This window comes from Paraburkholderia sp. GAS448 (assembly GCF_050435685.1).
Lineage (GTDB): Bacteria > Pseudomonadota > Gammaproteobacteria > Burkholderiales > Burkholderiaceae > Paraburkholderia.
In genome coordinates, this window is sequence record NZ_JBNDKT010000003.1 from 1 (window position 1) to 114538 (window position 114538).

Here is a 114538-nt window from a genome sequence, read left to right on the forward strand (position 1 = left end):
TTGAGACCGGTGTTGTGCCGAAAACATCACAGCCCAGTGCAGTACGAGAGGCATCCTCTCAGCTACTTCTTCCCGATTGGTTGTGCTGCCCCGGGGCTCAGGCCCGCCGCAGCGCGACAACAAGTCATGCCTGATGACCATAGCGTGTCGGTACCACCCCTTCCCATCCCGAACAGGACCGTGAAACGACTCCACGCCGATGATAGTGCGGATTGCCCGTGTGAAAGTAGGTAATCGTCAGGCTCCCCTGCAGCATCGGAAACCCCACCCCCAAAAGGTGGGGTTTCTGCGTTTACGCCGCTTCCCAGGCCGCGATGCTTGCAGCGTCGCGGCCGCTGTAAGCGGCATTTGAAGGCCGCGTTGACATTCAAACCCTGATTTCGGAGAGCCGTTGATTGACGGCGTCGAGATCAAAGGCGTCGGGATCGAAACTGCCAACGCACCACTCGAGCATCTGTTGATGTTCCTCATGCGAGGGATCGTTGATCGCTTCGAGGAACTCGAGGTATCCCGGGCCACCTCCAACGTCTTCCGGTGGACATGCATTTCGGCCGGCCAGACACAGTGGCAAGCGCAATTCAGGATCAGGCGGCAGGACCTTTTCGATCTTCACGCGATGCTACCAGTTGTCGCCGTAGTCATAGATGTAGGTAAACGACTTCAGCGCGCCCAGCGCCCTGATCAGGGGAACTCTGGTTTCGTTCAGCATCGGCGGATCGCTCGGGAAGTCTGGATCCAAAACGCCGTGATTGGTGTCGCTGAACGCGAATTCATGGAGGTGGACCCCCGTCCCAGCCCATGGTCCACAGCAATACACCGTTCAGTTTCGGACGCTCGATTGACCCCGGCACCAGGATCTGTCGGCAGATCGCCGGTTTCAGATACAGCAGTTCAACGCGTAACTGGTAAACATGAGCCAGTGAATCGACGGTGCGCAGGGCGGGTTTGTTTGTTTAAGCCATCGAGAAGGTCCGTTATGCACGCTTCCTGCTCACCCTGCATCGGGCGCCACGGAAGTAACTCGTCGATACGATTGATGGGATGATCGGCAATGCGCTCGAATACCCCGCGCAGGTAAGCATAGGGTTCCACGCCATTCAGACGCGCTGCCCCAATCAGGCTGTAGATCACCGCCGCACAGTGGCCGCCGCCGTCGGAGCCGGCGAACAGATAGTTGCGCCGACCCACGACGAGCGGCCGAATTGATCGTTCGGCCGTTTTGTTATCGATCTCGATGCGTCCGTCTTCGCAATAGCGCGAGAGCTTGCCAGTGTGTCAGCGAGTACCTGATCGCTTTAGCCAGGCCGGACTTAACCGAGATCTGCTGCAGCGTGTATTCAAGCCAGTTTTTCAGGCTGTTCAGCAGCGGCGCCGTACGCGCCACGCGAACCGATCGCCGAACCTCTGGCGTGCGGCCACGAATGTCGCGCTCAATGACATATAACGCGGCTATCCAGCCCAGCGCTTCTTCAGCGATTGGCGAGCGCTCCAGTTCATACAGGTCGTAGAATTTGCGTCTGGCGTGCGCCCAGCACGCGTCTTCGACGATCCTGCCGCCGCGATACAGGGCGTCACCCGCCATAGGCATCTGCCTGCAGGATTCCGCTGTATCCCGCCAGATGTTCTCGCGGGCTTTCGCTCTTGCGAGCGGGCGAGTACTGATACCAGACCGCTGGTGGTGCCCGGCTTCCCGCAGGCCGGATCGCATTGTAGTTGCGCCGCCGCTGTTCGATCACGACTTTTGCCTCAGCACGGGTCCGAAACCACTCAAGGCTCAGACACTCATCACGGAATTTGCCGTTGAAACTCTCGTCCGCACCGTTCTGCCATGACTTGCCCGGATCGCCGGGCGCCATTTCCATGCCGTTTTCGGCGGCCCACTTCAGGATGGCATGTGACACGAATTCCGGGCCGTTGTCCGAACGAAGGTAACGGGGCACACCGTGAACGCTGGCCAGTTGCGGCAGGACTTCGATGACGCGCTTGGAGCGGATCGAACCCGCAATATCAATCGCCAGGCACTCACGCGTGTACTCGTCGATCACGGTCAGGCAATTCAGTTGCTGGCCGTTGGCGCGGGCGTCGAATACGAAGTCGTACGCCCAGACGTGCCGGGCCGCCGTCGCCGGCTGTGGCCAGGGTCGACGAAACGGCACGCCCTGCGCGCACGCTTGCGCGGCACGCGCAGGCCAGCAACGCGCCGCAGTTGCCATGCCCGGTCCGCGCTCATCCGGCGACCCTGGCGCCCCGGAAAGAGCTGGATTCGGCGGTAGCGGTAGCGCGGATATTGCGCTGACAGAATGCTCATTGCCGCGAGCACGGGCGCGTCCCGGTCAGCAAGCTTCGATTCATAATGCAACGCTGATCGCGCCACCGACATCAGCGCGCACGCACGTCGTTCCGACAGGCCCCGTGCCTTCGCAAAGGCAACCTGCTGGCGTCGGGCGGGCGCGCTCACCACTTTTTTGCGTTGATCTCTTTCATCACGTCCAGTTCGAGATCCCGCTCCGCCAGCATCTTCTTCAGCCGCGCGTTCTCCTGCTCGAGCTGCTTGAGCCGCTTCACATCGGCAGCCTCCAGACCGCCGAAATGCTGTCGCCAGTTGTAGATCGTCTGCTTGCGCGGCGACAATTGTTCTGTCCAGCGCATTGACTCATCAGAATTGCAACTCGCGCTGACCTGTTGCCTCACGTAGTTTGCTACCCGTCGGTAAACCGGCTCTTCTTCATGACTTCCTTTCTCCGTTGGAAGACATTCGCTCAAGTTTCAGCTGGTCCGAAAATTCCAGGGCAGGTCAGAGAATAACGGCGAAACCAGGGGGGCGGAAAAGGGAAGCGCGACGGGAAAAAGCGAAGTGGTGCACCTTGTCGCTCATTGGCTCAGAGACCGCAGCGAACTACTCGGGCACCCCGCTACCACGAGCCGCGATTTTCACTGAAGACACGGGACGACTGAGGCTCGTCTGAAATTGAAGGGCGCGTTCGTGCGGACGGCGCGTTGGCGAAGCGATGCGCGTAGCGGTGGCCCCAGGGACGGGGCTTGCTTTAACGCAGGTTCCAGGTAGTCAGGCAATCCTGAAGCCGCCCACTACGCCGTTTAGCCCTGCCAGGGAAACTTCGCCAGTACCTGCTGGATTGCGGCGTCGAACGGCGTCCGCCGACCGATTCCCAGCGCTTCGAGGCGCCCCGAGTCCAGATGGCAATTGTGGGGACGAGGTGTCGCGTCAGCCGGAGTATGTTGCGGCGTGAGTTGCGCGTCGAATCGCAGTGCTTCGGCGAGGCGCTGCGCGATATCGTACTTCGTCATGGGTTCTTCGCCGGACCATTGGACGATGCCGTTTACTGCTTCGCCACGCGCGTGACGTTCGAGCAATTGCCGGATGACCACCGCGACATCCGGCGTGAAGGTCGGGTAGCGGATTGCCCAGGCGTCCATGACTGCCGGCTTCGCGGCCGGTGAGCTCCGCACCGATGCGGCGATCGCCGGCACGAGACTCGTAACCGCTGACTCCTGCCAGTCGACGATCGGTCCGTAGAGTAGCGGTAGACGCAGCACGCAGCCGCTTTCCGCCGTTTCGACCAGCGCCTGTTCGCCGTTGAGCTTGCTGCGGCCGTAGGCATTGAGCGGCGCGGGCGCGTCGTCGGGCAGATAGGGCGGGTGGGCGCCGTCGAACACATAGTCGGTGGACATCGACAGAACCCAGGCGCCGCACCGGTTGGCCGCCGACGCCAGGGACCGGACCGCGTCGACGTTCAGCGCACGGGCAAGCGACAGATCATGCTCGCAGACATCCGGACGCCGCTCCGCTGCCGCAATGACGACAGCGTCCGGCGCTTCACGCGTGATAAACGCGTCGACTGCCTGCGCATCCCGCACGTCGAGGGTGGCCATGCCCGGGCCGGCTCGACGGAAGGCCGTCGAAACGATCCACCAGCCGGTTTGCTGCGCCAGTTCATCGACGATCACGCGACCCAGCAAGCCCGATGCGCCGATAACGACAACCTTGAACATGCGGCTCACCTCAACTTCCGCTGGCGGGTGTGCCGACGATGGTATAGCCGGCCTCATCGATTGCTGCCCGCAGGACATCGATGGGCTGGCTCGACTCGACTGAGACGCGGCCAGCTGCGAGATCAATCTGCACCTGCGCGGCACCATCCTGCTCGCGGATCGCCCGCGTAACGGCTGCCACGCAATGCTGACAGCTCATGCCTTCAACCTGAAATTCGATCATCAGTAATTTTCCGGAGATAGAGGGAGTGGAACTGCACCGGTTGAATTATGCCTGTCTGCCAGCATGTATCAGGTGGCCGACCTTCCCATGATGGGAAGGTGTACGATTTGAAGGCACTGCGAGAGGACGGACATGAACATTGGTGAAGCGGCCCGGGCGTCGGGCGTCACGGCGAAGATGATTCGCTATTACGAGAGCGTGGGTTTGCTGAAGGCGAAAGCGCGCACAACGGCCGGTTATCGTTTGTACGGTGCAGAGGAGGTTCATTCGCTGCGATTTATCCGCCAGGCAAGGCGACTGGGCTTTCTGGTCGAGGATATTCGCCGTCTGCTGGCGCTCTGGCATGACCGCTCACGCGCGAGCGCCGAGGTAAAGTCGATCGCGCTCGAGCATGTCGCGGAGCTCGACCGGCGCATCGTCGAACTCACCGAAATGCGCGATACGCTGGCTTATCTCGCTGCACATTGTCACGGCGACGCACGTCCCGACTGTCCGATTATCGAGCGGCTTGCCGATTCCGAGCCGTCATCCGCGGCTCATTGTCACGCTGCATAAGCCTAAGGTGCAACCAATTTACCGTTGCCGTTGCAACCCAGATCGTTTCATGCACAAACATGGTGCGAAATCGCGCCGGAAATCTGGGTTTTGCTGTAGGCAGAGATGGTTGTGCCGTAAAATCAGTGACTTGAGACACGGTGCATCGTGCACCATTCCAAAACGGAATGCCCGTCATTCGGGCATTTCACTAGCCAGGTTGTACCGAAGGGATATAATTCGGGTTAACCCTTTTAAGGGATATCCCTGATGCCCAATCCACCGGGGATTCACTTCTGATCCTTGGAGAACATCATGTTTGCATACGTTATTGAAAAGCTGAGCAACTGGTTTGAAACTGCTGAACGCGACCGTCGTGAGGCTTACCTCGCTGAGTCGTCGGATATCGTCCAACTCGAGCAGCGCATCCGCTCGCTCGAAACGAACGGCTACTCGCTGTAAGCCAGTCTGAGCGGCGGCGGCCATGCCGTGTCGCTGGAGCTGTAAAGTGGAAAGCCCCGTATCGTCGGGGCTTTGTCACATCTGGAGCCAGGAGTAAGGCCGCCTTCTCACGATCGACTAGCCGGAACGCTGCTGTCGCGGTAAGGTAAAGCGTTTTCCGTGCGCATTGACCGGGTTCATGCGCTTTAGAAACCAACCTCAAACGCCTATGCTTCCAGTCCGCTCGATTCGTTTCACGCGCGGCGGCATCGCCGCGGTGCTACTGACAACGGCTTTCCTGTTGCCGGTTGCAAATGCCGCCTCGGGCGGGCAGCCGTTGATCCTCGACACGCAGCGCGGCATCAGCGACGGCCAGAGCGGGACGATTCTGCAGACTGCGCCCCTGTCGCACGCCCGGATTGTTCAGGCACAGCCGATCGCTTCGCCGACTGAACTCTCGACGGACTCGTCAGTGCCGATCATGGTCGCGCCTTATATCAATTTGCCGGTCGGCGCAGGCGGATCGCAGCGTGCTCAACCGAGCCCACGCCCGCTCCCTCGCCCGACTCTTCCGTCCGTGCCGCCCTCAGCCCCGTAGAAAAGAGCGCTGCCCCCGATCCTCAGGCAAGCTTGCGCGAGTAAGCGCCATTGGGGTTTCGGCGCATGGCGCAAGAGAGGCCGCGCAACGACAATCGTTGCGCGGCCTCTCTTGCGTTTCGTCTTGCCGCTCGAATAATTCCAATCGGGAGACAACGAATGCCTCACCACTGGATGCGGCACGCCGCCTGCGCGTGCATTGCGCTGCTCGCGCTAGCCACACTGCCTGCCACGGCAAAAGACGCACCCGAAAAACCCACGCTCACGATGGCGGTCGGCGGCTTGCCGGGGCTTTACTACTTGCCGGTTCTCGCCGCGCAACAGCTTGGTTATTTCAAGGACGAGGGGCTCGACGTCACGCTCGAAGATTTCGCGGGCGGTTCGAAAGCGCTGGAGGCCGTCGTGGGCGGCAGCGCGGATGTCGGCGCGGGCGCTTATGAGCACACCTTGTTCATGCAGGCGAAAGGCCAGCGATATCGCGCGTTCGTGTTGATGGGCCGTGCGCCGCAGATCGTTGTCGCGGTGACGAAGGGAAAAGCAGGGTCGATCAAATCTCTGGCTGATTTCAAGGGGGCAAAGGTCGGGGTTAGCGCGCCCGGGTCGTCGACCGATCTGGTGTTGACCGTCGCATTGCGCAAGGCCGGCGTGCAGCGCAGCGATATCTCCGCGATCGGCGTCGGCAGCGGCGCGACGGTGCTGTCGGCCGTGAGCAATGGCCAGATCGATGCACTCTCGAACGTCGATCCGATGATGACAAAGTTGCAGCGAGCCGGCGAAATCACGGTGCTCGTCGACACGCGCACGGTGAAGGGCACGCAGGAAGTGTTCGGCGGGACGATGCCGGCGGCAACACTGTACGCGTCGGAGGCATTCATCCAGAAGAATCCCAGGACGACGCAGGCATTGACCAACGCGATTGTCCGTGCGGACCGCTGGCTGCAGACGGTAAGCGATGCCGATCTCGTGAAGATGGTCCCTAAGGCGTATCTGCTCAACGATCAGGCACTCTACGTCGATGCTTTTCACAACGTTCGAGATGCCTATTCGCCTGATGGCCTGATGCCCAGCGATGGTCCGGCTACTGCGTTGCGTGCGCTTTCATCGTTCGATACGCGGCTCGATGCGGGCAAGATCGATTTGAACGCCACTTATACCAATGAATTTGCCCGCAAGGCAGACGCGCAGGTGAAGTAAGCGGCGAGGGAGGGGGCGCGATCCGCTGCGCACCGTCTTCGATTCAATCAATCGCCACGATACTCAACCTTGAATTGCGCGGCTTTATCCTGACCGAGCGTGTCTACTAGCCAGGGCAGCGTTTCCTTCATCAGCTTCGCCAGCGTGTAAGGCGGGTTCAGGATAAACATGCCGCTGCCGTAAAGTCCGAAGCCATCCGTAGGCGGAGCACTGACGGTCAGCGACACATGCAGCCAGTTCCTGTCCTGCAGGCGTTTGAGCTGTTCGGGAAAGCGCTGGGATTCGGGGCGCGCGACCTGCGGATACCACACAGCGTACGTGCCGTTGGCGAAGCGCTTCAGGCTTTCTTCCGCACAGGCGAGCGTACGGGCGTAGTCGCGCTTGTCTTCGTACGACGGATCGACCAGCACCAGTGCGCGGCGCGGCGGTGGAGGCAGCAAAGCCTTTACGCCATCGAAGCCATCGCCCGCGTATAGCATCGCGCGCCGGCCTGCGTCGCGGAAATTGTGACGCAGCACGTCGATTTCGGTGCTGTGCAATTCGAAGAGACGCATGCGATCCTGCTCGCGCATCAGCCGCCATGCGAGGTAGGGCGAACCTGGGTAGTACCGTAGATCGCCATCTGCATTCAACGCCGATACTTCATCGACGTAGTCGGCGAGCATCGGCGGAAGATCGCTCCGGTTCCACAGTTTCGCGATGCCGGTTTCGAACTCGGCGGTTTTGGTCGCATAGCCCTCCTTCAGTGAGTAGACACCGGCACCGGCATGCGTGTCGATGTACCAGTAGGCCTTGTCTTTCTGCCCGAGATAGCGCAGCAACTGGATAACGACCGCGTGTTTCAGAACGTCGGCGTGATTGCCTGCATGAAAGGCGTGGCGGTAACTGAGCATGATGAAGCCGGGCTGAAAAGGGGAGCGATATTGCGGTTGCTTAAACGTCGTTGAGAAACGACACATTCGAGATGCGTGCCTTACAGCACCGCGCCCTGCGAAGCTACGAGCGGGTCGCGTATTGTACGCGACGCGGCGCTGCGGCCCATGGCGCCGCGCCGCGCGTGCGATACGTTATCTCGCGGTGCGGCCGCCACAGTCGCAACTGGCGCACGTGTCAATACACATGCGTTACTCGTAAGTGTCGCCGACGATCTCTTCGATCTTCTGCTTGACCTCCGGCGTGATTTTCCCCGCGACTTCCTGAGCCTTCATGTTTTCGGCGATCTGTTCGACGCGCGACGCGCCGGTGATAACCGTGCTTACGTGAGGGTTCTTCAGAATCCACGCGATGGCCAGCTGACCGACCGTGCAGCCGAGTTCGTCCGCCACATTGCCGAGCCTGCCGACAACGTTGTTCTTGCCGGTATCCGTCAACTGCTTGCGCAGCCAGTCGTAGCCTTGCAGTTGCGCGCGGCTGTCGGCCGGTACGCCGTCACGATATTTGCCGGTCAGCAAGCCCGAGGCAAGCGGGCTCCACGTCGTAAGGCCGAGACCGATGTCTTCGTATAGCCGCCGATATTCTTCCTCCACGCGCTTGCGATGGAACAGGTTGTACTGCGGCTGCTCCATGACCGGCTTGTGCAGGTGATGGCGTTCCGCGATTTCGTATGCGGCACGGATTTCGTCGGCGCTCCACTCGGACGTGCCCCAGTACAGCGCCTTGCCGCGCGTAATCATGTCGCTCATCGCCCAGACCGTTTCCTCGACAGGCGTGTTCGGATCTGGACGATGACAGAACACCAGATCCACGTAGTCGAGCTGCAGGCGGCGCAGCGACGCGTCCATGGCGTTCAGCAGATACTTCCGGTTTAGCGTGTGGTACTGGTTCGGCGCTTCGTGCAGGCCCCAGAAGAACTTGGTTGAAACAACGTAACTGACCCGCGGCCATGCCAGTTCCTTCAGCGCGTGGCCCATGATTTCTTCCGACTTGCCGCCAGCGTAGACCTCGGCGTTGTCGAAAAAGTTGACTCCCTCGTCTCGCGCGGCCGCCAGCGATTCGCGTGCGGCGCGGCGGTCGACCTGATTGCCGTATGTCACCCACGAGCCGATAGACAGTTCGCTGACCTGCAGCCCGGAACGTCCGAGTCGTCGATAGTTCATGCATTTCTCCTTCGAGAGTGGTCCAACCGGAACTGCACAGCTTAAACCGAACCGGATTTGTGCGTGAAGTCACGTGGTCATGCACAATAGCGAAGTCGGCCGCAGTGCAGCATTCGTCCGGACGGTCTACGCCTTTCGGCCAGCTTTACGTCGCCTGCGTGTCATGGTGTCATTGCTCAATCACTGCATGGAGGTTCTGGATGTCGTCACTCAATACGAATCTGAATGGAAAGGTTGCGGTCGTCACGGGCGCGGCGAGCGGCATTGGCAAACAGATCGCGCTGACGTTGTCGGCCGCAGGCGCGGCGGTTGCCATTGCCGACCTGAACCAGGACGGGGCGAACGCGGTCGCCGAGGAAATCAAAAAGGCCGGCGGCAAGGCGATCGGCGTGGCGATGGACGTCACGAACGAAGACGCGGTCAACCAGGGCATCGACAAGGTCGCAGCAGAACTGGGCTCCGTCGACATCCTCATTTCAAATGCGGGTATCCAGATCGTCAATCCGATTGAGAACTACTCGTTCTCCGACTGGAAGAAAATGCAGGCAATCCACGTGGACGGCGCGTTTCTCACCACCAAGGCTGCGCTGAAGCACATGTACAAGGACGATCGCGGTGGCGTCGTGATCTACATGGGGTCCGTGCATTCGCACGAGGCTTCGCCGCTGAAGTCGGCCTATGTCACGGCCAAGCACGCGTTGCTCGGCCTCGCGCGTGTTCTCGCGAAAGAAGGCGCGAAGCACAACGTTCGCTCGCATGTCGTCTGTCCGGGCTTCGTGCGCACGCCGCTCGTCGACAAGCAGATTCCCGAGCAGGCAAAGGAGCTCAACATCAGCGAGGACGAAGTGGTGAAGCGCGTGATGCTGGGCGGAACAGTCGACGGCGTGTTCACGACGGTTGAAGATGTTGCGCAGACGGTGTTGTTCCTGTCGGCATTCCCGACCGCTGCACTGACCGGACAATCGTTCATCGTCAGCCACGGCTGGTACATGCAATAAGGAGGTCCGCATGGCGCAACGTAACGTCAAGCGGGCTCGCGTCGGCGTCGCGGAACAGGCGGGCGGCGAGTGGCCGCACGCGGTCGCCGACGCCCGCGCACCCATCCAGTTGCCGAAGTACGAAACCATCGCCCTGATGCTGCAGGGGGGCGGTGCGCTCGGGGCCTACCAGGCGGGTGTCTATCAGGGGCTGGACGAAGCAGGCATCCTGCCGAACTGGGTCGCCGGCATTTCGATTGGTGCGCTGAACACTGCGATCATCGCCGGCAACCCACCGGAAAAGCGGGTCGCCCGGCTGCTCGAATTCTGGGAGACGATCTGTCAGCCGGCCTTCGCGCCGCCGCTGCCGGCCTTCATCGAGCATGCGTTCTTCAATTCCACCGATGCAGTGCGCAAGGCATTCACCGCGTTGCAGGCGGTGGGCGCACTGGTCGAAGGGCAGAAGGGCTTTTTCGTGCCGCGTTTCCCGCCGCCGCTGCCCACGGTCGCGGGCGCACCTCAGCAAGCCAGCTACTACGACACGACGCCGTTGAAAGCGACACTCGAACGGTTGTGCGACTTCGACCGGATCAATTCGCGGGAGATGCGCGTATCGGTTGGGGCGGTGAACGTCGGTACCGGAAATTTCGCGTATTTCGACAATATGCACACGAAGCTGCGGCCGGAGCATTTCATCGCGTCGGGCGCATTGCCGCCTGGCTTTGCGGCAGTGGAGATCGATGGCGAGTACTACTGGGACGGCGGCCTGATGTCGAATACGCCGCTCTACGAGGTTATCCAGACTACGCCGCGCCGCGACACACTTGCCTTCCAGGTCGACCTATGGAGCGCGCGCGGGCCGGTGCCTGACAGCATTACCGATGTCCAGGGGCGTATGAAAGATGTCCAGTACTCGAGCCGTACCCGCCTCGTCACCGACATGCTGCAGCGCTCGCAGCGTTTCCGGCATGTACTGCGCGAGGTGCTCGACCGCGTGCCGCCTGAAATGCGCGACGATCCCTGGTGCAAGCTCGCTGAAGAACTTTCCTGTTCGAAGCGCTACAACGTGATTCACCTGATCTACCGGCACAAGGAATACGAAGGGCACTACAAGGACTACCAGTTCGGTCTTTCGACAATGCGCCAGCATTGGGAAAGCGGTTTGATGGACATTCGCGGCTCGCTGGCGCAGCCGGACTGGCTGGATTTGCCCAACAACGACGCGGGTTTTGTCACACACGATATTCATCGCGACGCCCGCTGAAGTGCAGCGTGGGTAGGGCTCGGTGCAAACAAAAACGGCGTCCTTTGGGACGCCTTTTTTTCAAGGCCAGCGCAGATGCAGGCAAAACGGCATAGGCCTCGTCATACAGACGCGCACCCTTGCGTCGCCTTTACATCACTTCAGCACGTGGGCAATCGCGTTCGCGACCACATCCAGGTTGCGTGTGTTGAGTGCTGCAACGCAGATACGACCCGTGCTGACGGCATAGATGCCGAACTCTTCGCGCAGACGGTCCACTTGCGGTGCCGTCAGGCCCGAGTACGAGAACATGCCGCGTTGTGCGTTCACGAAGCTGAAGTCGCGTGCGACGCCAGCCGCTTGCAGGCGTTCGACGAGGCCATTGCGCATCGCGCGGATACGATCGCGCATTTCGCCCAGTTCCGCTTCCCACGTTGCGCGCAGTTCCGGCGAACCGAGCACGGCAGCGACGACGGAACCACCATGCGTCGGCGGGTTCGAGTAGTTCGTGCGGATCACGCGCTTCAGTTGCGACAGCACGCGGGCTGCCTCTTCCTTGCTGGCCGTGATGATCGACAGCGCGCCGACACGCTCGCCATACAGCGAGAACGACTTCGAGAACGACGACGACACGAACACGTTCAGTTCCGACAGCGCGAAGAGGTGCACCGCGGCAGCGTCTGCCTCGATGCCATCGCCGAAACCCTGATAGGCGATATCGAGGAATGGCACCAGCTGGCGAGCCTTGATCACTTCGACAACCTGCACCCACTGGTCGGAGGTCAGATCGACGCCGGTCGGGTTGTGGCAGCACGCGTGGAGTACGACAACCGTGCCGGCAGCGTAGCCGTTCAGGGCTGCGAGCATGCCTTCGAAATTGACGCCCTGGGTCTTCGCGTCGTAATACGGGTACGACACGACTTCGAAGCCCGCGCTTTCGAACAATGCACGGTGGTTTTCCCAGCTCGGATCGCTGATGGCAACCTTGGCGTTCGGGTTCAGGCGCTTCAGGAAGTCAGCGCCGATCTTCAGCGCGCCCGTGCCGCCCAGCGCCTGCGCCGTCACCACGCGGCCAGCGGCGATCAGCGGCGAATCGTTGCCGAACAGCAGCTTCTGGACCGCTGCGTCATAGGCTGCAATCCCTTCGATCGGCAGGTAGCCGCGCGGCAGCGCAGCTTCAATGCGGGCCTTTTCCGCTTCGCGAACCGCGCGCAGCAGCGGAATCTTGCCTTCTTCGTTCGTGTATACGCCCACGCCCAGATTGACCTTGGTGGTGCGGGCATCGGCGTTGAAGGCTTCGTTCAGGCCCAGGATCGGGTCGCGGGGAGCAAGTTCGACAGCGGAAAAAAGAGACATGATGGTTCGGCAGTAGTGAAAGAAGGGGCGGGCTTCCAGCGTGGCCGGGTCGGCAGACAAACATATCGCAGACAGGGGCGGCGAGCGCGCAACTTGCCATTGTAGCGAATCCCGGGGCGTTTTTCGGCTCAAACAGGGCGATTTGCGCGCTTATTTATGGAAAACGCGGCGTTCCAGCAAGAGGTTTGAGTGCCAGAACGTCGTTTCCCTTTGCTGCGCCAGCCACCCCGCAGGCTGCGGGTCAGACCGTGCAACGGCAGCCGGATCCGCCGCCTGCCCGGGAAAGCGCAAGGGGCTAGAATAGTCCTTTGCTCCCGGCTGAGGATGCCGCATCCATGTCCGAACATCATTTGACTGAAGTCAATGACGCGCTCGACGAATCGAAATTCGTCACTTTCGACGGTTCTCCGTTCCAGCTTTACCAGCCTTACCCGCCGGCCGGCGACCAGCCGACGGCGATCGCCACGCTCGTCGAAGGTATCGAGGATGGCCTGTCGTTCCAGACGCTGCTCGGCGTGACCGGCTCTGGCAAGACCTTCACGATGGCAAACACCATCGCGCGTCTCGGCCGTCCAGCCATCGTGTTCGCGCCGAACAAGACGCTCGCTGCACAGCTTTATTCGGAGTTTCGCGAGTTCTTTCCGCGCAACGCCGTTGAGTACTTTGTTTCGTACTACGACTACTACCAGCCGGAAGCGTACGTGCCGCAGCGCGACCTCTTCATCGAAAAGGACTCGTCGATCAACGAGCACATCGAGCAGATGCGCCTGTCCGCGACGAAGAGCCTGATGGAGCGCCGCGATGTGGTGATCGTCGCGACCGTGTCGGCGATCTACGGCATCGGCAATCCTTCCGAATATCACCAGATGATCCTGACCTTGCGCACCGGCGACAAGCTCGGCCAGCGCGACATCATCGCCCGTCTGATCGCGATGCAGTACAGCCGCAACGAAGCCGACTTCCAGCGCGGCTCGTTCCGTGTGCGCGGCGATACGATCGATATTTTTCCGGCCGAACATGCGGAAATGGCGGTGCGCATCGAACTGTTCGACGATGAAGTCGAGACGCTGCAGCTGTTCGATCCGCTCACGGGGCGCGTGCGCCAGAAGATTCCGCGCTTCACCGTCTATCCGTCTTCGCATTACGTGACGCCGCGCGAAACGGTGATGCGCGCGGTCGAAACGATCAAGACCGAACTGCGCGACCGGCTCGAATTCTTTTACCAGGGAGGCAAGCTGGTGGAGGCGCAGCGGCTCGAACAGCGCACACGCTTCGATCTGGAGATGCTGCAGGAGCTGGGCTTCTGCAAAGGGATCGAAAACTACTCGCGGCACTTCTCGGGTGCGGCGCCCGGCGAGCCGCCGCCGACGCTGGTCGATTACCTGCCTGGTGATGCGCTGATGCTGCTGGACGAATCGCACGTGCTGATCGGCCAGCTGAACGGCATGTATAACGGCGACCGCGCGCGTAAGGAGAATCTGGTCGACTACGGCTTCCGTCTGCCGTCGGCGCTGGACAATCGGCCCCTGAAGTTCAACGAGTTCGAACGCAAGATGCGTCAAGTGGTGTTTGTCTCGGCGACACCCGCCGATTACGAGAAGAAGACGGCGGGGCAGGTGGCCGAACAGCTGGTGCGCCCGACCGGCCTCGTCGACCCGGAGATCGAGGTGCGTCCGGCAACCAGTCAGGTCGACGATGTGCTCGGGGAAATCAACGAGCGCGTCAAAGCCGGCGACCGCGTGCTCGTGACGGTTCTCACCAAGCGCATGGCCGAGCAGCTCACCGAGTTCCTGGCAGATCACGGCGTCAAGGTGCGCTATCTGCACAGCGACATCGATACGGTCGAGCGCGTGGAGATCATCCGCGACCTGCGCCTCGGCACGTTCGACGTGCTGGTCGGGATCAACCTGCTGCGAGAGGGGCTCGATATTCCTGAGGTGTCGCTCGTCGCGATTCTCGACGCGGACAAGGAAGGCTTCCTGCGCGCCGAACGTTCGCTGATCCAGACGATCGGCCGGGCGGCGCGGAACGTGAACGGCAAGGCCATCCTGTACGCGGACCGCATCACCGACTCGATGCGCCGCGCGATCGACGAAACGGAGCGGCGGCGCGCGAAACAGATCGCCTTCAACGAGAAGATGGGCATTACGCCGCGCGGGGTCGTCAAGCGGATCAAGGACATCATCGACGGCGTCTACAACGTCGACGAAGCGCGCGCGGAGCTGAAGGAACAGCAGCAGCGTGCGAAATTCGAGGATATGTCCGAGAAGCAGCTGTCGAAGGAGATCAAGCGGCTCGAAAAGCAGATGATGGAGCACGCGAAGAATCTCGAATTCGAGAAGGCCGCGCAGGCGCGCGACCAGCTGGCTTTGCTGCGCGAGCGCGTATTCGGCGCGAACGTCGGAGATCATCTGACCGGCACGAACTGAAGGAGGGCGCTCCGGGGCGGCGCGATGCCGTTGTCGTACCGGGCCGCCATGCCGGCCCGGATCAGGAGTAGCCAGAACCGTCCGTCGAATCGACACTTCGCACTATGCCGGAACGGCTGCGCACATCCCGAATCCTGCAGACAGATCAAATCAGCAAGCAGGATTTCGGACCGCGCGGCGACTCGTTGCTGGAACGTTTGCTTAAGAGCGCCTTAAACCCATGCGGCGTAAGGTTTCTTAGGTATTCGCATTTGTTCTCCACCCTGAACGATGATAAACTCGCCAAGTATTGAGAATGGTTCGCATTAACGTTCTCTATTGCCTTTAGATTTGATTTCCAGATCGGGGCTTTCACCATTGCGTCGCTGTTGCGGCTGAAGGGCGGGCGAACGAACCTCCCTTCGGTCTGCGTTTTCATCGTCTCAGCTGATAAAAACAAAGGAGTTTCAATGCGGATTTCATCTTTCCTGCGCGGCGGCGCAGCTGTTGCGACTGCCGTGGCCGCGCTGTCGGTGTCGGCTGCTGAATACCCGATCGGCAAGCAGAACATTCAAGGCGGCATGGAAATCGGCGCGGTCTATCTGCAGCCGATCACGATGGAGCCGGAAGGCATGATGCGCAAGGCATCGGATTCGGACGTTCACCTGGAAGCCGACATCCACGCGGTGAAGAACAACCCGACTGGCTTTGCCGAGGGCGACTGGATGCCGTATCTGCAGGTTCGCTACGAGCTGTCGAAAGTCGGCACGACCCAGTCGGTCAAGGGCGACATGATGGCGATGGTGGCAAGCGACGGCCCGCACTACGGCGACAACGTCAAGATGTTCGGCCCGGGCAAATATCACCTGAAGCTGATCGTCGAACCGCCGATGCAGATGGGTCACATGGCCTTTGGCCGCCACGTCGACAAGGAAACCGGCGTGGGCCCGTGGTTCAAGCCGTTCACGATCGATTACGACTTCACGTACGCCGGTATCGGCAAGAAGGGCGGGTACTGATCGCGGCGTGATGCCTCGCGAGGCAACGTGGCAACGTAAGCGCAGCAGGCGGCGCGTGAAGGCGCGCCGCATCTTCAGGAAGGCTCAATGAGAATCAACAGGAAGATCGCGATCCTCGCCATGACGACGTCCCTCGTCGGCGTCGCGCACGCGGCCGATCTGCCGACGTTCAAGCTCGAAATGAACGACGGCACGCTCAATCCGGCGCGCATCGAAGTGCCGGCGGGACAGCGCATCAAGATCGAAGTGCGCAACGTGGGCAAGGGCGCGGCGGAATTCGAAAGCGTGCAACTGCGGAAAGAAAAGGTGCTCGCACCGGGCGCCGATTCGTTCGTTGTGATTGCGCCGCTTTCGCCGGGCGAATACAAGTTTTTTGACGATTTTCACCAGCAGGCACAGGGCGTAATCGTCGCAAAGTAAGCACGCCTCCATGCGGGCGCCCGGCGTCCGCGAGGCAGCGGGAGAATATCGATGGGTCAGGTTTTGTTCATCGTGTGGCGGGAAAGTGTCGAGGCGCTGCTGGTCGTCGGCATCCTGTACGCATGGCTGAAGAATGGCGACGAGAGCGCGCAGCGCGGCCTGCCGTACCTGTGGGGCGGCGTCGCCGCGGGGGTGCTGGCGGCGGTGACGCTGGGGGCGGCACTCGTCGGCTTCACCGAGGTGCTGTCCGGCGACGCGCAGGATTACTTCCAGACGGCGATGGTGCTGGTTGCCTGCGTGCTGATCGTGCAGATGGTGCTGTGGATGAAGCAGCACGGCCGCACGCTCAAGCGTGACATGGAAAAGTCGCTGCAAAGGAGCACGCAGGACGCGAACTGGTGGGGCGTTGCCGTGCTGGTCGCGCTCGCGATCGCGCGTGAGGGCAGCGAGACTGTCATCTTCCTGTATGGCCTTGGATTCGGTCAGTCGGGGCACGTCGATGGAAGCCAGATGCTCGCGGTGGTGATCGGGCTGGGTCTCGCGTTCCTGACGTTCTATGTGCTGCAACTCGGCGGCAAGATCTTCTCGTGGCGGCTCTTTTTCCGCATCACCGAAATCATGCTGCTGTTCCTCGGCGCGGGCCTGTTCCAGACCGGTGTAGACAAGCTGATCGATAAGGAAATCCTGCCGACCCTCGTTGACCAGGTGTGGAACACGTCGGCGGTCCTCGACGACTCGAGCACATTCGGCTCGCTCGTCGCGACGCTGACCGGTTATCGCGCCCATCCGGCGCTGATGAACCTGATGGCCTACACAGTGTACTGGGCGGTCGTGTACCTGCTGGTGCGGCGCGCAAGCCGGCGCCCGGCGCAGCAGGCGGCAGGACGCACGGCATGACCAGCGGTGTAATCGGGAGTTCAGGGCCTTCGGGGCGTTCGGGCCGGCTTGCAGAAGCCGGCCAGTGGATGCAGCGCCACGGCGCACTCATTCGCGGGATCCAGTGGGTCGTCGTTGCGGTCTACGCATTCCTGATCCTGGTGCCGGCGGTGATGCCGCTGCCAGACGACACGGCGCATCTGTGGACCAATCTGACGCTCGCCGCGCAGTTCGTCTTCTGGGGCATCTGGTGGCCGTTTGTGCTGCTATCGATGGTAATGCTCGGACGCGTATGGTGCGGCGTACTGTGTCCGGAAGGCGCACTCGCGGAGTTCGCGAGCAAATACGGGCGAGGCTGGGCGATTCCGCGCTGGATGCGCTGGGGCGGCTGGCCTTTCGTCGCCTTCGGACTCACGACGATCTACGGCCAGATGGTCAGTGTCTACCAGTACCCGAAGGCGGTGCTGCTGGTGCTAGGCGGCTCGACGTTTGCCGCAATGATCATCGGTTTGCTTTACGGGCGCGAAAAGCGCGTCTGGTGCAAATACCTTTGCCCCGTGAACGGGGTTTTTGCGCTTCTGGCGCGCCTCGCACCGTTTCACTACAAGGTCGATGAAGATGCGTGGCGCAAGTCGTACAAGGAGGGCGAGCACGGCCATCGCGTGATTCCGATCAATTGCGCGCCGCTTGTGCCGTTGCGCAGCATGAAAGGCGCGGCCGCGTGCCATATGTGCGGCCGGTGCAGCGGTCACCGCGACGCGATCGCGCTGACGTGGCGCTCGCCGTCGACCGAGGTGGTCGAGCTTGGCGACAGGCAGGCGAGCGCGTGGGATACCGCGCTGATTCTGTACGGGCTGCTTGGCATCGCCATCGGCGCGTTTCACTGGACCGCGTCGACCTGGTTCGTCGACCTGAAGATGTTCCTCGCGACATGGCTCGTCGACCACGACATCACGTGGCCGCTCGAGACCAACGCTCCGTGGTTCCTCTTCACGCACTATCCTGAACAGAACGATGTCTTCTCGTGGCTCGACGGGACCATGGTGATCGGTTACATCGTCGCCACCGGCCTCGTCTACGGCACGGCGCTGCTGGTGTTGCTGATGGGCGCTACGCGCACGCTCGGCCGTTTTAGCTGGGTACGTCTGCATCACCTCGCGCAGGGACTGATCCCGATCGCTGGCACCGGTGTGTTCCTCGGGCTGTCGGCGACCACGCTGTCACTGCTGCGTGCGGAGCACGTGCCGCTGTGGTGGGCGTCGGATGTGCGGATCGCGATTCTGGCCATCGCGAACGTCTGGAGTGCGTGGCTCGCGTGGCTCGTTACGCGCCGCTATAGCGCGCAGCTTTTCCAGCGCGGCTTCGCAATGGTATGGTTCATGGCCGCGCTTGCGGTCGTCGACAGTGCGTGGTGGCTGATGTTCTGGGGCTGGACGCGCTGAAGGCGTGTTGAGTTAAAGAGCGAGGCTATTGTGAGAAACAAACCTGCACTGACCGACGAAGACGTCAAGAAAATGGCCGCCGCTGCCGAAGCGCACGCGCTCGCCAATCAATGGAATGTGACCGTCGCCATTTTCGACGAAGGCGGGCATCTGCTGCATCTCCACCGGATGGATAACGTCGCGCCCAGCACGGTCGAGATGGCGATCGGCAAGGGCCGCACGGCCGTCCTTGGCCGCCGCGAAAGCAAGGTCTATGAGGACATCGTCAAGCAGGGCCGCACCGCGTTCCTGAGTGCCCCGCTTGTCGCAATGGTGGAGGGTGGTGTGCCGATCGTCGTCGACGGCGACGTGATCGGCTCGATCGGCGTATCCGGCGTGAAGTCCGAACAGGACGCTGCGATCGCCCGTGCCGGGATTGCTGCGCTAGGAATCGGCTGACGCGACGCGCTCACCTGTCACGCTCCGGCGCGTTTCAACACGACGGAAAGCAGAAAGCCGTGCGGAGTGTTCATCCGCACGGCTTTTTTCCATTCGTTTCGATTGCGGTGTTGTGCCCAATGCGCACGCCCGCGCGGCGGTGAGAACCAAAAAAGCGGCCTGGCTGGCTCCGACGGCTGGCTTGGTGTCTGCACGAAGGGGTCTAGATCTCGCGTGCAAGCCGTCGTGGCTGGCTAATGCCCAACACCTCCCGGAGAGGTGGTCCCCACAATACCCGGTACTTACTGCCTGAAACTTGCGTCGTTACTTGGTGAGGATCAACTTGCCCAGACGGGTCGCGCGCAGCTGATATGTCTCGCCGTTATGCGCGATGCTGATATGGCTGCGTCCCTGAAGCAGCGAATCGCTGGACACGACGCGCTTGCTGGTTTCCGGCTGGCCGCTGCTGCGCTCGAGCTCGCATGCGGGCACGGCAGGCTTCGGACGGCTCGTCAGCGCGGCCGTTGCATTGCGGCGCAGGCTGAGCGTGGAAGTGCGAGTGAGGTCGGTCATTCGTGCCATCGGTTGGTTGATTCGATGGATTGATATTAAATGATAATCGTTCGCATTTACAACATAGATGAATTCATCGGAATTTTGTTTCGATAGGGTCGATGTTTTCGGCGTGTTGTTCAGGGGGCTTCGAGCACAGCGGCGGGTTCTATCTGCCGCCGTGTGCTGTGTCGAACGACCGTCGCTCAATGCAGGTTGCCGGGCTCCTTGCGAGCCTGCACAAATTGGCGGATCAGCCGCACGGTATCGATGTCCGACTCGCGATACGCCGACTTCACGATTTCGTTCGTTTGACGTGTGTCTTCGGTGTCGGCGGCGGGCAGGGTGGTCTTGTACTCGAAGCGCAGAAACAGCTGCAGTTCGTCCGGCTGCTCGATGGTCATCGTCAGCGAGCCGCCAACGTACGACTCCGTAGCCAGAATGTCGTAGCGCACGCTCTCGTTGGGCGCGAGCGTGACGCGATCGCGCACCGTGGCCTGCCCATAGTGCAGCTCGCGCTCGAGCGTGCTGTCGGTGCGCGACAGGATCGTGCAGCTATCGAGACCCAGCACGAACAGCTGTGGCTGCTCGGCGCGCAGCACCAACCCTTCCCACAATTGCTCGCGAGTCATGCTTTCGACGAACGGATTCAACGGGTCGTTGATCTGGATCAGATGTTCGAAGTTCAAGACGACAGCTTCCTCTTAAAACGCAGCGTAATCGCCGTAGCGACCGGAGACGACAGGGCGCGCATGGCGATCAGGCGGCAGCGAGCCCGGTCCGGATCCCAATAGGGCGCGTCAGGATCTTGTGTAGCGGGCACGCATTGGCGATTTGCAAGAGCCGTTCCCGCTGCTCGTCCGACAGCGCGCCTTCCAGCACGATCTTGCGATCGATGGTCGAGCCTTCGTCTCCCTTTTCGAGCGACAGTGTCACATGCACTTCGGCGAGTGGCCAGCCCTTGCGCTGAGCGTACATCTTCAGCGTGATCGACGTGCAGGCGCCGAGGCTCGACAGCAGCAGCGCTTCAGGAGCGGGGCCGCGATCGCCGCCGCCGACCGATGCGGGTTCGTCGGCAAGCCAGCTATGGGTGCCGTCGTCCAGCAGGACCTGAAAATTCGTCGAACCAATGTGAGCGGTGACTGCGGACTCTGCCATGCGATCTCCTGTGCGGAAACGGAATACGCCGCGCGGTACAACGTGCAGCACCCGTGCATCAGGTGCATCAGGTACAAAAGGCGCCGCGCGGCACGAGTCGATATTGTGAACGAATTTCTGTGCAATCGTGGCGTGCGCATGCGCACCGCCGTGCGGTGCGGCGGCGCGCGCGTCCCTGGCGAAGTATCAGTGCGCGATCTGCCCCATCCGGCCGGCCTGGTAATCGACTACGGCCTGGCGGATTTCCTCCTCGGTGTTCATCACGAATGGGCCATAGCGCACCACCGGCTCCTTCAACGGAACCCCGCCGAAGAGCAGCACGTCGAGCGGCTCGTCGCCGGCGGCGAGCGTGACCGTGTCACCGTCCTGATTGAAGACGACCATGGTCTGCGCATCGGCCTCGCGGCGATCCTCGCCAAAGAGGCCCTTGCCCGACAGCCCGTACGCGAACACCCGGAAATCGCGCGGCACCGGATGCTCGATCCGCGCGCCCGGTTGCAGGGTGAAATGCTGGTACAGGATCGGCGTGCGCGTTTCGATCGCGGCCTTCACGCCGAGCGCCTCGCCGGCGATCACCTTCACGCGAACCTTGCCATCCGCCGACGTCGCCACCGGAATGCTCGACGAAGGTATTTCCTGATAACGCGGCGCAATCATCTTGTCGCGGCGGGGCAGGTTCACCCACAGTTGCAGGCCATGCACGCGGCCACCCTTCGCGACGAACGACGGGTCGGGCATTTCGCTATGGACGACGCCCGCGCCGGCCGTCATCCACTGCACGTCGCCCGCGTGGAGCGTGCCCGAGTGGCCGGCGGAATCCTTATGGCCGAACTGCCCTTCCAGCGCATAGGTGACGGTTTCGAAGCCGCGGTGCGGATGATCGGGGGCGCCTTTCGCCTCGCCGGGCGCGTAGTCGACGGGTCCCATTTCGTCGAGCAGCAGAAATGGGTCGAAATCCATCAGCATGCGCGTCGGAAACGGCCGGTGGACGATGAAGCCGCCACCCTCCGTCGTGCGAAGCGCGGGATACGTGCGCTCGATCGTGCGTGTCGTGCTCATCAAAGTCACCTCGAAAAATGGGGAATAGCATCATTTTTGAAACATAGAGCTATTATAGGGACGCATTTTCGCGGTGCCAGTCACTGTCTCGCAATGGATTGTTCTATGAGTGGAACGATGACATGAAGATCGATTCGCATAACCTGAACGACCTGATGTACTTTTCGCAGGTTGTCGAACACGGCGGTTTTTCGGCGGCGGAGCGCGTGCTCGGCATCTCGAAATCGCGTCTGTCGCGGCGCCTGACCGAACTCGAAGCGTCGCTCGGGGTGCGGTTGCTGCAACGTTCCACCCGCAAGCTCGCCCTCACCGAGGCCGGCCAGCTCTTCTACCAGCACTGTCAGGCGATGCTGTCGGAGGCGCAGGCGGCAGTGAATGTGGTCCAGCAACTGCGCTCGTCGCCGCGCGGCACGGTGCGCGTAAGCGTGCCCGTCACGATTTCGCAGACCCTGCTTTCGCAGATCCTGCCGGAGTTCATGCACCGGTTTCCGGAAGTGCGCGTCGTGATGCGTGTCACGAACCGCGTCGTCGATCTGTACGAGGATTCGATCGATGTCGCGCTGCGCGTGCGTTCGGATCCACCGGAGAGCGCAAACATTGTCGTGCGGCCGTTGTGGCGCACGCAGCAGATGCTGGTCGGCGCGCCGAGCCTGCTGAACCAGAATGCGCCGCCGTTGCAGCCGGGGGACCTGTCCCGCTTCGAGACGCTCGACACCCCGACCGGCGACGGTCGCCATGTCTTCAACCTGATTGCGCCCGATGGCACGCGTCACCTGCATGAACACGAGCCGCGTCTCGTCACCGCGGATCTGCTGACGGTGCGCGAAGCGGTGATGGCCGGCGTCGGGATCGCCGCGCTGCCGGAGATGATGTACGGCGCGGCCCTGCGTACCGGCCAGCTGTCGCCGGTCATGCCCGGCTGGACGCTGCCTTCGCCGCAGTTGTATGCGGTGTTCGTGTCGCGGCAGGGCATGGTGCCGGCGGTGCGTGCCTTCGTCGACTATCTCGTCGAAATGCTCGACGTCGACACGGGCAAGTACGTTGCAATGGAGTGTCCGGAGACTTCGTTAATCAATGCACTGCAGAAAGCCGAAGCGCTCTGATGTGCCGTGTCGGGACGCACGCATCGCTTTTGGCATTTAAGCGTGGGCGGTGATCGGTACTTTCAATGGCTGTTTGCTTGATTGCGCGCGCTGCCGGGCCTATATTGAAATCCCTTCGCTAAGGAGTCTCTTATGCGAAAACTCATGGCCGCTATCATAGTGAGCCTGATAGGGCTGACCGCGCTGTCCGTGTCGACCACGGCTGTCGCATGCGGTGATCAGGGTGTCCATTCTGATGGTACGTGATCCCGCCGCCCGAAGGCGCCGAGTGCGCACGAAAAAAGGCCTTCATCTGACGATGAGGGCCTTTTACTTTCTGCCGCGCTCCCACTATCCATGCAGTCCGTTGTAGCCCCTGAAAACAGGGGTTTCAGCGTCTCACCGTCAGTTGAGGCGAAAGCGGCGTTACTTCTTCGGCTCGGTCACGAAACCGATTTTCGTCAGACCACCGGCCTGGGCCGCCGACATCACCTCGGCGACCTTTTCATACGGCACCTTGCGGTCCGCGTTCAGGTGCAACTCAGGCTGAGGGCTCTGCTGCGCGGCCTCTGCGATCTTTGCGCGCAGGACGTCGTCGCTGACCGGCTGCTCGCCCCACAAAAAGGTGCCGTCTGCCTGAACCGAAACCGTCACCTGAGCCGGTTTGTTGTCTTCTTTCTGGCTACTGGCGTGCGGCAGGTCGATTTTCACCGCGTGACGAATCACGGGAATCGTGACCATGAAGACGATCAGCAGAACCAGCATGACGTCGACGAGCGGCGTCATGTTGATTTCGTTCATCAGGCCGTCGTCATGGTCGCCGGCGAAGGGGCTCATTGCCATTGGGATGCCTCGCTGATCAGTTGGCGCGCGTGGCGAGTCGCAGGCCGTCGCCGCGCTTGCTCGACGACAGGCGGGCGCCCGTCACGAAGAACGCGTGCAGACCGTGTGCGAAGCGGGAGAGCTTGCTGACGACCGCCTTGTTTGCACGCGTAAGCGCGTTATAGCCGAGCACGGCGGGGATGGCGGCGAAGAGACCGAACGCGGTCATGATCAGCGCCTCGCCGACCGGGCCGGCAACCTGGTCGATCGATGTCTGGCCGGTCGCGCCGATCGTCAGCAGTGCGTGATAGATGCCCCACACGGTGCCGAACAGCCCGACGAACGGAGCCGTGCTGCCGATCGACGCGAGAATCGCGAGGCCGCTCTGCATGCGCGCGACGCTCTCATCCATGGTGTCTTTCAGGCAGCGCGTTACCCAGTCCGACACGTCCATGCGGTCATGCAGATGAGGCTGCGTCTGATGATGGTGATCTGCGGCTTCCTGGCCCGACAGCGCGAGCGCGAGAAACGGGTTGTCCTGCGGCGTCGACGCGTGCGCGCCGAGCTTTCTGACGCCGTCGGCGAGATCGTCTGAATGCCAGAATGCCTGTTCCGCATTCTTCGTCAGGCGCTTCAGGCGCACGACGTTCCAGCTCTTGACGACGATAACCGTCCACGACAGCACCGACATGATCAACAGCACGAGCGCGATTCCGCGCGTCACGAAATCCCCTTGCGCCCAAACGTGGGCGATACCGTAATTTTGCATGGCTATTCCTTTTTCTGGAAACTGGATCGGTCGTTCAGTCAGTCGGTCAGGCCGAAGGTGAAAGGCTGGGTGTAGGTGACCTGTACCGGTTCGCCGTTTTCGACGTACGGCTTGCACGCGCTGTCGTGCATCGCGGCAACGGCTGCATCGTCGAGGCGGTTGTAGCCGCTGCTTTTCTTCAGTTCGATGCTTTCGATCTTGCCGGTCAGGCCGACCACAAAACGGACGTACGCTGTGCCCGTTTCGCCCCGGCGCTTCGACACCGCGGGGTAGTCAGGCGTGACGATACTGCAGTCGAGATGGGCGACGCTTTTCGGCGCGCTCAGCGCCATCGTCGGCTTCCCGACGGCAGGTGCTGCGGCGGCCGGCGCTGGGGCGGCCGGAGCGGGCGCTGGCGGCGCGGGCGGTGCAGGTTCAGGCGTGGCGATCTCGTGCTGCGACGGCGCGGCGGCTTCGGGAAGAGGCGTCGGCGCGGGCTTCGGCGTCGGGCGGGGTTGCACCTTGGGCTTGGTCTGCGGAACGGGCGGCACCGGTTTGGGCGGGGTCGGCGTCGACTGGATCGCCACGGGCGCGGCCACTGGCGCCGGACTTAGCAGTTCGGCGGTGATCGTGCGCGATTCGAGCGCACGCGGCACCGGTTCGTTGCGCGTGGCGAGCACCACCGCGAGTAGCGCCACATGGATCGCGACGACGGCGCCGGCCGCTGATGCGACCCGGAGATTCATTCGGACGGACTGCGCTGGCGGGAAGCCGGCTGGAACGGTAGGTGAGGCCTGCATGTTAGCGTGGACGACAGGCGGCAGACGTCCCGCCTATGCAGTGCGTCGGGCGAAACAACGTCATTTTCGGAAGATCAGCAGAGATATGCACAGCGTGGTCACAAAACCGATCAGCAATTCCATCTCGAACTCCTTAAAGGGGTGAGCGGTAGCTGGCTGGTGTGAGACTGGCTTGCTGACGGTGGTAGGTAAAGCGGCGGCGACGAGCGCGGCGAAAGCCGCGCTCCAGGATCAGGCAGCCTTGCGTTCGTAGAAGGTGAGCGGTATCGCTTGAGCGTGATGCTCGACACCACAACGGCTCGCGCAGACGCCGCTTTGCGCCATCACGTTGCGCACAGTCTCTTCGCATTTGCCGCAGCAGCTTGCGACGCCCAGTTCGAACTGGAGCTCATCGAACGAATCGATGCCCTCAGCGATGGACGCACGGATCTTGCGGTCGGAGACAGACTTGCATACGCAGACGATCATGATTTGGCGCGATGGCTAACGTTAATGCGAATTATTATCATTATGTTTGGGTGGTTTGGCAAGCCTCGTCTGCGGATTTTTGTAACAAAACTAGACCCTTGGGAGGGTTTCACGCTGCTGCAGCGTGGGGTCGTATCGGGTGATTTCGCGGCGAAGGGGGCCGGGCGGCCGGTTGGAGGGCCGTCCGGCGCGTATCCAGGGGCAGCCGGGGGGCGGGAGTATCTCCACCGCAGAGACGGCGCGTCAGACGGTGGCGCGTACGCCTGGATGGACGGCGCAGCCCCCCGCTGACGGGCCGCGTGGTTCAGGCGACATGGGCGACCAGCGTTGCGGTACGGCGCGACGGAATATTGACGCGCTCGACCGGCGCTTCGATCTGCAGCAGTGTCGATGCGACCTGCTGGAGGTGCGCGCCGTCTCCGGTGAAGCAGAAGCGCGGTAATGGGGCGGCATCCGCGCCGCCGGAGGCACGCAGCCCATTTTGATCCAGCACGCGCTCCAGCTGCCGCGCGACGGCGACACTGGTATCGATCAGCGTCAGCCGGTCACCGACGATCTCGCGAATCGTGGCGTCGAGGAACGGGTAATGGGTGCAACCGAGCACAAGCGTGTCGGCGCCAGCGTCCAGCATCGGCTGGAGGTAGCTTTCGAGCAGCTTGCGCAGTTCGGGCGAGCCGACGTCGCAGCGCTCGATGGCTTGCACGAGGCCGTGTCCGGGCTGACACAGAAACCGGCAGTCACCCGCGTAACGCTCCAGCAGGTCCTGAAAACGGGCGCTTCGAAGCGTGACCTGGGTTGCAAGCACGCCCGCGACGCGCGTGATCGACTGCGACGCAGCTGGCTTCACGCCCGGCTCGACGCCCACGAGCGGAATGGGCAGCCGCTCACGCACGAGCGCGATCGACTGCGCCGTCGCCGTATTACAGGCGACCACCAGCACCTTCGCACCTTGCGCGACGAGCCATTCGCCGATCGCCAGCGTCCGGTCGGCGATGAAGTCGTCATCGCGTTCGCCGTACGGCGCGTACGCCGAGTCCGCCACATAGATCAGCGATTCACCCGGCAGTTGCGCCCGCACCGCACGCAGCACCGAGAGTCCGCCCAGGCCGGAATCGAAGACGCCAACCGGCGATGCCGCGGCGGGCGCTCGCGTCTGCGCGTCCGAAGCCGTATGCGAAACGGGCGTTACGCCATCCGGTGCAGGATTGGCGGGCATGAGCGGGGAGGCGTCCAGCTGTGCAGTCATGAGCGTAATGGAAAGAGCGGAAAGGGCAGAAGGCGTACCCACGCCCGCGGCCGGCACGTCGACCCTGTCGGTCGTACCCGGCGCGGACGGATTCCGTGGATCAGGACTCAACCGAGCCCATGGCGGACTGCTGGTAATTCTGAATACCGACCTTGTCGATCAGATCCAATTGTGTTTCCAGCCAGTCGATGTGTTCTTCTGTGTCGTCGAGAATCTTCGTGAAGATTTCACGCGAGATGAAATCGCGAACCGATTCGCAATACACAATGGCTTCCTTGCAGGTGCCCTGCGAAATCTGTTCAAGCTTCAGATCGCATTCAAGAATCTCTTTCGTTTCTTCGCCAATCAGCAGCTTGTGCAGATCCTGCAGGTTCGGCAGGCCGTCGAGCATGAAAATCCGCTCGATCAGCCAGTCGGCGTGCTTCATCTCGCCGATCGATTCGTCGTATTCATGCTTGCCGAGCTTCTCGAGGCCCCAGTGCTTGTACATCCGCGCGTGCAGAAAGTACTGGTTGATCGCGGTCAACTCATTCTTCAATTGTGCATTCAGATATTCGATGACCTTCTTGTCGCCTTGCATGATCTTTTTCCTTGTAGGGCTCGGGATTTCTAATTTCATCAACAATAAACGCCTGAACCGAAAAAGCCAAGAACGCACGCGTTTTGCGGCATCCATTCTGCATTTGGTTCAGCGCTTCGTCGAATAATGAAAAAAGCCGGGACTGCGGGCCCCGGCTTTCACTCAACTCATCATGAAGCTCAGGCCGTCGCGACCGGAATCTTGCCGATCTTCGCCTGCCATTCCTTCGGGCCGGTCTGGTGGACCGACGTGCCGCTCGAATCGACCGCCACCGTCACCGGCATGTCCTGCACGTCGAATTCATAGATGGCTTCCATGCCGAGGTCTTCGAACGCCAGCACCTTCGCGCTGCGGATCGCCTTCGACACGAGATACGCCGCCCCGCCGACCGCCATCAGATAAGCCGCCTTGTGCTTCTTGATCGCCTCGATCGCGACCGGGCCGCGCTCGGCCTTGCCGATCATCGAAATCAGGCCGGTTTGCGCCAGCATCGTCTCGGTGAACTTGTCCATGCGGGTCGCGGTAGTCGGGCCTGCCGGACCGACAGCCTCGTCGCGCACCGGATCGACCGGGCCGACGTAGTAGATCACGCGGTTCGTGAAATCGACCGGCAGCTTTTCGCCCTTCGCGAGCATGTCGGCGATGCGCTTGTGCGCGGCGTCACGGCCCGTCAGCATCTTGCCCGACAGCAGCAGCGTCTGGCCCGGCGTCCACGATGCGACTTCTTCCGGCGTCAGCGTGTTCAGGTCGACGCGCTTGCTGGTTTCCGTGTTGGCAACCCATTGCACCTTCGGCCATGCGTCGAGCGACGGCGCCTCCAGTTTCGCCACGCCCGAGCCGTCGAGCGTGAAGTGTGCGTGACGCGTTGCCGCGCAGTTCGGAATGATCGCGATCGGCTTGGACGCGGCGTGCGTCGGGGCGGCCATGATCTTCACGTCGAGCACGGTCGCAAGACCGCCCAGGCCCTGTGCGCCGATGCCGAGCGCGTTCACCTTCTCATGCAGTTCGACGCGCAGTTCTTCGATCCAGTCCTGCGGGCCGCGCGCGATGACGTCCTGAATGTCGATCGGATCCATCAGGGATTCCTTCGCCATGACCATCGCCTTTTCCGCGGTGCCGCCGATGCCGATGCCGAGCATGCCCGGCGGGCACCAGCCGGCGCCCATCGTCGGCACGGTCTTCAGGATCCAGTCGACGATCGAATCCGACGGATTCAGCATCGCGAATTTCGACTTGTTTTCCGAGCCGCCGCCCTTGGCCGCGACCTGCACGTCGACCTTGTCGCCCGGCACGATCTCGTAGTGGATCACGGCCGGCGTGTTGTCCTTCGTGTTCTTGCGCGCGCCTTCCGGCGGGCTCACGATCGATGCGCGCAGCACGTTGTCCGGGTTCAGGTACCCGCGACGGACGCCTTCGTTGATCATGTCGGTGACGCCCATCGTCGCGCTGCCGTTTTCACTGGCCCAACGCACGTCCATGCCCACCTTCACGAACACGGTGACGATGCCGGTGTCCTGGCAGATCGGCCGATGGCCTTCCGCACACATCCGGCTGTTCGTCAGGATCTGCGCGATGGCATCCTTCGCGGCCGGGCTCTGTTCCAGCTCGTAGGCGCGGCCGAGGGCCTGGATGTAGTCGAGCGGGTGGTAGTAGCTGATGTACTGAAGCGAATCAGCAATGCTCTGAATCAGGTCTTCCTGTTTGATGACGGTCATGGCTAGCTCAGTGGGGACAAGTGGCGCTTTATTGGACTGATCGCGCGTTCTGGCGCGACCAGTCTTGCGCCTTCAAGGGGGAAAGCGGTTGCAATGTGTCTGGCTCGTGAAAGTCCCGCGGATGGGTATGCGTCGTCAGACGGTCGACCCACGCCATCACGAGCGCCGATACCAGGAACGCGAGGTGAATGATCACCTGCCACATCACAGCGTGCATCGTGTGCTGGTTGGGGTTGATGAAGGTTTTCAGCAGATGGATCGACGAAATGCTGATGAGCGCCATCGACAGCTTGACCTTCAGCACGCCCGCATTCACGTGGTCGAGCCATTCTGGTTCGTCCGGATGGCCCTCGACACCGAGCCGCGATACAAACGTTTCATACCCGCCGACGATCACCATGATCAGCAGGTTCGAGATCATCACCACGTCGATGAGGCCGAGCACGACGAGCATGGTGTTGGTCTCGTCGAGTGTCGTCGCCGCCGTGACGAGATGCCAGACTTCCTTCAGAAACAGGACGACATAGACGCCCTGGGCGACGATAAGACCGAGATAGAGCGGCACCTGCAGCCAGCGGCTCATGAAGATGACAGCCGGCAGCGGCTGCATGCGGCGACGTGGCGTGCGGGCGGAATCGTGGCGCGGAGCGGACATAGGCGATAACGGTGGCGTAGGCAGACGGCGCAAAAAGCGGGGACGCGAATCGGCTGAAGAAAGCTCGCGTCAGGCGCGCTATTGTACAGCGTCGCCCCGGATCGCCGTGCCGAACCGGACGGCGGGCGTTGTCGCGCCGGGCTCACACACTGTTGACGAGCATTTCCGCGAGCCGACGGCGCGCGGAGGGCGATGTTCCCTTGTGGAGATTCGCCGCGTCAGGAAGCGACCGGCGGAACGCGCCTTACCTTGAGACTCGCCAGGCCGATTCCCACGACGACGCACGCCAGCGCGACGCCGTGCGCGAGCGTCGGCCGTTCGCCGAGAAAGACGATGCCGTAGGCAGCTGCGGCCAGCGGAAGCACCGCGCTGAATACGCCGGCGAGACTGCCCGGCACGTGCCGGATGCCCTTCATCCACAGCCAGAACGAGAAGATGCTCGCGGACAGCCCATACCAGAGCACCAGAGACCAGACGCTGGGCGGCACGCTCGTGTAATCGAAATGCAGCAGCGCCACTGCGCCGAGCGGCAGCATCAGCAAGAGGCCGAACAGGTGCGTGTATGCGCAGATGTCGATGGGGGCGAGGGTCTGCGTGAGACGGCGCGACAGGATCACATACAGCGATTCGCAGCAGACGGCGCCAAGCACCATCAGGTTGCCGGGGAGCGAGCCTTCGATGGCGGCGCCCGCGGCCTGATCCGCGTGCGCCAGATTGATGACGACGACGCCGACGATCGCGAGCGCGATCGACGCAAGTGCCCGACCGTCCGGTCGTTCTTTAAGGAACAGCCATGAGAACAGTGCGACGACCGCGGGAATCGTGCTGGTAATCACGCCCGCGGCGACGGCGCTCGTGCGATGCACGCCGTTGAGCATGAGCAGCGTAAACCCGAATGTGCCGAAGAGCGCCTGTAGAAAAAGATTGAGCCATTCGCCCGATTTCACGCGACGCAGTTTCGAGACGCGCAGCAGCGGCCACAGGACCGCCATTGCGATCACGAAGCGGAGCAGGGCAAAGAGCGGAACGGGAACAAACGCGACGATCGATTTACCGATACCGACATTGCTGCCGACGAGTAGCATCGCGGCGATGAGGAACAGTGAATAGCGATTCAAGCTGGAATCCGGGCGGCTAGTTCAGTTAGCATTGTAAAAGCGCCTGCTTAATAGCGTAAAGGCGACCAGCTGCATCCATGAATGGCGTGGCGTATTCGCGGTCTCGCGTAAGTGCACGGTAAGTTCAAGCGCTTAATCTTTGCCGATGAAGTGATGGACGAACCGGTCGCAGGTAATCGCGGTGCCCATGGTCCGATGCGGCGTGTGCATCCGGCTGGTTCGTGGCGCAGGGTCATGGAGGCCCGGCGCGAGGGTCTGGAGACAATGCGTCGCATCGCGCGGCGCCACGACGACACGGCGCGTCACTGTGCCGGCACAGGTTTCGGGTTTCATCTTCACCAAGGGGTAGTCGATGTCTGCGATTGAATCGGTTCTTCAGGAACGCCGCGTTTTCCCGCCATCCGCTGAAATTTCGGCGCAGGCGTCGGTGTCCGGCATGGACGCGTACCGGGCGCTCGCCGCCGAAGCGGAACGCGATTTCGACGGCTTCTGGGCGCGTCTCGCACGCGAAACGCTCAGCTGGAACAAGCCTTTCACCAAGGTGCTCGATGAGTCCAAAGCGCCGTTCTACACGTGGTTCGAGGACGGCGAGCTGAACGCCTCGTACAACTGTCTCGACCGGCACGTCGAAGCGGGCCACGGCCAGCGCATCGCGGTGATCTTCGAAGCCGACGACGGCACCGTCACCAACGTCACCTATCAGGATCTGCTGCAGCGCGTGTCGCGCTTCGCCAATGCGCTGAAAAAGCGCGGCGTGAAGAAGGGCGATCGCGTCGTGATCTACATGCCGATGTCGGTTGAAGGCGTTGTCGCGATGCAGGCCTGCGCGCGGATCGGCGCGACGCATTCGGTCGTGTTCGGCGGCTTCTCGTCGAAGTCGCTGAACGAGCGGCTCGTCGACGTCGGCGCCGTGGCGCTCGTCACGTCCGATGAGCAGATGCGCGGCGGCAAGGCCTTGCCCCTCAAGAACATCGCCGACGAAGCCCTCGCGATGGGCGGTTGCGAAGCCGTCAAGAGCGTGATCGTGTACAGGCGCACCGGCGGCAAGATCGCATGGAACGAAGGGCGCGACCTGTGGATGCATGAAATCACCCAGGCCGAATCGGATCAATGCGCGCCCGAATGGGTCGGCGCCGAACATCCGCTCTTCATCCTCTACACGTCGGGCTCGACCGGCAAACCGAAGGGCGTGCAGCACAGCACCGGCGGCTACCTGCTGTGGGCCGCGCAGACGATGAAGTGGACCTTCGACTGGAAGCCCACTGACGTCTTCTGGTGTACCGCCGACATCGGCTGGATCACCGGTCACAGCTATATCGCTTACGGACCGCTCGCGCTCGGCGGCACGCAGGTCGTGTTCGAAGGCGTGCCGACGTATCCGAACGCCGGCCGCTTCTGGGACATGATCGCGAAGCACAAGGTCAGCGTGTTCTATACGGCGCCGACTGCGATCCGCTCGCTGATCAAGGCCGCCGAAGCCGATGTGAAAGTGCATCCGAAGAGCTACGACCTGTCGTCGTTGCGCGTGATCGGCACGGTCGGCGAGCCGATCAATCCGGAAGCGTGGATGTGGTACTACGAGCATGTCGGCGGCAAGCGTTGCCCGATCGTCGATACGTGGTGGCAGACCGAGACCGGCGGCCACATGATCACGCCGCTGCCGGGCGCCACGCCGCTCGTGCCGGGTTCGTGCACGCTGCCGCTGCCAGGCATCATGGCGGCGGTCGTCGATGAAACCGGTCAGGATGTGCCGAACGGGCAGGGCGGAATACTGGTGATGAAGCGTCCGTGGCCGGCGATGTTGCGCAATGTGTGGGGCGATCCGGACCGCTATCAGAAGAGCTACTTCCCCGAGGAACTGGGCGGCAAGCTCTACCTCGCAGGCGATGGCGCGGTGCGCGACAAGGACACCGGCTACTTCACGATCATGGGTCGCATCGACGACGTGCTCAACGTGTCCGGCCACCGGCTTGGCACGATGGAAATCGAGTCGGCGCTGGTGGCGAATCCGATCGTTGCGGAAGCGGCTGTTGTGGGCCGCCCTGACGACACGACCGGCGAAGCCGTCTGCGCGTTCGTGGTGTTGAAGCGCACGCGTCCGGAAGGCGACGAGGCCGCGAAGATCGCCAACGAACTGCGTGCGTGGGTCGGCAAGGAGATCGGTCCGATCGCAAAGCCGAAGGACATCCGCTTCGGCGACAACCTGCCGAAGACACGTTCCGGCAAGATCATGCGCCGCCTGCTGCGCTCGCTCGCAAAGGGCGAAGAGATCACGCAGGACGTGTCGACGCTCGAGAATCCGGCCATCCTCGACCAGCTCGGCGAATCGCTCTAAGCGTAGCGTTGTTGCAGATGGAAGGCGCGTCACAGGACGCGCCTTTTATTTTGCAGAGGTCGCAAACGTTTGACGAAGCGCCGCGATGACAATCCCGATTGCCTGCGCGGTGGCTTTTTGATACATAGGCGCATGGCCGCGCCGCACCACCCTTCCCAACGAACGATCAATCCGCCGCCCGAACCGCCTCCGGTCTCGGACGCGATGGCGCGCGCGCATCGTCGCTACTGGCGCTTCAACCTCGTCTTGATCGCGGTGCTGATGGCGATTGGCTTCGTCGTGTCGTTCGTCGTGCCGCTCGCGTCACGCAATCTGTCTGTCGTTCGCTTCGCCGGGTTCAGGTTGCCGTTTTATATGGGCGCGCAGGGCGCAATCCTCATCTATCTGGCGCTGATCGTCGTGTACATCGCGCTGATGCAGCGCGCCGACCGTGTGTTGCAGGACGCGTTCGAAGCAGATGCCGCCGAGAGGGGGAAACTGAGCCGATGAATCTCACGCATCGGCTCATTCGTTCGTACGCGCTCTATACGCTGGGATTTCTCATTTTCATCTATGTGCTGTGGCGCGTCGAGCGCTCGACCGGGCCGGGCACATGGATCGGCTATGTGTTCCTGTTCGTGCCGATCGCGGTCTATGCCGTGATCGGCCTGCTGTCGCGCACGTCCGATCTCGTCGAATACTATGTGGCGGGACGGCGCGTGCCGTCCGCATTCAACGGTATGGCGACGGCCGCCGACTGGCTTTCCGCGGCGTCGTTCATCGGCCTGGCCGGCTCGCTGTACGCGACCGGCTACGATGGTCTCGCGTACATGATGGGCTGGACGGGCGGCTACTGTCTCGTCGCGTTCCTGCTCGCGCCGTATGTGCGAAAACTCGCGCGCTATACGATTCCCGATTTTCTCGGCACGCGTTTTTCGAGCAATGCCGTGCGGGGGCTTGCAGCGTTGTCTGCGATCCTGTGTTCGTTCGTGTATCTGGTCGCGCAGATCCAGGGTGTCGGATTGATCGCGACGCGCTTTATCGGCGTCGACTTCGCGATCGGGATCTTCTGCGGGCTGGCCGGGATTCTCGTGTGTTCGTTTCTCGGCGGCATGCGCGCGGTCACGTGGACCCAGGTCGCGCAGTACATCATCCTGATCGCGGCGATCCTGATCCCGGTGTCGATGATCGCGCATAAGGACGGCCTCGGCTGGGTGCCGCAGTTCAACTACGGCCGCCTGATGGAGCGGGTCGAAGCGCTCGAGCGGCAGGTGCGCGATGCGCCAGAGGAGCAAACCGTACGCGACGACTACCGGCGGCGCGCCACCGAAATGCAGACACGGCTCGACGCGTTGCCGCAGTCGTTCGTCGCTGAAAAAGCCCGGCTGACGCAGGAGCTTGCCGATCTGCGACGACATAACGGTCCTTTGCGCGACATCAACGAGCGCGAACGGGCCCTTGCGGCTTTTCCACGCGATGCCGCGGCAGCGCAGATCGTCTGGACCCAGCGGCGCGACGAGATGCTGACGCGCGCGTCGGCGCCGGTTCCGATGTATGAGCCGTTTCCCGCCACGAGCGAAGAGGACAGGCGGATACACCGGCGGAATTTCCTCTCGCTGCTGCTGTGTCTTTCGCTTGGCACGGCGAGCCTGCCGCACATTCTGACGCGCTATAACACGACGACTTCGGTGGCGTCAGCGCGAAGGTCGGTGGGCTGGACGCTGTTCTTCGTCGCGCTGTTCTATCTGACCGTGCCCGTGCTTGCGGTGCTGATCAAGTACGACATTCTGACGAACCTGGTTGGACACCGGTTCGACGAACTGCCGCAGTGGGTGATGCAGTGGCGCAGGATCGAGCCGTATCTGATCAGCATTTCGGACGTGAATGGTAACGGGGTCGTGCGCTGGAGCGAGATCCAGATGCAGCCTGACATGGTGGTGCTGGCTGCGCCCGAGATCGCGGGGTTGCCGTATGTGATGTCGGGGCTGATCGCGGCGGGGGCGCTGGCCGCGGCGCTCTCCACGGCCGACGGCTTGCTGCTTACGATCGCCAATGCGCTGTCGCACGACGTCTACTATCACATGGTCGATCCATCGGCATCGAGCCAGCGGCGCGTGACCATTTCGAAGATCCTGCTGCTTGGGGTGGCGTTGTTTGCGTCGTATGTGGCGTCCCTCAATACGGGGAATATCCTGTTTCTGGTGGGGGCGGCGTTCTCGCTGGCGGCGTCGAGTCTGTTCCCGGTGCTCGTGCTGGGGGTGTTCTGGAAGCGCACGACACGGCTCGGTGCCGTGGCGGGGATGGTGGCGGGGCTCGTCGTGTGCATTTACTACATTGTTTCGACCTATCCGTTCTTTACGCAGCTCACCGGGTTTTCGGGCGCGCGCTGGTTTGGCATCGAGCCGATCAGTTCGGGTGTGTTCGGTGTGCCGGCGGGGTTTCTGGTGGCGATCGCCGTGAGCCTCGTCGACCGGAAACCGGATGCTTATGCGAGGGCGCTCGTGGACTATATCCGGCATCCTTGATGGGCTTTTTTGAGCGTCTTTTTGGTCTTTTCGGGGCGTCCCCTGGCAGGAGGTGGCGGTCCGCGCAGAATTTGCTATAATTCGCCTCCCGCCGGAGAGATGGATGAGCGGTTTAAGTCGCACGCCTGGAAAGCGTGTATAGGTTAATAACCTATCCGGGGTTCGAATCCCCGTCTCTCCGCCAGAACATCAAGCAGACAGGCCCTTAGGGGCCTGTTTTCGTTTCTACCCGCCAAAGAACCCGCCATGCGGTACTTATTTCCACCGACATCAAACACGTAATAATCGCCAACGTTGTCCGTCGCGTTGAATGCCTTTTTTAAGTCCGCAAAATTCGCGAACGTCCCCGCCTCAACGGTCTTTCGCCAAATCCGGAGCGGCGTCCCCGCATCAACGTGCCTGGTCGCAATCTCGACTAAGGTTTTGTCGGAGATGACTCGCATAAATCGGCAATATCTCAGTTTGAGATGTCAGGCAGGCCTAATGTCGATCCTCTGCGTGCGTTGCCTCACAGCCGCTGCCTGCGGAACCACCAAGGCCGCACCAATGCCTGCCTTGGGCGCAAAACATCCGTGTCCATTCGCAGCACTCTGATAGCAGATGCCTTCTTTGCCTGCAAGGCGAGTCGAACGCTCGCCTCGCCTCCCAGCGCAGCAACAACACGACCAGCGATGCGAGCACGAAGATGCCGCCCTGCCAGGGCAATCCGGACGTACCTTCGTCGGGCAGGCCGAACAGCAGGCCGACACTGAAACAGGGAACCATGGCGATTGCGGTCGAAACAGAAAACAGCACAACGTTTGTCCGCAGGGTCGTCGCGGTGTTGCCTTTCGTGGAATAAGATTCCGCTGCCTGATGACATTGAGCTCATGTTGAACGCGCGTGACTTACAGGACACTTACCGGAGCGTTATCAAATCGTCACGTGTCGGCGATGAATTCACTGAGATGCGGTGCCGGAGTAGTCGGGCAGCACGCCGGCATCCGTGGGCTTCGAAGACAGCTCGCGCCGTCTTTGCAGATACACGTCGCGTACGAACGAATACTGATCGAGGGCCGCATGCGAAAGCAGGTCTGAAGCGCCCAGCAGATCGGCCCGTTTGCTCACAATGCGAGTGCCGTCCACCGACGCCTGGACGGGAAAAGATGCGGCCCCGAACGGGTTGAGCAGACCGCCGACGGCGATGTCGCTCACGTCCCGCACACTGCTCGGGCCGAATAGCGGCATCACCAGATAAGGCCCAACCGGCACGCCATAGTGGGCAAGTGTCAGACCGAAATCCTGATGATGCTTCGGCAGCCCCGCGGGCGTCGCCCAGTCGATCAGGCCGCCAATGCCTAATGTCGAGTTGAACGCAAAGCGCATCACATCTTCTGTCGCGTCCGTCGCCTTGAGTTGCAGCAGATCGTTGGCGAAGTTGCCGATATCGCCAAGGTTGGAGAAGAAGTTGCGAACGGCGGTTTGCACCGGCGTCGGCGTTACCTTCTGATACGCGGTCGCCACGGGTCTGGCCACGTAGGTGTCGAGCTTGTCGTTGAACGAATAAACCGCGCGATTCATCGGCTCGAGCGGGTCGCCGGCGGTGCGTCCGGAACCCGTCGCGCATCCGCATAAAACCAGTGCCGTGGCGACCGACGCCAGGCCACTCAGATCACGTTTGTTCATGCGCAGTCTCCCGGCGGGGGTTTTGACGATCGGGCCTGCGATGCACGCGTGCGCGTCGCCACAGCCAGTCGAATGGATGATGAAGCCGGAGGACTTACTGCTCACTTACCACCGAACGGTTGCGCGCAGACAGCATCGGACCCTGTGTGATGCCCTGTGCGGTAAGTGTCAGGTAAGTCACGCTGCGACACCATTGCTGCTGGTGCGGCGACATCCAGCTCATCGGTCGCACGATTGAGCTGGTTGAGCCCAGGTCGATTTACCGAACCCCGTCTGGATTTCTCAATGACTGACCCGCTTGATATCGAAGTGGCGACGGCTCTCTTTTTGCCTCGTGCCGTCGGCCTGTTTCCCGCGTCCGCCAGGCAGAGCAGCACACATGCCGGGTAGACGCGGGGCACGTCGCGATGCGGCAGCGGGATGGATAGGGTTTGCTTTCGTCATCTGCACAGGGCTGGATGGCTGCTCGGTGCAACCCGCTTATGTGCAGCCGGCGCTTCAGGTTCATCCGGCCTGGGCGAACCAGATGCATGACGCGTCGGCCTCGCTGCCGCCTGAAGATAAATGGTGGACCGCGCTCGGTGATCCGGTGCTGGATGGTTTGATTGAAGCGGCGTTCGACAGCAGCCCGTCGCTCGCGCTTGCCGCGGCGCATGTCGCGGAAGCGCGCGCGACGCTTGGCGTCCAGACCGCTCAAAGCCGCCCGCATGTGTCGTTCAATGCGAGCGTCGAGCGCGCCCGCGTGCAGGGCGGAGGCGGCGGCATTGGCGGAACTACGGGAGGCGGTGGCAGCACAGTGGTGGGCTCGGCAGTCACGGGCGGCCCGACATTCGCATGGGAAATCGATCTGTTCGGACGCCTTCGGTTGGCACAGTCGGCTGCCAGCAGCCGGCTGGCCGCGCGTACGGCAGACGCGGCCGCAGCGCGCCTCCTGCTGGCCGCCCAGGTAGCCGGTACCGTGACTTCGCTGCGAGCGTGCCGGGTGGTGCTGGACGTCAGACGCCACGACATCGAATCGCAGCAACGCGACCTGGTGCTGACGCGTCAACGCGTTACATTGGGATTTGCCGCGCCGGTCGACGAAAGCCGCGCGCTGAGTTCACTTGCCGATGCGCAGACAAGCCTGATTGCCCAGGACGAACTATGTGTGCAGGACATGGACGCGCTGGTTCAGCTGACCGGGCTGTCAGCGGATGATTTGAACGCGCGTCCAGGCGCGACCCGTCTTCTGCATCCACAGCGCAACGACGATTCGTTCGCGTTTTCGAAAATACCCGAAGCCACGCTTGCGCTGCCTGCTACCGTGCTCGCGAGCCATCCGGCCGTCATTGCCGCCGAGCGCGAAGTGGCGGCGACTTACGCGGAAATCGGCGTGGCGCGTGCCAACCGGCTTCCCGTTCTGAATCTGACGGCGGTGCTCAGTGGCAACTGGATCAGTGCGTCCGGGTCGACGTTGTCTTATCTCGCATGGTCACTGCTGCCCGCCGTTAGCGGGCCGATCTTCGATGCCGGAGCGGGCGCGGCGTCTGTCGATGCCGCGGGCGCCCGTTACCTTGCCGCGCTCGCCACCTTGCGCGAAACCGTGCGGACCACCGCGCAGGACGTCGAAAACGCGCTGTCGGCGCAGGCGCATGCGCGCCAGCGGCTCACTGCGGCGGCGCATGCGCGCGATGCGGCTCAGGCGACCCTCGACGCGACCGAATCGCAATGGCGCGCCGGCGCAGTCAGCCTGTTCGTGCTCGAGGACACGCGCCGCAAGCGCGAAGCGGCCGACGAAACCGCAGTCGATGCCGCACGTGCGAGCGTGCAGGCATGGGTCGACGTGATCCGCGCATCGGGCAACGCCGCTGCTTTTGCCGTCTCGCACTCTCAACCGGATTGATCCACCATGCCGCAGTCATTCGCTACCCGAATCGCGGGATCTCGCCGTCACGCTACGACCAGGCGGCGCGTCGTCGCAGCAGTCATCGTTCTTGTCCTGGTCGTGGCTTTGGGCGTTGTGGCCGCGCTTCGCTCCCGCCCCTCTGGCACCGCCCAGGTGAGCGCGGCAAGCGCGCTAACGGTCGCACTGCTTACGCCGCACCACGAGCACTGGATCCGATCGATCGATGTGTCCGGCGCGATCGCGCCATGGCAGGAAGCGTCGATCCGTGCCCTGGTGACCGGCACGCGAATCGCTGAAGTGCGCGTCGACGTCGGCGAAGTCGTGAAGCAGGGTCAGGTGCTGGCCCGCTACGACACGGCGATGCTTCGTGCCGAGGTCGCACAGATGGCCGCTGCGCTTGCGCAGGCCGAGGCGAGCGCGCAGCAGGCGAGCACCAACGAAGCCCGCGCGCTGCCGATGAAGGACAGCGGCGGCATCAGCAGGCAGGACCTGCTGCAATACCGCACGGCGGCCGCGGTGACGAAGGCGCAGGTCGACGTCGCGCGGGCGCAGTTGCAGGTCCGCAAGCTCGATTTGCAGAACGCAAGCGTCGTCGCACCCGACGACGGCACGATCAGCGCACGCGCGGCTACCCTCGGCTCGGTGACACCGGTCGGCGAGGAGTTGTTCCGGCTGATCCGGCAGGACCGGCTGCAATGGCGAGCCGAAGTGACGGCCGCCGAGATCGCGGCTGTCAGGCCTGGTTTGCAGGTCTTTGTGACATTGCCGGACGGCAGCGAGGTGCGGGGCACAGTGCGCCGGATCGCGCCGTCGCTGGATCCGCAGTCGCGCGTGGCTATCGTCTTTGCCGACCTCGAGCCGGGCTCGCATGCGCGCGCGGGCATGTACGCGGGCGGACGCATCGCGTCAGGCGAAAGCGATGCACTGGTGGTGCCGGCCTCTGCGCTCGCCATGCACGATGGGCGCAGCAATGTGGCTGTCGTCGTCGAGCGAGGCGGCGTGCAGCGGGTCACGTTGCGTGAAGTGCAGACGGGCCAGCGCGAGGGCACGCGGATCGAGATCCTGCGCGGACTGGCCGACACGGACCACATCGTCCGGGAAGGGGCCGCGTTGCTGAACGAAGGGGATGTCGTGACGCTTGCGCCGGCTTCGGTATCGACGGTCAGTGAGGCGCTGCAATGAACTTCGCCACGTGGTCGATTCAACACCGGATCCCGGTCGTCGTGCTGTTCATCTTTCTGTCGCTGGCGGGACTGTGGGGTTTTCATCAATTGCCGATCCAGAACATGCCGGACCTCGATCTGCCGACCCTCAATGTCACGCTGACGCTGCCCGGCGCGGCGCCCGTCCAGCTCGAAACCGACGTCGCCCGCAAGGCCGAAGACGCGCTCGCCACGCTGCAAGGGCTGAAGCACATCAATACGCACATCGTCGACGGACAGGTTCATATCCAGCTCAAGCTGATCATCGGGCGCAATCTTTCCGATGCGCTGAACGAAGCAAAGGACGCACTCGATGGCATCCGCTCCGAATTGCCCGCCGATCTCGATCCACCGGTCGTAACGGCGGTCAGAAGCGATTCCGCACCGATCATGACGTTCGCGGTCGCTTCGTTCCGGCTCGACCACGAGCGCCTGTCGTGGTTCGTCGACGACGCCGTCAGCAAGACGGTGCTCGCGATTGCCGGGGTCGCGCAATTCGAGCGCGTCGGCGGCGTCACGCGAGAGGTGCAGGTGAAAGTCGATCCGGCCAGCCTGGCGTCGACGGGCGTGACGGCAGTCGATGTGTCACGCGCACTTCGTTCGATGCAGATGGATGCTTCGGGCGGCCGCGGGCGCTTCGGTGGGGCCGAACAGTCAATGCGCGTGCTCGGTACCGTGCCGCGGGTGGCCGATCTCGCGCGCTATCCGATCGTTCTCGCCGATGGCCGCTCGATCAGACTCGATCAGGTCGCACGCGTCGAAGACAGTTTCGCTGAGCCAACCCAGACCGCGATACTCGGCGAGAGGCAGGTCGTCGGCTTCAGGATCTACCGGGCTAAAGGTGCCGACGAGACACGCATAGCGACCGAGGTCGAAGCGGCGCTCGACCGCCTTCACGCAGCTGACCCCACGTTCACGTTCCTGCTGGTTTCCAGCGCCGTCGACTACACGAAAGAGCAGTACAAAGGGTCGATGGACATGCTCTATGAGGGCGCACTGCTCGCCGTGCTGGTGGTGTGGTGGTTCCTGCGCGACGGCCGCGCGACACTCGTGGCCGCTGCTGCATTGCCGCTATCGATCCTGCCGGCCTTCGCCACCATGCAGTGGCTCGGCTATTCGTTGAACACGCTGACACTCCTGGCGCTGGCCGTCGTGATTGGTGTGCTGGTCGACGACGCGATTGTGGAGATCGAGAACATCGAGCGGCATCTGCAGATGGGCAAGCACATCGTCCAGGCCACAACGGACGCCGTGACGGAGATCGCCCTGCCGGTGATCGCGACGACCCTTACGCTGGTCGCGATCTTCCTGCCGACCGCGCAAATGACGGGTGTCCCGGGCCTGTTCTTCAAGCAGTTCGGCTGGACGGCGGTGGTCGCCGTGCTGATGTCGCTGCTGGTCGCACGACTGCTCACACCGATGATGGCCGTTGCCATGCTCAGGAGCACGCCGCTTCATGGGCCAGTTTGCGAGCGGGCGCCATCGCGACTGATGCAGCGTTATCTGCTGGCCGTGCGCTGGTGTCTAGCCCACCGAAAGACAACGCTGGGGTTGACCGTGGCGTTTCTTGCCGGCTCGGTTGCGCTGATTCCGCTGATTCCCAGCGGCTTCGTACCGGCGTCCGATCGCGGTTTCATCGTGGCCAATGTCGAGTTGCCGCCGGGTAGCGCGCTCGACACAACGCTCGCTGTCGAGCATGATGCCCGCCGGGCGCTCAGTGGCATTTCCGGAATCGAGCGCATCTTCAGCGTCGCAGGCGGCAACGCGACGACGAGCTTCGATTCGGCGCAGACGGCCGGTGTTCGTTTCGGCACGATGACCCTGATGCTCGCGCCGCGACGCATCCGGCCGTCGCAGGCGAAGATCGAGGCAATAGTCCGGCAACGCCTCTCCGCTGTTCCGGGGGCGCGGTTTTCCCTCGGTGACGGCGGACTCGGTGAGAAGCTCGAGATCATCCTGGCCAGCGACAACATACCGGCGCTGACCGGGAGTGCAGCACGGGTAGCGCGTGAGATGCGCGGTATTCGCGGACTGAGCAACGTGGCTTCGTCTGCGAGCATGGAGCGGCCCGAAATCGAGATCCGCCCCGATATGGCGCTTGCCGCTGAACGCGGCATCAGTACCGCGGCGATCGCCGAGACTGCGCGCATCGCAACCACCGGAGACTTTGACACACAGCTCGCAAGACTCAACCTCGACGACCGGCAGATCTTCCTGCGCGTGCAGCTTGGCAATCGCGAACTGGAACGCGTCAGTTCGGTGTCCGGTCTGCGCCTGAAGGGCCGTGACGGTCCCGTACCGCTCGGATCGGTGGCGAGCGTCTCAGTGGGAAGTGGGCCTGCGGAGCTTGCGCGCTTCGATCGCAAGCGCTTCGTGCTGGTCTCGGCCGATCTCGGGGCGACCGCGCTCGGCGAGGCGCTGACGTCGGTCAGGGCGCTGCCGTCCGTCCGTGCGTTGCCTGCCGATGTCGAACTTCTCGAAAACGGTGACGCCGATACCATGGCCGAACTGTCGTCCGGGTTTCTCTTTGCGATCGTGACAGCCATTCTCTGCGTTTACCTGTTGCTCGTCGTACTGTTCAAGGACTTTCTTCAGCCAGTCACCATCCTGTCCGCGCTGCCGCTGTCCCTCGGCGGCTCGTTCGTGATGCTGCTCGCGACCGGCAGCGAACTCGACGTGCCTTCGATGGTCGGTCTTGTCATGTTGTTGGGGATTGTCACGAAGAACTCCATCCTGCTGGTCGAGTACACGATCCGCAATCTGCAACCGCTGAAGTTACCGATCGTCGACGCGCTCGTCGACGCATGTGCGAAGCGGGCGAGAGCAATCGTGATGACCACGGTCGCGATGACGGCGGGCATGCTGCCGATCGCGCTCGGGCTGGGCGCGGACGCAAGCTTCCGGCAGCCGATGGCCTTCGCAGTGATCGGCGGACTGTTGACCTCGACGGCGTTGAGCCTGCTGGTGATACCCGTGGTGTTCTCTTACATCGATGGATTCAGGCGTTGGGCTGCACGTCTGTCAGGCTGCTTCACGCGACGCGACGCGCGTTAGGCGACGGCCCAAAGGATTCGCATCTTGCGGCGCTCATGTCCTTCATCTTTCTGTTTTGCGCAATTTTGGGTAAGTAACGAGTAAGTCAGTCGGTCCTAAAGTCGATTGCGTCTCATCCATCCACTTCAGGAACGCCTGTGAAAAAAACTTTTCGCCGTGAGCACCAGCTAGTGCTGGCCGTTGCTTCAGCATGCCTGTGTTCGGGCGCGGCCTGGGCGGACGGTGTCAGCGCGGAACCACCCGACACCGACGACTCGGGCTTTACCGTGTTGAGCAACGCCACGAATGTGACCCATTGGGGCCTGGGAGTAGGAGCGGGTATCGAGCAGGCGCCGTACAAAGGTTATGGCACCAGATTCACACCGATCCCGCTGGTTTCCCTCGACAGTAAATGGGTGCATGCTTTCGGCACGACGGTTGATCTGAAGATCGGCAAGTGGAGCAGCGTGAGCTTCGCACTGCGCGGCAGGTTCGCGATCGGCGACGGATACAGGCAGTCCGACGCGCCGATCCTGAACGGCATGCAGAACCGCAATGGTGCCTTCTGGTATGGCCCGGCGCTCGCCTGGCAGACCGCATTCGGCACGCTTTCCGCTGACTTCCTGGCCGGCGGCAACAAGGGTGAAATGGCGAGCATCGACTTCAGCAAGTCCTTCGACTACGGCAACTTTTCGCTCGCGCCGCACGTCGGCGCCGAATGGGTTAGCAGCAAGTACGTGGATTACTATTACGGCGTGAGGCCGTCCGAGGTGCGGGCGGACCGCCCGCAGTACACTGGCAAATCGACCTACGACATGTCGGTTGGCACGCGCGTCGACTACCGGTTCACCCGCCATCAGATAGTGATCCTCGACATCGGCGTGTCGCATCTCGGCAGTGGCATCACCGACAGCCCGCTGGTAGGCAAGAGGTTCATTCCGCAAGCCAAAATTGGCTACCTCTATCAATTCAATTGAGCGAAACGTCATGTCGCGAGTTGCACTGATCGAAGACCACGAGCGCCTCGCCAGCATGGTGCGCAAGGCGCTGACGGGAGCGGGAATCGAAGCCGATCACTTTCGCAACATCTCTGAGGCGAACTACGGTGTGAGCCGCGCCAACTACGCGGTGCTGATCATCGACCGCGGGATGCCGGACGGAGACGGGCTCACTTTTCTGCGCGGATTGCGTGCCGCGGGCCAGATGACACCGTGTCTGATGCTGACGGCTCGCGATGCGCTGCACGATCGCGTGGACGGCCTCGAAAGCGGCGCCGATGACTACGTCACCAAGCCGTTCGCCATGAGCGAGCTGATCGCGCGGGTCCGTACGCTGATGCGCCGGCCGCCGGCTCTGGAGGAACTGGTGCTGTCGTTCGCCGACCTCACGGTGGATCCGCAGCAACGCATGATACGCAGTGGTGCCCAGTCGGTACCGCTTGCGCCTGCCGAACTGCAGATCATGCTATGTCTCGTGAAGGCAGCGGGCGGCACGGTTCGGCATGCTGCACTCGAGCATGCTGCATGGGGCCTCGGCGACGCGGTGACGCCTAACGCGCTGGAAGTGACGGTCCACCGCCTGCGCAAGAAGCTGTTGGCCATCGGCACGACCACGCGGCTCGCGAATACTCGCGGTGCGGGCTTCGCGCTGCAACAGGCCTCAGGACAGACTGATTCGCATGACAAGCCTGGCTTGACGAGGAGGGGCGCATGAAACAGACGGTTCTGGTGGTTGACGGCGATCCGTCCTGTCGCGACGCATTGCGCGCGGGTCTGCAGTCGAGCGGTTTCGATGTGGCAGTTCTGTACGAGCCCGACAAGGTTGCGAAGCGCGTCGAAGTGGAGCGGCCGGCGCTGATCGTGATGACGAGCGGGGCGACTTTCGGCAGCGGGCTGGCCGCGCTCCAGACGCTGCGACGCGGCGGTGATGACCTGCCGGTCATCATGCTCGGCGAACAGGACGACGTGACCGAACGCATCGTAGCGCTTGAATGCGGTGCCGACGATTTCGTCTGCAAGCCGTTCAACGTCCGTGAAGTGCTGGTCCGAATCCGCTCTGTGCTGAAGCGGTCGGGACAGGTTGCGCTGGAGGAGCCGGTATCGAGGTCACCCTTCAGTTTCAACGGCTTCGAGCTGGACTTCGCATCGCGCACGCTTACGCTGCACGGTGAGCCGGTTCCGCTCGCGCAAACCGAGTATGCGGTTCTCAACCTGTTCACGACGGCGCCAGGCCGGGTGTTCTCGAAAGAGGCCATTGCGCAGCGCATCTGGCCTGACAAGCAGCACCGGCCGGCACCCGTAGGCCTCTGGGTGCATCGCCTGCGCAGGCGCATCGAGCGAGACATCAGCGCTCCAGAACTGATCCAGACGGTACGCACAAGGGGCTACGTGTTTCGTCCAGGAATCGACACCACAAGTCTCTGCAGCTCGAGAATGCGCAACAACGCGGGCACTCCGTCAGTGATGTGGCCGATACAAAGCAACGCCAGGTAAATTGCTGACCCGGTACGCCCGTTCCACCCGCAGCCAACCTGTACGGTTTTCATCATGCTCAATCACTGGATTCGAAGTCTGTCCGCGCGGCTGTGGCTGACCAGCGTTGCTGCGCTTGCCCTCAGCCTGACTGTCCTCGCCACCGTCGTCATGTACGCGTTCAATCATTTTCCCGAGCAGACGCTGGGGCGGCATGAACAGCTCGAGAGCGCCACGGACGTTGCGAACGGAGTCGTCTTCGACAGCGCTGGCCGTCCGGTTTCGGTACGGCTCCCGGAGGAGAGGGCGTGGATTTTTGCGGTGGCTCGCACCGAGCTCATGTACCGCCTGCTCGACGAGCGGGGCAATGTGCTGCTCGCGTCGGACAACGCCCGGGAGGGCGCGCCGTGGGTGCCCGGTGATCTGGGGGAGGCCGTGGGCAAGACGGCGGACGTAACGATCGGCAACAAGGCATTTGGCGTTGTGACGCGTCAGGTTCCGCGCGGGGATTCGGTCTTCTATGCGCAGACTGCTACGAGCGCACGCCTCGTCGATGCGATGATTGGCGCGAAGGTCAAGCAGATTCCTGCGATCGTCAAAGTCACCATCCTGGTTGCGACGATCATTTTCGGACTGACGCTCACGATAACCGTGCATCGCGTACTCAAGCCACTGAGGGAAGCGTCAAAGGCCGCGGCATCGATCACGCCGCGCAATCTGACGACGCGTCTGTCGCTGCAAGGTATTCCGAGTGAAATCAAGCCACTGATCAAAGCCTTCAACGATACCCTTGCCAGACTGGAGAATGGCTTCGCGGTCCAGCAGCAGTTTCTGGCGTCGGCCGCGCACGAGTTGCAGACGCCGCTTACGTTGATCCGTGGCCAGATCGAACTGCAACCGGAGATCGAGCACAAGGAACTGCTGTTTCGCGAGATTGACCTGATGGCCCGCCAGGTTCGACAGTTGTTGCATCTGGCGGAGGTTAGCGAATCACAGAACTACAGCTTTGGGGAAGTGAGCAGTGTCGACGTCGCACGGGACGTTGTTTCCTATCTGGAGCGCAAAGCTGAAAAAAGGCAGGTGGAGCTTCAACTCGACGCGGCCGTTGCACAGCCGTTGATCTGGGCAGACAGGAGTGCGCTCTTTATCCTGCTCAAGAATATCGTCGAGAATGCGATCAACGTCTCGCCGCCGAATAGCATCGTATCGCTAACAGTTGACAACGTCTCGATTCAGGTTCGGGACATGGGCCCTGGGATCAGGCGGGAATACCTTCCGTTCCTTTTCAAAAGATTCTGGCGTGCACCTGATACAAAGCACGACGGCGCTGGCCTCGGACTGGCCATCTGCAAGGAGATTGCGATTGCTCACGAATGGCGGCTGACGGTGAGCAGCCTGCTGTCAGGCACGAATTTCATCGTCTGGCTTGGAAACCATGACAAGGCGGCAGGACGTGTCGCTTGATGCACGTCACCGCGCACATACATAAACGATCATCCTTTTTGCCGGTCAGGTTTGGGAGTTGTGCAGTGAAATTCTCACGTCGCCACTGCATTTTGCAGATAGCATCACTCGTCGTCGCTTGCGCTCCACAGGCGGGCGTCTTTGCCGAAACGGGCGCGGTCTCTGAGCGCGACCTGACAGCGCGATGGCTCAGTTACCGGGACGACGCAACATCTGTCGATGAAGCCAGGCATCCAAAGTACGTGAAAGGGCAGGTTTGCGCGAATTGTCGGCACTATAAAGGTCTTGCCTCTGACCAGTCAGGCCCCTGCACGATCTTTCTGGGTGAACGCGTCATGGCGAAAGGGTGGTGCAGCGCCTATGAAAAAATGGAGGGATGATCGGGCACCGCGTCACTCATCGACGGCGGGGCTTCGATTATCCGTACTTGAAACGGCGAGCCCGTCGACTGGTTCGCAATGCTCTGGTGCGCCATGGATCGCCCGCGCAATTCGGAGTCGGCCAATTTGAGGCCGTCCACGGCGAAGTCAATCGTGGCCAGCGCCGTGACGTCGGCGACCGAGTAGCGAATACCGGCCACGAACGGGACCTCGCTCAACCGAGAATAAAGATCGGTGAATAAGTTCTGCATGCCTAACTTTATGCTTCGCCAGCTACACAGCCATGAGAAAGAATCCAGGGACTTGTGGCAAGATTGAAAAAGCCTTTATTGGCTGGTTGGCATACTTCACAGGCATGGGATCCGCAATGGAGCTGCGACATCTTCGGTATTTCATTGCTGTCGCCGAGACGGGCAGCCTGACGGAGGCAGCCGAACGGCGCCTGCACACTTCGCAGCCTTCACTGAGTCGGCAGATTCGGGATCTGGAGGACCAGGTCGGGGTCGAGTTGCTGAGCCGCAGCGCACGCGGCGTGGAGCTGACCCCGGCAGGCAAGGCATTCATCGATCACGCCCGACTGGCGCTGACACAGGTGGAAGCTGCAGTCGAATCGGCCCGCAGGGCGGCGCAACCTGCGAAGCAGCACTTCTCTGTCGGCTTCCTCACTGGACAGGAAATGACCTGGCTGCCTGAGGTCATGCGCATTCTGCGCGGCGAGTTGCCGAACATCGACGTCATCGTGTCCAGCGACTATTCGCCAGATCTTGCCGAAGGACTCGCGCGCGGCAAGCTGGATCTGGCGTTCCTGCGTGCCGAACCAGACTTCAATCTCGCCTACCAGGTCGTGGGTCGGGAACCGCTCGTGGTGCTCATGCCTAGTGATCATCCGCTGACGTCCCGCGTTGCAATCCTTCCACAAGAACTCGTTGGTGAGCCTTTCATCGCTATGGGTAACAAGGCCAGGGTGCTGCGCGCAGTGATCGACGACTACCTGGATCGCTCAGGAGTCCATGTCACGTCAGCGCAGAGTGTAGACAACCCCGCGGTGGTCATGTCACTTGTTGCGTCGACGCGAGGCGTGACGCTGATCCCGGCCTATGTCGAAAACCTGATGCCTTGGTCGGTCGTTAGCCGTCCGCTCGAAGGCGGGGCGCCGACGATCGATCTGGTTATCGGCTACAGGAGGGCCAATACCTCTCCGATTCTGAAGCTGTTCCTCTCGAGAGTGGATGAGCTGATCGCGGGCGTCGCGAAGAGATCGTCGTGATCCTGCCGAGGCCGACGACATTCGGCGCTAAAGCCCAATCAGACTGATCGGGTAGAGCGGAAATGCTGCATGCTCCTTTCGTTCCGATTTCTCGCTTGACAAAGTAACAGACCAGTACCTATTATCGGTGTAACGTACAGGTCTGTTACTTTATGGGATATCACCAATGCGTGCGATCGAGGCGAAAGCTTTCTCAGGCTATGGCGCGCTGCGGCAGACCGAATTGCCCAAGCCGCAACCGGCAAAGGGCAGGGTGCTGGTCCGCGTGACGGCCGCCGGCGTCACGCCGCTCGAATACACGGTCCTGTCGGGTGGACACCCTCGAGCCAAGGCGCCGCTGGTGCTCGGCAATGAGGGTGCGGGTGTCATTGAGGACGCAGGCGACTCCGGGCTCGCGGTGGGAAGCCGCGTGATGTTCACGGGACCCTACGGCGTCGGTGAGAATGGCACCTGGCAGGAATGGCTGCTGGTGAGGTCTGAACATCTGGCGTTGGTACCCGACACGATCAAGGATGTCGTCGCGGCCAGCCTTCCGGTGGCCTGGCTGACGGCGCAGGTCACGCTGACGCAAGCCGGATTCAAGCCGGGCATGACGGTGCTGGCTCCGGGAATTGGCGGGTCGGTCGGCAACGCGACCTATCAGCTCGCGCGGGCGCAGGGCGCCGGCAAGGTGATCTCGACGGCTGGCAGCGCGGCGAAAGCCGCGAGGGCGCGCGAGCTTGGCTTCGAGCACGTGGTCGACCTTGGCGCAGAAGGTCTCGCCGACGGCGTTCGCCGGATAACGGCCGGCAAGGGCGTCGATATCGTCATTGAGAGCATCGGTGGGAACGTGACCAGTGAGGCGCTAACCAGCCTGGGTGCCGGCGGTGTCTTGATCACGTTGGGCTACTCCGCTGGACGCAGAACCATGCTCGATGTGACGGACCTCATCTGGAAGCGCGCCCGTATGGAAGGCTTCTCTCTGTTCGCCCAGTCACCGGCCGCGATCGCCACTGCGTGGAGGGAGATCATCCCGCTGATCGTGGGCGGATCCGTCAAGCCAATCGTCGAGCGCATCTATCCCCTCGCCGAAGCAGGGGAAGCCCTGCGTCACCTGATAGAGGACCGGCCGTTTGGCAAAATCATTTTAACGATGTGACCCACGACAAGCGGATATTCACAGCTCCCGCGCGCGCCTCTTCCATTGAGGCGATCCCCGTGCCTTGGCCCTAAGCGGGTAAGACGATGAGCGGACGAGGTTTCCTCGACGCGATGCAGCAATGAGGAGGTCGCTATGTTGAAATGGCAGGTGGGCGCGGTGAAGATCACCTGCGTGGTGGAGATATTGATGTCCCTCCCCTACGACCCGGAGGGCTTCTTCCTGCGTGACGCGACGCCGGAGGCGCTGAAGGCGAGCCCCTGGCTCTATCCGCACTTCGCCAACGAGGATGGTTCGCTCAACGTGTCCGTCCAGGCCCTGCTAGTGGAGGCGCCGGGGCTGAGGCTGATGGTCGACACCTGCATCGGCAACGACAAGCCGCGCCGTCTGGTTGGCGGAAACCCGCTGGCGACGCCGTTCCTGCAACACCTGGCGGATGCGGGCTGGAGCCGCGATGATGTCGACGCCGTGGTCTGCACCCACCTGCACGTGGACCATGTGGGCTGGAACACCATGTTGGTGGACGGCAAGTGGGTTCCGACCTTCCCCAAGGCCCGCTACCTGATCGGCAAGCGCGAATTCGAGCATTGGAGCAACGACGGCGACGCGGAACAGCAGGCGATCATGGGCGACAGCGTGCGGCCGATCTTCGACGCCGGCCTGGTCGACCTGGTAGAGATGGATCACCGCATCTCGCCTGAGGTGCGCCTGACGCCAAGCCCTGGGCATACGCCGGGCCATGTCAGCGTGATGATCGATTCGGAAGGGCAGAGCGCGGTGATCACTGGCGACATTGCCCACCATCCTTGCCAGATGGCGCACCCCAACTGGGCGACGAGCCTCGACAGCGACACCCAGGCCGCGACGGCCACCCGCGCGAAGTTGATCGCCGAATGGGCCGACCAGCCAATCCTGGTCATCGGTACCCACTATGCCGCGCCGACTGCTGGACGCGTGAAACGTGACGGCACGGCGTTCCGGTTCGAGGTCTAGCCGCCGAACCGCCACGGAGATGACCGACCGGCTGGCCGGCGTTGAGCTTCGCGTCGCACGACGCCGGTTGCGTTCGCTCTGGTGGGCGTACGAGCCGCTACTTGACGCTCTGGTGCAAGGCAGCAGGCTTGATCGTCAGCGTCATTCCTTCCTCGTCTTCGGTTGTTGGGGCTGCGGGTCACGTCCGCGTTGCGTCGGTGCCCTCGTACACGCATCCGGGGGCGTCACATAGGTCACGTCGTCGCAGCAGCACGCATAGACTGGAAACCCGTACGCATTCGTGCGGATGATTTTCGTTGGCCCGTGCAGCGGGCACACTGCGTTCATGTCGTCTCCTTAAACTCATGATCGACCGGCTCGACCTCGTAGCCGCGGCTCGTCAGTTCGCGCCGGCCAAACACCGGTTCGACTCGTCGATCACGTCGGGCGAGGTAGCGCTTGCCGGTCCGGCGCTCGAGGGTTCCCCGTCGGGTAACGTCAACAACGTGCCGTTGGCAGGTTGACCGATGATCTTCATGCGGCCTCCGTGAATGTCGCTCATTGACTCGCGATCCATCTCACTGGAAGTGGCGGGATTCTTGATTGTTAGTGTACTCATGATGCGCTCCCTGGCGTGTAAATGATGGACAACCTGACAAGCGTCCGGACGCTTGAATGCCGCAACGCATATGTCGTGCCATAGCCTGGGTGTATGTCGGTCAATATGGGCATTTGCGCCAGATCCGTCGACCCCCACGCGCAAGCTCAACCAACAGGCGTCCATCATGCATGCTCAAAGAAATCGGGCACCGTAGTGCTGAAGCCGGAGTCGGGTCAACGCTTTTGCTCCAGGCGTTTCGTAGATTGATCGATCGACGAAGTGTGTTTCATGCTAAACAGGTCGCGCTGCGACCAGATAGTCAGGATCCTTGCTCCCCTCCGGTAAAACCCGGACCCATGAGGTGCAAGGCGGATTCACCCTTGGAAAACAGGCAATGGACACGCTGCACATGATGCGGATATTTGTCCGCATAGCGGAAGAAGGAAGCTTTACGGGTGCTGCTTCGCGCCTGAACATCACGACAGCCAATGCGTCGCGAGCGGTCTCGCAACTGGAGTCGCATTTGCGCACGCGTCTGCTCAATCGCAGTACCCGCCGCATCGCGCTGACCGAGGCGGGCCAGCGCTATCTGGACCGATGCGAACGGATACTCGCCTATGTCGAGGAGGCCGAGGCCGAGGCGGCGGATGCGCAAGCGAGGCCCTCCGGACGGCTGCGCGTCCATGCGTCGCCGAGCTTCGGCCAGGCCTACGTGGTCCCGGCGGTCGTCCGCTATCGGGAACGGTATCCAGCGGTGTCAGTCGAGTTGACGTTGTCGCAGCATATGCCGGATATCCTCGACGAGGGGTACGACGTGATCCTTCAATTGAGCACGACGGAGCTACCGGACTCGGGACTCGTGTCACATTGGCTCGGAGATGTGCACGGCGTGTTGTGCGCGGCGCCCGCCTATCTGCGCGAGCGCGGTACGCCGCACACGGTGCAGGACCTTGAAGCTCATTCGTGCCTGCAGATTGTCGCGTCGGTTTTTCCGCACGATCGCTGGCATCTGGACGGACCTAATGGCCGGGAGACGGTCGAGCTTCCAAAGGCGGCCTTCGAAATGAACCTTCCCGACGCGCTCGGTGTCGCGCTGCGCGAGGGCGTGGGGATTGGAGCGCTGCCGATGTCGACGGTCCTGCCCGCGCTTCATAGCGGCGAGTTGGTCCGTGTGTTGCCCGAGTATCGGCTGCAGAAGCTTACCGCCTATGCGCTCTATGCGTCGCGCCAGTACCTCGACGCCAAGATCAGGACGTTCACGGAATTCTTGCGCGAGGCCGTACCCAAGGCGCTGGCTGAGGATGAAGCGGCTCTGTGTCGGTCCGCCCGACCGTAGCCCGCAGCCCGGGCGCTTGAGGAAGGCGCACGGTGCCGGGTAACCGATGTCATGTCCAACGCTGTACCGGCACGTGATCGCGGCTGCCTTGATCCGGTTGTTCTCGTCGATGCATACCCGGTCCGGTTTTCAGCCCGCTTTCCGCTCCGCCTCGAGTGGGCCTCACGTATTCGCCTGGCGAGTTTGGCGGCAGAAGAACCAGCGCCGCGGCGTCATCGGCTCTTGCACAATTTCGTCAACCTCACGCCACCATTTCTCACCGCGGTGCGGCGCGGTGAGATTCAGCCGCTCTCCCATGCGGGGCGTCGCGATCGGAATGCCGCGCGCGGCGGCGAGCCCGATCGCGCGCTCGTACGGTTCTTGCCAGCGATGCATCGCCAGATCGAACGTGCCGTTGTGAACCGGCACCAGCCAGCGGCCGCGCAGATCGACGTGTGCCTGTACGGTTTCGTCGGGCTGCATGTGTACGTACGGCCATAGAGCGTCATATGCGCCCGTTTCGAGCAGCGTCACGTCGAATGGACCAAGTCGCTCGCCAATGGTCTTGAATCCGTCGAAGTAGCCCGTGTCCCCGCTGAAGAACACGCGCAGACCGTCGTCGACGATGACCCACGAGGCCCACAAGGTGCTGTTGCCGTCGAACAGACTGCGGCCGGAGAAATGCTGGGCAGGTGTTGCCGTGAACGCCAGACCGTCGACCTCAACGCTCTGCCACCAGTCGAACTGGCGCACCTTCGACGCGTCGACACCCCACTCGATCAGGCGGTCGCCGACGCCCAGCGGCGTCAGAAACACGCCCGCCGTAGCAGCGAGTGCCAGCACTGTCTCGCGGTCGAGGTGGTCGTAGTGGTCGTGCGACAGAATTACGCCACGAAGCGGCGGCAAGTCTTCGACCGCGATGGGCGGTGCATGAAAGCGTTTTGGACCGAAGCGCCGGAACGGCGATGCACGTTCCGCGAAGACAGGGTCGGTCAACCAGAACTGACCGCGTAACTTGAGCAGCATGGTCGAATGCCCCAGGCGATACAGGCTCCGGTCAGGCGCGGCGTGGAGCTGTTCACGCGACAGCGAATCGACGGGCAGGGTGCTCGCCGGCGCCGTGCCGTCCGGTTTGTTGAACAACACGTTCCACGCGATCCTGAAGGTCTTGCCGACTCCTTCGACGGGACGCGGTTTGACGTTACGAAAGCGCTCGCCGTCATGCTGAGCCGACGTGTCGAACAATTCCCGCCCGCGTCGCGCTGCTGTCAGGCCCAAGGCGCGGCGAATAGAACCGGTGAACGATGTCATGTAAGGCGTCCCGATACTGAAAGTAGACTGTTCAGTGTAGTTTGTTTTCGGGAAAAGTAAACTGCCTGGTGTAAGATTTAGCGATGAATGCCAGTAATAGCCCCTTACGTCTGACCGACCGCAAGCGCGCGGCCGTGATCGCCGCGGCTATCGAAGAATTCCTCGCAGCCGGCTTCGACGCGACCAGCATGGACCGCATCGCAGCGCGCGCGGGCGTCTCGAAGCGTACGGTCTACAATCATTTTCCGGGCAAGGAAGCGCTGTTCGCAGCCATCCTGCGGCAGTTGTGGGATTCGAGTCACACGGAGGAAGCGCCTGCTTATTCCGCCCGGCATCCGTTGCGCGCGCAGTTGCTCCAGCTCCTGTTGAAAAAGCTGAGCGTGTTAAATGACGAGGCGTTCCTGTCCCTCGCGCGCGTTGCAATCGGGGCAGGCATTCATTCGCCGGAGCGCGCGCGCGACATGGTGGCCCGCATGGGTGAGCGTGAAGAAGACTTGACGGTGTGGATTCGTGCAGCCGCTGCCGATGGCCGCCTCAAGACGTCGGACCCGGTGTTCGCCTCACAACAGTTGCAGGGCCTTGTAAAAGCGTTCGCGTTCTGGCCGCAGGTGACGATGGGTCAGCCCCCCCTCAGCGCGGATGACCAAAGGCAAGTAGCGGAGTCCGCCGCCGATATGTTTCTTGCACGCTATGAATGACTTGTTTGCGACGCGCGTAACAAGGCGGCTTGTCGCCTAAAATGTACGAATGGCGAACCTTGCCGTGGGGGCTGCTATGGCTGAGTCTACGCTGGCGTATTTGATGGGACCGATCGCAATGGTCGTGGTGGGGGTTGCGCTATGGGTCGCAGGCCACTACAGCAGGCATGACGTCCGAGGACGATCAGCGCGCTGGCTTGATACTCATTATGTGGACCTGATGCACCACAAGCATTGAAGCACGAGGTTCCGGAAATTGGGGGGAGATCGGGAGGCCGTCGGAAAGCGCATCACCTACAATGTAACCATGGTCGCTGTCGAGCAAGGAGGCTGCCATGACTGAGTCAATGCTTAGCTTTTTAGTGGGTCTGGCGATCCTGTTGGCCGTCCTCGCATTCGCGTTGGCGCGCCGATATCTGCGCGAGCGGAAGGGTGAGGGAATGGCTCAGTGGCTTGATACGCATCATATGGGCTGGATGCATCATCATAAGCACTGACGCGACGTCCCAGCTATGCAAAGCCCCGCCAACGCGGGGCTTGTTGATCCAGCTTCGGCCGGCCGCGCGCGTGGCCGGCTAATGTCCGTGGCCACCCCCGTGGCCACCGTGTCCTCCATCTCCTCTGCCACCTTCCCAGTAGCCGCCTCCATGGCCATACCCGTGGCCGTAGTCACGGTGATAGCCGCCATGGTAGTCGCCGGCCCCCCACCCCAAATGTTGATACTGCCGTACCCGTATGCGGGCACATAATCAGGGCCGTATGTGTAGTCAGGAGTTTAATAACCAGCCGGATATGCAACGCAAGACGATAGGGCGGTGATAAACCCGAGAATTACGATCAGTCTGAACATGGCACGCCCCCTTTGTCAGAGCAAAGGGCGTACGCACTCCGGTTTCCTCGAGGAGCGCGCATCATGGTGCCGCCAAAAGGATAGGGCGTTCTTTCATTCTTTCGGGCTCCATTCAATCAGCGGTTGATCGCCGCGCACGTAGAGCGGGTGGCGAGGCGATCCGTCTTTAGTCGTGCCGAGACACCACAGGCGCGCACCGGCGCCAGCCAGGGTCTTCGCGACACTCGCCACACGCTCCGGTCGCGCGTTCGATCCCCAGGCGCACACCACGTCGCCATACTCGCGCGCAAGCCGCCGAAGGTACATGTCGTTATCCGGGCCGACTGGATCGGGATGCAACCACAGGCGGCCCGGGTCGGTTGAGCGAAGGGCGTAAAGATTCGCCACCGCAATGCCGTTGCAATCCCACCGGCGCGCGAAGCCGCGGCAGCGCCGAATGGTCGCATCGTCGAGTGCCGCATCCGCCGTGCCCGGGTTGAGCATCACGAAAAGCACCGTCGATTTCATGGGCGCCATCGAGTCGGCGGGGCGAGTCAGGAGATAGCGGTAGCAGCCGCATTCGCTGATGATGGCGCTCATGCTAGGATTCCTCTCATCATGGGAGACGGCCATGGCAACGCACCTGTTTCATGAGTTTCCGCAAGACGAGCAGGATGATCTGACGGCGGCTGCGGCTGCAGAAGGATTCGACATTGGCGAATTCACTATCACAGACGAAGACCAGTATCCTGCCCGGGGAACTGTCGGGGCGATCCGCCGGCAAGTCACAGTGACCCGGTTGATCAACAACACAGTCAAGATCTACGATGCCGGCCAGGGCACTGCCTGGACGGTCGAATTCGAGCAGGACCTGGCCGCCGGCGCATTCGGTCCTTAACCGATCGTTCAACTTCACGTCATCCACTTTTTACCTCGGTATGCGCCAGTTCGGTGAGTCGCTTACGTCGGCTCTCCGGCGCGGGATCATGCGGCGATCCCGTTCCTGAAGTTGTCCTGTTTCGCTATCCCTGCGATCCATACAGGTCTCTTGATCGGCCGCGCACTGGTCGAATGCTCAGTCTGGCAAGGTATGCGGAACAGGAAATCGGTCCGCGAATTCTGACGTGGAGGTCAGGCCAGAGCGGGCGCAAGCCATTTGCCAGATACAATTCGGCTGCGCCACACCTGCCCAATACCAACCCGATTCCATCCATGCCTAATCCCGCCCGGGCCTTCCTTCTCGGCCCGCTACTGAAAGGTGTCTCACGTTCTTTCTATCTGACGCTGCGCATACTGCCTGTCGGCATGCGCGATCCGATCGGCCTTGCGTATCTTCTCGCACGCGCCGCGGACACAATCGCCGACACGTCGCTGATCCCGCCGGAACAGCGCCTGGTGTTGCTCCTGTCGCTTCGCGATCAGGTGAACGGGGCGCGAGGCGACGAGGCCTTGATGAAGCGTATGGCCGTGGAAGTGGCGGGGCAGCAGACGCACTCGGACGAAAAGATCCTGCTCGAGTCGCTCGAACCTGCGCTCGCGGTGTTGGCCCAATTGGGCGACACGGATCGGCAGGCGGTACGCGAAATCGTGTCGACCCTGACCGAGGGCATGGAATTCGATCTGCGCACGTTCCCCGATGAACGTTCGGGGCGGATTGTCGCGCTTCGCGAATGGGAAGAGCTTGATCGGTACACCTACCTCGTCGCCGGATGCGTGGGGGAATTCTGGACCAGGATGACCTATGCGCACATGCCGGGCACACTCAAGGAGGAGTCCGCGACGATGCTGGAGCGTGGCGTGCGCTTCGGCAAGGCACTGCAGATGACGAATGTTCTGCGCGACTGCGGCAAGGATCTGCGTATCGGTCGCTGTTACCTTCCGTCTGCGATGCTCGAGCGCTTCGGCCTGAGTCCGCAGGATCTTATGGCGCCGGCCAATGCCGTTCGCGCGCAGCCGCTCCTGTTCGAACTTGTCCGGAAGACCCTGGATTACTACCGTGAGGCGGTGGATTACACGCTTGCCATTCCCGGTTTCTCGGTTCGATTGCGGCTGGCGTGTTTGTGGCCGATTCTCATCGGGCTGGAGACGCTACTGCTCCTCGTCCACAACGACGACTGGCTGGATCCGGAAAAAGTCTCCAAGGTAAAACGCAACGGCGTGTATCAGCTCATAGCGTGCTCAGTGCCGCTCGCGCCATCGAACGCGCTGGTACGTATCTGGACCGAGCGACTGATTGGAAGAATCGAAGCCCGCCTTGAAGCCTGACGGGCGGCCGGACCGCCGTGTCCCTACGAATGAGTCGCGGTAACCACGCGCAGGATGGCGAACAGCAGCGACAACAGGACCACGATAATGCCGGTGGCAAGCGCCAGACGGTCTGCGAGCAGGCGACGCATCGAAGTCTCCTAGACAAAACTGTAACGTTCGGAATGGTATTTAGAGATCGGCACCTGCATCTCGCCCAGTGCCGCCTCGATGGCATCCATCATGACGTTCGGCCCGCAGATGAAGTATTCGTGATCGGCGTACCGCGGCGGCAGATGTCGCCTGAACACTTCGGCGGTGATGCGCCCACGTTCGCCGGTCCAGCCTTCCGGTGGATTGGACAGCACGTAGACGATCGTCAGATCGAGTCGCGCCTTCTGCGCCTCCAGCTCTTCCCGGAACGTGAGCGATTCCCAGTCCTTGCCGCCGTAGAGCAGGATCAATGGGCGTTTGTCGCCGCGGTCGGCGAGGGTCAGGATCATGCTCATCATCGGCGTGATGCCGATGCCGCCTGCGATCAGCACATGCATGTCAGCTGGATGGCCGATCGTGAATGCGCCGTACGGCCCGTCGAGATAGACGCGCTGCCCGACGGACACCTTCGGGATGGCGCTCGTGAAATCGCCCAGGTTCCTGATCGTCATCTCGACGCGCCCATCCGCGGCCTCGGCGCTCGACGAGAACGAGAACGGGTGCCCGGTGATCCTGAAGGGGCTGCCCCACAGCGTCAGCCAGCCGAACTGGCCTGGTTTGAAGCGAAATCCCGAATGACCGTCGGGGCGCATCACGAGCGTCGCCGTGTGGCCGCGTTCCGTGCGCAATTCGGCGACGCGATAGGGGCGACGGAGCATGAACAGCGGTTTGAAAATGCGCACGTAGAGCAGGAGCCCGATCCAGAAGATCGTCATGCCGATCCACAAGGCCCGCTTCCACGGATCAACCAGATAGAAGCCCCAGCCCACCATATGCAGCATGCCCGCGGCTACCGCGACCACGGCCAGCACGATATGTGTGAGGTGCCAGATTTCGTAGCGGATGCGCAGCTTCGTGCGCCACAACGCCATCACCACAAGCGCGATAAGAGCACAGATCGACAGCATGGCGAAGCGGGCGCCCCACGGCACTTCCGCGATGGAATCAGGCATCGCGAGTTTGTTCGAGCCGATGGCGAACAGAATGAGCGGATGCGTGACGACGAGACCGACCGCCAGCAGCGAGATCCGCCGATGGAAGTGATAGATCACGTCTTCGCCCCATGGTTCGGTGACGTACCGGAAACGCGCCGTGAGGCCGAATTGCAGCCCCATCATCGCGAGACCCGAATAGCCGAGCGCAACGGAGAACTCCGTGCCGAAGTCGCGGCTCGGCGGCAGCCTGCCTGCCAGAAGCGCGAACAGCGGTGCGAGGATGAAGAGCAGATAGATCGCGGCCCAGACGGCCTTGTTCAAGAGATCGCGAAACGGCATCGAGTTCACCTTCCTCCGGGCGGCAACGGGGGTGCCGGACACTCGCTGATCAGATACACGTGCTGAGCAGAAGCGACGGCGCGAATGTGATGATGGTGGAAGCCAGTGCCGCGATCACAGTCCAGATGACCACGGTGCGCAGGAACGTGCCGGTCTGCCCGGAGTCGGGGTTCGAGCCGGGCGCCGCAAGATTGCGCCACATCCAGCCGATCACGACCAGATGCACCACCAGCACGACCATAAGGGTCAGGCGCAGCGGACCGGCCGGCCAGGCGAACGCACAGCCGATCGCGTGCAGCGCGTAGAGCACGATCAGCGCGCTGCACCAGACGGCGAAGCCTGCGGCGAGCCACCAGAGCCGCCGTGGCGGAACTGGACGGCCGTTCATGGCCGTGCTCCCAGCATCGCCACGAGCGCGGGCAGCGCGAGCACGAGGCCTAGCGCGATGATCCCGGTCGCCACCGTATAGTCGAGCCATAGGCGCGAGAGGCGCAGGTCCGTCAGCCGGCGCGGTGAAATGAAGCCGGCGCCAAGGCGCAGAAGGTTGCTGATGAGGAACAGCAGGCCGATGCCGGCGTGCAGCGCGACATAGCTGAGCAGCGCGGCGGCGGTCGCACCGAGCGCATGCTCGCGCGGATGCGGGGTGACGCCGGCGATCAGCCCGACGTCCGCTGCGATGGCCGCGACAAGCGCCAGCACGGCAAGTCCGATCCAGCCGTGCGGCGCCTTGCCGCCAGCGGCGGCGCGTAGCGATCCGCGTGCCGCGGCCGCCGCGATGGCGAGCGCCACGACAGCGACGAGCACGAGCAGGCGGCTGGGCGTGGGCGACACCGACGCCGGCCAGTTCGGCGCCGCGATCCAGAGATAGAACGTCCCGAATATCAGCGATGTGAACAGCGTGCCATTGGCGACCAGCGTGCAGATCAGCGCGAGCCACGCGGGTGCGCCTGCCACCTCGGTATGAGGCGGCACGTTCACGCCGCGGCCGACGGGTAGCGGGCCGTAGTCGCGCGCAAGACCGGCGCTCTGCCCGGCGTAGATGAACAGCCCCATCGTCACCAGCGCGAAGGCAAGCGAGAGCAGATAGAACTTGAACAGCATTGCCAACACCGCCATCGCCGTGACGAGTGCGGTGATGAGCGGCAGATAGGTCGCGCGCGGCAGCACGATCAGTTGATCCGGCTCGCCCGAGGTCATGTGCACGCCGAGCGTCTCCTGCCAGCCGTTGCGCGCGAAGCCGAGATAGCCTTCGCCGCGCGCCAGCGACACCGCGAGCTCGCCGGACGCGACGCGCCCGGTTTCGGCTCCGACATGCGGGATCGATGCGAAGGCATACGGCGCCGGCGGAATCGGCATCGCCCATTCCAGCGTCGGCGAACCCCAGGGATTGCGCCGCACGCGTCGCCCGTAGCGCAGCTGCACGATGACGTCGATCGCCACCAGTGCGAAGCCGATCGTCATGACAAACCCGCCCACCGAAGACAGCAGGTTGAGCCCGTTCCAGCCTTCGTCCCCACGATAGGTGAAGACGCGCCGCGGCATGCCGAGCAGGCCCGTCAGGTGCATCATGAAGAACGTCATGTTAAAGCCGATGAAGACCAGCCAGAAGGCCGGCACCGACAGCCGGTGCACGGCGGTGCGCCCGGTCAGCAACGGCAGCCAGTAGTAGAACGCCGCGAGCATCGGGAAGGCGAGCGCGCCGGCCACCACGTAATGCATATGGGCGACGACGAAATAGGTGTCATGCGCCTGCCAGTCGAACGGCACCATGGCGAGCATCACGCCCGTCAGGCCGCCGGCCGTGAAGACGAAGAAGAAGCCGAACACGTAGAGCATCGGCACATCCCAGCGCGGCCTGCCGTGCGACAGTGTCGCGAGCCACGCGAAGAACTGCACCGCCGTCGGCACCGCGACGATCGCCGAGCCCGCGGAGAAGAAGGCCAGCGCAAGATGCGGGATGCCCACCGTGAACATGTGATGCACCCAGATGCCGAAGCTCAGGAACGCAAGCGCAATGATCGCGACGACGATGGCCCGATAGCCGACGAGCGGCCGGTTGGCGAAGACCGGGATGATCGTCGACAGCACGCCCGCCATCGGCAGGAAAATGATGTAGACATCCGGGTGGCCGAACAGCCAGAACAGATGCTGCCAGAGGAGCGGATCGCCGCCGCGCCTCGGGTCGAAGAAGGGCAGGCCGAAGGCGCGCTCGACCTCGAGCAGGATCGAGCCGAGGATCAGCGGCGGAAAGGCCACGATCATCATCATGGCCGTCACGAGGATGTACCAGCCGAAGATCGGCATGCGGTCGAGCGACATGCCGGGCGCGCGCATCTTCAGGATCGAGACGACGATTTCCATCGCGAGCGACAGCGCCGAGATCTCGACGAAGGTCACGCCGAGCAGCCAGACGTCGGCGTTCAGTCCCGGTGTGTAGACGTTGGAGCTGAGCGGCGTGTACATGAACCAGCCGCCGTCGGGCGCGACCCGCGCGAGCAACGACACCGTCAGGATCGTGCCGCCGAGGAGGTAGCACCAGTAACCATAGGCCGTCAGCCGCGGAAAGGCGAAGTCGCGCGTGCCGAGTATCTTCGGCGTCAGGTAGACCGCGAAGCTTTCCACCATCGGGATGGCGAACAGAAACAGCATCATCGACCCGTGCATCGTGAAGACCTGGTTATAGGTCTCGGCGTCCATGAAGGCGGCGTGAGGCGTCGCGAGCTGAACGCGGGTCAGCATGCCGAGCACGCCGGCGATCGCGAAGAAGACGAACGAGGTGATCATCATGCGCATGCCGATCACCGAATGGTTGACCGCGGCAAGGCGCTGCACGCCAGGCCCCGTGGCCCAGATCGCGGCAAGCTGGCGGTGCAGCCGCAAGGCCTTGACGCCTTCTGACGGCGGCTCGATGGGCACGCTCATTTTTTTACCCCAGCAGTGGCGGCCGCTTCGGAGAGCGCGGCGGAGTAGTCTTCAGGACGATCGACGACGACGGTGAAATGCATCCCCGCATGCCCAAGACCGCAAAACTGGTTGCATAGCCCTTCGTACTGGCCCGGCTGATCGGCCTCTATCCGCAGGCGGGTCTCGTGCCCGGGCACCGCGTCGATCTTGCCGGCAAAGCGCGGTATCCAGAACGAGTGGACGACGTCTTCGCTGGTGACGACGATGTCCACCGGCGTGCCCGCTGGCAGGTGCAGGACGTTCTGCGTCGCTACGCCACCCTGGTCGGGATAACGAAAGGTCCAGACCCATTGCCGGGCTACGGCCTCGATGCGAGGCGGCGTCTTGCCCGGCAGCGGCAGGAGCCGCTCGCCGGCCAGCAACGCATAGGAGATCAACGGCAGCAGGATGATGGCCGGCAGTACGAGGCCGCCCAGAACGATCCAGCGCGCGGGCGAGATGCCCGAGCCCCAGCCCGGACGCCCGATCACCAGCAGGAACAGGACGAGCACCAGCGCGAAGAGCACGCCCGCGCCGGCCAGCATCACCCACCAGAGCGCCGCGATCGACGCTGCGGCCGGCCCGGTCGGGGCGAGCGTCGACAGGGGGCCGCTGCAGCCGCCAAGCGCTGCAAGCAATCCGCCTTGGACCGTTACGTGCAAGAAGCTATGATGGTTCAACGGATGCCGTATCCGATGGGAGGGGCTGGAACCATGGCGAAGAAAGGCGATACCGGCAAGGAACCCCAGAGTCAGGTCATGCTGGAACTGTTGCGGCTCGATGCCGGTTCGGCAGTCGCCCTCGTCGGGCATCCGATCCACGTGATGATGGTGCATTTCCCGATCGCGTTCGTGGTCGCCACGCTCGGCATCGATGTCATCTACTGGTGGTCGGGCGATCCGTTCTGGGTGAGGGCGGGCCTGTGGTCCGCCGGCTTCGCGTTCTGGAGCGGCGTGGGCGCGAGCGTCGTCGGCACAGCCGAGCTCCTGCTCGTGCGCGGCATCCGGCTGCGCGAGGCGAGCTGGTCCCACGCGGTCGCCGCGATGACGCTCGTTGCCATCGCGGCAGCCAACTGGGGTCTGCGCCTGATTGATCCAGCAAGCATCCTGCCGCATGGCCTCGCACTGTCGGCTCTCGCGTCGGTGATGACCGGCTTCGCCGGCTGGCACGGAGGCAAGCTCGTGTTCGATCATGGCGTTGGCATTCTGGTTTCGCCGAAGGACTGATGCAGCCATCGGGCGAGTCCGCCGGGCTCGAACAGATGCGGGGCGATCTGGTTCGAATCGATGTGCGGCTTGGCCAGCACCACCCAGATGATCGCGACGATCACCACGACATAGGCGATCGTCAGCGCCAGCCACGATAGCCGGCCGAAGTGGCCGTCGGGCAGGAACAGGTGCAGCAGCACGAGCCCGGCGACGACGTGCAGCATCGCCATGATGCCGACCAGCACCATCTTCAGGGAAAACCATTCCACGAAGGTCGCCTGCAGGAAGATGAGCGCCGTGCCGCTCGCGATGGCGACGAAGGCGGCAGGCGAGGTCAGCTCCACGTAGACGAGGCGCGTGATGCGGTGCAGGCGGTCGAGATCCGGTCCCGCCGGCAGTGTCCTGCGCTGCCAGAACAGGAATGGCAACACGATCAGGCCGCCCGACCAGAGCGCGATCGCCGCGAGGTGAACGAACTTGAGGAAGGTCGTCACAGTGCGGGCTCGCTGTGCCGGAGGCTGAACCAGGCGAGCCAGAGTCCCACGCCGAGATAAGGCAGCATCGCCGGCACCCACATCAGGAGTCCGGCAAGTTGCTGGTCGGCAAGCGGAGTGAGCCCCCAGGGGGCGGTGCTCGCGAAATGCACGGCATACAGCGGCTCGGGTGCGAAGACGATCAACGCGCCAAGCAAACCCATCTGTCCGATTGTTGCGACGAGTGCTATCAATGCGGCGCCGGTTGGCACCGATGGTGCAAGGATGGCCCGCCACATGAGCCAGGCACTCCCAAGGAGCGATATCTGCATCAGCCAGTAAGCTGGCACACTGGCGAGGCCAAAGGCGTAGGGTCCGGGCGCGTGCCAGAGCCACAGGATGAGCGCATGGGCGGTGACCAGCGCAACGAGCGGAGGAGAGCCGATGCTTCGTAGCGGAAAGGCCCGCACCAGCAGAGGGGCCACGACGGTGACGAGGAGGATATGGTGTGTCACCCGCGCCGAAAACAGTGCCGACGACAGTGCGCAGAGGGGCGAGACAAAGACGACGACCATCAGTGCAATCGCCACCCAGCCCGCTCGTGCATCGGCCGAGCGACCGCGACCGACCACGATTGCCACGACCGCGAGCGCTGCAATCAGCAGCGGATCGGTATTCCAGCGTACCCAGAAATCGTGCGGGACTGCGGCGGGGCCGCAGTACGCGATCATGGCATCTGGCATGACACGATGTCCTTTCTCCGGTGTCCAGCCTCGCCGCAATGCAGCGATCACCCGCGAGTTTGAAGAGACCTGTTAATTTGAAATGATAGTAGCAGACAGACCGGGCAAATGTGGAGATTGGTACGCCGAATGAGCTTGCAGTCTGATGAAGGCTGACAACCGGAGCCTGACAGCACGCCAGGACCGCCATCGAAATTACGCCGCAGTTAAGCGGTGTTTGAATACTGGCGGTGATTCATGGGCGGAACGCGTCGCACGACCGTGTCGTAACTGTCGACGAGGCCTGCAGTTGCGCCGCCGTTGTTGTTGAAAGCTGTTGGTGTCCAGGCGGAAATCGCGCCCGGTGACAGGTGGTCTGTCGTGCGTCCGTTTCGCAGTGGTCCGGGACCAGGTTGCCAGACAAAAAAAGCCCCGCTCTGCCGGAGCGGGGCCAACCACAGCGACTGAGGGGGGACTCCTCTGCGCCGGTCTACGGAGGTATGAACGTCGATAGTATCGACGTCGATAGTATCGGCAGATGCAGGGGTGCCCTTCTACAAGATGATTCCGAAAAATAGAGGATAACGAAGAAGTTACAGTTCTTTTAACTTTTCAATTCTTCCGCTCATGATTAACCATACGCCTCAACGCTATATGGCCTTGTACTCATGCTGACGCAGAATCACCCCAGCCGCTAGAATGCGAAGTCGGACCAGCACAACCTTGTCACCTATGCACTCGCACGAACTCGTACAGAAGCTGGATGTGATTCCGGCAGAGCAACTCTCCGATCATCTTCCTGCCCAGGTCGTGGCGCGCCTGCCGGCGCGGGAAGTCGTCGCGTTTTCGGTTAGCGACGACGCGTCGGATACAGCGGAATTCAGCGCGCGTTACGGCTTCGGCCTCGAGGACTGCGCTAACACGATCGTTCTTCGCTACAGGAAAGACGGCACGGAGCAGTACGCGGCCGTCGTGACATTGGGATCGTTGCGTCTCGATATCAATGGCGCCGTGAAGGCGTGTCTCGGCGCACAGCGGCTGTCGTTTGCGAAGCGGGAAGTTGCGGTTGAACACAGCGGCATGGAGTTCGGCGGCATCACGGCGTTCGGCTTGCCCGCCGGCTGGCGCGTTCTGGTCGACGCCGCGGTGATGGACCGCTCGCAGGTCGTCATGGGCGCAGGCGTGCGTGCGGCCAAGCTGCTGCTGGCGCCTGCCGTTCTGCGGCAGTTGCCTGACTGCGAGATCGCGAGTCTCACTTTTCCCGCTGCCTGAACGAGGTGGGGCGGGTTGGCGCCATCGCGTCCCATTGCGCGGCCAGCCGTTCCGGTTAGCCATTCGTAATGTGCCTTTTGGTAGCATGCGCATCCCCCGTTCCCGTTTGAAGGATGTGTAATGAAGAAGGTTTTGCTCGCAGTTGCAGTCGTTGTAACCGGTTTCGGTAGCGTCTCGCAGGCGTTCGCCAACGATTATCATCACCATCATCGCGAATGCCATGAGGTGCGCATCCATCATCACATGGAAAAGCGCTGCCACTAAGGCGAACTGCTGAACCGGCCCCGCCTCGTGCGGGGCCGCGTCGTTTCACCCGGTCCACCCGTTGTTGCCACTCGCCACCCATGATCACAGGTGGCCGCGATATTCCGTCAAAGCGTCAGGTGTTTCGACACAAAAACAACGTGCCCGAGAACCTGCCCGATACCCGGCCTGATAGCTGCATGACAAGCCAACCTCCTCCGTTGCCCGCCCAGGGTCGATTGATACGCTTCGTCGCGTTTCAGCGTTTCTGGTCCGTGCGCGTGCTCTCGTCGTTGTCGTTCCAGATGCTGGCTGTCGCGATCGGCTGGCATATCTACGCGCTGACCCACAGTGCCTTCGCCCTCGGACTCGTGGGCCTCGCGCAGTTCCTGCCGATGTTCGCGCTGACGCTCGTCGTCGGCCATGTCGCCGACCGTTACGACCGCAGGCGTGTTGCCGCGATCTGTCAGGGCGTCGAAGCGATGGTCGCGCTCGCGTTCCTGCTCGGCACGCTCGGCGGCTGGCTCACCGCGCCGGCGATCTATGCGCTGGCGGCGCTGGTCGGTGCGGCCCGGGCGTTCGAGTCGCCGTCGGTGGCTTCGCTGCTGCCAGGCGTGGTGGGGCGCGCCGAGCTTGCGCACGCCACGGCGTGGTCCACCTCGGCGAATCAGGCGGCGCAGATTCTCGGGCCGGCTTTCGGCGGCCTGCTGTATGGCGTCGGAGCGAGTGCGGTGTACATCGCCTGCATGGTGGCGTTCCTCGCGGCGTCGATGCTCGTCTGGTCGATTCCGCTACAGACGAAACCGGCCGCACGCGCGCCTGTCACGCTCAAGTCGGTGTTCTCGGGGATTGCGTTCATCCGGCGGCAGCCGGTGATCCTCGGTGCGCTATCGCTCGATCTGTTCGCGGTGCTGTTCGGCGGCGCCACCGCGTTGCTGCCGATTTTCGCGCGCGACGTGCTGCAGACGGGTCCACTCGGGTTGGGGTTGCTGCGCTCGGCGCCGGCGGTCGGTGCGCTCGCGGGCACGGTCTGGCTTGCGCACTTTCCGCTTCGCAGGCGCCCGGGCATGGCGATGTTCGGCGGTGTGATCGCGTTCGGCGCCGCGACCATCGTATTCGGGCTGTCGCATCATTTTCTGCTGTCGCTCGCGGCACTGGCGACGCTCGGCGCCGCGGACGTCATCAGCGTTGTCGTGCGGCTGTCGCTCGTGCAGTTGCGCACGCCCGATGAAATGCTCGGCCGTGTGAGTGCGGTGAATGCGCTTTTCATCGGCACGTCGAATCAGCTTGGCGAGTTCGAGTCGGGACTCACAGCCGGGTGGTGGGGCGCGAAGCCAGCGGTGCTGGTTGGCGGTATTGCGACGATCGCGGTTGCGTTGCTGTGGATGCGGATCTTTCCCGAACTGGCGCGTACGCAGTCACTGGAGCGGTAGGCCGCTCCTCATGCAACATTCAGGCGGGCTCATGCGCCGGTGCGAAATCGACGGATGAGTCGCACGTGACCGATCGCGCGAGGAGCGTTGGCGCTGCGCCCGCGTCGATTTCACTGCAGATGCCGCACGGGTTTCATTCAGGTCTCGCGTAACGCCTGCGCAGATCTCGCACAAATCCCGCGCAGCTCTCGTATAGAATGTGGCGCTTTGCCCGCGCTCATACCATGTGGTTCAAGAACCTTCAGCTTCACCGTCTTCCTGCCCCCTGGTCCGTCACGCCTGAGCAACTCGAAAAGTGGCTCGCGCCGCACGCTTTCCAGCCCGGTAGCAGCGTCGAGATGCAGCGTCACGGCTGGGCGTCGCCGCGCGATGACGGCGCGCTCGTCTACTCGATCAACCGCCAGATGCTGTTGACGTTCCGCTCGGAAAAGAAACTGCTGCCCGCTTCCGTCGTCAACCAGGTCACGAAGGCGCGCGCGCTCGACATCGAGGAGCAGCAGGGTTACAAGCCTGGCCGCAAACAGCTGCGCGAACTCAAGGAGCAGGTCACCGACGAACTGCTGCCGCGCGCATTCAGCATCCGTCGCGATACGCGCGTGTGGATCGATACGGTGAACGGCTGGCTCGTCATCGATGCTGCTTCGCCGACCTTGGGCGACGACGTGCTCGGGCTGCTCGTCAAATCGATCGACGCATTGCCGCTCGCGAGCGTGCGCGTCGCGCAGTCGCCGGTCGCGGCAATGACCGGCTGGGTGCTCTCAGGCGTTGCGCCGGGCGGCTTCACGCTGGATCAGGATGCCGAGCTGCGCTCGGCCGCCGAGGGCAACGCGACGGTGCGCTACGTGGGCCACGCGCTCGAAGCCGACGACATGCGCCGGCACATCGAAGCAGGCAAGCAGTGCATGCGTCTTGCGATGACGTGGAACGACCGGGTGTCGTTTGTTCTTACGCCGTCGCTGGCCATCAAGCGCGTGACGGCGCTCGACGTGATCAAGGACGCGTCGGATCCCACCGCGCAAAACGACGACGAACGCTTCGATTCGGACGTCACGTTGATGACGCTCGAACTCGGCCGCATGTTCGCCGACATCGTCGAAGCACTCGGCGGCGAGCAGGGCGATGCGATGCCGCAGGCGGCTGCGGCCTGAGCGTCAACGGCGGCCGGGCAGTCAGGCACGGACAGCCGCGACGATCTGCCTGCGTAGCGCATCGTTCGGATAATGGCCGAAGCCGGCGCGCACGTTGTCGGCCATGTATTCGGGACGGCCTGTCCCGGGAATGACGCACGTGACCGCCGGATGGGCCAGCACGAACTTGAGCAGAACCTGCGCCCAGCTCGTGCAGTCGATTTCCTGCGCCCAGCCCGGCAAGGGCCTCTCGCGTAGCCGCGCGAGCAGGCTGCCGCCGCCGAAGGGCTGATTGATCACCACGCCGATGCCGCGTTCCCTGGCCGTCGGCAGGATGCGTGCTTCCGCGTCGCGGTCGTCGGCCGAATAATCGATCTGTACGAAGTCGATTTTTTCTGAGCGCATGATCGCTTCCACCTCGTCGAACGCGCTCGGCGTGTAGTGCGTAATGCCGATGTAGCGTATCCTGCCGCTCGCTTTCCAGTCCTGCAGCGTCACGAGTTGCGTGCGCCAGTCGACCAGATTGTGAATCTGCATCAGATCGATGCGCGGCTGCTGCAGCTTTTGCATCGATGCTTCCATCTGCGCGATGCCTTCATCGCGGCCCTGCGTCCAGACCTTGGTCGCGACAAACGCCTTCTGATGCGCGGATAGCCGGGTCAGCAGCGCGCCCGTTACGGCTTCCGACGATCCATACATCGGCGATGAGTCGATCACTGAGCCGCCGGCGCCGAACAGCACGCGCAGCACGTCGGCGAGCCTTGCCTGAGCGGCCTCGTCATCGCCGACGTCGAACGTGCGCCAGGTGCCGCAGCCGACGACCGGCAGCTTTTCGCCGGTACTGGGAACAGGGCGGCTGTTCATGATCTGCGCTCCCAGAGCCGGCGCTTGCGCGAGTGCGGAACGGCCGAACGGCGATGCGAGCGCAGCGGCGCCCGCGCCAAGACGCAGGAATGCCCGTCGATCCTCGCAGAGCTCACGTCCGCGAGGCTTAACGGGCAGGGTGTCGCACCTATTGCTCATCGCCGGAATCGTACGGCAGCACCTGTTCGTTCTCGTCAGGCTGGTTGCGGGCGACGATCGCTTTGGCCGGTGCCGTGTCGCTCAGGTTGAACGGCTGATGCGGCACGCCCGGCGGAATAAACAGGAAGTCGCCGGCTTCGGTCACCACCGACTCGCGCAATCCCGGTCCATATCTCGTCTCGACACGCCCCTCCAGCACGTAGATACCGGTCTCGTAGCCGCAATGACTATGCGCTTCGGCATGGCCGCCCGGCGGCACGACGACGAGATACATCGACAGCCCTTGCGTGCCCGCCGTGGTCGCCGACAGCCCGACGAAGTAGGGCAGCCGCTGGCGCGTGAGAATCTCGCGCTCGGGCCGGACCTTGACGACGGTGGGTTTCGCATCATGTGAAGGGGTGTTCATGTGCGCTCCTGGTGGCCGGAAGCCTGGGTCGGAGGGTGCCGCGTCGCGCGCCTGCGCGGATTGCGGCTTTGACTCGCGGCTGACAAGGCGCAGCGGCGCTGCTCCCTCGCCTGCCGACACGAAATTCTACGCCGCAGGCCCGAGCCTGCTCCCTGGCTGCCTGATAAAGCGCGACTCATACGACGAATAGCAATTGCCAATCACCGTCATATGGATAATCAACTTCATCTATGAAGTGTCCGCAGACATACTGTCCTCACTTTCTCAACCACGCAAAAAGAGGACGCAGCAAATGCCGATCATCAACAGCCAGATCAAACCCTTCAAGGCAACCGCGTATCACAACGGCGATTTCGTGCCCGTCACCGAAGAGAACTTCAAGGGCAAGTGGTCCGTCATCGTGTTCTACCCGGCCGACTTCACGTTTGTCTGCCCGACCGAACTGGGCGACCTGGCCGATCGTTACGCCGAATTCCAGAAGCTGGGCGTGGAAATCTACAGCGTGTCGACCGATACGCACTTCACGCACAAGGCATGGCACGACACGTCGGACACGATCCAGAAGATCAAGTATCCGATGATCGCCGATCCGACGCTGGCGATCTCGCGCAACTTCGACGTTCTGATCGAAGAAGAAGGCCTGGCGCTGCGCGGCACATTCGTGATCAACCCGGAAGGCGAGATCAAGCTGTGCGAAATCCATGACAACGGCATTGGCCGCGACGCCGGCGAGCTGCTGCGCAAGGTGCAGGCTGCCCAATACATCGCGGCGCATCCGGGTGAAGTCTGCCCCGCCAAGTGGACGCCGGGCGCTGAAACGCTGACGCCGTCGCTCGACCTGATCGGCAAGATCTAAACGCATCAAGCCTGAAGCATGACGCGCCATCCGCTGGATGGCGCCTCTTCGTGCGGGCCGCCCTCGCGACTTTCACAGGCGCGGCCCGCAGGTTACCTGTTGCTTCTTCATGCCCCCGCGACGCGGACGAACGCACCCAACTCTCGCTACGGAATCGAATAGCCATGCTGGACGCCAACCTCAAGACCCAGTTGAAAACGTACCTCGAGAAGGTCAGCCGGCCGATCGAGATCATCGCTTCGCTCGACGACAGCGCCAGATCGCAGGAACTGCGGGCGTTGCTCACCGATATCGCTTCGCTGTCGGAGCGCGTGAGCGTGATCGAGCGTCGCGGCGATGCCGAGCGCAAGCCGTCGTTCTCGATCGGCGAGCCGGGCAAGGACACGGGCATCCGCTTCGCCGGCATTCCGATGGGCCACGAATTCACGTCGCTCGTGCTGGCGCTGCTGCAGGTGGGCGGCCATCCGGTCAAGCTCGACGATGCGGTGATCGAACAGATCCGCAATCTCGACGGCGAGTATCAGTTTGAAACGTATTTCTCGCTGTCGTGCCAGAACTGCCCGGAAGTCGTGCAGGCGCTGAACGTGATGGCGTTGATCAATCCGCGCATCCGTCACGTGGCGATCGACGGCGCGCTGTTCCAGAACGAAGTCGAGTCGCGCCAGATCATGGCCGTGCCGACGATGTTCCTGAACGGCGACGTGTTCGGCCAGGGCCGCAGCGGCGTGAAGGAAATCCTCGCGAAGCTCGACAGCGGCGCAGGCGCACGGGCAGCAAAGGAACTGGCGACGAAGCCGGTGTTCGATACGCTGATCGTCGGCGGTGGGCCGGCCGGCGCGGCGGCGGCGATCTACTCGGCGCGCAAGGGCATCAAGACGGGGGTCGTGGCTGAGCGCTTCGGCGGCCAGGTGCTCGACACGCTTGCGATCGAGAATTTTGTGTCGGTGCAGGAAACGGAAGGACCGAAGTTCGCCACTGCGCTCGAACAGCATGTGAAAAGTTACGACGTCGACATCATGGACGTCCAGCGCGCCGAAGCGCTGATTCCGGGACGCATCCACGAAGTGCGTCTTGCGAATGGTGCCGTGCTCAAGGCCAAAAGCATTGTGCTGGCAACCGGCGCGCGCTGGCGCGAAATCAACGTGCCCGGCGAGCGTGAGTATCGCAACCATGGCGTCGCGTATTGCCCGCACTGCGATGGCCCGCTCTTCAAGGGCAAGCGCGTGGCCGTGATCGGCGGCGGCAACTCGGGCGTCGAAGCGGCCATCGATCTGGCCGGCATCGTGCGCGAAGTCACGCTGATCGAATTCGGCGCGCAGCTGCGCGCGGACGAAGTGCTGCAACGCAAGCTGCGCAGCCTCGCCAATGTGACGGTTATCACCCAGGCGCAGACCACCGAAATCACCGGCGACAGCAAGAAGGTGAACGGCCTCGTCTACAAGGAGCTGCGTTCGGGCGAAACGAAGCGCATCGAACTCGAAGGCGTGTTCGTCCAGATCGGCCTCGTGCCGAACACGGAATGGCTCAAGGGCACGGTCGAACTGTCGAAGCATGGTGAGATCGTGGTGGACGCGAAGGGCGCAACCTCGGTGCGCGGCGTGTTCGCCGCGGGCGACGTGACCACGGTGCCGTTCAAGCAGATCGTGATCGCCGTGGGCGAGGGCGCAAAGGCATCGCTCGGTGCATTCGATCACCTGATCCGCAACACCATCGAAGACGAAGAGATGGTCGAAAGCGAGGACGAGGCGCTGGTGGCAGGCTGATCTGCCCGGCGAGTATTGCCAGAGTCTGGAGCCCCGCTGCAGGTCAAAGGGCGCGTGATGTGCGACGTTGAAAAACGTTGTGGATCACGCGCCTTTCTGCTTTTTGTCCGATGTAAGTTTGCAGTCGGTCAATGGTGCGTGAGACGTGCCTCGGCCTGTTGTCCGGCTGCCTGCTGAAGGTGCAATGCACGCACGCAGTCGCGCGTTTTCTGCACCTGTGTGTCGCACTATCGCACCGGCATAGTGAATATCCGGCAAAACTTAAAGAAGAGGTTAGAGACGCCGATATGCCTGACAGTCAAGCGGTTTTCCATTCTGTGCGGCCAGCATTGCGCTCTGGGGTTTCTTTCGTTGGAGGTCGGTTGTGGAACATTCGGGGTTGCGCTTGAGCGCTGATACAGCATCACGCGCGAGCGGATCGTGCATGCCGTCACCGGTCATCCCGGTGAGGACGCGGCCCACCCTATGAAGCGCAATCTGTTCTTCCGGCTGCTCGCTCGTCTTCGCGTGGGCAGAAAACTGCTGTTGATCTATCTGCTCGATCTGACTGCGGTCGTCTACATCAGCGGCATTCTCATTCACGAAAAATACATCGCCATCGATTTCTCGAACAAGGAAATCGTCGGCAATGCCTATGTCAGAACCGTACGCGATGCGCTCGTCGACGTGGCGCTTGCCGGGGCGGGCCAGCCTCCGTCGGCGGCCTCGTTCGTAGAGGCGGCAGACGGTCTTGCCAAAGCCGAAGGGCGCTACGGCGCGAACATGGAAAGCGCCGCGCTCAACCAGCGCGTGCGCGCGGCGCTCGAAGTTCTCGCGCAGCAACCGCAATCGGGCGCGGCCGCGGTCGATGACGCGCTCGACGCCTGCCGCGAACTCGTCACGCGGGTCGGCAACCAGTCCAATCTGATTCTCGACCCGGATCTCGACAGCTACTACGCGATGTCGCTGTCGATCCTGCGTTATCCGGCATTGCTCGATTCCGTCAACCGCATTGGACGGCAATTGCATAGCCGGCCGCGCGTGTCGTCGATGCATGAAGAAATGCGTACGCGCTATCTCGTGCTCGAAGGGCAGCTCGACGCGGTGCTGCAAGGGCTGCGCTCCGACCTTGACGAAGCGACCGCGGCCAACCACACGCTCGACGTATCGCTCCGACCCTCGGTCGAAGAGATGCGTGCCGCAGTGGAAGCGTATCGCGGCGTTGCGCGCGTAGTGGTGGACAGCGGCGGGGCCGCCGATCCTGCCCTGCTGCGCGCGGTCGACGACGCGCAGCAGGCGCTGGCGGGCCGTGTGCAGCAGGCCTGGAGCGACACCGGCGCCCAGCTGGACGAACTGCTGCATGCGCGGGTGCGCGGTCTGTTCCAGCGCATGTGGCTCCATCTCGGCACGGCGCTCTTTCTTCTGTGCGGCATTCTCAGCATGGTGTACTTCGTCGCCCAGCAGATTTCGCGGCCACTGCGCCATCTGGCGCGCGTGATGGATACGGTGCGCCGTACCGGCGACCATTCGCTGCGTGCCAGCTGGCACAGCCAGGATGAAATCGGTCAGCTGGTGACGGGCTTCAACGAAATGCTCGAACAGCTCGACCGCGAACGCGACGTGCAGAAGGAACTGGCCGCTACCGCGCGGGCGTCGGCGGCGCAACACGCGCTCGTCGAAGCGACGCCGGTGCCGATGGTGGTCACCGCGATTCCCGGCCATGAAGTGCTGCACGCGAACAAGCCGGCGCTCTACTGGCTGAACGGCTGCGGGACCGACCCGTGGGCTTTCGGTCTCGATTCGGCCGTGCGCGCGCGCTTTTTCCAGCAACTGTCCGATCGCGACGCGGTGGACGAATTCGAAGTGCGCTGGAAGGCCACGGCGGAACCGACGTGGGCGATGCTGTCGGCTCGGCGTCTGAATTTCCAGGGGCGCGATGCCGTGCTGACCGCGTTCACGCCGATCAACCAGATCAAGCTGATGGAGCAGCGGCTCGAACTGTGGGGGAAGGTGTTCGAAGCCTCGTCGGAGGCGATCGTGATCCTCGACGACGAACGCCGCTTCGTGACGGCCAACGCGTCGTTCCATCGCGCGACGGGCTATCGCGCCGACGATGTCGCCGGCAAGCCGCCGGCATTCATCATCGGCGGCCCGGGCGGCGAAGCGGTGATCCCGGGCGTCGCGGCGCTGGTCGACCGGTCGAGCACGTGGCATGGCGAGGCCCAGGTGCGCCGGCGCGAGGGCGGCGACTATCCGGCGTGGCTGATGATCAGCGCGGTGCGCGACAAACGGGGCAGCGTGTCGCATTACATCTGCACGCTGGTCGATATCACCGATCGCAAGAAGAGCGAAGCGCGCATCCAGTTCCTGGCCGAGCACGACGTGCTGACGAAGCTGCCGAACCGCGCCCTGTTCGCCAAACGGCTCGGCGTGGTGCTGGGCAATGCGCAGATTACGGGGCAGCGCGTGGCCGTGCTTTTCATCGATCTCGACCGTTTCAAGAACATCAACGACTCGCTCGGCCACCATATCGGCGACGCTCTGCTGCGCTCCGTGTCGCGACGGCTGCTGCAGGCGGTGCGCGCCAACGATACGGTGAGCCGGCTGGGCGGCGACGAATTCACGGTCATCCTGAGCAGCGTGAGCAACGCGGCAGATGTCGCGCGCACGCTCGACGAGCGCCTGATTCCGCTCGTGCGCGAGCCGCACGAAATCGGCGGCATGACGTTGCAGGTGTCGTGCAGCATCGGCGTGGCGCTTTATCCGGAAGATGGACACGACATCGAAACGCTGATGCAGAACGCCGACGCGGCGATGTATCAGGCGAAGGCGGCCGGGCGCAACCTGGTCAAGTTCTTCTCGCCGGACATGGCCGAGCACGCGCGCTATCGCCTCGCGCTCGAAGCGTGTCTGCGCACGGCGATCGAGCGGAACGAACTGCGGCTCGCGTATCAGCCCTGCGTCGATGCGCGCACGGGCGAGCTGGTTGCGGTCGAAGGATTGCTGCGCTGGAACAGTCCGCAGATCGGGACGGTTGCCCCGGCGCAGTTCATTCCGGTCGCCGAAGAAACGCGCCTCATCATTCCGATCGGCGCGTGGGTCATCGATGAAGCCTGCCGCCAGATCGCGCAATGGCGCGACCAGGATCTGCTGGAGATCCGCGTGTCGATCAACCTGTCGGCAATCCAGCTACGCGCGCCGGATCTGCTGGAGACGCTCGGGCGCAGCCTCGCGACGCACCGGGTGCCACCGGATCTGCTCGAACTCGAAATCACCGAAACCGTGCTGATGGATAGCGCCGAAAACTACCTGGAGGCGATCAGGGCGATCCGTGCGCTCGGTGTGAAGCTGTCGCTCGACGACTTCGGCACCGGTTATTCGAGCCTCAGCTACCTGAACCGCTTCCCGCTCGACCGGCTCAAGATCGACCGGGCGTTCGTGCACGACATGCTGGACGCGCCGGCGGATCTGGCGATCATCAAGGCGATCATCGAACTGGGGCATGAACTGGGACTGCGTGTCGTGGCGGAAGGCGTCGAAAGCGAGCACGAGGCGCAGATCCTGCGCGGTATCGGCTGCGACGAGCTGCAAGGCTTCCTGTATGCACGGGCGCTGTCGCCCGAGGAACTGTGGTGCTGGTCGAATGAGCGGGAGATGGCCTGACTGCGGGCCTGACTGCGGGCCTGACTGCGCGCCTGACTGCGCCGCTCCACTGCTGCCCCCGAATATTCGTCAACTGCTACTTCTTTGCAAGCTCCCGCAGATCCATCATCGAGACGTAGATGTTCCTGAGCGTGAGGTGGATCATGAATTCTTTTCTGGCAATGATGCGGATGGTTCTTTGGAGCTTTTTCGGCGTTCGCAAGAGCGCATCCCATCAAACCGACCTGGCGTCCGTGCCGCTGCCGCTGTTGCCGTTTGTCGCGGTCCTGCTGGCCGCGGTTTTCGGTGGCGTGCTCTTCTTCGCGGCGAAGCTTGCTGTCGCGGTGGCCCATTAGGACAGCGTGCAGCGCACTGGCGGCTGCAGGATGTCCAACCAGACTGAACGGCAATGTATCAATACGACGAACTCGACCGGACGCTGGTCGCGGAGCGGGTCAACCAGTTTCGCGACCAGGTGGCGCGCAGGATTTCCGGCGAGCTGAGCGAAGACGAATTCCTGCCGCTGCGCCTGCAGAACGGTCTGTACATGCAGCGGCATGCCTATATGCTGCGCGTCGCGATTCCGTACGGCACGCTGGCGTCCGCCCAGTTGCGCATGCTGGCGGCCATCGCACGCCGCTATGACAAGGGCTACGGTCACTTCACGACGCGGCAGAACATCCAGTTCAACTGGATCAGGCTCGAGGACACGCCGGACATCCTCGAACAGCTTGCGACCGTCAACATGCACGCCATCCAGACCTCGGGCAACTGCGTGCGCAACATCACGACCGAACAGTTCGCAGGCGTCGCCGCCGACGAGATCGTCGATCCGCGGCCGCTTGCGGAAATCCTGCGCCAATGGTCGACGCTGAACGCGGAGTTCGCGTATCTGCCGCGCAAGTTCAAGATCGCGCTGTCGTCTGCAGAGGAGGATCGCGCGGCGGTGCGCATGCACGACGTCGGGATGTATGTCTATCGCGGCGCGGACGGCGAATTGCTGCTGCGCGTCTATGCGGGCGGCGGACTCGGGCGCACGCCGATTCTCAGTTCGCTGCTGCGCGAGGCACTTCCCTGGCAGCACATGCTGACTTATCTCGAAGCCGTGCTGCGCGTCTACAACCGCTATGGCCGCCGCGACAACAAGTACAAGGCGCGGATCAAGATTCTCGTGCGTGAGCTTGGGGTGGAGCGGTTCGCGCGCGAAGTCGATGAGGAATGGCAGTTCATCAAGGACGGCCCGGCGACGCTTACCGCCGGCGAATATGCGCGCGTGGCAAGGAGTTTTTCTGCGCCGGACTATGACGCCGACGCAGCGAGCGACACCACCTACGCCCGTCATCTGGCGGAAGATGCGAGATTCAGGCGTTGGGCGCGCCGCAACGTACATCCGCACAAGGTGCCGGGCTATGCGTCGGTGGTGCTCTCGACCAAGCCGGGCATCGTAGCGCCGCCGGGCGACGTGACGGCCGACCAGATGGACCTGGTTGCCGCATGCGCGGACAGGTGCGGTTTCGGCGAGATACGCGTGGCGCACGAACAGAACCTGATCCTGCCGGACATCAGGGAAGGCGACCTGCACACCCTGTGGCAGGAACTCGAGGGTGCCGGGCTCGCGACGCCGAACGTCGGTCTGATTACCGACATCATTTCCTGCCCTGGCGGAGATTATTGCTCGCTCGCCAACGCGAAATCGATTCCGGTGGCCCAGGCCATCCAGCAGCGTTTCGACGACCTCGACTTCGTGCACGATCTCGGCGACCTGTCGCTGAATATTTCGGGCTGCATCAATGCGTGCGGCCATCACCACATGGGCAACATCGGGGTGCTGGGCGTCGACAAGGGCGGCGAAGAGTGGTACCAGGTCACGCTCGGCGGCGCACAGGGGCACGCGGCGTCGCTCGGGACGGTGATCGGCCCGTCGTTTCGCGCCGAGGAAATGCCGGACGTGGTGCAACGGATCGTCGACGTCTACCGTGCTCGCCGGATTCACGACGAACCGTTTAGCGATGCCGTAGCGCGGCTCGGCGTGGGTGTGTTCAAGGAGCATGTGTATGCCGGTCGTTGAGGAACAGGGAGCAGGGCGTCAGGTGATCCACCTGATCGACACCGCACCGGTCATCGTCGACGACGAGTGGCGCCTTGTCAGGGACGAAGATGAGGCGGCCGCGCTGCTGGCCGGGCACGATAGCGAACGGGCGATCGTGCCGGTCGATAGCTGGCTGGGCGCTGTAGCCGCGGGCGGGGCGTCCGCGTTGCACGGCGTCGGTGTATGGATTGCGCCGGATGCCGATTTCGAGGGCTACGCGTCGACGCTGATGGAGGTGCCGCTGATCGCCGTCGACTTCCCGAATTTCAAGGACGGCCGCGGGCTCTCTATCGGCTTCGTGCTGCGCACACGGTTCGGGTATCGGGGAGAGATCCGTGCGGTGGGCGACGTGCTGCGCGACCAGCTGGAAAACATGCGCCGCTGTGGCTTCGACAGTTTCGCCGTGCGCGCGGACAAGAACATCCGCGACGCACTCAAGGGGTTCAGCGAGATCTCCGTGCGCTATCAGGGTATGGCCGGCGATGCTCGGCCGCTGTTCCGGCGGCGCGACACCGACGAGGATGTGCGAGCCTCCTGATGAGAGGTTCTCAGGCGTGGTCCGCGAACGACGGCGGCCCGTGCCTGCATGATCACGCGCGCCGTGCGCTCAACTCACTCAGCAGTTCGCCCAACGTCCTGATCGCATTCTCGATGGGTGGCGCCCACGGATGGCCGAAATTGAGCCGCACGCAATGCCGGTACGCATGCCGCGCCGAGAAGATCGGTCCGGGCGCGAGACTGATCCCACGCGCGATCGCCAGCCGGTGCAGATCCATCGCATCGATCGCTTCCGGCAATTCGAGCCACACGAAATAGCCACCCTCAGGCCGCGACCAGCGGACATCTGGCGGTAGCCAGCGCGCAAGGGCGGCGTCCATTGCATGCAACTGCGCGCGCAACGCGCTGCGCACCTTGCGCAGATGTTTGTCGTATCCACCGTGCTGAAGATAGTCGGCGATACCGGCCTGCGCCGGAATGCTGGCCGACAGTGTCGTCATCAGCTTGAGGCGCTGGATCCTGTCGGTAAAGCGTCCCGCCGACACCCAACCGATCCGGTAGCCCGGTGCAAGTGTCTTCGAAAACGAACTGCAATGCATCACGAGCCCGCGTGTGTCGAAGGCCAGCGCCGGCAACGGATAGTCGGGCTGGAAATGCAGTTCGCCATACACGTCGTCTTCGATCAGCGGGACGTCGTGCTGTCCGAGCAATTCGACAAGCGCCTGCTTTTTTGCAGGCGATAGCGTCGCACCAGTCGGATTCTGAAAGTTCGTCATGAACCAGCACGCGCGCACCGGATGCGTCTTCAGTGCTTCTTCGAGTGCGGCGAGGTCCAGGCCGGATGCTGGATCGACCGGTATTTCCACTGCGCGCAGATCGAGACGCTCAATGGCCTGCAGCGCTGCGTAGAAGCCGGGCGACTCCACCGCAACGACATCACCCGGACGGGTCACCGCCATCAGGCACAGGTTCAACGCCTCGAGCGCTCCGCTCGTGATGACGATGCCTTCGATGGGTTGCGGAATGCCCATCGCCATGTAGCGCAACGAAATCTGCCGGCGCAACTGCTCATTGCCAGGCGGCAGGTCGACGACGGTGTTCCACGGATTGATGAGACGCGTGGCGTGCGCGAGCGATTTCGCCAGACGCGGCAGCGGAAACAGCTGGGGCGCGGGAAATGCGGAACCGAGCGGCACGATGCCTGGCTGCTTGGCCGCTTCGAGCACGGAAAAGACCAGTTCGCTGATATCGACCTTCGCGGACTCTGCGACGCTCGCTGGCCGCGCGGAAAGCGGCACGGGCACGCTTGCGCCGGGCGCCACGTAGTAGCCGGAGCGCTCGCGGGCGCGAATCAAACCCCATTCCTCCAGCAGGTAATAGGCGCGAAACACGGTCGACTGGCTTACGCCGTGCTGGGCCATGATCTGGCGTAACGAAGGCAGGCGCGAACCAACGGGCACGTGGCCGGAGCGGATCTCGTCCGCCATCGTGCTGGCGAGGGTTTCATAGCGTTTCATCGATCGTCCTCCGACGCTGCGCATTTTCTCGCATAGCGCAGGAAAGCACGGACTGCCGGCGCGCGCTCGTGCCTGCGCCACGCGATCGCCACTTCGGAAGGAATGGGCTTGCCGGCGATGGCACGGTACACGACGTTGGGCAACGTGATGCATTGGGCGAGCGTGTTGGGCACGACGGCGACGTCGCCGCCGAGCGACACGCACGCCAGCACGGCCGCGAGCGTTCCCGGGCGCGGACCGGGGTTCGGCGCAAAGCGGCCGCGGCGTGCGACTTCGAAGGTGCCGTAGTCCTGTTCCGGCAACGCGAAACGCCGGTCGCGCAACTGCGCGGGCGTGACGGTGTCCAGTGCCGCGAGCGCACAGTCGGCCGGCAATGCGAGAACGAATGTGTCGCGATAGACCGTGGTCGCCTGAATGCCTTCCGGATAGTCCATGGGGGGACGCACGTACGCGATATCGATCGCGCCATCGCAGAGCATCGCCGTGATGCGATCCATCGCCACTTCGCGGATCGCCACATTGACGCCGGCCTGTTCCCGACGAAAACCCCGCACGGTGTTCTGCAGCACGCCGGCGTAAGCGGCCGATGCCACGTAGCCGATTTCGACGCGGCCGAGTTCGCCGCGCTCGGCACGCTCCGCGCGCTCCTCGCCGCGCGCCAGATGTTCGAGCGCCGCCAGCGCTTCGGCGAGATACGCCTCGCCTGCAGCCGTCAGCGCGACCGACCGTTTGGTCCGCAGAAAGAGGCGTACACCGAGCAGGCGCTCGGCTTCCTGGATCTGCCTCGTGAGCGACGGGGCGGCAATCCCCAGTTCTTCCGCTGCCCTGGAAAAGTGGAGATGCTTCGCGACGCAGACAAAGCAGCGTATATGTCGAATTTCGACCTGTGGCATCGTATTGAGGAATTCGTCAATTATTCTGCGATTCTATGTTAATGACGGGCAAGAGGGGCGCAGCTAGTATCGACGGGTCTGATTTGCCTGAGTGGTTAGCCGCATGTCCCAGAAATCCGGTGAAGACGTTCTTGATCCGCCATCCGTTGAGCCCGTTCAGCCAACGATCGTGCCGGCTGGCGGGCCAGCGTCTGCGGTTGCAGACAATCCGGCTGGCGTAGACCGCACAGCCCATGAGCGCACCCTGCCGATGTCCGGTGCAGCGCGTTTTGTGCTGGGTACCGCTTCGGCCACCTGCGCGCTGATCGTGCTCGATACGAACGTGGTCGCGGTTTCATTGCCGTCCATCGCGCGATCGTTTCACGCGAGTTTCGCGGACGTCGAATGGGTGGTGAGCGCCTACATGGTGGCGTTTGCCGCGTGCCTGCTTCCCGCCGGTGCGCTCGCCGACCGGCTGGGACGCAGGACGATGCTGCTGGCGGGCCTTGGCGTGTTCATGCTGGCATCGCTCGGTTGCGGGCTGGCCCCGTCGGCCACACTGCTGAACGTTGCGCGCGCCATCAAGGGCGTGGGGGCGTCGATGCTGCTCACGTCCGCGCTTGCAGTGATCGCCAATACGTTCCACGAGGGGCCGGCGCGAACCCGCGCGTGGGCGGTGTGGGGCACCTGCATGGGCGTCGCGACGACAATTGCGCCTTTGATCGGCGGCGTCATTACGCAATGGCTCGGCTGGCGCTGGATCTTTCTGCTCAATCTGCCTGTGTGCGCCGTGCTCGCATGGTGCGTGAGGCGTTCGATTCGCGAGTCGCGCAATCCTCTCGCCGGTCCCGTCGATATCGCGGGCAGTGCGCTCTTCGGGAGCGCGCTGGCGCTCGGTGTCTGGGCGCTGATCGGAGCCCAGTCGGCGGGCTGGGCAAGCGCGCTTACCGCCGCGAGATTGGCCGGTTGCGCGGCGTTGCTGATCGCCTTCGTGCTGGTGGAGCGGACCCGCCGTCACGCAATGATCGACCTTGCATTGTTCAGGCAGCCGAAGTTCGTGGCGGCGGTGCTGGCGATGTTTGGCTATGCCGCGTGCGCGCAGGTCATGATGACGTTCCTGCCGCTCTATCTGCAGAACGCGTTCGGGCTTTCTGCAGTGGTGGCCGGCCTTGGCATGCTGCCATTTGCGATGGCGATGATCGTGGGGCCCTATATCGGCGCGGCGCTGTCCGCACGCATATCGGGCACCGCATTGCTGAGCGTGGGGCTGTTGCTGATCGCGGCGGGCAACCTGCTCACCGCATTCGTCGCGCGCGACGCGCATTATGGGCTTGTCGCGCTTGCCATGATCGTCACGGGCTGCGGGGCGGGTGTCCTCAACGGCGATACGCAGAAGGCGATCATGGCGTGCGTGCCCGTCAACAGGACGGGAATGGCCTCCGGGATCAGCACGACAACGCGCTTCACGGCCATCGTTACGTCGGTAGGCGTACTCGGCGCCGTGCTGGCGGCGAGCACGCGCACTGCGCTTCAGTCGGATACGACGCTTGCTCCCGCGATACGCGGCCAGCTCGATTCCAGCTTCATGTCGCGGGTGCTGGCCGGCGACGTCGCGCATGCGACAGCCCACCTGCCTTTCGACACGGCCGCGCAGCTCGCCGCCGCGGCGCGCGCGAGTTTCGCGAGCGGCTTTGCATCCGCCGTGTGCGTGGCCGGCGTTTTCGCCGGGTTGGTGGCAGCGGGCGTCTGGCTGCTGGGCAGAAACCGCACGATGGCCGCCCGGAGTTGAGCACGAAGCGATGAGCGGCGAGCCTCAGGCAGTCGACGAGATTGCATCGAGGGCAACGTCGCAGATGACGTTGCTTCGCTGGAGTGAATCGACAACAGAGTTCGACACAGGTTCGGTGGCCCTGGCGGATCGAAGGCGCAGGGCTCGACCGGCGCCAATCGGCCAGGTGCGGTCCTTCACGGTGCCTTTGGCGAAAGGCTGCTGATGCGCGACAAACGGCCATTTGGCGAAGCGACGGCGACTCTCGATTCGTCCGGTGAGAAAGCTTGATTTCGAAGCGCAGTACGCGGTAGCTGAGATCTCAGTACTTTGGACAGTCGTTTTTTCGGCCAATCTATTTGTAATGAAGGGCATCATCCTGGCTGGAAAGATTCTCCGGTGCTGATCCCGTATGATCCGACCCAAAAAAGCCGACCGGTTAAGGTCGGCTAAAGATTCTGGCTATTCCGAGGGCCGGGCCAGCACCTGAGAGAGGGTTAAGCTCAGGATCCCCGCCGGCCGGTTGAGGTATCTGGCACATCATGGCTTATGCAAACGCCAGCTTTGACTGGCGAGCGCCCTGACTCGCGTCGCGCGGTGCCGAGGGTTCAGGCTATTGGCGCGTGGCAGATTCCCGACTCAGTGCGGCGAGGATGGTATTGGTGAGCCCAAGCAACGCCGAGTGATATTCGCCGGGCAACGCTACGTCGTCCATCCGCGCCATGGCGTCTTCAATGCCCTGGCGAAATGACCGGGCGACCTCGGCGCACTGCGACGTCGAGAGGTGCGGCAGGGCCGCGTCAAAAAAAGCACCCAGCACCATGGCCCGCCCGCCAAGCATGCTCATGGCCTTCGTGTTGGTGGTCACAAGCCCGGCCATCTTGCCCAGCGCCTCGCTAGCATTGTCCATTTTTCAGACTCGCTCAGAATGTCTGCCAGTGCTCAGCACCGGTATCTGTCGTAACTGCGGCATCCCTGTCTGCGGTCATGGTTGGCGTCGTCTTTGTCTTTGTCGACGTTGCAGGAGGGGGCGTGCGACCTGTCGGTGCCGGCCGACGCGGTTCGCTCCGCGGGGCGACCACCCGTGACGCGGATGGCCCCGCATCTTCAATCCTGAACACAGCCACGGCCTCACGCAGCTCCTGGGCCTGCTGGGCCATCGACTGCGTAGCAGCTGCGGCTTCTTCGACCAGCGCGGCGTTCTGCTGGGTCACCTGATCCATCTGGCTGACGGCCGTGTTGACCTGCTCGATGCCAGTGCTCTGTTCTTCCGACGCCGACGAGATTTCGCCCACGATATCGGTCACGCGCTTCACTGACTTGACGATTTCGTTGATCGTGCTGCCCGCTTCCTCGACGAGCTTCGAGCCGGCGTCCACCCGATTCACCGACTCGCTGATCAGATCCTTGATTTCCTTGGCCGCGGTGGCGCTGCGTTGGGCGAGCGTGCGGACCTCGCCGGCCACGACGGCAAAGCCGCGACCCTGTTCGCCGGCGCGGGCCGCCTCGACCGCGGCGTTGAGCGCGAGGATGTTGGTCTGGAACGCGATACCCTCGATCACGCTGATGATCTCGGACATTTTCGCCGAGCTGCCAGAGATCTCTTGCATCGTGTCAACGACACGTCCGACCACTTCGCCGCCACGCCGTGCAGTTGCCGACGCGTTGCTGGCCAGCGTGGTCGCCTGCCTTGCGTTATCCGCGTTATGACGGACCGTGCTGGTCAGCTCTTCCATGCTCGAGGCGGTTTCCTCCAATGACGCTGCCTGCTCCTCGGTGCGCTGGGACAGATCGGTGTTGCCTTGCGCAATCTGGCCAGCCGCGACCGAGATTGATTCACTGGAAGCCTGGATGCCCCGCACGATCGTCGTCAGCTGATCCCTCATGACACCCAGCGAGAACATCAGGCTGCTGCGATCGCCGGCCGTCAGCCGGACCACTGTGCGCAGGTTGCCGTCCGCGATGCTGCTGGCGAGCGCCGCCGCGTCGCGTGGCTCCCCCCCAAGCTGCTGTGCCAGGCCGCGTGCAATGACCAGCGCCAACGCCAGTGCAATTGCCGTTGCGATGACGATCAGTCCGACCACCAGGGCAACAGCATGCGAATACGCCTGGTCTGCCGCCTCGCCTTCCCGGGCCGCGCCCGCGACGTTGACGTCGACGATCGTCTTGATGTCGTTTTCGATGGCGTCACTAATCGTGGCCGACTGACCTGTCATGAGCACCATCGCGTCCACCTGTTTGCTAGCTTTCGCCAGCGCCCGGACCTGCTGATCGAGGTCCAGGTACTGCGGCTTGAGCCTCTGAATGTCTGCGTAGGCGGTTTTCTCCTCTGGCTCAGTGATCAGCTTCTGGTATTCGGCATCTGCGTGCCGGTAGTTCGCAAGTCCCGCCTCGATCCGGGTTTCCGCTTCTTGGGCTTGGGCTGGCGTCAGGGACGAGGCGGCCCGGTATTCGGCGAGGCGAATCGCGCGGAGGCCGGACTGCATCTGCAGGCTGCTGCGTACGGAAGGTAACCAGTTGTCGCGCAACTGCGAAACGTGATTGTTTTCAGCGCTCACCTCGAACAGGCTGAATGCACCCAGGCCGATCAGCAGAGCGATCACAGTAGAAAAGCCCAGCATCAGCTGGGTCAAGACCCTAAGATTTTTCAGAGATGGCACAGTCAAGTCCCTCGGTATTTGATTTATTGAGAATCGGACAACTTGTATTAAGTGGGTCTATCGGCAACTTTGGGTAGTTTCCGCCCCCCCTTGATGGGGGGGCGACAATCTGTCGACCCGCTGAAATCTCAAGCCGGCCAGACCGTGGACGACGGCGCCGATCTAAGCAAGTGAGGGTCGAGCGCCGCGCGGGCAGGACCACCGGTGCTCGGGTGACTCAGATGAAAGGCTGAACGACCGCCGTACCTCGGAAGCAGACGGAGAGATGCCGCGGATTGAATGTCGTTTGTGGGTCCCGTTGCGGCCCGTCGACGCAGCGCGACATCTACGTCGGCTTTCAAAGTACAACGGCCGTTCGTCGAATCGCATCGGCAGATGGGAGTTCGGCCTAAGCTGCCATTCGCTGATCGGCGCTGGGACGGCCGCTATAGACTGCTGAAGAGCCATTCACCACTCAGTTACCTCGAACGTACGGTACCGCATTCAGCGGATACGCATTTTCGATCAGTAAGAGGTAGCTGCAGTTGTTCGGCGAATGCTCGTCCTTGCTTCTGCAGTGGGCGAGCACTTAGCGTTTCCTAACTCGACGTCGATCAAGGACACGATCGTTTGACAAAGTCGTTCCAAACGCGGATCAGCATCCACTACTCATGCAGAAGCCGGTCGGCTTGCAAGATGCTCCGAATTATTGTTTCTAGCCTAGATGCTCCATCGCAGCTGTGACAGTCATTACGCCATGCATCAGTTATAAATGCCGCCGTCGATGGTAATCGCCTGGGCAGTGAGATACGACGACTCATCCGAGGCCAGGTAGACGAAAAGAGGTGCGATTTCGGAAGATTGACCTTGTCGTTGCAGTGGGACGACTCGCTTGACGAACTCCTCTTGCGACGCCCGACCGCCCATAAAACTAATGGCTGGCTCGTTAAACGCAGTATCGACCCAACCCGGACAGACCGCGTTTACACGGATGTTATCGAGAGCCAACTCAAGCGCGAGGGCAGTGCTGAAAGCGATGACTGCGCCTTTCGATGAGGAATAAGCTGTCGTACCGGGGCCTCCACGCTTGCCTGCGAGCGACGAGGTGTTAATGATTGAGCCCCGCCCCGATTTACGCAGATGAGGAACCGCGTACTTTGCGCCGAAGAAGTGCGCCCGCGAGTTTACGGCGAAGATGGCATCCCAATCCGATGCAGCAAAATCCGTCACCTTACCGAGGCGTTGAAGTCCGGCGTTCTGTACGAGTACGTCGAGTCCGCCCAGCTCCTCTACGGCGCTGTCAACGAAGTCACTGACGCTTTCTTCCTGCGTCACGTCGACTTTAATGAAATGGGCCCCGATTTCCCTAGCCGTCTGCTGGCCAGCTTCTTCGTTAATGTCCCCAATGACGACTTTCGCCCCTTCATCGACGAAGCTCTTCGCCGCTTCCTTGCCGATGTTACTTACAGCCCCAGTGATGATGATTCGCTTTCCCTGAAGTCGATTAGACATATGACTCTCCATTCACTCGCTTTGTGGAATAACAGCGCTCTTTGCAACCTTGTCCCGATGCGCACGCAACAGAATCCATGGTGTCGCCGTCCTCGTCGACTGGCCGAGAGAGATACCTTCGTTCACCATTGACCCGGATGTAGGTCTCCTCCATTCTCCAGCGCTTCAGCCCCCTCGGCCGGGGAAAATGCTCTTCCTGATAATGGCGTGCACGCCCCAATTTCCGTTTACGACTTGCGTTATGCCGAAATCCGCCGCCACCGACATGAGCGCGATCGCTTCGTCTTCGCTTAAGTTCTGGGTCGTCATCAGGAAGTGCCGCATCTTGTGATAGGCGTCACGCATCGCAAGGTCGACCGAAGACTTCTCAAAGATTGCACTCTGCGCATCTGGGCCCAGTTCTCCCAGGTAATTGGCATAGCTGAAGCCATGTACCAGCCACTCATCCTGCGTCTCAAGAAGCGGATAATGGAGATCGGCGAGAGGGGTTCCGGGCAACGAGGCCTTCTTGTGCAAAATAAGCTGGAAAATGCCCGTGAGTGAACATTCGATCGCCGTGCCGCAAAGTTCGGCATCGCCTTGCGAAGCATGCGGATCGCCGACTGAAAACAACGCACCCGGCACCGCTACCGGATAGAAGATTGAGGCGCCCTTACCGATACGCCAATTGTCGATGTTGCCGCCGGTATAACTCGGTGGAACAGAGTTGACGAGATCCGCTTCCGCCGGCGCGACACCCATGACGCCGAAGTGTGGACGGATCGGCACCCGGATGTCTTTTAGTACATGGTGGTTTTTCTTGATCGTCGCATGATCGACCGGGACCCCGGGATAGTCCATAATCGAATGCTTCACGCCGAACGGGTCCGTCTGCGGCGTCCAGCGAAAGTTATAGAGAGCCCGCGCCCAGTTGCGTTCGCCGGTTGCGTCCAACTCGAAGATGGTGACCACCTCCCGCTTTTTCGGTTCTTCCAACGTGTCACCATAGTGAAACCCCCACCACCCCGCTGCATTGCTGCCGAAGGTTTTCCCCTTATATTGCGGATTGCCACTCGGGCGCGGCATGACGTCCAGAATACGCACTTCGAGTATATCGCCTGGCTCGGCGCCCTTGATCGCCACCGGCCCCGTGCAGATATGAGCGCCGAGACCGCCGCCGGCGCCTACCTTACTGTCCATCGGACCGATACCGCGACGATCCACGTTCTTCTTCTTCGCATCCCAGTAAAATACACTTTCGGCGCCGGGATCTCCGCGAACCATGCGTTCGGCATCGTCATTTGCCTGGTGGGTCAGCGTCTCGATGGTGACAATGTCACCTGATTCCACTTCGATCAGGGCAGCTAATGAACGGCTGAAAAATCCCCAATGCACTGTCTTGTCGCTCGCCGTGACGTAGTAATGGCTAGTCTTACTGGAGCCTCGGTCCGTACCCGGGATGGCGTTAACACTCTGAGCCGACGCGTTCGACGTGATGCCGAGCGATCCGGCCGATACGTCAGCATCGCCAACCGCGAAATCCGTCATGACGCCGCGCCGCGCCTCCTCGAACTCCTCTTTCATTTCCGGATTTGCATTGTGTGAATGGTGGCTGCAACCCGTCGTGCAATGATGACCCATCGTAAATTTTCCGTTGCTGCCTAGTTGCGTTGTTACTACCCGCCCGGCAAGGGGAAGGAATGGTTAGCCGAAGGCCAAGGTTTCCCGGGCGAGTGAGGGGGCCGAAGGAGGCTAGATGATTGATGTAGGCCGACACCAATGTACGAACCCAAAAATAAAGGCAGTTGTATTGAGACGAACAAACTCTTGTTCGAACGGTGTTCTCAACTTGTTGGCAGTCTGGCATCACGCGCCCAAGCCTTCGGCACGTGGGAAAGCGTGACGTGCGTTCCGATGCTGGAGCGACTTGCCGCTTAAGTTTTCTATCCGTAAGTATTACGCGTTCGGCCACATTTCGACCAGCACGTTGACCGCACCGTCCAGACAATCCGAGTCGGTACATAAGCTGAGTGACGCTGCACTGAGATTCGCCCACGCACAAGCTTTTGTACGCAGTCACCCAAGTGTATCTATTCTGTCGCTCGTACGATCTGTCATCGGTCGCGTTGCACCGATCGCACACTCTTACGGAGCTTTAGAAAGCATGCTGCACGACCTGCCTGCCATCCAGAAAAATGTTCACTGGGGATATTTTGACGCGGCGCTAGCGCCCGCACTGATCGTCGAGAGCGGCGACTTCGTTCGCGCCGAAGCGATCACACATCATGCAGGCGACGCCCCCGAGCTCATGATGGATGACAAGGTGCGCGCGCTCTATGACACGATTCCCGAATCCGATCGCCAACCCGGCGTGCATCTGATGACGGGACCGATCTTCGTGAAGGACGCGAAGCCCGGCGACCTGCTTGAGGTGCGTTATCTGCAAATGATTCCGCGCTTCAACTATGGCTCGAATCTCGCGGCGCACTGGGGTCATCTGTTCACCGACTTCGAGAAGGAACGCGTCACTATCTACGAACTCGATCAGGCATCGAACACGGCTCACGCGCTGTATGCGTATGACTATCCCGGCAAATATCTCGTGCCGGGCAAGCGCTCGGAGATTCGCGACTGCTGCCGCGAACTCGCGCTCGAAGGCATTCGCGTGCCGGTGCGCCCTCACCTGGGCACAGCAGGCGTCGCGCCTGATGTGGCGGGCCGCGTGAGTACCGTGCCGCCGGGCGCGCATGGCGGCAATATCGATAACTGGCGCATCGGCGCTGGCTCCACCATGTATTACCCGGTCGCCGTGGACGGCGGGTTGTTCTCGATCGGCGACCCGCATGTATCGCAAGGCGATGGCGAGATCAGCGGCACCGCGATCGAGGCGTCGCTCAATGTGATGTTCCAGATCGTGCTGCGGCGCGACTTCACATTTCCCTCGCCGCTGCTGGAAACGCCGGACTACTGGATCGTCCATGGCTTCGATGAAGACCTCGACATCGCGACGAAGAACGCTTCACGCGATATGTTGTTGCTGCTCACTGAGCAGCAAGGCCTGTCGCGCGACGACGCGTATTCGCTAATGAGCGTCGCCGCGGATTTCTCCGTGACCCAAGTCGTTGATGGCCGTCAGGGCATTCACTGCAAGATCCCCCGCAGTATTTTTCCTCCGAAGAAAAAGCCTCGCGCGTGAGTTGTGCGCGCGCACTACAACGGCACGTCTACGCACAGTTGTAGTGCAGCGCGGTAGCGGTGCGTCCACGCACCGTCGTAGCGCAGCGCAGCAGCGCTAACGGCGTTGTTATCGATGGCACGGACATTGCGTTTGACTCACTCGACTGACGTTCGTCAGGGTCCGGGAGCCTGGGTTGGACTTAATGCATTTCACCACCGAGTCGTACGCCGAAGTAGATCGCCTGCGAGCGTGGAATGAGGCGCTCGAACGGCTTGGCCTGCGCTGCGGCGCGCCTCAGGCAGCCGCACGCCACTTGCATGGAACCATCAAGTCGCGCAAGTCGAGCAACGGTTTTGAGCTGATCGCGCTGGCCGCGTTCGCGCAAACCATCGAGCTCAAGGTCGACGGCGCCGACAGTCTCGTGATCATGCTGCATCTCGACGGCGGCGTGACGCTCGTCGCCGACGGCGTGCGCGCGCGGGTTGCTACCGGCGATATTGTTTATGCTTCGTCGCGCGAGGAAGCGCGCCTGTCGTTCACGTCCGACTTCCGCGCATTCGTGATCCGCGTGCCCCGCTCTGCCATCAACGCACGCCTTCTTACGCCGTTCTCGTTGCGTGCCGGGCGTTTGCCGGGCGAAGCCGGTATCGGTCACGTGTTCTCCGGCTTTCTGCGCTCGATTGCTGAAAGCGTGGAGACGTTGTCACTCGATGAGCTGCGTCCCCTCGAACTCGCGCTCGCGGAGTTCCTGGTCGCGAGTCTCGCCGGTCACGACAAGGAAGGCAGCTTCAGCGGCCTCACGCCATCTCAGGCCGCGCTCTTTTCGCGCGTATGTCGAACCATCGAAGGCAATCTCGCCGACCCCGATCTCGGGCTGACATCGATAGCGGAAGAAGAACGCGTCTCGCCGCGTTATCTGCAGAAGCTGTTTGAAGCGGTTGGACAGAATTTCTCGACGTACTTGCGCTCACGCAGGCTGGAGCGCTGCCGCGCGGATCTGGTCAATCCGCTGTATGAAAAGGTTTCGATTGCCGATGTCTGCTTCCGCTGGGGTTTCAACGATCCCGCGTATTTCAGCCGCGCGTTTCGCGAGCAATATGGCGCGTCGCCGCGCACTTTCCGGCATGAAGCGGGTCTTGAATTAGCCCGCCATCTCGTGCGGCGAATCTCGCGCGGCTTGCCTCTCAATGCCGGGAGTTTGCTCGTGCATGCACAGCTCGCCGAGCAGGACGCGGTTCATGAAGTTGCTGACGAGACCGGCTATGCAGAGCAGCCTGAAGCGCCTTCGGCACCACCGCCGCGCGAGTCCGGCAAGCCGCGTCATCATCTGTTGCGCGCGACGGCCAACACGATTCACTGGGGCTACTTCAGCCACGATCTCAAGCCCGTGCTCGAAGTGAACACCGGCGACACGGTGACTATCGAAACACTCACGCAACACGCGGCGGATGACTGGGAGCGCATGGTGCAGGGCGATCCTGGCGCCGAAAGCGTGTTCCACTGGACCGCCAACCGCAAGAATGTCAACCGCCGCGGCGCGGGCCCCATGGACGCGTCCATCTATGGACGTGGCGCAGGAGAGGGATTCGGCGTGCATATCTGCACTGGGCCGATTGCCGTGCGCGGCGCGGAACGCGGCGACGTGCTGGAAGTGCGCATCCTCGACATTCACCCGCGCCGTTGCGCCAATCCGAAATTCGCCGGCCGCGCGTTCGGCAGCAATGCCGCTGCGTGGTGGGGCTTCCACTATCGCGAGTTATTGACCGAGCCGAAACCGCGCGAGGTCGTCACCATCTATGAACTTGATGCCGACGCCACCGCTGGCGAAACCGCCTGCGCGCGCGCCGTCTATAACTTCCGCTGGACACCTCAGCGCGATCCCTTTGGCGTGGTGCATCCGACGATCGATTATCCCGGCGTGCCAGTCGATCATTCAACGGTCGTCGAGAATCACGACATCCTGAAGAACGTAAAAATCCCGGTGCGTCCGCACTTCGGCGTGGTCACCGTCGCGCCGCAGCAGGATGGTCTGATCGATTCGATTCCGCCGTCGACCTTCGGCGGAAATCTCGACAACTGGCGCGTAACGCGCGGAACGAGCGTGTTCTTGCCAGTCGGGGTGCCCGGCGCTCTGCTCTCCATTGGCGACCCGCATGCATCGCAAGGAGACTCAGAACTGTGCGGCACCGCGATCGAGTGTTCGCTCACCGGCGACTTTCAGCTTGTGGTTCACAAGAAAGAGACGCTTGGCGGCCAGGCGTTTGCGGACCTCACCTATCCACTAGTCGAAACCGCCGACGAATGGGTACTTCACGGCTTCAGCTATCCGAACTATCTGGCCGAGTTCGGCACAAGCGCGCAAAGCGCCGTGTATGAAAAATCGACCCTCGATCTCGCGATGCGCGACGCGTTCATCAAAACACGGCGCTTCCTGATGACGACCAAGGGCCTTTCCGAAGATGAGGCAATCTCGCTGATCTCGGTCGCAGTCGACTTCGGCGTGACGCAGGTAGTAGACGGCAACTGGGGGGTGCACGCGATCATCCGGAAGTCGCTCTTCACCGCGTGAAGTAGCGAGTGGTGACCTTCAATGCGCATGCGTACAAGAGTTTGTTCGCAGCAAGCTCGATGCGGCTATTTTGGCTTCCCTACCATGAGTTCTGACGTGAACACAGGCGTACGCGCCGTTCGACAGGACTCACTGGACCATGGATTCTCCCGCACATCGCGTGCTGCCCGGCCACGGGCGCTTTCAATATTCGCCGATCAACGGCCGCCCTGTTTATCGCTGGCCTGACGGTTCCCGGCTAGCGGTCTATATCGGCTTCAACATCGAGCACTTTGCGTTCGGCGAAGGACTTGGGCCGACTATCGGTCCGGTGATGCCCGAACCCGATGTGCTAAATCACGCGTGGCGTGAGTACGCATTGCGCGTGGGCGCATGGCGCTGTCTCGGTCTCTTCGATGAACTCGCGCTGCCGGCCGCGGCCATCATCAACACGGCGCTCTACGATCACTGCCCTGAATTGGTCGCCGCGTTCGCTCAGCGTGGCGATGAGCTCGTCGCGCACGGCCATACGAATTCGGAACGACAAGGAACGCTGACTGAAGACGACGAACGCGCGCTGATCGTGGCATGTCGCGAGCGGATCGCGGCGGAGAGCGCGCAGCAGCCAGCGGGCTGGTTATCGCCTTGGCTCTCGGAGAGTCATGTCACCAGCGATCTGGTGGTCGAAGCGGGTTACCAGTACACGCTCAACTGGTGTCACGACGATCAGCCCACGCGCCTGCTTACGCGAAACGGTCAGCCGCTGTGGGCGATTCCGTATCCGGAAGAAGTCAACGATATCCCGATGATCCTTGCGCGCCAAATGGACGCGAAGTCGTTCGCCGATCTGGTGATTGATCACTTCGAGGAAATGCTGCGGCAGTCCGCGCGAGAGCCGCTGGTGATGGGCATTGCATTGCATGCGTACCTGATGGGACAGCCGCATCGTTTGTGTCACTTGCGGCGGGCGCTCGAGCATATTGCCCGCGCGCGCGACGAAGGCCGGATCTGCATCACTACGCCGGGTTCGATTGCAAGCCACATGGACTTCCTCGGCCGTTAGATCACTTCATTCTCACTTCGCCGTAACGCCTCTTCCGCTTCTATTTCGTTCAACCTCAATAGGATTCGCCATGTTCATGTCAAAGGCAATCAAGCTGCTGTTATGCGCAGTCACCGGCCTCCTCCTCGCACAAGGCGCGTCAGCGCAATCGTGCGAACCGTCCAAGGTGGCCCAGAAATATCCATCGCTTGCGGGCAAGACCATCAAGATCGGCGTGGACCCGGAGTCGCCGCCGTATGCGTTTCGTGACAGCAAGGATTTCAACAAGATCATCGGCGCCGATGCCGACATGGCCCGCGCCGTGTTCGCCTGCGCGGGCGTGAAGACGGAATTCTTCCCCGCCGGCTGGTCGGGCTTGCTGCCCGCACTGCGCGCCGGACAGATCGATGTGATGTGGGACTTGCTGTACTACACGCCGGAACGCGCGAAGGAGACGAGCTTCGTCACCTATATGCAGGCCGGCACGGGCGGTCTGGTTGCAGCCGGCAACCCCAAAAAGATCGATGACATCTCCAAGCTCTGCGGCCTCACGGTCACGGCAGGCGTCGGCACTGTCGAACTGACGATGGAACAAACGCAGGCCGCCAAATGCAAAGCAGAGAAGAAGCCTGATGTAACCATCATGCCGTCCGCCGATATGGCGTCAGGCGCGCGCCTCGTCGCAAGTCATCGCGCCGATGTGTTTATGACCGACCTGGCGCTCGTCGATGGTCTCGCGAAACAGGGGCCACAGCTCTACATGCGCGGCTTCATGGTGAAGAGCGGCAATAGCATCGGCGTGGGCGTAAAAAAAGGCAACACCGATGTGATCGCCGCCGTATCCGATGGACTCAAGATCATGCAGGCCAATCAGACGCAGAAGAAGACTTTCCTGCAGTACAACGTCGATCCGTCGCTGGAAACGCCGACCACACTGCTTACTCAATAATGGCTGCCTGCGCGGCACACCCTGTGGTGTGCCGGTAGCGTCATCGATCAGGTTCGGAAATGAATGCATTGCGTATCAAACACAGAATTGTCGGCGTGCTCGGCATGCTTGCCATGCTCGCCTTGCACCCGGCGATGGCCGCCGGTCTCGATGGCGTTCAGGTGCTCGATGGTTTCAAGGAGCTGGTCGGTTATGTCGGCTCGCCTTTCCTGCTCGGCGGCGCGTGGATCGCGGTGAAGATCACGCTGATAGCGATGTCAATCGGGCTGGTGCTCGGGCTCGGTCTGGCGTTAATGCGGCTGTCGCGGTTCAAGGCCTTGAACTCAGCGGCGTGGGGTTATATCTGGTTCGTGCGCGGCACACCGCAACTGCTGCAACTCGTGTTCATCTTCGACGCGTTACCGCTGATCGGTTTGCGTTTTGATGAAATCACGACTGCGGTTATCGGCTTTGCATTAAACGAGGCGGCGTTCAGCGCTGAACTGTTTCGTGCTGGGATCTTGTCGGTAAACCGCTCGCAATCGACCGCGGCCGCCGCACTCGGCATGGGACCGTTGCTGACGTTACGCCGCATTATCCTGCCGCAATCGATGCGCGCGGTGATCCCGGGTCTCGCCAACGACACCATCGGCATGTTGAAGCTCACGTCGATCGCGTCGGTGATCTTCGTCAACGAGCTGACGTTTCGCTCGCAACAGGTCGTTGGGCAGAACTTTAAGTTCTTTACCGTGTTCGGTGCGGCGGCGGTGATTTATCTGTTCCTGACGAGCGGGATCTCGCTGATTCAGGTGAGGCTCGAGCGCTTCTTCGATCACGAGCGTGACCGGAAGATCACGTTCTCTTGGTTCGGACTGCGCGCATCGACGAGTGATGTCAAACCGGTGGGCACGCCGGTTGTTCTACCTGTCACCGTCAACGAGCCAGACGCGAACGATCACGCATGGATCGGTACGCTGCTGCCTGCCGAAAGTCGTACGCCGCGGCATCGCAATGAACCGTTTGTCGCGTGCAGGAACGTCTGGAAATCGTATGGCAAGCGCGAGATTTTGCGCGGCGTCAACCTGTCGATCGCGCATGGGGAGGTGGTCGTCATTCTCGGCCCGAGCGGTTCCGGTAAAAGCACGCTGCTCAAGCTAATCAACCATCTCGAACCACTTGACTGGGGAACGATCAAGGTCGATTCGCAGTATGTGGGTTATCGCGAAGTACCGGGTGGCGGCGGCACGGTGCGGCCCCTGCACAACCTCGCACGTGCACGCGCCGAAGCGCGCGTGGGCATGGTGTTCCAGCATTTCAATCTCTTCAGTCATTTGAGTGCGCTGGACAATATCGTTGAAGCACAGCGGCAGGTCTATGACGTGCCGCGCGCAGAAGCGGAAGCGCTCGGGCGCGAGCTGTTGAAGAGTGTGGGCCTGGCCGCGCATGAGGATTTTCTGCCGCATCGGTTATCGGGCGGGCAGCAGCAGCGGGTGGCGATTGCGCGTGCGCTCGCGATCAAGCCCAAGTTGATGCTCTTCGACGAACCGACTTCGGCGCTCGATCCAGAACTCGTCGGCGAAGTGCTTGGCGTGATGCGCGGGCTAGCCGATGCCGGCATGACGATGGTCGTGGTCACGCACGAAATCCGCTTTGCCCGCGAGGTCGCCGACCGCGTCGTCTTCATGGATGGTGGCGAAGTGATCGAGCTGGGGACGCCGCAGCAGGTCATCGACAACCCGACACACGAGCGCACCCGAAAATTCCTTAACGTCGTCGCCAGTTAAATATGAGGCTCAAATGACGGACTTCGAAACTTTCAATCTTGGCCGCGTCGTGCTGCAGTCCGGCGCGACGCTGCCTGACATGCTGCTCAGCTACAAGACGTATGGCCGGCTGAATGCAGCGCGCGACAACGCGATTGTCTATCCGACGTTTTATAGCGGCAGCCATGTCGACAATGAGTGGCTGATTGGCGAGCACATGGGGCTTGATCCGCGGGAGTACTTCATCATTGTGCCGAATATGTTTGGCAACGGCGTATCGAGTTCGCCGAGCAACAATCCGCCGCCTTATGATCGTGGCCGCTTTCCGCATGTGACGCTCTACGACAATGTCGCGATGCAATATCGCCTCGTAACCGAAAAATTTGGCATCGAGTCGCTCAGGCTCGTCACCGGCTGGTCGATGGGCGCGATGCAGGCGTTCCATTGGGCCGCGATGTATCCGGATATGGTCGAGCGCATTTTGCCGTTTTGCGGGGCGGCGCGATGCTCGCGGCACAACTTTGTGTTTATCGAAGGGCTTAAGGCGCCATTGCTGTTGGACCCAGGGTTCAAAGACGGTTTCTACGATGCACCGCCGACGCGTGGAATGCGCGCTGCTGCGCGTGTGTTTGCCGGGTGGGGATTTTCGCAGGCGTTTCTGCGTCAACGGCTCGACATGGAATCGATGGGATATGGTTCTCTCGAGGACTTTATTACCCAGTTCTGGGAGGGCGATTTCTTGAAGAAGGATGCGAACAATATCTTGTCGATGATGTGGAGCTGGCAGTACGGCGATATTTCCGCGAATTCCCTTTATAAGGGAGATTTCGATCGGGCGTTGGGCAGGATCACTGCAAAGGCTATTGTGATGCCCGGGCGCACGGATCTGTATTTTCCGCCGGAAGATAGTGCGTATGAGGTTTCGAAGATGTCCAATGCACAGTTGCGGCCTATCGAGTCGGTTTGGGGGCATTTTGCGGGCGGGCCTGCGGCCAATGCTGTCGATGTCAAGTTCATCGATAGTGCGGTGAGGGAGATTTTGGCGATGTAGTGATTGGGCTTTTTGCGCTCGGAGCTGCTTGCGCCAGATTGCTTGCGCGTGGCCCGAGTTAGATGTTGGATTTTATTTCAGGAGCGTGCATGAGCGAATCACATCTATTGACGTCGTCGCCTGATACGGTGCACTGGGGTTTCTTTGATTCGGCGCTCGTGCCGGTACTGACGATTCGATCCGGCGACGAAGTCCGAATTGAAACAGTCAACGGGCAGCCTCGCGACCTGGTCGGATTGCAGTTTGAGATGCTACCGGAGCATCAGGCGATTCATCGTGATTGCACGCCGAAACTGGGGCCACATATTGTGACGGGTCCGATCGCCGTAGACGGTGCCCAGCCCGGCGATCTGCTGGAAGTGCGGGTAGTCGACATCGAACTTCGGCAGGACTGGGGCTGGAACGCTATTCGCCCGTTGCGGGGCACCCTGCCCGACGACTTTCCGATCACGCAGTTACTCCACGTGCCGATTGACCGGTCGCGCAACGTGGCGACGCTGCCTTTCGGGCCGCGAATTCCGCTTCGGCCGTTCTTCGGGATCATGGGCGTCGCCCCGCCGCCAGCGTACGGCGCGATCAGCTCGATCGAACCGCGCGAGCATGGCGGGAACATCGACAACAAGGAATTGGGTGTAGGCGCGATCGTCTACTTTCCGGTCCATGTGCCTGGCGCCCTCTTTTCCGTCGGCGACGGGCACGCCGTACAGGGAGACGGCGAGGTTGATCTAAGCGCGCTCGAAACGTCTTTGACCGGCGTTTTCCGCCTGACGGTCCATCCCGGAATCGAGGCATTGCTGCCGTTCGCGATCACTCAGCGGCACGTCATTACGATGGGTTTCGACGAGGACCTCGACGAAGCCGCGCGCAAGGCATTGCGGGAAATGATTCAGCTAATCGGCAGGGCCACTGGCTGGCCGCATGCGTTTGCGTATGCATTCTGCAGCATGGCGTGCGACCTGCGGATTACGCAGATGGTTGACGGAGAAAAGGGTGTTCATGCAATGGTCGAGCATTCGCTGCTCACACCCCATCTGTCGAAACCGTTTCTGGCGTTGAAGCCTCAGTCGCCGGATGCATAGCTGGCTATCGTGCATGCGGACTGGCAAACGCCACCGTATGTCGCCAGCGACAGTGCCGATTTTGAAGTGAACCCCGCCGACGCGATGATGTACAACCTTGGTCTGGTCGGCTCGCGGGTAACCCTTACGTTGTATCAGGAGGTACCGATTGAATGATCGAGAACTCGAGCGGCAAGTGGTGCTGATCACCGGCGCCGGATCTGGGATCGGCCGCTCGCATGCGCTGCATTTGCCGACGCTCGGCGCGGCGGTGATCGTCCACGACGTCGACGCCGCAAAAGTCCGGACGACGGTCGACGCCGTACGCAACGCAGGCGGCCGTGCGTTCGGCATCGTATGCGATGTCCGGGACTCGGCACGGTTTCGCCGGGAAATAGACACGGCAGCGGCCGAGGCCGGACCGATTGACGTCCTTGTGAACAACGTCGGGATTGCTGCGAACGGCCCGATCGAATCGCTGACAGTCGACGAGCTCGACGCCGTGTTCCGGGTGAACGTCTACAGTTTCGTCGTCGCATTGCAAGCGGTATTGCCGGCAATGAAGCAGCGACGTGCAGGCCGGATCATTAACACGTCGTCGAACTGGGCGTTGACCGGTCAGGAGAGCGCAAGCGTCTATGCCGCGACAAAAGCGGCCATTCTCGGGCTTACGAAGTCATGGGCACGCGAGCTGGCGCCATGGAGCATCACCGTCAACTGTATCGCGCCAGGTGGCATCCATACCGAGCTGCTGGAAACGAGCGCCGAACGGCTCGCACGCATACCGCTTGGCCGGCATGGCGATCCGCTTGACGTATCGCATATGGCTGGCTTTCTCGCTTCGCATCGATCGAGTTACATGACCGGTTGTGTACTCAACCTGACCGGTGGCGAGCTGATTCCTGGCTGCTGAACGGCCATCGGGCCAACACCTGCAAAGGGGCAAGCATGAACAGAGCGCGCAATTTCATCGGTAATGGCGAAACGCCGCCCGATCCCTCATGGCCGGACGGCGCACGCATTGCGATTAACCTGAATCTCAACTTCGAGGGCGGCGGCGAGCGTTCACTCGACAACGGCGACGATACGTCAGAGGGCATGCTGAACGATATCGGAATGCCCGCCTATGCGGGATTGCGTAGCCCGCTGGCCGAATCCGTATTTGAATACGGCTCGCGCGCAGGCGTGTGGCGAATCCTGCGCGTCCTGCGATCTTTCGGCGTGAAGGCGAGCATCCTGGGTGTCGTCGCCGCACTGGAACGCAACCCGGAAGCAGCCCGCGCATTCGTGCGGGACGGACACGAGCTGGTTTGCCATGGATACCGGTGGCTGGACTACCAGGTGATGCCCTTGGACAAGGAGCGCAAGCACGTTGATGCGGCCGTTCAGTGGTTTGCATCGCAGTTCGGCATGACGTCGCTCGGATGGATGACCGGTCGGCCGAGCGTCCATACGCGCGAGCTGATCGCTTCGACGGGACGCATCCTGTACGACCGCGATGAACTCAACGACGAACTGCCGTACTGGACGGTAGCCGCCGGGAAACCGCATTTGATCATCCCGTATTCGTTCGAAACGAACGACAACCGCTTTAACGAAAATTCAGGCTTCAGCGTAGCGCGGCATTTCTCCGAATACATGACGGACTGTTTCGACACGTTGTATGCGGAGGGCGGTCATCGGCCGACGATGATGTCGATCGGTCTGCATGACCGGCTCATCGGCCGTCCGGCGCGCATCAAGGGTCTGGTCGATTTCCTGCGCCACGCGCGCGCGCACCGTGGCGTCTGGTTCTGCACCGGCGCGCAGATCGCGCACCACTGGCGCAAAAACTTCGCGCCGACCGATATGGCGGGTTTCTGGTAATGAGCAGCGGCAACGGCTCCCGGGCCCATTTACCCGACGCACAAGACTACCAAACCGTGCTTGTCACGGGTGCGAACGGCTTTGTCGGCCGGCTTGTCTGCGAGCAGCTACGCTCGGCGTATGGGCGCGTCATTGCGCTGGATCGCGCGTTCGCGCTGTCCGACTCGAGCGGTCCGCACGCCGATCACAGGGTGGTTGCCGACCTGTCCGATCGCGCGATGATAAAGGCGCTGTTCGAAGACGAGAAGATTACGGCAGTGGTTCATTGCGGCGGCATTTCGGGGCCGATGCTCGCACGTGACGATCCGGCACTGGTTCACCGCGTAAACGTAGTTGGCACGTTGAATATGCTTGACTGCGCGTCTCGCCATCATGTGCAGCGCTTCGTTCACGCGTCGTCGATCGCCGTCTATGGCGACCATCCGGCCATCGTGGCAATCAATGAATCCGCAGCATTGCTGGCGGTCGATCCCTACGGCACAAGCAAGATCGCGTCGGAATTGATCGCCCGCTCATATCGTGCCTGTTCGACGCTCGACGTTGTCGCGCTGCGCTTTGGGTCGATCTATGGTCCGGGCCGACGCACGAAGTGTGTCGTGGGTGCGTTATACGCGTCGACGCTTACCGGCCAGCCGGCGGTAGTCAGCGCCGCGTCAACCAATCCGCGACAGCTGGTCTATGTCGACGATTGCGTCGACGCGATCATCGCTGTGCTCACCACGCCACGGCTGCCGCAGTTCGCCTACAACATTGCGACGAACCGGATCGTATCGGAAGCGGCCGTCGCCGCGCTGGCCGCGGCGATCGACTCACGGGTGAAATATCGGATCGATACCGCCGAGCAGTTCAGCGACGGGCGGATCGGTCCATTATGTATCGACGCCGCGCAACGGGACTTCGGCTTTGTCGCGAAGGTCGACATCGTCGAAGGACTCAACCGGTATTGGCACCACCGCGGCGACAGTTAGCGCCTGGAAAGCGGAAGGGTATTGTCAACTCGTCCTGCGCAGCGCTGTGTTTGTGCAGGTGATATCCGTTGGGACTCACATCCAATCCAGCCCTTCGCACGGCATTGTCGCGTTGTCAAAGCGGTCAAGTAAGATGCCGCCATGAAAAAGACGAAATCGCTCTTCTATGGGGTATTGAAAGTCAAGCCCTGTTGAATGGAAAAATTCTATTATGTGAAGAAAATCTCCTGAGACTGCCGGTTGTCTACTTGCTGGCCTGCGGGGTCGCCTGCAACTGGTTTCGGGTTTCGGTCGAAATCATGGTGTCACGTATTGAGGATATCGAATGACGTGTGGAATGGAGTGCTGAACAGTGTACGAAGCGATGATATGTTCTGTTATGCGCAGATGCATGAATGGCGCGGACGAGCGGGATCGCGGTGCGCGGCGCCGGCGATGAAGCACAGGTCTCGAGGTGTGATCAGCTTTGGCAGTAATGCCGCAGATTGATCATCGTATAGGCAACGTTTTTGAGCGCGTAGTGCAGGTGGCTCAGCCGCTCGAAGCGCAGCAGCAGGTGCCGACTCGCGAATTACGCCCACGGGTTCATACGGCAGTCCAGTTCAATGAACCGACTGAGTTCACGGTATTCATTCGAAAGAATGCCGGAAACACTCGGGGCGACCACATTTACCTGAACGCCTACGGTTGGCTTGGCCGTTGACTTGCCGACCGACTCACCCGGATGAACGGCGGTTGGACCATGGAAGCAGCCGTTGCACTGGTGCCGGTCCGAACGGCAGAATTGGCCGATGAAGTAGCGTTCGTCTTTGACTATCGGATGGCCGGTTACGGGGTTGAGCCGACGCCTGAATGTCCGAGCGACGGTGCGGGCGAATGCCGGTTCATGGCCGGAAAGCGACTTTCGATGAGCGTCGCAGTTCGACTTGCCAACTGGGCCGTATTGCCCGAGTGGCGGATTCTCAACTCGTGTGCTGGCGTGGTGCTGACCCAGCGCGATGCACAGGCGATGGCCCGGCCGCGACGGAATAGCGCCGCCTTTGTGGCTGACCTGGTTGAAGGGGATGTCGCATCCGGCCACTCACTCTCTTCATTGGCTCAGGTTTGTGTTATCGCCACAAAAGATTTCCCGATTGCCATCCGCCGGACTGGTTCGGACGCTAATCGCATATTGGGTTGCGCGAAACGTTTCGAAAGCCACGGGTATGCTTTGTGATAGCTGAACTGGTCCACGGAACGCGCCAATCGCCTGTGGCCCAATGATTGATCGAGCCAGCACATGATCGGTCAGCGCATAGCGCGCCTTCAATTTGTGGTTGCGGCATGTCCCTTCGTAAATGTACGGGTAAAGATGGATTGGCAGGGTAGTGCCACTTGGCACGCCGCTAAGCATAAGGTGGACATCAGTCTTGTCGCCCTCCGGCACCAGGATCGCTTTGCCGATCTTCCCCACGTTGTACCCCGTGCCGACGAGTCGGATCGAGTCAAGGCTGGACTCGGCTGCGTTTGTGGTTGCCACCGTAGCTGGCATCACCGCACAGTAAAGCAGCCAAACCGAAGATGCCACGAGAACGTTGCGCGAAATGACCAATGATCGTCTCCTGCAAACATTTGTCGACGCCACGCCACTATTTTTGGAGTCGACCAGGCAATGAAAGGTTCACCATCGCCGGCATCTACGGCATCCATGCGTGCGAGACGAGTATGGTGACGTGGCTCCAGTACGCACGCGATTCAGAACCCACCGGCATTTGCGATGTCTACGGCCCTACAGGCGGATTCGCTCAACCTCGTTCAGGCTGATGTAATCTCGTCGCCGGCCGTACAGCTGCGTGGAGCGCGTCGAAGCATGATTGGCCATCGCCGTGCGTTCTGGAGCATGGCGCCGTTTTTCAGATAGGTGGTGATGCCGGTCGCGCGGAATGTGTGATCGCCGATCTGTTGCGCAACTGCCGCGCACCGGCGTCTTGCCGTGGCGCGCCGTGTGGCTGGGCCGCGCACCGACGCGGCCCCTATCCTCTGACCGGAGTCGACCCTGAACAGCCGTTCGAGATCGCGCCATCGCGATGGCTGCTTCGAAGGGTGCAACCGCCATTCGATCAATCAACCTGGCCGGCGAGCGATCGGTGCCTTTACGGCCACTCGAGTCCCCCGCCATACCACTGCTGAATGACCGGTATCCTGAGAGATCGAGGAGGAACATGCATGAAGTCAATCAACGCTGAGTAAATCTGCAAGCGGCTTCCTGATCAGCCGCCAGTATGGCCGGCATCGTATCCCTCAGATAATCCACCCAGGTGCGAATCTTCGCGTCAACGTATTGTCGCGATGGATACATCGCGTACAGCCCCATCTCCTGCGACCTGTATTCGGGTAGTACCCAGGCAAGTTCACCGTTGCGCAATCCGCTGATCGCCGAGTAGATCGGAATCAGGCCGATTCCTAGTCCTTCCCGTACTCCAGTGGCAAGAGCCTCCGGTGTATTGACTTCCAGCAAGGCTGGCCGGAATCGAACGGACTCCATTCCGTTTGGCCCATCGAAGGTCCACACGTTCATTGGAAATTCGGGTGTGTTCAGGTGGATGCACAAATGCGCTTCGAGGTCGTCTGGCGTGTGCGGAACGCCACGGGCCTCGATGTAAGTACGTGATGCGCAAACAATGCTGAATGCACTACCGACTTTCTGTGAAATGAGCTCTGAATCCGATAATGCCAACGCCCCGACAATTGCAACGTCGCAGCCGTCTTCGATGAAATCCGGCATGCTATTGGCGAGCGTCAGCCGGACTTTCACTTCCGGATATAGCTTTTGATACGCGCCGATCGCCTTGATGAGGTAGTGCTGTCCAAACCCGACGGGAGTGCGGACCCTTAGTTTCCCAAACGGACGCGCATGTGCGTCACCCGCTTCCGCCTCAGCCTCTTCGATCAGGGCGAGGATCTGCATGCAATGCTCGTAATATCGCTCACCGGCTTCGGTCAGCGCGATGCGTCGTGTGGTTCTGTTGAGCAGTCGGGTTCGAAGATGTCCCTCCAGATCCGAAACGGCGCGTGAGACCTGGCCAGGTGTGATGTCCATGCCGTTCCCCGCCGCGGTGAAGCTCCCGGCGTCGACGACGCGCACAAAGATGCGCATGCTTTGAAGTATGTCCATGCAGAGCTCCAGATGCGAGTCGAAACGGGGGAGCGCGATAAATGGCGTATCGCCCATCCCTTTGCAGGCGTAACAGTGTGCGCCGGCCGACCGGCGCTTACGTTAAATCATCTCGATGGCCATGGCAGTGGCTTCGCCACCGCCGATGCAAAGGCTGGCAATTCCGCGGCGTCCGCCCGTCAATCTGAGGGCCGCAAGCAAGGTGACCAGAATGCGCGCTCCGGAAGCGCCGATAGGGTGACCGAGGGCGCAGGCGCCTCCGTGTATGTTGACCTTGTCGTGATCGAGAGCCATGTCCCGCATGGCGGCCATGACAGCGACCGCAAATGCCTCGTTGATTTCCCACAAATCTACGCTGGACGTCGTCCATCCAATCCTGGACAACAGTTTCTCCATCGCGCCCGCGGGCGCGGTGGTAAACAGTTTCGGCTCTTGAGCGTGGGTGGCGTGCCCGACAATAGCGGCCAGAGGCTTGAGCCCAAGTCGGTCGGCGCTTGAACGACGCATCAGCACCAGCGCGGCGGCACCGTCGGAAATCGAACTGGAGTTGGCCGCAGTCACCGTGCCATCTGTCTTGAAAGCGGGTTTCAAGCTACCGATCCTGTCGAGTTTGGCCCTGGACGGTTGCTCGTCGTGCTCCACGAGGACTTCGCCTTTTTTGCTGGAGGTCATCACGGGGGCGACTTCCCATGCGAAGGCCCCGGACCGAATAGCGGTCTGGGCACGGGTGGTGGATTTAATTGCATAGGCATCCTGATCGCCTCGGGAGAAACCGTAAGCCTCGGCGCACTCTTCAGCGAAGGTCCCCATGGGACGGCCATTATCGAAATAAGCATCTTCCAGGCCGTCGAAGGACATATGGTCGAGGATCTGTCCGTGACCCAAGCGGAAGCCGCCGCGCGCCTTCGGGATGAAGTATGGAGCGTTAGTCATGGACTCCATGCCGCCCGCGACCATGACCTCGTTGCTGTTGGCCATGAGTAGATCATGGGCCAGCATGGTGGCTTTCATGCCGGAACCGCACACTTTGTTGACAGTGGAGCAGCCCACCGACAGGGGCAGTCCGGCGGTGATTGCCACCTGGCGCGCCGGGGCCTGGCCGAGGCCGGCAGGCAGCACACATCCGAAGATGAGTTCCTGCACCTTGTCGGCGCTAATGCTGGCTCGCTGGATAGCGGCCGTTACGGCAACGGCGCCGAGCTGCGGCGCTGTGCAGCTGGAGAGATCCCCCTGGAAGCTGCCAATTGGGGTACGGGCGACAGATACGATAACTACGGGATCTTTGGACATGGTTTATTCGCTGAAAAGATGGTTGCGGTTTATTTGGCGGCCATACGGATGGCGCCGTCGAGGCGGATGACCTCGCCGTTCAGGTATTCGTTCAAGAGGATGTGCTCCACCAGAGCGGCGTATTCCGCTGGCTTGCCCACTCGGGCTGGAAACGGCACCGTTTTGCCCAGCGCCTCCTGTATTTCAGCGGGCATGCCGAGCAGCATTGGGGTTTCCATGATGCCTGGCGCAACTGTCATGACCCGGATGCCGTAGCGGGAGAGTTCCCGCGCGAGTGGCAACGTCATTGCGACGACGCCGCCTTTGGAAGCAGCGTAGGCCGCCTGCCCGACCTGTCCCTCAAACGCGGCCACAGAGGCTGTGCAGATGATGACGCCGCGCTCACCGGAGGTCTCTGGCGTGCAGGCGCTCATCATCTCCGCCGCAATGCGGATCATGTTGAAACTGCCTACCAGGTTGATATTGATCGTCCGCGCGAACGAATCCAGCTTGTGGGCTCCTTCACGGCCAATGACCTTTTCGGCGGGAGCAACGCCTGCGCAATTGACGAGTCCCCTGAGCAGCCCCATTTCCAGAGCCGCTGCAAAAGCTGCTCTGGCGCTGCGCTCACTGGCGACGTCGGTAACAACGAATCGGGCATTCGCCCCTAGCCGTGCGGCGATGGCCTTACCTGCTTCGGGGTTGACGTCCGCCAGGACCACCTTGCCGCCACGTTCGGCGATCATCTTCGCCGTGGCCGCTCCCAGACCGGAACCCGCCCCGGTCACTACAAATACGTTGTCTCTGATCTGCATGTCCGTTTTCCTTTCATGTGACGCTGCGCTGATGCATTCGGTACGGCAGCCGCTGACTCGCGTCTGGATTCGCTTCCGATGCGCGCCGCTACTCCGAATAAAACGTGGTGAACGAGCCAACCTCCGCTCTTTCCGTGACGAGGCTGTTCTCGATGCGTGAGGCATCCTCAAATCCAAGACTCATACCGACCACGAACCTCTCACCGGTCTCCAATCGAAGTTGATCGGCAATGACCTTGTGGTACTTCATAAATGCCGCTTGAGGGCATGTGCTCAGGCCATGAGCGCGGGCAGCGATCATGATGTTCTGCAAGAACATGCCGTAGTCGAGCAGGCTACCCTGCTGCATGACGCGGTCGATTGTGAAGAACAGGCCGACGGGCGCGTCAAAGAATTGATAGTTGCGGCTGTGCTGGGCCTGCATTCGCTCCTTGTCGCCCTTTTCGATTCCAAGCAACCCATATAGCTTCCAACCCACGGTCCGCTTTCTTTCAAGGTATGGCGATATCCACTCGCGCGGGTAATAGTCCCACTCGTCCGTGCATGTCTCGTCTAGTGCCGAATCTTCATTAACCCGCTGGATCGCGGCACAGATGCGGTCTTTGGCGTGCCCCGTGACGACGTGTACGCGCCAAGGCTGGATATTGACGCCCGTGGCCGCGAACCGCGCCACGTCCAGTATCGATTCCACCGTCTCTCGAGGAATCGGCGTGGGCAGAAACGCCCTGATGCTGCGACGCGAAAGGATGGCCCATTCGACGGCCTTGCGTAGCACATCGGCATCCATTGCCGGGGGTGTGTCACTTCTCTTCATCTGCCACTCCATCTGTCTCCAATGTCAGCAAGTCCGCGCAACTCGGTTGCACGGCAGCATTGCCTGATGAGCAAGATTAGCGGTGCAGAAAAGGACCGGTTGTCTCGAACATGACAATCAACATCGGCTTGCCAATCGTCCTCTACGAACCGAGAAGTGTCCTGTTCGGGACAGTTTCGGGCCAGCGCAACGTTTAGATTCGGTGTGGTACAGCAAGGTTTGAGCGTGCCGATTCAGAGGCCATACCCTGGCACCGCTTGTACCCGGACCGTTTTCACATCAGACGAGGAGACACGACATGCCCACCCAAATCTACGAGCACGGACTCGATCGAAACGAAGCCAACCATGTTCCGCTGACACCGCTGCACTCACTGGATCGATGTGCCGAATTGTTTCCGGAGCGGATCGCTATCGTGCATGGCGCGATGCGCCAGACCTGGGCGCAGACGCGCAACCACTGCCGCCGGCTGGCCAGTGCGCTCGTCCGGAGAGGTGTCACGCGCGGCGACACCGTATCGATTCTTGCGCCTAATACGCCCGCGCTGGTGGAGGCACATTTCGGGGTGCCACTGAGTGGCGCTGTGCTCAACACGATCAATTGCAGACTGGATGCCGACGGCATTCGATTCATTCTGCTTCACGGGGAATGCAAGGTTCTTTTTGTCGATCGTGAATTCGCGGCCCTCGCCGCGGACGCGCTCGAGCACGTTCCCACCAGGCCACTCGTGATTGACATTGCCGATCTCGAAGCACCGCCGGGATCGGCAATAGGTGAGCTGGACTATGAGCAGTTGCTCGGAGAGGGCGACCCAGACTTCGAGGGCGTGTGGCCCGCGGACGAATGGGACGCCATCGCGTTGAACTATACGTCCGGAACGACTTCCGACCCGAAAGGGGTCGTCGTCAGTCACCGTGGGGTGCAGCTTATGAGCATGCTCCAGTTGATTGACTGGGGCATGCCGCGCGGGCCGGTGTATCTCTGGACCCTCCCAATGTTCCATGCCAACGGATGGTGCTTCGCCTGGGCAGTCACAGCAGCTGGAGGCACCCATGTCTGCCTGCGCAAAGTCAATGCCGCAGGAATATTTAGAGCCATCCGCGAATACGGCGTCGATCATTTTTGCGCGGCGCCAATCGTCCTGGCCGCATTGGCTGACGCGCCTGCCAGCGAGCGCAGCCCATTGCCTCGCGCCGTTCGCGTGCGCACGGCGGGTTCACCACCGCCGGCCACCGTGTTGAAATCTGTAAGCAAGCTGGGATTCGAGGTCGAGCACGTATACGGCATCACCGAAGCCTCCGGCACGCCGGTCAGTTGCTTCATCCAGCCAAACTGGCGCGCACTGGCCAACGAGGAGCAGGCGCGCCTGAAGGCGCGGCAAGGTCAACGGGCCTCCGGACTTGAGGCCATGCGAGTAGCGAACTCCGCCACGCTCGAGTCAGTTCCTGCGGACGGCAAGACCGAGGGAGAGATACTGCTGCGCGGCAATGTGATGATGAAAGGCTATCTAAAGAACGAGGACGCAACCCGGAACGCCTTCGAGGGTGGCTGGTTCCACACTGGCGATATTGCCGTGGCGCACCCGGACGGATACATTCAGATCACGGATCGTTCCAAAGACGTCATCATTTCGGGTGGAGAGAACATTTCATCGGTAGAGGTGGAGGGCGTATTGCACCAACACCCGGCAGTCCTCATCGCGGCAGTGGTGGCACAGCCCGATGACAAGTGGGGCGAAGTGCCTTGCGCATTTGTCGAATTGAGACAGGGTATCGATGCACCTTCTGAACGGGAGCTAGTTACGTTCTGCCGAGAGCGGCTCGCTCACTACAAGTGTCCTGTGAGGATCGTGTACGGGACACTGCCAAAGACAGGCACAGGAAAAATTCAGAAATTTCGACTTCGAGAGCAGGCTGGCAGCCGGGAAGCCATTACGAAGCTGTCTGACGCATAGTCACGTCTCGCGGGTGCATCGACGCTTACTATTGCGACACGATTTTCAGCCACTGCAGAATCAATCTTCGGCGTGAGCAAAATCGCGAAGCCCTGCCAGGTCAAGAATGCGGACTGAGCCATACTCGATCATCAGAAACCCCGAATCGGCGAGCTCGCGAAGCGCCCGGTTGGTGTTCTGTCTGGAAAGGCCGGACAAACGTCCAATTTCTTCTTGTGAAAGACCCAACGTTAAGTCCGTAACACTAAATAGTTGCGGATTGAACAGTTCAGCGAGACAGAAAGCGACTCTTGCAGACGCTTTGTGCAAGCGGAGGTTTCCAACCAGACCGACGTAGTATCCACACCGTGCATTGAGTTGATCGATAACAAATCGACTGAACGAATGGCTATTGTCAAGCAGCCACTCAAATGTGCTGTGCGGAATAAACCCGACTTCGCTGTCGCGCAGCGCTACCACCGAGTACGGGCGAGGCTCATCTTTCAATAGGGCTCCCTCACCAAACCAGGAACCCGCCGGGACGCCGGCGAAGGTCGTGGCCCGCCCACCTTTCGAGACCGTATCGACTTTGACTAACCCTTCGATCACGCCTATCCAATGATCTGCAGGGGCTCCGCGATGACAGACCAGGGTGCCGGCAGAATACGACCGTTGAAACGCATCTTTCTGGACGCGAACGAGTTGTTCCTGTGTCAAATTAGCCGACCAGGCGGAGCGCGATATGAAACACTGCAACTCAACTGATAGGGGCATAGCCAAGTTAGGTTCGAAGGGTCCGGAGGCTCTAGTTTAACCATTTGCCAACCGACGTTGCCCAATGGCCCGATCGGCTGATATCTGCTCGAAGGTCCGGTCCGGAGTAGCAGCCGACGTTCGACCGAGCATTTGATGGCGTGGGCCAACGTCCGTAAATGGCCGGAACCAGGATCCAGGCGCCACCAGCGATTCTCCCATTCCGCGCCCAGCATCAAACTTCCGTGGCCGACCATACGCTCCCAATCAAGCCCCCGCGGCGCGAACGGCTCGTTGGAGTAAATCGGTCGTTTGGGAATCTTCGACTTTACCGTTTTAACTCTGCGCCTAAGACTGACGATTGCAAGTGCTACGGGAGCGATTTTTGCTGTGCCGGGGTATCGTCGGGCGCATCACACGCCGTAAACATCTGTTCGCGCTTTGTCGATGACTTGTGTTAGCGAGTCTTAGGCGGAAGCTGAAAACGGCCGGTAGTCCGACGGGCGGAGCGATGTTGCTAATTTATCCCACTCCGACGAGGAGACGACAATGATGACGATGGCTTTGGGCCTGCGGTTAGCGTCGGCAGCTGTGTTGGCGATCGGCCTCGCCGGGTGCCGCGGTGGTGGCGATTCGGCCGGTACGGAGGCCGGTGCATTGGCAGCATCGGCAAAGGCGTTAGCGGCCACGTCGAACCCCACCGCGGACACGTCCAAGATCGGAAAACTTCAACGCTACCAGATTGACCCGACGAAGGTCTTCGTCGCGGGTATCTCATCTGGCGGTTTCGCGGCAGTGCAGATGCACGTTGCCCACTCTTCGACCTTCAAAGGGGCCGCTGTATACGCTGGCGGGGTGTACTGGTGTGCCGCCGCCGGAGGAGCCGCGACAGCTTTGGCAAACTGTGGCGGCTTGACGCTTCCGTCGAATCAGGCGTCGTACAACAGCACGCTTGCGGCATCCGAGACGTACCTGGACGCGCAATCGTCCCTCGGCACCATCGACCCGGCGACGAATCTGCGTGGACAGCCCGTCTACCTCTGGTCCGGCACGCAAGACCAAGTCGTTAATCCGCTCGAGATGGCCGACCTCAACTCGGAATACCAGCGTTATGGAGCCAATGTTCACTTCGACAATTCGTATCCCGCCGAGCACGGCTGGCAATCGCCTGACGGCGAACTTGCATGCGGCACGCTCGGGAGTCCATACATGGTGCGCTGCTCGGCGAATGGCGCAGTCTACGACTCAGTGAAAACGTGGCTGACGATGTTCCTCGGCCCATTGAAACCGCGCAACAACGGAAAGCTGTCGGGTACGCTGTCCGCATTCGATCAAACGGAGTTCGGGGCGTCGCCAAACCTTTCTATGAGTTCGACTGGGAGCGTTTTTGTTCCCAAAGCCTGCGCGCAAGGGAACAAGTGCGGATTCGTGCTCGCCCTTCACGGCTGCCTGCAGGAGGCGTCACTTATCGGAAACCGCTGGGTCACCGAGGCGGGCATCAATGAATGGGCCGACACGAACAAACTGGTGGTCGTGTATCCCGACACGATTGCGTCGTCTGCGCCAGGGCCGACGAACCCGAATGCATGCTTCGACTGGTGGGGCTACTCCAATCAATACGACCCGAACTACGCACTCAAGAGCGGCTTGCAGATGTCGGTGCTCTACGCGATGGTGCAGCGCGTGACTGGCCGACCGTAGGGCCGTCGTGGCACGGTTAGAATCAGGCGGCCGGCCGCCGCGGGAAGCACGGCTTATCAGGGTGCCAAATGGATGAAGGTAGGGCCGTCGAGCGCCGGCTTTTGACGTTCAACAAACGGAGGTCTCGGCGCATTCCATTCCCTCCGGCCACTGTATCGTCAACCGCGATCATCCGCAGAGACTGATGAAGCAGCGTTAATCTGCGCCCAACGAACGACCGTTTGCTGGGGCGGACCCGACATTTGAACGTCCGAGGGTCCTGACGGCGAAATGACGCTTAATGGCCGCACTGAGACAAAGCAGCGCCATGCTCAAGAGGCGCGCGAGACCGTGGCGGCCGCCCAGTGGCGGTATTCATCACACCACGGAAACCGCGGTAGGGTGTTGGGTGAATAGCAAGGGTGACGGGTCTCCATGTGCCCCATTCGGTACCGCAAGTTATGGAGGGCTTGCCGTGCTTTTGGGAGCTTTCGCGGAAGACGGTTCCTCGTTCGGCGGGCATGAGCCTGTGATGAAGGCGATCAACGCGCGCGTTGACCGCCGTGCGAATCTCAATGCGCAAGGCAGGCCCATTCGCAGATGATTTCGGATGCTGTCAACCGGAGCACCATATCGCGTGGCTAGAGAGATTGGTAGTGGCCTCCTTCGCTGAGCGCCCGCCAGCGGACTCCGCGTCAGTGTCTGATAACGCAGACGGCCACGATTTCGTATCCGGGGTCGGCGTGCTCGTTCGCCGCTTTTTCCGCTTCCTCATACGAAAGAAAGGACGTGGCATTTTCAATCGCCGATGCCATGCCGATGTCGCCGTCCTCGGCGGTGCATAGGAACTGCTCACCGGTCTTCACCACGTAGACGGACATCATGTCACCCTCCATGGTTTGCATGGGTAGCTTCCAGTCTAGCAGGCGGGAAGGGTTGCGGGCGGTTCGCTGAGTCCTTCCCGTAATGCCTCCCCGAATGCACTCACGCCTCGATTGTCCGTGCGTCATTCCGCGATTCAGTACGCAACCCGGCAGTCAAATTTCGCAAATCCAGTTCCGGACGATTCAGCATCCCCCGTTATCGCAATTACGTTAGAGGCTCTCCGTCGCGCGCCAAAGGGAAAGCTCAGCGATAGGCGGTTGACGGACCCACTTCTACCGTTCAGATAAGCGCGTCGACTCGAGGTACTCCGCCCCTTTACGAAGTCGTCATCGCAGACATCGCTGACCATGGTGTAGATTTCGTCGACGTCACCGCTGCTGTGGGTCGTTGCTAACAAACTGCGCCTTCACACCGCGTGAGCTTGAGGTGTTTCTAGTGCGATGAAAATAGCACAGTCGTTTTACAGCAGGATCGGGCGATTTTTCGGCGGGCGTTTCCCTGCTGACAGCCAACGCGAGCACGTCGGCCAAAGCCGCCGTTCGGCTGTCGGCGTTTGTGAGGTAGCACCAAATTACATTTGCGACATTCGCATGCCCGTGCTGGCGAATGTCGCACTCGCTTTGAGCGAATGCGTACTCTAGACCCATTTCGGTCGTCGTCGGAATGGTTGCTGGACGGCTGCTTCGGCCGATCAGCGGGCATCACGGGCGGGGCAGGAGGGCGAGTCGGGTGTGGCCGTTTGATATAAAAACCGTTGGCGAACGTTGACATGACATACATGCATGACTTCAGTATGTGTATCGTGTCGCTA

Annotated in this window: 103 protein-coding genes, 1 tRNA gene, 1 rRNA gene and 4 pseudogenes; 60 read left to right on the forward strand and 49 right to left on the reverse strand. The window is 61.9% G+C overall.

The features are described from left to right. Positions 1–129 precede the first annotated feature (129 nt). A 5S ribosomal RNA gene (gene rrf / locus P3T23_RS06440) occupies positions 130–243 on the forward strand. A gap of 124 nt (positions 244–367) precedes the next feature. Here rrf and P3T23_RS06445 read toward each other — a convergent pair. The 6 genes and pseudogenes from P3T23_RS06445 to P3T23_RS06470 all read right to left on the reverse strand — a co-directional run bounded on the left by P3T23_RS06445 (position 368) and on the right by P3T23_RS06470 (position 4237). Beyond that, a pseudogene (locus tag P3T23_RS06445) lies at positions 368–817 on the reverse strand (plasmid pRiA4b ORF-3 family protein). Further along, a complete protein-coding gene (locus P3T23_RS06450) occupies positions 771–938 on the reverse strand; it encodes an IS1096 element passenger TnpR family protein (RefSeq protein WP_429315771.1) in 168 nt (55 codons plus the stop codon). The pseudogene P3T23_RS06445 and the gene P3T23_RS06450 overlap by 47 nt, the downstream one beginning before the upstream one ends. Then, a pseudogene (gene tnpC / locus P3T23_RS06455) lies at positions 892–1700 on the reverse strand (IS66 family transposase); the annotation flags it as partial. The pseudogene tnpC and the gene P3T23_RS06450, both read right to left, overlap by 47 nt. Continuing rightward, positions 1680–2619 (reverse strand): annotated as a pseudogene (locus P3T23_RS06460) (IS3 family transposase); the annotation flags it as partial. The pseudogenes tnpC and P3T23_RS06460, both read right to left, overlap by 21 nt. Positions 2620–3096: 477 nt before the next feature. Further along, positions 3097–4011: a dTDP-4-dehydrorhamnose reductase family protein gene (locus tag P3T23_RS06465; RefSeq protein WP_429315363.1), complete on the reverse strand. Its 915-nt coding sequence runs from the start codon at positions 4009–4011 to the stop codon at positions 3097–3099. Positions 4012–4021: 10 nt separating this feature from the next. Next, entirely contained in the window at positions 4022–4237 is a 216-nt protein-coding gene (locus tag P3T23_RS06470; RefSeq protein ID WP_429315772.1) for a heavy-metal-associated domain-containing protein, read from the reverse strand. 129 nt (positions 4238–4366) lie between these two features. Here P3T23_RS06470 and cueR point away from each other — a divergent pair, with 129 nt between their 5' ends. The 4 genes from cueR (at position 4367) to P3T23_RS06490 (ending at position 7000) form a co-directional block, all read left to right on the forward strand. Next, positions 4367–4789 (forward strand): Cu(I)-responsive transcriptional regulator, encoded by a 423-nt coding sequence (gene cueR / locus P3T23_RS06475; protein WP_429315364.1) that lies wholly within the window; start codon positions 4367–4369, stop codon positions 4787–4789. Between the two features lie 294 nt (positions 4790–5083). Next, on the forward strand, positions 5084–5230 hold the full coding sequence (locus tag P3T23_RS06480; RefSeq protein ID WP_429315365.1) for a DUF3563 family protein: 147 nt from the start codon (positions 5084–5086) through the stop codon (positions 5228–5230). 208 nt (positions 5231–5438) lie between these two features. Next, the gene (locus tag P3T23_RS06485) at positions 5439–5807 is read left to right on the forward strand and encodes a hypothetical protein (protein ID WP_429315366.1); all 369 of its coding nucleotides are present in this window, start codon (positions 5439–5441) and stop codon (positions 5805–5807) included. Between the two features lie 158 nt (positions 5808–5965). Beyond that, positions 5966–7000 (forward strand): ABC transporter substrate-binding protein, encoded by a 1035-nt coding sequence (locus P3T23_RS06490; protein WP_429315367.1) that lies wholly within the window; start codon positions 5966–5968, stop codon positions 6998–7000. A 47-nt stretch (positions 7001–7047) separates the two neighbouring features. On the opposite strand, the gene P3T23_RS06495 is transcribed toward P3T23_RS06490, so the two are convergent. Both P3T23_RS06495 and P3T23_RS06500 read right to left on the reverse strand, forming a co-directional pair. After that, positions 7048–7893, reverse strand: a complete 846-nt coding sequence (locus tag P3T23_RS06495; RefSeq protein ID WP_429315368.1) for a 23S rRNA (adenine(2030)-N(6))-methyltransferase RlmJ — start codon at positions 7891–7893, stop codon at positions 7048–7050. Positions 7894–8124: 231 nt separating this feature from the next. Continuing rightward, complete coding sequence (locus tag P3T23_RS06500) at positions 8125–9096, reverse strand: potassium channel beta subunit family protein (protein WP_429315369.1); 972 nt, start codon at positions 9094–9096, stop codon at positions 8125–8127. Between the two features lie 200 nt (positions 9097–9296). On the opposite strand from P3T23_RS06500, the gene P3T23_RS06505 reads away from it, so the two are divergent. Continuing rightward, positions 9297–10094, forward strand: coding sequence for a 3-hydroxybutyrate dehydrogenase (locus tag P3T23_RS06505; RefSeq protein WP_133663880.1), 798 nt, complete (start codon positions 9297–9299; stop codon positions 10092–10094). Positions 10095–10104: 10 nt separating this feature from the next. Continuing rightward, positions 10105–11337, forward strand: a complete 1233-nt coding sequence (locus tag P3T23_RS06510; protein WP_429315370.1) for a DUF3734 domain-containing protein — start codon at positions 10105–10107, stop codon at positions 11335–11337. A 135-nt stretch (positions 11338–11472) separates the two neighbouring features. Here the strand turns inward: P3T23_RS06510 and P3T23_RS06515 are convergent, their stop codons facing one another. Then, complete coding sequence (locus tag P3T23_RS06515) at positions 11473–12672, reverse strand: amino acid aminotransferase (RefSeq protein WP_429315371.1); 1200 nt, start codon at positions 12670–12672, stop codon at positions 11473–11475. 335 nt (positions 12673–13007) lie between these two features. Between P3T23_RS06515 and uvrB the strand changes: the two genes are divergently transcribed. The 6 genes from uvrB to P3T23_RS06545 all read left to right on the forward strand — a co-directional run bounded on the left by uvrB (position 13008) and on the right by P3T23_RS06545 (position 19275). Further along, entirely contained in the window at positions 13008–15101 is a 2094-nt protein-coding gene (gene uvrB / locus P3T23_RS06520; protein ID WP_429315372.1) for an excinuclease ABC subunit UvrB, read from the forward strand. Between the two features lie 449 nt (positions 15102–15550). Next, on the forward strand, positions 15551–16099 hold the full coding sequence (locus P3T23_RS06525) for an iron transporter (RefSeq protein WP_429315373.1): 549 nt from the start codon (positions 15551–15553) through the stop codon (positions 16097–16099). Between the two features lie 87 nt (positions 16100–16186). Further along, a complete protein-coding gene (locus P3T23_RS06530) occupies positions 16187–16519 on the forward strand; it encodes a cupredoxin domain-containing protein (RefSeq protein ID WP_429315374.1) in 333 nt (110 codons plus the stop codon). Positions 16520–16570: 51 nt separating this feature from the next. Continuing rightward, entirely contained in the window at positions 16571–17416 is an 846-nt protein-coding gene (locus tag P3T23_RS06535; protein ID WP_429315375.1) for an FTR1 family iron permease, read from the forward strand. 68 nt (positions 17417–17484) lie between these two features. Next, a complete protein-coding gene (locus P3T23_RS06540) occupies positions 17485–18837 on the forward strand; it encodes a 4Fe-4S binding protein (protein ID WP_429315773.1) in 1353 nt (450 codons plus the stop codon). 30 nt (positions 18838–18867) lie between these two features. Next, positions 18868–19275, forward strand: coding sequence for a GlcG/HbpS family heme-binding protein (locus P3T23_RS06545; protein ID WP_429315376.1), 408 nt, complete (start codon positions 18868–18870; stop codon positions 19273–19275). 303 nt (positions 19276–19578) lie between these two features. Here the strand turns inward: P3T23_RS06545 and hemP are convergent, their stop codons facing one another. The 4 genes from hemP to P3T23_RS06565 form a co-directional block, all read right to left on the reverse strand. Continuing rightward, a complete protein-coding gene (gene hemP, locus P3T23_RS06550) occupies positions 19579–19827 on the reverse strand; it encodes a hemin uptake protein HemP (protein ID WP_429315377.1) in 249 nt (82 codons plus the stop codon). 185 nt (positions 19828–20012) lie between these two features. Then, positions 20013–20495, reverse strand: a complete 483-nt coding sequence (locus P3T23_RS06555; protein WP_429315378.1) for an SRPBCC family protein — start codon at positions 20493–20495, stop codon at positions 20013–20015. Positions 20496–20565: 70 nt separating this feature from the next. Further along, positions 20566–20964, reverse strand: a complete 399-nt coding sequence (locus tag P3T23_RS06560; protein WP_429315379.1) for an OsmC family protein — start codon at positions 20962–20964, stop codon at positions 20566–20568. A 186-nt stretch (positions 20965–21150) separates the two neighbouring features. Beyond that, positions 21151–22023: a pirin family protein gene (locus P3T23_RS06565; RefSeq protein ID WP_429315380.1), complete on the reverse strand. Its 873-nt coding sequence runs from the start codon at positions 22021–22023 to the stop codon at positions 21151–21153. A 122-nt stretch (positions 22024–22145) separates the two neighbouring features. Between P3T23_RS06565 and P3T23_RS06570 the strand changes: the two genes are divergently transcribed. After that, positions 22146–23126, forward strand: a complete 981-nt coding sequence (locus P3T23_RS06570) for a LysR family transcriptional regulator (RefSeq protein WP_429315381.1) — start codon at positions 22146–22148, stop codon at positions 23124–23126. Between the two features lie 405 nt (positions 23127–23531). Here the strand turns inward: P3T23_RS06570 and P3T23_RS06575 are convergent, their stop codons facing one another. From P3T23_RS06575 to P3T23_RS06615, 9 genes are all read right to left on the reverse strand, one after another. After that, positions 23532–23948: an ExbD/TolR family protein gene (locus tag P3T23_RS06575; protein ID WP_429315382.1), complete on the reverse strand. Its 417-nt coding sequence runs from the start codon at positions 23946–23948 to the stop codon at positions 23532–23534. A gap of 16 nt (positions 23949–23964) precedes the next feature. Further along, on the reverse strand, positions 23965–24696 hold the full coding sequence (locus P3T23_RS06580) for a MotA/TolQ/ExbB proton channel family protein (RefSeq protein WP_429315383.1): 732 nt from the start codon (positions 24694–24696) through the stop codon (positions 23965–23967). Between the two features lie 38 nt (positions 24697–24734). After that, a complete protein-coding gene (locus tag P3T23_RS06585; RefSeq protein WP_429315384.1) occupies positions 24735–25475 on the reverse strand; it encodes a TonB family protein in 741 nt (246 codons plus the stop codon). 231 nt (positions 25476–25706) lie between these two features. Then, on the reverse strand, positions 25707–25943 hold the full coding sequence (locus P3T23_RS06590; RefSeq protein WP_429315385.1) for a (2Fe-2S)-binding protein: 237 nt from the start codon (positions 25941–25943) through the stop codon (positions 25707–25709). A gap of 304 nt (positions 25944–26247) precedes the next feature. Next, on the reverse strand, positions 26248–27189 hold the full coding sequence (murI, locus tag P3T23_RS06595; RefSeq protein WP_429315386.1) for a glutamate racemase: 942 nt from the start codon (positions 27187–27189) through the stop codon (positions 26248–26250). Positions 27190–27289: 100 nt separating this feature from the next. Continuing rightward, entirely contained in the window at positions 27290–27769 is a 480-nt protein-coding gene (gene bfr, locus P3T23_RS06600; RefSeq protein ID WP_429315387.1) for a bacterioferritin, read from the reverse strand. A gap of 179 nt (positions 27770–27948) precedes the next feature. Further along, positions 27949–29484, reverse strand: a complete 1536-nt coding sequence (locus P3T23_RS06605) for a fumarate hydratase (RefSeq protein ID WP_429315388.1) — start codon at positions 29482–29484, stop codon at positions 27949–27951. 28 nt (positions 29485–29512) lie between these two features. Next, positions 29513–30139, reverse strand: coding sequence for a TIGR00645 family protein (locus P3T23_RS06610; RefSeq protein ID WP_429315389.1), 627 nt, complete (start codon positions 30137–30139; stop codon positions 29513–29515). Positions 30140–30357: 218 nt separating this feature from the next. Continuing rightward, positions 30358–31257: a DMT family transporter gene (locus P3T23_RS06615; protein WP_429315390.1), complete on the reverse strand. Its 900-nt coding sequence runs from the start codon at positions 31255–31257 to the stop codon at positions 30358–30360. A gap of 352 nt (positions 31258–31609) precedes the next feature. On the opposite strand from P3T23_RS06615, the gene acs reads away from it, so the two are divergent. From acs to P3T23_RS06635, 4 genes are all read left to right on the forward strand, one after another. Then, a complete protein-coding gene (gene acs / locus P3T23_RS06620; protein WP_429315391.1) occupies positions 31610–33592 on the forward strand; it encodes an acetate--CoA ligase in 1983 nt (660 codons plus the stop codon). Positions 33593–33724: 132 nt separating this feature from the next. Then, a complete protein-coding gene (locus P3T23_RS06625; RefSeq protein ID WP_429315392.1) occupies positions 33725–34081 on the forward strand; it encodes a DUF4212 domain-containing protein in 357 nt (118 codons plus the stop codon). Further along, positions 34078–36096: a sodium:solute symporter family protein gene (locus P3T23_RS06630; protein ID WP_429315393.1), complete on the forward strand. Its 2019-nt coding sequence runs from the start codon at positions 34078–34080 to the stop codon at positions 36094–36096. Before P3T23_RS06625 ends, P3T23_RS06630 begins: the two co-directional genes overlap by 4 nt. A gap of 93 nt (positions 36097–36189) precedes the next feature. Beyond that, positions 36190–36280: transfer RNA gene (locus P3T23_RS06635), tRNA-Ser, on the forward strand. Here P3T23_RS06635 and P3T23_RS06640 read toward each other — a convergent pair. Together P3T23_RS06640 and P3T23_RS06645 are read right to left on the reverse strand one after the other, a co-directional pair. Then, positions 36240–36539, reverse strand: a complete 300-nt coding sequence (locus tag P3T23_RS06640; protein ID WP_429315394.1) for a type II toxin-antitoxin system HigB family toxin — start codon at positions 36537–36539, stop codon at positions 36240–36242. The genes P3T23_RS06635 and P3T23_RS06640 overlap by 41 nt on opposite strands. Before the next feature lie 496 nt (positions 36540–37035). Further along, entirely contained in the window at positions 37036–37761 is a 726-nt protein-coding gene (locus tag P3T23_RS06645; RefSeq protein WP_429315395.1) for an MlaA family lipoprotein, read from the reverse strand. Positions 37762–38140: 379 nt separating this feature from the next. Between P3T23_RS06645 and P3T23_RS06650 the strand changes: the two genes are divergently transcribed. The 8 genes from P3T23_RS06650 to P3T23_RS06685 all read left to right on the forward strand — a co-directional run bounded on the left by P3T23_RS06650 (position 38141) and on the right by P3T23_RS06685 (position 48196). Next, a complete protein-coding gene (locus P3T23_RS06650) occupies positions 38141–39643 on the forward strand; it encodes an efflux transporter outer membrane subunit (protein ID WP_429315396.1) in 1503 nt (500 codons plus the stop codon). Between the two features lie 6 nt (positions 39644–39649). Then, positions 39650–40828, forward strand: a complete 1179-nt coding sequence (locus P3T23_RS06655; RefSeq protein WP_429315397.1) for an efflux RND transporter periplasmic adaptor subunit — start codon at positions 39650–39652, stop codon at positions 40826–40828. Then, positions 40825–43902 (forward strand): efflux RND transporter permease subunit, encoded by a 3078-nt coding sequence (locus P3T23_RS06660; protein ID WP_429315398.1) that lies wholly within the window; start codon positions 40825–40827, stop codon positions 43900–43902. The genes P3T23_RS06655 and P3T23_RS06660 overlap by 4 nt, the downstream gene beginning before the upstream one ends. A 137-nt stretch (positions 43903–44039) precedes the next feature. Beyond that, the gene (locus tag P3T23_RS06665) at positions 44040–44858 is read left to right on the forward strand and encodes a MipA/OmpV family protein (RefSeq protein WP_429315399.1); all 819 of its coding nucleotides are present in this window, start codon (positions 44040–44042) and stop codon (positions 44856–44858) included. 10 nt (positions 44859–44868) lie between these two features. Next, positions 44869–45594, forward strand: a complete 726-nt coding sequence (locus tag P3T23_RS06670) for a response regulator transcription factor (RefSeq protein ID WP_429315400.1) — start codon at positions 44869–44871, stop codon at positions 45592–45594. After that, positions 45591–46373 carry a response regulator transcription factor gene (locus P3T23_RS06675; protein ID WP_429315401.1) on the forward strand — a complete coding sequence of 261 codons (783 nt, stop codon included), beginning with the start codon at positions 45591–45593 and terminating at the stop codon, positions 46371–46373. The genes P3T23_RS06670 and P3T23_RS06675 overlap by 4 nt, the downstream gene beginning before the upstream one ends. Before the next feature lie 54 nt (positions 46374–46427). Further along, positions 46428–47816, forward strand: coding sequence for an ATP-binding protein (locus P3T23_RS06680; RefSeq protein WP_429315402.1), 1389 nt, complete (start codon positions 46428–46430; stop codon positions 47814–47816). Continuing rightward, positions 47816–48196, forward strand: a complete 381-nt coding sequence (locus tag P3T23_RS06685) for a high-potential iron-sulfur protein (protein WP_429315774.1) — start codon at positions 47816–47818, stop codon at positions 48194–48196. Before P3T23_RS06680 ends, P3T23_RS06685 begins: the two co-directional genes overlap by 1 nt. On the opposite strand, the gene P3T23_RS06690 is transcribed toward P3T23_RS06685, so the two are convergent. Continuing rightward, positions 48175–48447, reverse strand: a complete 273-nt coding sequence (locus P3T23_RS06690) for a hypothetical protein (RefSeq protein WP_429315403.1) — start codon at positions 48445–48447, stop codon at positions 48175–48177. The genes P3T23_RS06685 and P3T23_RS06690 overlap by 22 nt on opposite strands. A 116-nt stretch (positions 48448–48563) precedes the next feature. Between P3T23_RS06690 and P3T23_RS06695 the strand changes: the two genes are divergently transcribed. From P3T23_RS06695 to P3T23_RS06705, 3 genes are all read left to right on the forward strand, one after another. Continuing rightward, positions 48564–49463: a LysR family transcriptional regulator gene (locus P3T23_RS06695; RefSeq protein WP_429315404.1), complete on the forward strand. Its 900-nt coding sequence runs from the start codon at positions 48564–48566 to the stop codon at positions 49461–49463. Between the two features lie 166 nt (positions 49464–49629). Next, positions 49630–50601: a quinone oxidoreductase family protein gene (locus P3T23_RS06700; protein ID WP_429315405.1), complete on the forward strand. Its 972-nt coding sequence runs from the start codon at positions 49630–49632 to the stop codon at positions 50599–50601. Between the two features lie 135 nt (positions 50602–50736). After that, positions 50737–51594 (forward strand): MBL fold metallo-hydrolase, encoded by an 858-nt coding sequence (locus P3T23_RS06705; protein WP_429315406.1) that lies wholly within the window; start codon positions 50737–50739, stop codon positions 51592–51594. 379 nt (positions 51595–51973) lie between these two features. Here the strand turns inward: P3T23_RS06705 and P3T23_RS06710 are convergent, their stop codons facing one another. Further along, the gene (locus P3T23_RS06710) at positions 51974–52192 is read right to left on the reverse strand and encodes a hypothetical protein (protein ID WP_429315407.1); all 219 of its coding nucleotides are present in this window, start codon (positions 52190–52192) and stop codon (positions 51974–51976) included. A gap of 376 nt (positions 52193–52568) precedes the next feature. Between P3T23_RS06710 and P3T23_RS06715 the strand changes: the two genes are divergently transcribed. Next, positions 52569–53510, forward strand: a complete 942-nt coding sequence (locus tag P3T23_RS06715; RefSeq protein WP_429315408.1) for a LysR family transcriptional regulator — start codon at positions 52569–52571, stop codon at positions 53508–53510. A gap of 162 nt (positions 53511–53672) precedes the next feature. Here the strand turns inward: P3T23_RS06715 and P3T23_RS06720 are convergent, their stop codons facing one another. After that, positions 53673–54800, reverse strand: coding sequence for an MBL fold metallo-hydrolase (locus P3T23_RS06720; RefSeq protein ID WP_429315409.1), 1128 nt, complete (start codon positions 54798–54800; stop codon positions 53673–53675). An 83-nt stretch (positions 54801–54883) separates the two neighbouring features. Between P3T23_RS06720 and P3T23_RS06725 the strand changes: the two genes are divergently transcribed. After that, on the forward strand, positions 54884–55498 hold the full coding sequence (locus P3T23_RS06725) for a TetR/AcrR family transcriptional regulator (RefSeq protein WP_429315410.1): 615 nt from the start codon (positions 54884–54886) through the stop codon (positions 55496–55498). A gap of 335 nt (positions 55499–55833) precedes the next feature. After that, on the forward strand, positions 55834–55995 hold the full coding sequence (locus P3T23_RS06730) for a hypothetical protein (RefSeq protein ID WP_429315411.1): 162 nt from the start codon (positions 55834–55836) through the stop codon (positions 55993–55995). Positions 55996–56441: 446 nt separating this feature from the next. Here the strand turns inward: P3T23_RS06730 and P3T23_RS06735 are convergent, their stop codons facing one another. Continuing rightward, positions 56442–56927, reverse strand: coding sequence for a DUF1643 domain-containing protein (locus P3T23_RS06735; protein ID WP_429315412.1), 486 nt, complete (start codon positions 56925–56927; stop codon positions 56442–56444). Positions 56928–56958: 31 nt separating this feature from the next. Between P3T23_RS06735 and P3T23_RS06740 the strand changes: the two genes are divergently transcribed. Beyond that, positions 56959–57225, forward strand: coding sequence for a hypothetical protein (locus tag P3T23_RS06740; protein WP_429315413.1), 267 nt, complete (start codon positions 56959–56961; stop codon positions 57223–57225). Between the two features lie 314 nt (positions 57226–57539). Continuing rightward, positions 57540–58592 carry a phytoene/squalene synthase family protein gene (locus P3T23_RS06745; protein WP_429315414.1) on the forward strand — a complete coding sequence of 351 codons (1053 nt, stop codon included), beginning with the start codon at positions 57540–57542 and terminating at the stop codon, positions 58590–58592. A 140-nt stretch (positions 58593–58732) separates the two neighbouring features. Here P3T23_RS06745 and P3T23_RS06750 read toward each other — a convergent pair whose 3' ends face one another. Genes P3T23_RS06750 through coxB form a run of 4 tightly spaced genes read right to left on the reverse strand, consistent with a single transcriptional unit; the run spans position 58733 to position 63681 of the window. Continuing rightward, a complete protein-coding gene (locus tag P3T23_RS06750; RefSeq protein ID WP_429315415.1) occupies positions 58733–60058 on the reverse strand; it encodes a ferredoxin reductase family protein in 1326 nt (441 codons plus the stop codon). Positions 60059–60107: 49 nt separating this feature from the next. Continuing rightward, a complete protein-coding gene (locus P3T23_RS06755) occupies positions 60108–60446 on the reverse strand; it encodes a hypothetical protein (RefSeq protein WP_429315416.1) in 339 nt (112 codons plus the stop codon). After that, positions 60443–62980 carry a cytochrome c oxidase subunit I gene (gene ctaD, locus P3T23_RS06760; protein WP_429315417.1) on the reverse strand — a complete coding sequence of 846 codons (2538 nt, stop codon included), beginning with the start codon at positions 62978–62980 and terminating at the stop codon, positions 60443–60445. The genes P3T23_RS06755 and ctaD overlap by 4 nt, the downstream gene beginning before the upstream one ends. Further along, a complete protein-coding gene (gene coxB, locus P3T23_RS06765; RefSeq protein ID WP_429315418.1) occupies positions 62977–63681 on the reverse strand; it encodes a cytochrome c oxidase subunit II in 705 nt (234 codons plus the stop codon). The genes ctaD and coxB overlap by 4 nt, the downstream gene beginning before the upstream one ends. A 33-nt stretch (positions 63682–63714) precedes the next feature. On the opposite strand from coxB, the gene P3T23_RS06770 reads away from it, so the two are divergent. Next, on the forward strand, positions 63715–64227 hold the full coding sequence (locus tag P3T23_RS06770) for a DUF2231 domain-containing protein (protein WP_429315419.1): 513 nt from the start codon (positions 63715–63717) through the stop codon (positions 64225–64227). On the opposite strand, the gene P3T23_RS06775 is transcribed toward P3T23_RS06770, so the two are convergent. Together P3T23_RS06775 and P3T23_RS06780 are read right to left on the reverse strand one after the other, a co-directional pair. Next, complete coding sequence (locus P3T23_RS06775) at positions 64191–64703, reverse strand: CopD family protein (protein WP_429315420.1); 513 nt, start codon at positions 64701–64703, stop codon at positions 64191–64193. The genes P3T23_RS06770 and P3T23_RS06775 overlap by 37 nt on opposite strands. Further along, entirely contained in the window at positions 64700–65425 is a 726-nt protein-coding gene (locus P3T23_RS06780) for a cytochrome c oxidase assembly protein (RefSeq protein ID WP_429315421.1), read from the reverse strand. Before P3T23_RS06780 ends, P3T23_RS06775 begins: the two co-directional genes overlap by 4 nt. Before the next feature lie 711 nt (positions 65426–66136). On the opposite strand from P3T23_RS06780, the gene P3T23_RS06785 reads away from it, so the two are divergent. The 4 genes from P3T23_RS06785 (at position 66137) to P3T23_RS06800 (ending at position 69500) form a co-directional block, all read left to right on the forward strand. Continuing rightward, positions 66137–66676, forward strand: coding sequence for a YbaK/EbsC family protein (locus P3T23_RS06785; RefSeq protein WP_429315775.1), 540 nt, complete (start codon positions 66137–66139; stop codon positions 66674–66676). 120 nt (positions 66677–66796) lie between these two features. Then, positions 66797–66940 carry a hypothetical protein gene (locus P3T23_RS06790; protein ID WP_429315422.1) on the forward strand — a complete coding sequence of 48 codons (144 nt, stop codon included), beginning with the start codon at positions 66797–66799 and terminating at the stop codon, positions 66938–66940. Positions 66941–67119: 179 nt separating this feature from the next. Further along, positions 67120–68352, forward strand: coding sequence for an MFS transporter (locus tag P3T23_RS06795; RefSeq protein ID WP_429315423.1), 1233 nt, complete (start codon positions 67120–67122; stop codon positions 68350–68352). 224 nt (positions 68353–68576) lie between these two features. Continuing rightward, positions 68577–69500 (forward strand): recombination-associated protein RdgC, encoded by a 924-nt coding sequence (locus tag P3T23_RS06800; RefSeq protein ID WP_429315424.1) that lies wholly within the window; start codon positions 68577–68579, stop codon positions 69498–69500. Between the two features lie 21 nt (positions 69501–69521). On the opposite strand, the gene P3T23_RS06805 is transcribed toward P3T23_RS06800, so the two are convergent. Then, positions 69522–70343, reverse strand: a complete 822-nt coding sequence (locus P3T23_RS06805; RefSeq protein WP_429315776.1) for an aldo/keto reductase — start codon at positions 70341–70343, stop codon at positions 69522–69524. A 148-nt stretch (positions 70344–70491) separates the two neighbouring features. After that, positions 70492–70908 carry a cupin domain-containing protein gene (locus tag P3T23_RS06810; protein WP_429315425.1) on the reverse strand — a complete coding sequence of 139 codons (417 nt, stop codon included), beginning with the start codon at positions 70906–70908 and terminating at the stop codon, positions 70492–70494. A gap of 292 nt (positions 70909–71200) precedes the next feature. On the opposite strand from P3T23_RS06810, the gene ahpC reads away from it, so the two are divergent. The 6 genes from ahpC (at position 71201) to P3T23_RS06840 (ending at position 79775) form a co-directional block, all read left to right on the forward strand. Then, entirely contained in the window at positions 71201–71764 is a 564-nt protein-coding gene (gene ahpC / locus P3T23_RS06815) for an alkyl hydroperoxide reductase subunit C (RefSeq protein WP_429315426.1), read from the forward strand. A 164-nt stretch (positions 71765–71928) separates the two neighbouring features. Further along, on the forward strand, positions 71929–73527 hold the full coding sequence (gene ahpF / locus P3T23_RS06820; RefSeq protein ID WP_429315427.1) for an alkyl hydroperoxide reductase subunit F: 1599 nt from the start codon (positions 71929–71931) through the stop codon (positions 73525–73527). A 465-nt stretch (positions 73528–73992) separates the two neighbouring features. Continuing rightward, on the forward strand, positions 73993–77169 hold the full coding sequence (locus P3T23_RS06825) for an EAL domain-containing protein (protein ID WP_429315428.1): 3177 nt from the start codon (positions 73993–73995) through the stop codon (positions 77167–77169). A gap of 119 nt (positions 77170–77288) precedes the next feature. Beyond that, positions 77289–77504 (forward strand): DUF2970 domain-containing protein, encoded by a 216-nt coding sequence (locus P3T23_RS06830; protein WP_429315429.1) that lies wholly within the window; start codon positions 77289–77291, stop codon positions 77502–77504. A 53-nt stretch (positions 77505–77557) separates the two neighbouring features. After that, entirely contained in the window at positions 77558–79216 is a 1659-nt protein-coding gene (locus P3T23_RS06835) for a nitrite/sulfite reductase (RefSeq protein ID WP_429315430.1), read from the forward strand. Then, positions 79203–79775, forward strand: coding sequence for a DUF934 domain-containing protein (locus P3T23_RS06840; RefSeq protein ID WP_429315431.1), 573 nt, complete (start codon positions 79203–79205; stop codon positions 79773–79775). The genes P3T23_RS06835 and P3T23_RS06840 overlap by 14 nt, the downstream gene beginning before the upstream one ends. Before the next feature lie 52 nt (positions 79776–79827). Here the strand turns inward: P3T23_RS06840 and P3T23_RS06845 are convergent, their stop codons facing one another. After that, positions 79828–81252: a PLP-dependent aminotransferase family protein gene (locus P3T23_RS06845; protein ID WP_429315432.1), complete on the reverse strand. Its 1425-nt coding sequence runs from the start codon at positions 81250–81252 to the stop codon at positions 79828–79830. Then, entirely contained in the window at positions 81249–82145 is an 897-nt protein-coding gene (locus tag P3T23_RS06850; protein WP_429315433.1) for a LysR family transcriptional regulator, read from the reverse strand. The genes P3T23_RS06845 and P3T23_RS06850 overlap by 4 nt, the downstream gene beginning before the upstream one ends. A gap of 103 nt (positions 82146–82248) precedes the next feature. Between P3T23_RS06850 and P3T23_RS06855 the strand changes: the two genes are divergently transcribed. Continuing rightward, complete coding sequence (locus P3T23_RS06855; RefSeq protein ID WP_429315434.1) at positions 82249–83913, forward strand: MFS transporter; 1665 nt, start codon at positions 82249–82251, stop codon at positions 83911–83913. Positions 83914–84505: 592 nt separating this feature from the next. Here P3T23_RS06855 and P3T23_RS06860 read toward each other — a convergent pair. The 5 genes and pseudogenes from P3T23_RS06860 to P3T23_RS06880 all read right to left on the reverse strand — a co-directional run bounded on the left by P3T23_RS06860 (position 84506) and on the right by P3T23_RS06880 (position 89606). After that, the gene (locus P3T23_RS06860) at positions 84506–84802 is read right to left on the reverse strand and encodes a hypothetical protein (RefSeq protein ID WP_429315435.1); all 297 of its coding nucleotides are present in this window, start codon (positions 84800–84802) and stop codon (positions 84506–84508) included. A 13-nt stretch (positions 84803–84815) separates the two neighbouring features. Next, on the reverse strand, positions 84816–86513 hold the full coding sequence (locus tag P3T23_RS06865) for a methyl-accepting chemotaxis protein (protein WP_429315777.1): 1698 nt from the start codon (positions 86511–86513) through the stop codon (positions 84816–84818). A gap of 780 nt (positions 86514–87293) precedes the next feature. Beyond that, positions 87294–88043 carry an SDR family NAD(P)-dependent oxidoreductase gene (locus P3T23_RS06870; RefSeq protein ID WP_429315436.1) on the reverse strand — a complete coding sequence of 250 codons (750 nt, stop codon included), beginning with the start codon at positions 88041–88043 and terminating at the stop codon, positions 87294–87296. Between the two features lie 42 nt (positions 88044–88085). After that, positions 88086–88224, reverse strand: a pseudogene (locus P3T23_RS06875) (DDE-type integrase/transposase/recombinase); the annotation flags it as partial. Then, positions 88209–89606 (reverse strand): acetamidase/formamidase family protein, encoded by a 1398-nt coding sequence (locus P3T23_RS06880; RefSeq protein WP_429315437.1) that lies wholly within the window; start codon positions 89604–89606, stop codon positions 88209–88211. The pseudogene P3T23_RS06875 and the gene P3T23_RS06880, both read right to left, overlap by 16 nt. A 580-nt stretch (positions 89607–90186) precedes the next feature. Here P3T23_RS06880 and P3T23_RS06885 point away from each other — a divergent pair. From P3T23_RS06885 to P3T23_RS06940, 12 genes are all read left to right on the forward strand, one after another. Next, positions 90187–91218: an acetamidase/formamidase family protein gene (locus P3T23_RS06885; protein WP_429315438.1), complete on the forward strand. Its 1032-nt coding sequence runs from the start codon at positions 90187–90189 to the stop codon at positions 91216–91218. Positions 91219–91393: 175 nt separating this feature from the next. Beyond that, on the forward strand, positions 91394–93769 hold the full coding sequence (locus P3T23_RS06890) for an acetamidase/formamidase family protein (protein ID WP_429315439.1): 2376 nt from the start codon (positions 91394–91396) through the stop codon (positions 93767–93769). A gap of 139 nt (positions 93770–93908) precedes the next feature. Continuing rightward, positions 93909–94811 (forward strand): polysaccharide deacetylase family protein, encoded by a 903-nt coding sequence (locus P3T23_RS06895; RefSeq protein WP_429315440.1) that lies wholly within the window; start codon positions 93909–93911, stop codon positions 94809–94811. A gap of 70 nt (positions 94812–94881) precedes the next feature. Further along, positions 94882–95739, forward strand: coding sequence for an ABC transporter substrate-binding protein (locus P3T23_RS06900; protein ID WP_429315441.1), 858 nt, complete (start codon positions 94882–94884; stop codon positions 95737–95739). 59 nt (positions 95740–95798) lie between these two features. Further along, on the forward strand, positions 95799–97502 hold the full coding sequence (locus P3T23_RS06905; protein ID WP_429315442.1) for an amino acid ABC transporter permease/ATP-binding protein: 1704 nt from the start codon (positions 95799–95801) through the stop codon (positions 97500–97502). Positions 97503–97515: 13 nt separating this feature from the next. After that, on the forward strand, positions 97516–98532 hold the full coding sequence (locus P3T23_RS06910; RefSeq protein WP_429315443.1) for an alpha/beta fold hydrolase: 1017 nt from the start codon (positions 97516–97518) through the stop codon (positions 98530–98532). An 89-nt stretch (positions 98533–98621) separates the two neighbouring features. Continuing rightward, a complete protein-coding gene (locus tag P3T23_RS06915) occupies positions 98622–99611 on the forward strand; it encodes an acetamidase/formamidase family protein (RefSeq protein WP_429315444.1) in 990 nt (329 codons plus the stop codon). A 148-nt stretch (positions 99612–99759) separates the two neighbouring features. Next, positions 99760–100503 carry an SDR family NAD(P)-dependent oxidoreductase gene (locus tag P3T23_RS06920; protein WP_429315445.1) on the forward strand — a complete coding sequence of 248 codons (744 nt, stop codon included), beginning with the start codon at positions 99760–99762 and terminating at the stop codon, positions 100501–100503. Positions 100504–100538: 35 nt separating this feature from the next. Further along, the gene (locus P3T23_RS06925; protein WP_429315446.1) at positions 100539–101456 is read left to right on the forward strand and encodes a polysaccharide deacetylase family protein; all 918 of its coding nucleotides are present in this window, start codon (positions 100539–100541) and stop codon (positions 101454–101456) included. Continuing rightward, a complete protein-coding gene (locus tag P3T23_RS06930; protein WP_429315447.1) occupies positions 101456–102424 on the forward strand; it encodes an NAD-dependent epimerase/dehydratase family protein in 969 nt (322 codons plus the stop codon). The genes P3T23_RS06925 and P3T23_RS06930 overlap by 1 nt, the downstream gene beginning before the upstream one ends. Positions 102425–102492: 68 nt before the next feature. Continuing rightward, complete coding sequence (locus tag P3T23_RS06935) at positions 102493–102753, forward strand: hypothetical protein (RefSeq protein WP_429315448.1); 261 nt, start codon at positions 102493–102495, stop codon at positions 102751–102753. A 413-nt stretch (positions 102754–103166) separates the two neighbouring features. Next, entirely contained in the window at positions 103167–103640 is a 474-nt protein-coding gene (locus P3T23_RS06940) for a hypothetical protein (protein ID WP_429315449.1), read from the forward strand. Between the two features lie 999 nt (positions 103641–104639). Here the strand turns inward: P3T23_RS06940 and P3T23_RS06945 are convergent. The 4 genes from P3T23_RS06945 to P3T23_RS06960 all read right to left on the reverse strand — a co-directional run bounded on the left by P3T23_RS06945 (position 104640) and on the right by P3T23_RS06960 (position 108476). Further along, positions 104640–105578, reverse strand: a complete 939-nt coding sequence (locus P3T23_RS06945) for a LysR family transcriptional regulator (RefSeq protein ID WP_429315778.1) — start codon at positions 105576–105578, stop codon at positions 104640–104642. Positions 105579–105680: 102 nt separating this feature from the next. Next, a complete protein-coding gene (locus tag P3T23_RS06950) occupies positions 105681–106868 on the reverse strand; it encodes an acetyl-CoA C-acyltransferase (RefSeq protein ID WP_429315450.1) in 1188 nt (395 codons plus the stop codon). 29 nt (positions 106869–106897) lie between these two features. Then, on the reverse strand, positions 106898–107662 hold the full coding sequence (locus tag P3T23_RS06955) for an SDR family NAD(P)-dependent oxidoreductase (RefSeq protein ID WP_429315451.1): 765 nt from the start codon (positions 107660–107662) through the stop codon (positions 106898–106900). 88 nt (positions 107663–107750) lie between these two features. Continuing rightward, positions 107751–108476 carry a nitroreductase gene (locus P3T23_RS06960; protein WP_429315452.1) on the reverse strand — a complete coding sequence of 242 codons (726 nt, stop codon included), beginning with the start codon at positions 108474–108476 and terminating at the stop codon, positions 107751–107753. 298 nt (positions 108477–108774) lie between these two features. Here P3T23_RS06960 and P3T23_RS06965 point away from each other — a divergent pair, with 298 nt between their 5' ends. After that, a complete protein-coding gene (locus P3T23_RS06965) occupies positions 108775–110430 on the forward strand; it encodes an AMP-binding protein (protein ID WP_429260879.1) in 1656 nt (551 codons plus the stop codon). A 60-nt stretch (positions 110431–110490) separates the two neighbouring features. Here the strand turns inward: P3T23_RS06965 and P3T23_RS06970 are convergent, their stop codons facing one another. Continuing rightward, entirely contained in the window at positions 110491–111183 is a 693-nt protein-coding gene (locus P3T23_RS06970) for a Crp/Fnr family transcriptional regulator (protein ID WP_429315779.1), read from the reverse strand. 528 nt (positions 111184–111711) lie between these two features. Between P3T23_RS06970 and P3T23_RS06975 the strand changes: the two genes are divergently transcribed. Beyond that, the gene (locus tag P3T23_RS06975; RefSeq protein ID WP_429315453.1) at positions 111712–112863 is read left to right on the forward strand and encodes an extracellular catalytic domain type 2 short-chain-length polyhydroxyalkanoate depolymerase; all 1152 of its coding nucleotides are present in this window, start codon (positions 111712–111714) and stop codon (positions 112861–112863) included. A gap of 674 nt (positions 112864–113537) precedes the next feature. Here the strand turns inward: P3T23_RS06975 and P3T23_RS06980 are convergent. Next, positions 113538–113726 carry a hypothetical protein gene (locus tag P3T23_RS06980; protein ID WP_102636823.1) on the reverse strand — a complete coding sequence of 63 codons (189 nt, stop codon included), beginning with the start codon at positions 113724–113726 and terminating at the stop codon, positions 113538–113540. Positions 113727–114538 lie beyond the last annotated feature (812 nt).

Excerpts from the sequence above, each read along its gene's own strand:
- P3T23_RS06465 (WP_429315363.1), bottom strand. The coding sequence starts at position 4,011 with ATGTTCAAGGTTGTCGTTATCGGCGCATCGGGCTTGCTGGGTCGCGTG.
- cueR (WP_429315364.1), top strand. The coding sequence starts at position 4,367 with ATGAACATTGGTGAAGCGGCCCGGGCGTCGGGCGTCACGGCGAAGATG.
- P3T23_RS06480 (WP_429315365.1), top strand. The coding sequence starts at position 5,084 with ATGTTTGCATACGTTATTGAAAAGCTGAGCAACTGGTTTGAAACTGCT.
- P3T23_RS06485 (WP_429315366.1), top strand. The coding sequence starts at position 5,439 with ATGCTTCCAGTCCGCTCGATTCGTTTCACGCGCGGCGGCATCGCCGCG.
- P3T23_RS06490 (WP_429315367.1), top strand. The coding sequence starts at position 5,966 with ATGCCTCACCACTGGATGCGGCACGCCGCCTGCGCGTGCATTGCGCTG.
- P3T23_RS06495 (WP_429315368.1), bottom strand. The coding sequence starts at position 7,893 with ATGCTCAGTTACCGCCACGCCTTTCATGCAGGCAATCACGCCGACGTT.
- P3T23_RS06500 (WP_429315369.1), bottom strand. The coding sequence starts at position 9,096 with ATGAACTATCGACGACTCGGACGTTCCGGGCTGCAGGTCAGCGAACTG.
- P3T23_RS06505 (WP_133663880.1), top strand. The coding sequence starts at position 9,297 with ATGTCGTCACTCAATACGAATCTGAATGGAAAGGTTGCGGTCGTCACG.
- P3T23_RS06510 (WP_429315370.1), top strand. The coding sequence starts at position 10,105 with ATGGCGCAACGTAACGTCAAGCGGGCTCGCGTCGGCGTCGCGGAACAG.
- P3T23_RS06515 (WP_429315371.1), bottom strand. The coding sequence starts at position 12,672 with ATGTCTCTTTTTTCCGCTGTCGAACTTGCTCCCCGCGACCCGATCCTG.
- uvrB (WP_429315372.1), top strand. The coding sequence starts at position 13,008 with ATGTCCGAACATCATTTGACTGAAGTCAATGACGCGCTCGACGAATCG.
- P3T23_RS06525 (WP_429315373.1), top strand. The coding sequence starts at position 15,551 with ATGCGGATTTCATCTTTCCTGCGCGGCGGCGCAGCTGTTGCGACTGCC.
- P3T23_RS06530 (WP_429315374.1), top strand. The coding sequence starts at position 16,187 with ATGAGAATCAACAGGAAGATCGCGATCCTCGCCATGACGACGTCCCTC.
- P3T23_RS06535 (WP_429315375.1), top strand. The coding sequence starts at position 16,571 with ATGGGTCAGGTTTTGTTCATCGTGTGGCGGGAAAGTGTCGAGGCGCTG.
- P3T23_RS06540 (WP_429315773.1), top strand. The coding sequence starts at position 17,485 with ATGCAGCGCCACGGCGCACTCATTCGCGGGATCCAGTGGGTCGTCGTT.
- hemP (WP_429315377.1), bottom strand. The coding sequence starts at position 19,827 with ATGACCGACCTCACTCGCACTTCCACGCTCAGCCTGCGCCGCAATGCA.
- P3T23_RS06560 (WP_429315379.1), bottom strand. The coding sequence starts at position 20,964 with ATGGCAGAGTCCGCAGTCACCGCTCACATTGGTTCGACGAATTTTCAG.
- P3T23_RS06565 (WP_429315380.1), bottom strand. The coding sequence starts at position 22,023 with ATGAGCACGACACGCACGATCGAGCGCACGTATCCCGCGCTTCGCACG.
- P3T23_RS06570 (WP_429315381.1), top strand. The coding sequence starts at position 22,146 with ATGAAGATCGATTCGCATAACCTGAACGACCTGATGTACTTTTCGCAG.
- P3T23_RS06575 (WP_429315382.1), bottom strand. The coding sequence starts at position 23,948 with ATGGCAATGAGCCCCTTCGCCGGCGACCATGACGACGGCCTGATGAAC.
- P3T23_RS06580 (WP_429315383.1), bottom strand. The coding sequence starts at position 24,696 with ATGCAAAATTACGGTATCGCCCACGTTTGGGCGCAAGGGGATTTCGTG.
- P3T23_RS06585 (WP_429315384.1), bottom strand. The coding sequence starts at position 25,475 with ATGCAGGCCTCACCTACCGTTCCAGCCGGCTTCCCGCCAGCGCAGTCC.
- P3T23_RS06590 (WP_429315385.1), bottom strand. The coding sequence starts at position 25,943 with ATGATCGTCTGCGTATGCAAGTCTGTCTCCGACCGCAAGATCCGTGCG.
- murI (WP_429315386.1), bottom strand. The coding sequence starts at position 27,189 with ATGACTGCACAGCTGGACGCCTCCCCGCTCATGCCCGCCAATCCTGCA.
- bfr (WP_429315387.1), bottom strand. The coding sequence starts at position 27,769 with ATGCAAGGCGACAAGAAGGTCATCGAATATCTGAATGCACAATTGAAG.
- P3T23_RS06605 (WP_429315388.1), bottom strand. The coding sequence starts at position 29,484 with ATGACCGTCATCAAACAGGAAGACCTGATTCAGAGCATTGCTGATTCG.
- P3T23_RS06610 (WP_429315389.1), bottom strand. The coding sequence starts at position 30,139 with ATGTCCGCTCCGCGCCACGATTCCGCCCGCACGCCACGTCGCCGCATG.
- acs (WP_429315391.1), top strand. The coding sequence starts at position 31,610 with ATGTCTGCGATTGAATCGGTTCTTCAGGAACGCCGCGTTTTCCCGCCA.
- P3T23_RS06625 (WP_429315392.1), top strand. The coding sequence starts at position 33,725 with ATGGCCGCGCCGCACCACCCTTCCCAACGAACGATCAATCCGCCGCCC.
- P3T23_RS06630 (WP_429315393.1), top strand. The coding sequence starts at position 34,078 with ATGAATCTCACGCATCGGCTCATTCGTTCGTACGCGCTCTATACGCTG.
- P3T23_RS06640 (WP_429315394.1), bottom strand. The coding sequence starts at position 36,539 with ATGCGAGTCATCTCCGACAAAACCTTAGTCGAGATTGCGACCAGGCAC.
- P3T23_RS06645 (WP_429315395.1), bottom strand. The coding sequence starts at position 37,761 with ATGAACAAACGTGATCTGAGTGGCCTGGCGTCGGTCGCCACGGCACTG.
- P3T23_RS06650 (WP_429315396.1), top strand. The coding sequence starts at position 38,141 with ATGCCGGGTAGACGCGGGGCACGTCGCGATGCGGCAGCGGGATGGATA.
- P3T23_RS06655 (WP_429315397.1), top strand. The coding sequence starts at position 39,650 with ATGCCGCAGTCATTCGCTACCCGAATCGCGGGATCTCGCCGTCACGCT.
- P3T23_RS06660 (WP_429315398.1), top strand. The coding sequence starts at position 40,825 with ATGAACTTCGCCACGTGGTCGATTCAACACCGGATCCCGGTCGTCGTG.
- P3T23_RS06670 (WP_429315400.1), top strand. The coding sequence starts at position 44,869 with ATGTCGCGAGTTGCACTGATCGAAGACCACGAGCGCCTCGCCAGCATG.
- P3T23_RS06675 (WP_429315401.1), top strand. The coding sequence starts at position 45,591 with ATGAAACAGACGGTTCTGGTGGTTGACGGCGATCCGTCCTGTCGCGAC.
- P3T23_RS06680 (WP_429315402.1), top strand. The coding sequence starts at position 46,428 with ATGCTCAATCACTGGATTCGAAGTCTGTCCGCGCGGCTGTGGCTGACC.
- P3T23_RS06685 (WP_429315774.1), top strand. The coding sequence starts at position 47,816 with ATGCACGTCACCGCGCACATACATAAACGATCATCCTTTTTGCCGGTC.
- P3T23_RS06690 (WP_429315403.1), bottom strand. The coding sequence starts at position 48,447 with ATGCAGAACTTATTCACCGATCTTTATTCTCGGTTGAGCGAGGTCCCG.
- P3T23_RS06695 (WP_429315404.1), top strand. The coding sequence starts at position 48,564 with ATGGAGCTGCGACATCTTCGGTATTTCATTGCTGTCGCCGAGACGGGC.
- P3T23_RS06700 (WP_429315405.1), top strand. The coding sequence starts at position 49,630 with ATGCGTGCGATCGAGGCGAAAGCTTTCTCAGGCTATGGCGCGCTGCGG.
- P3T23_RS06705 (WP_429315406.1), top strand. The coding sequence starts at position 50,737 with ATGTTGAAATGGCAGGTGGGCGCGGTGAAGATCACCTGCGTGGTGGAG.
- P3T23_RS06710 (WP_429315407.1), bottom strand. The coding sequence starts at position 52,192 with ATGAGTACACTAACAATCAAGAATCCCGCCACTTCCAGTGAGATGGAT.
- P3T23_RS06715 (WP_429315408.1), top strand. The coding sequence starts at position 52,569 with ATGGACACGCTGCACATGATGCGGATATTTGTCCGCATAGCGGAAGAA.
- P3T23_RS06720 (WP_429315409.1), bottom strand. The coding sequence starts at position 54,800 with ATGACATCGTTCACCGGTTCTATTCGCCGCGCCTTGGGCCTGACAGCA.
- P3T23_RS06725 (WP_429315410.1), top strand. The coding sequence starts at position 54,884 with ATGAATGCCAGTAATAGCCCCTTACGTCTGACCGACCGCAAGCGCGCG.
- P3T23_RS06730 (WP_429315411.1), top strand. The coding sequence starts at position 55,834 with ATGACTGAGTCAATGCTTAGCTTTTTAGTGGGTCTGGCGATCCTGTTG.
- P3T23_RS06735 (WP_429315412.1), bottom strand. The coding sequence starts at position 56,927 with ATGAGCGCCATCATCAGCGAATGCGGCTGCTACCGCTATCTCCTGACT.
- P3T23_RS06740 (WP_429315413.1), top strand. The coding sequence starts at position 56,959 with ATGGCAACGCACCTGTTTCATGAGTTTCCGCAAGACGAGCAGGATGAT.
- P3T23_RS06745 (WP_429315414.1), top strand. The coding sequence starts at position 57,540 with ATGCCTAATCCCGCCCGGGCCTTCCTTCTCGGCCCGCTACTGAAAGGT.
- P3T23_RS06750 (WP_429315415.1), bottom strand. The coding sequence starts at position 60,058 with ATGCCGTTTCGCGATCTCTTGAACAAGGCCGTCTGGGCCGCGATCTAT.
- P3T23_RS06755 (WP_429315416.1), bottom strand. The coding sequence starts at position 60,446 with ATGAACGGCCGTCCAGTTCCGCCACGGCGGCTCTGGTGGCTCGCCGCA.
- ctaD (WP_429315417.1), bottom strand. The coding sequence starts at position 62,980 with ATGAGCGTGCCCATCGAGCCGCCGTCAGAAGGCGTCAAGGCCTTGCGG.
- P3T23_RS06770 (WP_429315419.1), top strand. The coding sequence starts at position 63,715 with ATGGCGAAGAAAGGCGATACCGGCAAGGAACCCCAGAGTCAGGTCATG.
- P3T23_RS06780 (WP_429315421.1), bottom strand. The coding sequence starts at position 65,425 with ATGCCAGATGCCATGATCGCGTACTGCGGCCCCGCCGCAGTCCCGCAC.
- P3T23_RS06785 (WP_429315775.1), top strand. The coding sequence starts at position 66,137 with ATGCACTCGCACGAACTCGTACAGAAGCTGGATGTGATTCCGGCAGAG.
- P3T23_RS06790 (WP_429315422.1), top strand. The coding sequence starts at position 66,797 with ATGAAGAAGGTTTTGCTCGCAGTTGCAGTCGTTGTAACCGGTTTCGGT.
- P3T23_RS06795 (WP_429315423.1), top strand. The coding sequence starts at position 67,120 with ATGACAAGCCAACCTCCTCCGTTGCCCGCCCAGGGTCGATTGATACGC.
- P3T23_RS06800 (WP_429315424.1), top strand. The coding sequence starts at position 68,577 with ATGTGGTTCAAGAACCTTCAGCTTCACCGTCTTCCTGCCCCCTGGTCC.
- P3T23_RS06805 (WP_429315776.1), bottom strand. The coding sequence starts at position 70,343 with ATGAACAGCCGCCCTGTTCCCAGTACCGGCGAAAAGCTGCCGGTCGTC.
- P3T23_RS06810 (WP_429315425.1), bottom strand. The coding sequence starts at position 70,908 with ATGAACACCCCTTCACATGATGCGAAACCCACCGTCGTCAAGGTCCGG.
- ahpC (WP_429315426.1), top strand. The coding sequence starts at position 71,201 with ATGCCGATCATCAACAGCCAGATCAAACCCTTCAAGGCAACCGCGTAT.
- ahpF (WP_429315427.1), top strand. The coding sequence starts at position 71,929 with ATGCTGGACGCCAACCTCAAGACCCAGTTGAAAACGTACCTCGAGAAG.
- P3T23_RS06825 (WP_429315428.1), top strand. The coding sequence starts at position 73,993 with ATGAAGCGCAATCTGTTCTTCCGGCTGCTCGCTCGTCTTCGCGTGGGC.
- P3T23_RS06830 (WP_429315429.1), top strand. The coding sequence starts at position 77,289 with ATGTTCCTGAGCGTGAGGTGGATCATGAATTCTTTTCTGGCAATGATG.
- P3T23_RS06835 (WP_429315430.1), top strand. The coding sequence starts at position 77,558 with ATGTATCAATACGACGAACTCGACCGGACGCTGGTCGCGGAGCGGGTC.
- P3T23_RS06840 (WP_429315431.1), top strand. The coding sequence starts at position 79,203 with ATGCCGGTCGTTGAGGAACAGGGAGCAGGGCGTCAGGTGATCCACCTG.
- P3T23_RS06845 (WP_429315432.1), bottom strand. The coding sequence starts at position 81,252 with ATGAAACGCTATGAAACCCTCGCCAGCACGATGGCGGACGAGATCCGC.
- P3T23_RS06850 (WP_429315433.1), bottom strand. The coding sequence starts at position 82,145 with ATGCCACAGGTCGAAATTCGACATATACGCTGCTTTGTCTGCGTCGCG.
- P3T23_RS06855 (WP_429315434.1), top strand. The coding sequence starts at position 82,249 with ATGTCCCAGAAATCCGGTGAAGACGTTCTTGATCCGCCATCCGTTGAG.
- P3T23_RS06860 (WP_429315435.1), bottom strand. The coding sequence starts at position 84,802 with ATGGACAATGCTAGCGAGGCGCTGGGCAAGATGGCCGGGCTTGTGACC.
- P3T23_RS06865 (WP_429315777.1), bottom strand. The coding sequence starts at position 86,513 with ATGCTGGGCTTTTCTACTGTGATCGCTCTGCTGATCGGCCTGGGTGCA.
- P3T23_RS06870 (WP_429315436.1), bottom strand. The coding sequence starts at position 88,043 with ATGTCTAATCGACTTCAGGGAAAGCGAATCATCATCACTGGGGCTGTA.
- P3T23_RS06880 (WP_429315437.1), bottom strand. The coding sequence starts at position 89,606 with ATGAAAGAGGAGTTCGAGGAGGCGCGGCGCGGCGTCATGACGGATTTC.
- P3T23_RS06885 (WP_429315438.1), top strand. The coding sequence starts at position 90,187 with ATGCTGCACGACCTGCCTGCCATCCAGAAAAATGTTCACTGGGGATAT.
- P3T23_RS06895 (WP_429315440.1), top strand. The coding sequence starts at position 93,909 with ATGGATTCTCCCGCACATCGCGTGCTGCCCGGCCACGGGCGCTTTCAA.
- P3T23_RS06900 (WP_429315441.1), top strand. The coding sequence starts at position 94,882 with ATGTTCATGTCAAAGGCAATCAAGCTGCTGTTATGCGCAGTCACCGGC.
- P3T23_RS06905 (WP_429315442.1), top strand. The coding sequence starts at position 95,799 with ATGAATGCATTGCGTATCAAACACAGAATTGTCGGCGTGCTCGGCATG.
- P3T23_RS06910 (WP_429315443.1), top strand. The coding sequence starts at position 97,516 with ATGACGGACTTCGAAACTTTCAATCTTGGCCGCGTCGTGCTGCAGTCC.
- P3T23_RS06915 (WP_429315444.1), top strand. The coding sequence starts at position 98,622 with ATGAGCGAATCACATCTATTGACGTCGTCGCCTGATACGGTGCACTGG.
- P3T23_RS06925 (WP_429315446.1), top strand. The coding sequence starts at position 100,539 with ATGAACAGAGCGCGCAATTTCATCGGTAATGGCGAAACGCCGCCCGAT.
- P3T23_RS06930 (WP_429315447.1), top strand. The coding sequence starts at position 101,456 with ATGAGCAGCGGCAACGGCTCCCGGGCCCATTTACCCGACGCACAAGAC.
- P3T23_RS06940 (WP_429315449.1), top strand. The coding sequence starts at position 103,167 with ATGGAAGCAGCCGTTGCACTGGTGCCGGTCCGAACGGCAGAATTGGCC.
- P3T23_RS06945 (WP_429315778.1), bottom strand. The coding sequence starts at position 105,578 with ATGGACATACTTCAAAGCATGCGCATCTTTGTGCGCGTCGTCGACGCC.
- P3T23_RS06950 (WP_429315450.1), bottom strand. The coding sequence starts at position 106,868 with ATGTCCAAAGATCCCGTAGTTATCGTATCTGTCGCCCGTACCCCAATT.
- P3T23_RS06955 (WP_429315451.1), bottom strand. The coding sequence starts at position 107,662 with ATGCAGATCAGAGACAACGTATTTGTAGTGACCGGGGCGGGTTCCGGT.
- P3T23_RS06960 (WP_429315452.1), bottom strand. The coding sequence starts at position 108,476 with ATGAAGAGAAGTGACACACCCCCGGCAATGGATGCCGATGTGCTACGC.
- P3T23_RS06965 (WP_429260879.1), top strand. The coding sequence starts at position 108,775 with ATGCCCACCCAAATCTACGAGCACGGACTCGATCGAAACGAAGCCAAC.
- P3T23_RS06970 (WP_429315779.1), bottom strand. The coding sequence starts at position 111,183 with ATGCCCCTATCAGTTGAGTTGCAGTGTTTCATATCGCGCTCCGCCTGG.
- P3T23_RS06975 (WP_429315453.1), top strand. The coding sequence starts at position 111,712 with ATGATGACGATGGCTTTGGGCCTGCGGTTAGCGTCGGCAGCTGTGTTG.
- P3T23_RS06980 (WP_102636823.1), bottom strand. The coding sequence starts at position 113,726 with ATGATGTCCGTCTACGTGGTGAAGACCGGTGAGCAGTTCCTATGCACC.